General features: G+C 63.7%; 103 protein-coding genes, 1 other RNA gene and 1 pseudogene (2 of these 105 cut by a window edge). 36 read left to right on the forward strand and 69 right to left on the reverse strand.

The window, feature by feature from the left end; genetic code table 11:
• Both ABVK50_RS16855 and ABVK50_RS16860 read left to right on the forward strand, forming a co-directional pair.
• Window positions 1-340: the 3' portion of a DUF1326 domain-containing protein gene (locus ABVK50_RS16855; protein ID WP_353645486.1), read on the forward strand. The gene continues 293 nt to the left of window position 1, outside the view; the window shows 340 of its 633 coding nt (coding positions 294-633); the start codon falls outside the window, past its left edge; the stop codon is at window positions 338-340.
• Between the two features lie 11 nt (window positions 341-351).
• On the forward strand, window positions 352-1134 hold the full coding sequence (locus ABVK50_RS16860; protein ID WP_353645485.1) for a DUF2182 domain-containing protein: 783 nt from the start codon (window positions 352-354) through the stop codon (window positions 1132-1134).
• Here the strand turns inward: ABVK50_RS16860 and ABVK50_RS16865 are convergent.
• Window positions 1131-1652, reverse strand: a complete 522-nt coding sequence (locus ABVK50_RS16865) for a hypothetical protein (RefSeq protein ID WP_353645484.1) — start codon at window positions 1650-1652, stop codon at window positions 1131-1133. The two genes, ABVK50_RS16860 and ABVK50_RS16865, sit on opposite strands and share 4 nt — an antisense overlap.
• Before the next feature lie 89 nt (window positions 1653-1741).
• Window positions 1742-3160 carry an FAD-linked oxidase C-terminal domain-containing protein gene (locus ABVK50_RS16870; RefSeq protein ID WP_353645483.1) on the reverse strand — a complete coding sequence of 473 codons (1419 nt, stop codon included), beginning with the start codon at window positions 3158-3160 and terminating at the stop codon, window positions 1742-1744.
• Between the two features lie 102 nt (window positions 3161-3262).
• Between ABVK50_RS16870 and ABVK50_RS16875 the strand changes: the two genes are divergently transcribed.
• On the forward strand, window positions 3263-3748 hold the full coding sequence (locus ABVK50_RS16875) for a thioesterase family protein (RefSeq protein ID WP_353645482.1): 486 nt from the start codon (window positions 3263-3265) through the stop codon (window positions 3746-3748).
• Window positions 3749-3901: 153 nt separating this feature from the next.
• Complete coding sequence (locus ABVK50_RS16880; RefSeq protein ID WP_353645481.1) at window positions 3902-4099, forward strand: hypothetical protein; 198 nt, start codon at window positions 3902-3904, stop codon at window positions 4097-4099.
• A 12-nt stretch (window positions 4100-4111) separates the two neighbouring features.
• Here the strand turns inward: ABVK50_RS16880 and ABVK50_RS16885 are convergent, their stop codons facing one another.
• Window positions 4112-4633 carry a hypothetical protein gene (locus tag ABVK50_RS16885; protein ID WP_353645480.1) on the reverse strand — a complete coding sequence of 174 codons (522 nt, stop codon included), beginning with the start codon at window positions 4631-4633 and terminating at the stop codon, window positions 4112-4114.
• 150 nt (window positions 4634-4783) lie between these two features.
• Complete coding sequence (locus ABVK50_RS16890) at window positions 4784-5659, reverse strand: dienelactone hydrolase family protein (protein WP_353645479.1); 876 nt, start codon at window positions 5657-5659, stop codon at window positions 4784-4786.
• A 186-nt stretch (window positions 5660-5845) separates the two neighbouring features.
• Here ABVK50_RS16890 and ABVK50_RS16895 point away from each other — a divergent pair, with 186 nt between their 5' ends.
• From ABVK50_RS16895 to ABVK50_RS16915, 5 genes are all read left to right on the forward strand, one after another.
• Window positions 5846-6499, forward strand: a complete 654-nt coding sequence (locus ABVK50_RS16895) for a L,D-transpeptidase (RefSeq protein ID WP_353645478.1) — start codon at window positions 5846-5848, stop codon at window positions 6497-6499.
• A 7-nt stretch (window positions 6500-6506) separates the two neighbouring features.
• The gene (locus ABVK50_RS16900) at window positions 6507-7019 is read left to right on the forward strand and encodes an OmpA family protein (RefSeq protein ID WP_353645477.1); all 513 of its coding nucleotides are present in this window, start codon (window positions 6507-6509) and stop codon (window positions 7017-7019) included.
• A gap of 235 nt (window positions 7020-7254) precedes the next feature.
• Window positions 7255-8262 (forward strand): glycosyltransferase family 2 protein, encoded by a 1008-nt coding sequence (locus ABVK50_RS16905; protein WP_353645476.1) that lies wholly within the window; start codon window positions 7255-7257, stop codon window positions 8260-8262.
• A complete protein-coding gene (locus tag ABVK50_RS16910) occupies window positions 8262-8954 on the forward strand; it encodes a methyltransferase domain-containing protein (RefSeq protein ID WP_353645475.1) in 693 nt (230 codons plus the stop codon). The genes ABVK50_RS16905 and ABVK50_RS16910 overlap by 1 nt, the downstream gene beginning before the upstream one ends.
• Complete coding sequence (locus tag ABVK50_RS16915; protein ID WP_353645474.1) at window positions 8932-9357, forward strand: GtrA family protein; 426 nt, start codon at window positions 8932-8934, stop codon at window positions 9355-9357. The genes ABVK50_RS16910 and ABVK50_RS16915 overlap by 23 nt, the downstream gene beginning before the upstream one ends.
• Here the strand turns inward: ABVK50_RS16915 and ABVK50_RS16920 are convergent.
• Entirely contained in the window at window positions 9302-10009 is a 708-nt protein-coding gene (locus ABVK50_RS16920) for a hypothetical protein (RefSeq protein ID WP_353645473.1), read from the reverse strand. The two genes, ABVK50_RS16915 and ABVK50_RS16920, sit on opposite strands and share 56 nt — an antisense overlap.
• Entirely contained in the window at window positions 9996-11153 is a 1158-nt protein-coding gene (locus tag ABVK50_RS16925; protein WP_353645472.1) for a hypothetical protein, read from the reverse strand. Before ABVK50_RS16925 ends, ABVK50_RS16920 begins: the two co-directional genes overlap by 14 nt.
• A gap of 282 nt (window positions 11154-11435) precedes the next feature.
• Here ABVK50_RS16925 and ABVK50_RS16930 point away from each other — a divergent pair, with 282 nt between their 5' ends.
• Window positions 11436-11678, forward strand: coding sequence for a DUF982 domain-containing protein (locus ABVK50_RS16930; RefSeq protein WP_353645471.1), 243 nt, complete (start codon window positions 11436-11438; stop codon window positions 11676-11678).
• Between the two features lie 40 nt (window positions 11679-11718).
• On the opposite strand, the gene ABVK50_RS16935 is transcribed toward ABVK50_RS16930, so the two are convergent.
• Window positions 11719-14013, reverse strand: coding sequence for a PBP1A family penicillin-binding protein (locus ABVK50_RS16935; protein WP_353645470.1), 2295 nt, complete (start codon window positions 14011-14013; stop codon window positions 11719-11721).
• A 210-nt stretch (window positions 14014-14223) separates the two neighbouring features.
• Here ABVK50_RS16935 and ABVK50_RS16940 point away from each other — a divergent pair, with 210 nt between their 5' ends.
• Entirely contained in the window at window positions 14224-16938 is a 2715-nt protein-coding gene (locus ABVK50_RS16940) for a UvrD-helicase domain-containing protein (protein WP_353645469.1), read from the forward strand.
• A gap of 373 nt (window positions 16939-17311) precedes the next feature.
• Here the strand turns inward: ABVK50_RS16940 and ABVK50_RS16945 are convergent, their stop codons facing one another.
• The 5 genes from ABVK50_RS16945 to ABVK50_RS16965 form a co-directional block, all read right to left on the reverse strand.
• Window positions 17312-17662, reverse strand: coding sequence for a DUF488 domain-containing protein (locus ABVK50_RS16945; RefSeq protein WP_353645468.1), 351 nt, complete (start codon window positions 17660-17662; stop codon window positions 17312-17314).
• Window positions 17659-17799, reverse strand: a complete 141-nt coding sequence (locus ABVK50_RS16950) for a hypothetical protein (RefSeq protein WP_353645466.1) — start codon at window positions 17797-17799, stop codon at window positions 17659-17661. The genes ABVK50_RS16945 and ABVK50_RS16950 overlap by 4 nt, the downstream gene beginning before the upstream one ends.
• A gap of 431 nt (window positions 17800-18230) precedes the next feature.
• The gene (locus tag ABVK50_RS16955; RefSeq protein WP_353646955.1) at window positions 18231-18689 is read right to left on the reverse strand and encodes a hypothetical protein; all 459 of its coding nucleotides are present in this window, start codon (window positions 18687-18689) and stop codon (window positions 18231-18233) included.
• Between the two features lie 150 nt (window positions 18690-18839).
• Window positions 18840-19475, reverse strand: coding sequence for a DapH/DapD/GlmU-related protein (locus tag ABVK50_RS16960; RefSeq protein WP_353645464.1), 636 nt, complete (start codon window positions 19473-19475; stop codon window positions 18840-18842).
• Between the two features lie 42 nt (window positions 19476-19517).
• Complete coding sequence (locus ABVK50_RS16965) at window positions 19518-20006, reverse strand: CreA family protein (RefSeq protein ID WP_353645463.1); 489 nt, start codon at window positions 20004-20006, stop codon at window positions 19518-19520.
• Between the two features lie 152 nt (window positions 20007-20158).
• Here ABVK50_RS16965 and ABVK50_RS16970 point away from each other — a divergent pair, with 152 nt between their 5' ends.
• From ABVK50_RS16970 to ABVK50_RS16980, 3 genes are read left to right on the forward strand one after another with little or no spacing between them, the layout of a single operon-like run.
• The gene (locus ABVK50_RS16970; protein ID WP_165033491.1) at window positions 20159-20320 is read left to right on the forward strand and encodes a hypothetical protein; all 162 of its coding nucleotides are present in this window, start codon (window positions 20159-20161) and stop codon (window positions 20318-20320) included.
• Between the two features lie 47 nt (window positions 20321-20367).
• Window positions 20368-20946 (forward strand): SCO family protein, encoded by a 579-nt coding sequence (locus ABVK50_RS16975; RefSeq protein ID WP_353645462.1) that lies wholly within the window; start codon window positions 20368-20370, stop codon window positions 20944-20946.
• A gap of 51 nt (window positions 20947-20997) precedes the next feature.
• Window positions 20998-21870 carry a 50S ribosomal protein L11 methyltransferase gene (locus ABVK50_RS16980; protein ID WP_353645461.1) on the forward strand — a complete coding sequence of 291 codons (873 nt, stop codon included), beginning with the start codon at window positions 20998-21000 and terminating at the stop codon, window positions 21868-21870.
• 37 nt (window positions 21871-21907) lie between these two features.
• Here the strand turns inward: ABVK50_RS16980 and ABVK50_RS16985 are convergent, their stop codons facing one another.
• On the reverse strand, window positions 21908-22090 hold the full coding sequence (locus ABVK50_RS16985; RefSeq protein ID WP_353645460.1) for a hypothetical protein: 183 nt from the start codon (window positions 22088-22090) through the stop codon (window positions 21908-21910).
• A gap of 228 nt (window positions 22091-22318) precedes the next feature.
• Here ABVK50_RS16985 and ABVK50_RS16990 point away from each other — a divergent pair, with 228 nt between their 5' ends.
• Window positions 22319-24148, forward strand: coding sequence for an aminopeptidase P family protein (locus ABVK50_RS16990; RefSeq protein WP_353645459.1), 1830 nt, complete (start codon window positions 22319-22321; stop codon window positions 24146-24148).
• 10 nt (window positions 24149-24158) lie between these two features.
• Here ABVK50_RS16990 and ABVK50_RS16995 read toward each other — a convergent pair whose 3' ends face one another.
• The 10 genes from ABVK50_RS16995 to ABVK50_RS17040 form a co-directional block, all read right to left on the reverse strand.
• On the reverse strand, window positions 24159-24455 hold the full coding sequence (locus tag ABVK50_RS16995; protein ID WP_353645458.1) for an AzlD family protein: 297 nt from the start codon (window positions 24453-24455) through the stop codon (window positions 24159-24161).
• The gene (locus tag ABVK50_RS17000) at window positions 24452-25180 is read right to left on the reverse strand and encodes an AzlC family ABC transporter permease (RefSeq protein ID WP_353645457.1); all 729 of its coding nucleotides are present in this window, start codon (window positions 25178-25180) and stop codon (window positions 24452-24454) included. The genes ABVK50_RS16995 and ABVK50_RS17000 overlap by 4 nt, the downstream gene beginning before the upstream one ends.
• A gap of 128 nt (window positions 25181-25308) precedes the next feature.
• The gene (ligA, locus tag ABVK50_RS17005) at window positions 25309-27465 is read right to left on the reverse strand and encodes an NAD-dependent DNA ligase LigA (protein ID WP_353645456.1); all 2157 of its coding nucleotides are present in this window, start codon (window positions 27463-27465) and stop codon (window positions 25309-25311) included.
• Between the two features lie 69 nt (window positions 27466-27534).
• Window positions 27535-29202 (reverse strand): DNA repair protein RecN, encoded by a 1668-nt coding sequence (gene recN, locus ABVK50_RS17010; protein WP_353645455.1) that lies wholly within the window; start codon window positions 29200-29202, stop codon window positions 27535-27537.
• A gap of 10 nt (window positions 29203-29212) precedes the next feature.
• Entirely contained in the window at window positions 29213-30082 is an 870-nt protein-coding gene (locus ABVK50_RS17015; RefSeq protein ID WP_353645454.1) for an outer membrane protein assembly factor BamD, read from the reverse strand.
• 160 nt (window positions 30083-30242) lie between these two features.
• On the reverse strand, window positions 30243-31193 hold the full coding sequence (gene lpxC / locus ABVK50_RS17020) for a UDP-3-O-acyl-N-acetylglucosamine deacetylase (RefSeq protein WP_353645453.1): 951 nt from the start codon (window positions 31191-31193) through the stop codon (window positions 30243-30245).
• A 279-nt stretch (window positions 31194-31472) separates the two neighbouring features.
• Entirely contained in the window at window positions 31473-33128 is a 1656-nt protein-coding gene (gene ftsZ, locus ABVK50_RS17025) for a cell division protein FtsZ (protein ID WP_353645452.1), read from the reverse strand.
• Window positions 33129-33198: 70 nt separating this feature from the next.
• Entirely contained in the window at window positions 33199-34509 is a 1311-nt protein-coding gene (ftsA, locus tag ABVK50_RS17030; RefSeq protein ID WP_353645451.1) for a cell division protein FtsA, read from the reverse strand.
• Complete coding sequence (locus tag ABVK50_RS17035) at window positions 34506-35447, reverse strand: cell division protein FtsQ/DivIB (RefSeq protein ID WP_353645450.1); 942 nt, start codon at window positions 35445-35447, stop codon at window positions 34506-34508. The genes ftsA and ABVK50_RS17035 overlap by 4 nt, the downstream gene beginning before the upstream one ends.
• Entirely contained in the window at window positions 35435-36361 is a 927-nt protein-coding gene (locus ABVK50_RS17040) for a D-alanine--D-alanine ligase (protein WP_353645448.1), read from the reverse strand. Before ABVK50_RS17040 ends, ABVK50_RS17035 begins: the two co-directional genes overlap by 13 nt.
• 371 nt (window positions 36362-36732) lie before the next feature.
• Here ABVK50_RS17040 and ABVK50_RS17045 point away from each other — a divergent pair, with 371 nt between their 5' ends.
• Window positions 36733-37230, forward strand: a complete 498-nt coding sequence (locus tag ABVK50_RS17045; RefSeq protein WP_353645447.1) for a GNAT family N-acetyltransferase — start codon at window positions 36733-36735, stop codon at window positions 37228-37230.
• Between the two features lie 88 nt (window positions 37231-37318).
• On the opposite strand, the gene murB is transcribed toward ABVK50_RS17045, so the two are convergent.
• The 12 genes from murB to mraZ are packed head-to-tail and all read right to left on the reverse strand — an operon-like array spanning window position 37319 to window position 50981.
• The gene (gene murB, locus ABVK50_RS17050) at window positions 37319-38284 is read right to left on the reverse strand and encodes a UDP-N-acetylmuramate dehydrogenase (RefSeq protein ID WP_353645446.1); all 966 of its coding nucleotides are present in this window, start codon (window positions 38282-38284) and stop codon (window positions 37319-37321) included.
• Window positions 38281-39687: a UDP-N-acetylmuramate--L-alanine ligase gene (gene murC, locus ABVK50_RS17055; protein ID WP_353645445.1), complete on the reverse strand. Its 1407-nt coding sequence runs from the start codon at window positions 39685-39687 to the stop codon at window positions 38281-38283. Before murC ends, murB begins: the two co-directional genes overlap by 4 nt.
• Complete coding sequence (murG, locus tag ABVK50_RS17060; protein WP_353645444.1) at window positions 39684-40811, reverse strand: undecaprenyldiphospho-muramoylpentapeptide beta-N-acetylglucosaminyltransferase; 1128 nt, start codon at window positions 40809-40811, stop codon at window positions 39684-39686. The genes murC and murG overlap by 4 nt, the downstream gene beginning before the upstream one ends.
• 1 nt (window position 40812) lies before the next feature.
• The gene (ftsW, locus tag ABVK50_RS17065; RefSeq protein WP_353645443.1) at window positions 40813-41967 is read right to left on the reverse strand and encodes a putative lipid II flippase FtsW; all 1155 of its coding nucleotides are present in this window, start codon (window positions 41965-41967) and stop codon (window positions 40813-40815) included.
• A complete protein-coding gene (gene murD / locus ABVK50_RS17070; RefSeq protein WP_353645442.1) occupies window positions 41967-43367 on the reverse strand; it encodes a UDP-N-acetylmuramoyl-L-alanine--D-glutamate ligase in 1401 nt (466 codons plus the stop codon). Before murD ends, ftsW begins: the two co-directional genes overlap by 1 nt.
• Window positions 43368-43375: 8 nt before the next feature.
• Window positions 43376-44458, reverse strand: a complete 1083-nt coding sequence (gene mraY / locus ABVK50_RS17075) for a phospho-N-acetylmuramoyl-pentapeptide-transferase (RefSeq protein WP_353645441.1) — start codon at window positions 44456-44458, stop codon at window positions 43376-43378.
• A gap of 20 nt (window positions 44459-44478) precedes the next feature.
• The gene (locus ABVK50_RS17080; RefSeq protein WP_353645440.1) at window positions 44479-45912 is read right to left on the reverse strand and encodes a UDP-N-acetylmuramoylalanyl-D-glutamyl-2,6-diaminopimelate--D-alanyl-D-alanine ligase; all 1434 of its coding nucleotides are present in this window, start codon (window positions 45910-45912) and stop codon (window positions 44479-44481) included.
• Window positions 45909-47363: a UDP-N-acetylmuramoyl-L-alanyl-D-glutamate--2,6-diaminopimelate ligase gene (locus ABVK50_RS17085; protein ID WP_353645439.1), complete on the reverse strand. Its 1455-nt coding sequence runs from the start codon at window positions 47361-47363 to the stop codon at window positions 45909-45911. Before ABVK50_RS17085 ends, ABVK50_RS17080 begins: the two co-directional genes overlap by 4 nt.
• Before the next feature lie 53 nt (window positions 47364-47416).
• Window positions 47417-49129, reverse strand: coding sequence for a penicillin-binding protein 2 (locus ABVK50_RS17090; protein WP_353645438.1), 1713 nt, complete (start codon window positions 49127-49129; stop codon window positions 47417-47419).
• Window positions 49126-49500 (reverse strand): hypothetical protein, encoded by a 375-nt coding sequence (locus ABVK50_RS17095; protein ID WP_353645437.1) that lies wholly within the window; start codon window positions 49498-49500, stop codon window positions 49126-49128. The genes ABVK50_RS17090 and ABVK50_RS17095 overlap by 4 nt, the downstream gene beginning before the upstream one ends.
• 3 nt (window positions 49501-49503) lie before the next feature.
• Window positions 49504-50520, reverse strand: a complete 1017-nt coding sequence (gene rsmH / locus ABVK50_RS17100; protein ID WP_353645436.1) for a 16S rRNA (cytosine(1402)-N(4))-methyltransferase RsmH — start codon at window positions 50518-50520, stop codon at window positions 49504-49506.
• Window positions 50517-50981, reverse strand: coding sequence for a division/cell wall cluster transcriptional repressor MraZ (gene mraZ / locus ABVK50_RS17105; protein WP_353645913.1), 465 nt, complete (start codon window positions 50979-50981; stop codon window positions 50517-50519). The genes rsmH and mraZ overlap by 4 nt, the downstream gene beginning before the upstream one ends.
• A gap of 401 nt (window positions 50982-51382) precedes the next feature.
• Here mraZ and ABVK50_RS17110 point away from each other — a divergent pair, with 401 nt between their 5' ends.
• From ABVK50_RS17110 to ABVK50_RS17120, 3 genes are all read left to right on the forward strand, one after another.
• Entirely contained in the window at window positions 51383-52498 is a 1116-nt protein-coding gene (locus ABVK50_RS17110; protein ID WP_353645435.1) for a cystathionine gamma-lyase, read from the forward strand.
• 131 nt (window positions 52499-52629) lie between these two features.
• On the forward strand, window positions 52630-52929 hold the full coding sequence (locus ABVK50_RS17115) for a nucleotidyltransferase domain-containing protein (protein WP_353645912.1): 300 nt from the start codon (window positions 52630-52632) through the stop codon (window positions 52927-52929).
• Window positions 52880-53089, forward strand: coding sequence for a HepT-like ribonuclease domain-containing protein (locus ABVK50_RS17120; RefSeq protein ID WP_353645434.1), 210 nt, complete (start codon window positions 52880-52882; stop codon window positions 53087-53089). The genes ABVK50_RS17115 and ABVK50_RS17120 overlap by 50 nt, the downstream gene beginning before the upstream one ends.
• 141 nt (window positions 53090-53230) lie before the next feature.
• Here ABVK50_RS17120 and rnpB read toward each other — a convergent pair.
• The 4 genes and pseudogenes from rnpB to ABVK50_RS17140 form a co-directional block, all read right to left on the reverse strand.
• Window positions 53231-53626: RNase P RNA component class A (gene rnpB, locus ABVK50_RS17125), an RNA gene on the reverse strand.
• 84 nt (window positions 53627-53710) lie between these two features.
• Window positions 53711-54076: pseudogene (locus ABVK50_RS17130) on the reverse strand (transglycosylase SLT domain-containing protein); the annotation flags it as partial.
• Between the two features lie 866 nt (window positions 54077-54942).
• Window positions 54943-55707, reverse strand: coding sequence for an N-acetylmuramoyl-L-alanine amidase (locus ABVK50_RS17135; RefSeq protein WP_353645433.1), 765 nt, complete (start codon window positions 55705-55707; stop codon window positions 54943-54945).
• On the reverse strand, window positions 55704-56423 hold the full coding sequence (locus ABVK50_RS17140) for a DnaJ family molecular chaperone (protein ID WP_353645431.1): 720 nt from the start codon (window positions 56421-56423) through the stop codon (window positions 55704-55706). The genes ABVK50_RS17135 and ABVK50_RS17140 overlap by 4 nt, the downstream gene beginning before the upstream one ends.
• 259 nt (window positions 56424-56682) lie before the next feature.
• On the opposite strand from ABVK50_RS17140, the gene ABVK50_RS17145 reads away from it, so the two are divergent.
• Together ABVK50_RS17145 and ABVK50_RS17150 are read left to right on the forward strand one after the other, a co-directional pair.
• Window positions 56683-56937 carry a hypothetical protein gene (locus ABVK50_RS17145; protein ID WP_353645430.1) on the forward strand — a complete coding sequence of 85 codons (255 nt, stop codon included), beginning with the start codon at window positions 56683-56685 and terminating at the stop codon, window positions 56935-56937.
• Window positions 56938-57125: 188 nt separating this feature from the next.
• The gene (locus ABVK50_RS17150) at window positions 57126-60833 is read left to right on the forward strand and encodes a hydantoinase B/oxoprolinase family protein (protein ID WP_353645429.1); all 3708 of its coding nucleotides are present in this window, start codon (window positions 57126-57128) and stop codon (window positions 60831-60833) included.
• Window positions 60834-60846: 13 nt separating this feature from the next.
• Here the strand turns inward: ABVK50_RS17150 and ABVK50_RS17155 are convergent, their stop codons facing one another.
• The 3 genes from ABVK50_RS17155 to ABVK50_RS17165 form a co-directional block, all read right to left on the reverse strand.
• Window positions 60847-61236 carry a cupin domain-containing protein gene (locus tag ABVK50_RS17155; protein WP_353645428.1) on the reverse strand — a complete coding sequence of 130 codons (390 nt, stop codon included), beginning with the start codon at window positions 61234-61236 and terminating at the stop codon, window positions 60847-60849.
• 64 nt (window positions 61237-61300) lie between these two features.
• Window positions 61301-61783, reverse strand: a complete 483-nt coding sequence (locus ABVK50_RS17160) for an SRPBCC domain-containing protein (protein ID WP_353645427.1) — start codon at window positions 61781-61783, stop codon at window positions 61301-61303.
• Window positions 61780-62118, reverse strand: coding sequence for a metalloregulator ArsR/SmtB family transcription factor (locus ABVK50_RS17165; protein ID WP_353645911.1), 339 nt, complete (start codon window positions 62116-62118; stop codon window positions 61780-61782). Before ABVK50_RS17165 ends, ABVK50_RS17160 begins: the two co-directional genes overlap by 4 nt.
• A gap of 193 nt (window positions 62119-62311) precedes the next feature.
• Here ABVK50_RS17165 and ABVK50_RS17170 point away from each other — a divergent pair, with 193 nt between their 5' ends.
• Both ABVK50_RS17170 and ABVK50_RS17175 read left to right on the forward strand, forming a co-directional pair.
• Window positions 62312-63556 carry a DUF3419 family protein gene (locus tag ABVK50_RS17170; protein WP_353645426.1) on the forward strand — a complete coding sequence of 415 codons (1245 nt, stop codon included), beginning with the start codon at window positions 62312-62314 and terminating at the stop codon, window positions 63554-63556.
• Window positions 63556-64215 carry a class I SAM-dependent methyltransferase gene (locus tag ABVK50_RS17175; RefSeq protein ID WP_353645425.1) on the forward strand — a complete coding sequence of 220 codons (660 nt, stop codon included), beginning with the start codon at window positions 63556-63558 and terminating at the stop codon, window positions 64213-64215. The genes ABVK50_RS17170 and ABVK50_RS17175 overlap by 1 nt, the downstream gene beginning before the upstream one ends.
• Window positions 64216-64222: 7 nt before the next feature.
• Here the strand turns inward: ABVK50_RS17175 and ABVK50_RS17180 are convergent, their stop codons facing one another.
• Window positions 64223-65611 (reverse strand): serine hydrolase, encoded by a 1389-nt coding sequence (locus ABVK50_RS17180; protein ID WP_353645424.1) that lies wholly within the window; start codon window positions 65609-65611, stop codon window positions 64223-64225.
• A gap of 215 nt (window positions 65612-65826) precedes the next feature.
• Here ABVK50_RS17180 and ABVK50_RS17185 point away from each other — a divergent pair, with 215 nt between their 5' ends.
• A complete protein-coding gene (locus ABVK50_RS17185) occupies window positions 65827-66633 on the forward strand; it encodes a GH25 family lysozyme (RefSeq protein WP_353645423.1) in 807 nt (268 codons plus the stop codon).
• A 70-nt stretch (window positions 66634-66703) separates the two neighbouring features.
• Window positions 66704-67894, forward strand: a complete 1191-nt coding sequence (locus tag ABVK50_RS17190) for a lytic murein transglycosylase (RefSeq protein ID WP_353645910.1) — start codon at window positions 66704-66706, stop codon at window positions 67892-67894.
• A gap of 98 nt (window positions 67895-67992) precedes the next feature.
• Here the strand turns inward: ABVK50_RS17190 and ABVK50_RS17195 are convergent, their stop codons facing one another.
• Window positions 67993-69216 (reverse strand): alanine racemase, encoded by a 1224-nt coding sequence (locus ABVK50_RS17195; protein WP_353645422.1) that lies wholly within the window; start codon window positions 69214-69216, stop codon window positions 67993-67995.
• A 178-nt stretch (window positions 69217-69394) separates the two neighbouring features.
• Here ABVK50_RS17195 and ABVK50_RS17200 point away from each other — a divergent pair, with 178 nt between their 5' ends.
• Window positions 69395-70312: a DMT family transporter gene (locus ABVK50_RS17200; protein ID WP_353645421.1), complete on the forward strand. Its 918-nt coding sequence runs from the start codon at window positions 69395-69397 to the stop codon at window positions 70310-70312.
• Window positions 70313-70654: 342 nt separating this feature from the next.
• Here ABVK50_RS17200 and metF read toward each other — a convergent pair whose 3' ends face one another.
• Window positions 70655-71578 (reverse strand): methylenetetrahydrofolate reductase [NAD(P)H], encoded by a 924-nt coding sequence (metF, locus tag ABVK50_RS17205; RefSeq protein WP_353645420.1) that lies wholly within the window; start codon window positions 71576-71578, stop codon window positions 70655-70657.
• Complete coding sequence (locus ABVK50_RS17210; protein WP_353645419.1) at window positions 71578-72582, reverse strand: metalloregulator ArsR/SmtB family transcription factor; 1005 nt, start codon at window positions 72580-72582, stop codon at window positions 71578-71580. Before ABVK50_RS17210 ends, metF begins: the two co-directional genes overlap by 1 nt.
• A gap of 117 nt (window positions 72583-72699) precedes the next feature.
• Here ABVK50_RS17210 and tsaA point away from each other — a divergent pair, with 117 nt between their 5' ends.
• Window positions 72700-73209, forward strand: coding sequence for a tRNA (N6-threonylcarbamoyladenosine(37)-N6)-methyltransferase TrmO (tsaA, locus tag ABVK50_RS17215; RefSeq protein WP_353645418.1), 510 nt, complete (start codon window positions 72700-72702; stop codon window positions 73207-73209).
• A complete protein-coding gene (locus ABVK50_RS17220; RefSeq protein WP_353645909.1) occupies window positions 73206-73517 on the forward strand; it encodes a DUF2293 domain-containing protein in 312 nt (103 codons plus the stop codon). The genes tsaA and ABVK50_RS17220 overlap by 4 nt, the downstream gene beginning before the upstream one ends.
• 19 nt (window positions 73518-73536) lie before the next feature.
• Here the strand turns inward: ABVK50_RS17220 and ABVK50_RS17225 are convergent, their stop codons facing one another.
• Together ABVK50_RS17225 and ABVK50_RS17230 are read right to left on the reverse strand one after the other, a co-directional pair.
• Window positions 73537-74154, reverse strand: a complete 618-nt coding sequence (locus ABVK50_RS17225) for a molybdenum cofactor sulfurase (RefSeq protein WP_353645908.1) — start codon at window positions 74152-74154, stop codon at window positions 73537-73539.
• A gap of 119 nt (window positions 74155-74273) precedes the next feature.
• Window positions 74274-75395 (reverse strand): beta-ketoacyl-ACP synthase III, encoded by a 1122-nt coding sequence (locus tag ABVK50_RS17230; RefSeq protein WP_353645417.1) that lies wholly within the window; start codon window positions 75393-75395, stop codon window positions 74274-74276.
• A 238-nt stretch (window positions 75396-75633) separates the two neighbouring features.
• Here ABVK50_RS17230 and ABVK50_RS17235 point away from each other — a divergent pair, with 238 nt between their 5' ends.
• Entirely contained in the window at window positions 75634-76044 is a 411-nt protein-coding gene (locus ABVK50_RS17235; RefSeq protein WP_353645416.1) for a hypothetical protein, read from the forward strand.
• A gap of 21 nt (window positions 76045-76065) precedes the next feature.
• On the opposite strand, the gene ettA is transcribed toward ABVK50_RS17235, so the two are convergent.
• Both ettA and ABVK50_RS17245 read right to left on the reverse strand, forming a co-directional pair.
• Entirely contained in the window at window positions 76066-77715 is a 1650-nt protein-coding gene (ettA, locus tag ABVK50_RS17240; RefSeq protein ID WP_353645415.1) for an energy-dependent translational throttle protein EttA, read from the reverse strand.
• A 107-nt stretch (window positions 77716-77822) separates the two neighbouring features.
• On the reverse strand, window positions 77823-78884 hold the full coding sequence (locus ABVK50_RS17245) for an ATP-dependent DNA ligase (protein ID WP_353645414.1): 1062 nt from the start codon (window positions 78882-78884) through the stop codon (window positions 77823-77825).
• A 698-nt stretch (window positions 78885-79582) separates the two neighbouring features.
• On the opposite strand from ABVK50_RS17245, the gene ABVK50_RS17250 reads away from it, so the two are divergent.
• The 3 genes from ABVK50_RS17250 to ABVK50_RS17260 all read left to right on the forward strand — a co-directional run bounded on the left by ABVK50_RS17250 (window position 79583) and on the right by ABVK50_RS17260 (window position 83433).
• A complete protein-coding gene (locus tag ABVK50_RS17250) occupies window positions 79583-80545 on the forward strand; it encodes an alpha/beta hydrolase (RefSeq protein ID WP_353645413.1) in 963 nt (320 codons plus the stop codon).
• A gap of 63 nt (window positions 80546-80608) precedes the next feature.
• The gene (locus ABVK50_RS17255) at window positions 80609-81784 is read left to right on the forward strand and encodes a CaiB/BaiF CoA-transferase family protein (RefSeq protein ID WP_353645412.1); all 1176 of its coding nucleotides are present in this window, start codon (window positions 80609-80611) and stop codon (window positions 81782-81784) included.
• Window positions 81781-83433: a thiamine pyrophosphate-binding protein gene (locus ABVK50_RS17260; RefSeq protein ID WP_353645411.1), complete on the forward strand. Its 1653-nt coding sequence runs from the start codon at window positions 81781-81783 to the stop codon at window positions 83431-83433. The genes ABVK50_RS17255 and ABVK50_RS17260 overlap by 4 nt, the downstream gene beginning before the upstream one ends.
• A 54-nt stretch (window positions 83434-83487) precedes the next feature.
• Here the strand turns inward: ABVK50_RS17260 and ABVK50_RS17265 are convergent, their stop codons facing one another.
• The 5 genes from ABVK50_RS17265 to ABVK50_RS17285 all read right to left on the reverse strand — a co-directional run bounded on the left by ABVK50_RS17265 (window position 83488) and on the right by ABVK50_RS17285 (window position 87868).
• On the reverse strand, window positions 83488-83928 hold the full coding sequence (locus ABVK50_RS17265) for a CHRD domain-containing protein (protein WP_353645410.1): 441 nt from the start codon (window positions 83926-83928) through the stop codon (window positions 83488-83490).
• A gap of 145 nt (window positions 83929-84073) precedes the next feature.
• Entirely contained in the window at window positions 84074-85045 is a 972-nt protein-coding gene (locus tag ABVK50_RS17270) for an ABC transporter substrate-binding protein (RefSeq protein ID WP_353645409.1), read from the reverse strand.
• A gap of 26 nt (window positions 85046-85071) precedes the next feature.
• Complete coding sequence (locus ABVK50_RS17275; protein WP_353645408.1) at window positions 85072-86193, reverse strand: ABC transporter permease; 1122 nt, start codon at window positions 86191-86193, stop codon at window positions 85072-85074.
• Entirely contained in the window at window positions 86190-87068 is an 879-nt protein-coding gene (locus ABVK50_RS17280; protein ID WP_353645407.1) for an ABC transporter permease, read from the reverse strand. The genes ABVK50_RS17275 and ABVK50_RS17280 overlap by 4 nt, the downstream gene beginning before the upstream one ends.
• Before the next feature lie 8 nt (window positions 87069-87076).
• Window positions 87077-87868 (reverse strand): ABC transporter ATP-binding protein, encoded by a 792-nt coding sequence (locus ABVK50_RS17285; protein ID WP_353645907.1) that lies wholly within the window; start codon window positions 87866-87868, stop codon window positions 87077-87079.
• A gap of 105 nt (window positions 87869-87973) precedes the next feature.
• Between ABVK50_RS17285 and ABVK50_RS17290 the strand changes: the two genes are divergently transcribed.
• A complete protein-coding gene (locus ABVK50_RS17290) occupies window positions 87974-88384 on the forward strand; it encodes a cupin domain-containing protein (protein WP_353645406.1) in 411 nt (136 codons plus the stop codon).
• A gap of 2 nt (window positions 88385-88386) precedes the next feature.
• Here ABVK50_RS17290 and ABVK50_RS17295 read toward each other — a convergent pair whose 3' ends face one another.
• The 4 genes from ABVK50_RS17295 to ABVK50_RS17310 form a co-directional block, all read right to left on the reverse strand.
• A complete protein-coding gene (locus tag ABVK50_RS17295; RefSeq protein ID WP_353645405.1) occupies window positions 88387-88650 on the reverse strand; it encodes a hypothetical protein in 264 nt (87 codons plus the stop codon).
• Window positions 88651-88772: 122 nt separating this feature from the next.
• Entirely contained in the window at window positions 88773-90221 is a 1449-nt protein-coding gene (gene hydA / locus ABVK50_RS17300) for a dihydropyrimidinase (protein WP_353645404.1), read from the reverse strand.
• A gap of 66 nt (window positions 90222-90287) precedes the next feature.
• Complete coding sequence (locus ABVK50_RS17305; protein ID WP_353645403.1) at window positions 90288-91538, reverse strand: Zn-dependent hydrolase; 1251 nt, start codon at window positions 91536-91538, stop codon at window positions 90288-90290.
• A 77-nt stretch (window positions 91539-91615) separates the two neighbouring features.
• Window positions 91616-92944 carry an aspartate aminotransferase family protein gene (locus ABVK50_RS17310; RefSeq protein ID WP_353645402.1) on the reverse strand — a complete coding sequence of 443 codons (1329 nt, stop codon included), beginning with the start codon at window positions 92942-92944 and terminating at the stop codon, window positions 91616-91618.
• 237 nt (window positions 92945-93181) lie between these two features.
• Between ABVK50_RS17310 and ABVK50_RS17315 the strand changes: the two genes are divergently transcribed.
• A complete protein-coding gene (locus tag ABVK50_RS17315; protein ID WP_353645401.1) occupies window positions 93182-93820 on the forward strand; it encodes a TetR family transcriptional regulator C-terminal domain-containing protein in 639 nt (212 codons plus the stop codon).
• Here the strand turns inward: ABVK50_RS17315 and ABVK50_RS17320 are convergent.
• The 6 genes from ABVK50_RS17320 to ABVK50_RS17345 form a co-directional block, all read right to left on the reverse strand.
• Window positions 93817-95589 (reverse strand): cation:proton antiporter, encoded by a 1773-nt coding sequence (locus tag ABVK50_RS17320; protein WP_353645400.1) that lies wholly within the window; start codon window positions 95587-95589, stop codon window positions 93817-93819. The two genes, ABVK50_RS17315 and ABVK50_RS17320, sit on opposite strands and share 4 nt — an antisense overlap.
• 118 nt (window positions 95590-95707) lie before the next feature.
• Window positions 95708-96925 (reverse strand): cytochrome P450, encoded by a 1218-nt coding sequence (locus tag ABVK50_RS17325; RefSeq protein WP_353645399.1) that lies wholly within the window; start codon window positions 96923-96925, stop codon window positions 95708-95710.
• Between the two features lie 41 nt (window positions 96926-96966).
• Window positions 96967-98283: an NAD-dependent dihydropyrimidine dehydrogenase subunit PreA gene (gene preA / locus ABVK50_RS17330; RefSeq protein WP_353645398.1), complete on the reverse strand. Its 1317-nt coding sequence runs from the start codon at window positions 98281-98283 to the stop codon at window positions 96967-96969.
• Window positions 98284-98294: 11 nt separating this feature from the next.
• Window positions 98295-99677 carry an NAD(P)-dependent oxidoreductase gene (locus ABVK50_RS17335; RefSeq protein WP_353645397.1) on the reverse strand — a complete coding sequence of 461 codons (1383 nt, stop codon included), beginning with the start codon at window positions 99675-99677 and terminating at the stop codon, window positions 98295-98297.
• Between the two features lie 581 nt (window positions 99678-100258).
• Entirely contained in the window at window positions 100259-102700 is a 2442-nt protein-coding gene (locus ABVK50_RS17340) for an FAD-dependent oxidoreductase (RefSeq protein WP_353645396.1), read from the reverse strand.
• 88 nt (window positions 102701-102788) lie between these two features.
• A complete protein-coding gene (locus ABVK50_RS17345) occupies window positions 102789-104327 on the reverse strand; it encodes a trimethylamine methyltransferase family protein (protein ID WP_353645395.1) in 1539 nt (512 codons plus the stop codon).
• Window positions 104328-104548: 221 nt separating this feature from the next.
• Here ABVK50_RS17345 and ABVK50_RS17350 point away from each other — a divergent pair, with 221 nt between their 5' ends.
• Entirely contained in the window at window positions 104549-105142 is a 594-nt protein-coding gene (locus ABVK50_RS17350) for a hypothetical protein (protein ID WP_353645906.1), read from the forward strand.
• Between the two features lie 43 nt (window positions 105143-105185).
• Here the strand turns inward: ABVK50_RS17350 and ABVK50_RS17355 are convergent, their stop codons facing one another.
• The 4 genes from ABVK50_RS17355 to ABVK50_RS17370 all read right to left on the reverse strand — a co-directional run bounded on the left by ABVK50_RS17355 (window position 105186) and on the right by ABVK50_RS17370 (window position 111605).
• Entirely contained in the window at window positions 105186-107648 is a 2463-nt protein-coding gene (locus ABVK50_RS17355; RefSeq protein WP_353645394.1) for an ABC transporter ATP-binding protein, read from the reverse strand.
• Window positions 107649-107662: 14 nt separating this feature from the next.
• Entirely contained in the window at window positions 107663-108814 is a 1152-nt protein-coding gene (locus ABVK50_RS17360; RefSeq protein WP_353645393.1) for an ABC transporter permease, read from the reverse strand.
• Between the two features lie 2 nt (window positions 108815-108816).
• The gene (locus tag ABVK50_RS17365; protein ID WP_353645392.1) at window positions 108817-109854 is read right to left on the reverse strand and encodes an ABC transporter permease; all 1038 of its coding nucleotides are present in this window, start codon (window positions 109852-109854) and stop codon (window positions 108817-108819) included.
• Between the two features lie 95 nt (window positions 109855-109949).
• Window positions 109950-111605 carry an ABC transporter substrate-binding protein gene (locus ABVK50_RS17370; protein WP_353645390.1) on the reverse strand — a complete coding sequence of 552 codons (1656 nt, stop codon included), beginning with the start codon at window positions 111603-111605 and terminating at the stop codon, window positions 109950-109952.
• A 482-nt stretch (window positions 111606-112087) separates the two neighbouring features.
• Between ABVK50_RS17370 and ABVK50_RS17375 the strand changes: the two genes are divergently transcribed.
• On the forward strand, window positions 112088-112858 hold the start of the coding sequence (locus ABVK50_RS17375; RefSeq protein WP_353645389.1) for an alpha-2-macroglobulin family protein. The gene runs 4704 nt beyond the window's last position; the window shows 771 of its 5475 coding nt (coding positions 1-771); its start codon is at window positions 112088-112090; its stop codon lies beyond the right edge, outside the window.

Here is a 112858-nt window from a genome sequence, read left to right on the forward strand (position 1 = left end):
GAATTCGGCGGAAGGAACCCTGTTCCACATCGTCAGCGTCATCGTCGCCAGGATGCACGAGCCGATCTTCGCACCGTTCGAATTCAGCTTCGATATGGAAGGCCGCACCGCGCGGATGGTGGTGCCTGGCGTTCTCGAAACCGAGGTCGAGCCGATCAAGAACCCTGTGACCGGAGAGCCGCACCGCGCCCAGGTCGTCATGCCCGAGGGCTTCGAGCATCGGATGGCGGAGATCGCCTCGTCCGGCACACGCAGCATGGGCGCGATCAAGTTCCAGACCAGCGGGGCGCACAGTTCGCTGGCCCACGTGGTTCAGACGCCGCAAGGCGTCGCTGCCTGACGGCGCCTGAAATGCAGTTTCTGACGGCGCTGCACCGGCACGACCGGACGGTCCTGGTCGCCATCGTGGCGGGCGTCGTGCTCGCCTCGTGGGCGTATCTGCTCCTGGGCGTCGAGATGCCCATGCCGGACATGCCGGGCATGGACATGCCCATGGCCGAGCCGGTCTGGACCGCCGGCTACGCCGCGCTGATGCTTCTCATGTGGATGGCGATGATGACGGCGATGATGCTGCCCAGCGCCGTGCCGATGCTCCTCTTCTACGATTCCATCGCGCGCAAGCGCAGCGGCGGGGCAAGCACGATCGGGCCGACCGGCCTGTTCGGGCTCGGCTATCTCGTCATATGGGCAGCTTTCAGCATCGCCGCGGTCCTGCTTCAATACGGCTTCGACAGGGTCGCCCTGCTTTCGCCGATGATGCAAACGACCAGCACGGTCCTTGCCGGGATCGTCCTGGTCGGCGCGGGCCTCTACCAATGGACGCCGTTCAAGCAGGCGTGCCTGCTCCAGTGCCGCTCGCCGCTCGATTTCGTTATGACCCAATGGCGAAGCGGCAAGACCGGCGCCTTCGCCATGGGGCTGCGCCACGGCGCTTACTGCCTCGGCTGCTGCTGGCTCCTGATGCTGCTTCTGTTCGTCGGCGGCGTCATGAACTTCGCCTGGATCGCCGGCATCGCGCTGTTCGTGCTGGTCGAAAAGCTCAGCCCCGCCGGCCACTGGATCGGCAAGGCCGCCGGCGCTGCGCTGATCGTCTGGGGCGGAGTTGTGCTGGCTGGTCTCGGTCCGGTGCTTTAGCGCGCGTCGCGCCTTGCCTGCGCCACCTTGGCGGCCTGTCGCTGCCGTCCGAGTTCCATCGGCCGGATCAGGTTCTTGCGCTTTCGGCTCTCCACAGCGCGCATGCCCTGATGCGCGTGGCGGGTGTTGAATTCCGCGCCGCTCTCCGAAGCTCTTTGCTTCAGCGTCAGCGCGTTGCGCGCTTTTTCGGCGAGATCGAGCTTTGCGGCGAGGCGTCGCCTGCGTTCATGCTCGCCGTTCAGCCGTCGCATGCTCATGGCGAGCACTTCGAGCTTGGCTTGCGTGCCTCGATCCTTGGTTGCGGGTTGGGCGCCTTTCGGCGACGCCTTTCCCCGCATCTCGCGGCGTTTCCTGTACGCCTCCGTCTGCGCCCGGTCGCGTCGCTCGCGCACCGACTTGATCAGGCCGATCAGTTCGGCATCCGGCAGGTCCTGCACCGCCGGATGATGCGACATCTGCACCAGTTGCCATTCGTCTTCGCTCAGCGCCCGAGCCTCTTGCTTGCGCGACACCGCCATCTGTCTGTCCTCGCCTTACCGATCGGATCGCCCACCGCTTGGAGAATCTTCAACCCAAGCCGCAGTCAGGTCAAGCGTGGCAGACAGGGCTATTCCATCGGCGCTGGAAGTATTTTCCCCGGATTGAGGATGTTCTGCGGGTCTAGCGCTGCCTTGATGGTGCGCATGATGTTGACGCCGTGGCCGAGTTCGTGCTCGAGAAAGCCCATCTTGCCCTGGCCGATGCCGTGCTCGCCGGTGCAGGTGCCCTCCATCGAGATCGCCCGCATGGTCAGCCGCGACACGAATTTTTCGGCGAGCGCGATCTCCTTCGGGTCGTCCACGTCCATCAGCACCAGCGTATGGAAATTGCCGTCGCCGACATGGCCGACGATCGGTGCGATCAGGCCCATCTCGGCGATGTCGGCCTCGGTCTCGGCGATGCATTCGGCGAGCCGCGAGATCGGCACGCAGACGTCGGTCGACAGTCCCTTGGCGCCGGGACGCAGCGTCAGCGAGGCCCAATAGGCGTCGTGCCTGGCCTTCCACAGCTTCGCCCGCTCCTCCGCCACGCTGGTCCACAGGAACGGCCCGCCGCCATATTCCGCGGCGATCTCGCCGAACGTCTCGGCCTGCTCGGCGACCCCTGCGTCGCTGCCGTGGAATTCTACGAACAGGCATGGGCTTTCGGGATAGTCGAGCTTCGAATAGTTCTTAAGCGCCCGCATCTGCAGCGCATTGACCAGTTCAATCCGCGCGACCGGAATGCCCATCTGGATGGTCGCGATCACCGCCTGGCACGCCGTCTCCACGCTCGGGAACGGGCAGACGCCGCCTGAGATCGCCTGCGGGATGCCGTAGAGCTTCAGCGTCAGCGAAGTGATGATGCCGAGCGTGCCTTCCGAGCCGATCAGGAGCCGCGTCAGATCGTAGCCGGCCGAGCTCTTCTTCGCCCGTCGCGCCGTCGTCACCATGCTTCCGTCGGCCATCACCGCCTGCAGCGCCAGCACATTCTCGCGCATCGTGCCGTAGCGCACGGCATTGGTGCCGGATGCCCGCGTCGCCGCCATGCCGCCCAGGCTCGCATTCGCGCCGGGATCGATCGGGAAGAACAGGCCAGTGTCGCGCAGATAGGCGTTGAGGTCCTCGCGCGTCACGCCGGGCTCCACCGTGCAGTCGAGATCCTCGGCATTGACCGAAAGCACGCGGTTCATGCGCGAGGTGTCGAGCGAGATGCCGCCGCCCGGCGCGTTGACCTGGCCCTCCAGCGAGCTGCCGACGCCGAAGGCAATCACCGGCACGCGATGCTCGGCGCACACCTTCACGATCTCCTGCACTTCCTCGGCCGTTTCCGGAAAGGCCACGCCGTCCGGCGCCTGCGTCGGTATGTAGGTCGTGGTATGAGCGTGCTGCCCGCGTATGGCGGCGCCCGTCTGGAACCGCTCGCCGAAGCGCTGCTTCAATATGCTGAGCGCCGCCTCTATGCCGGCCTCGTTGCGTTCAACCGTTCGCAGGTCGCTTAGCGCCATCAAATCCTCCGCGAATGGACCAGTGCCGGTCCTTGTCTCATGATTATGGTCCTAATCTGCCGGCCAGCTTCACTTGTCCAGTGCCAACTTTGAGGACCGTTCATGCCCATTCCCGCCCCCTTCGTCTCACGCGTCATGGAACTGGAGAAGGACTGGATCGACTATAACGGCCATCTCAACATGGCTTATTACAACGTCCTGTTCGACCGCTGTTCCGACGACGCCTTCGAAATCATGGGGCTCGGTCCCAATTACGCCAAGGAGCGCAGGCTGACCATCTACACGGCGGAAGTCCACATCTGCTACGTCCAGGAACTGCATCTCGGCCACAATGTGACGGTCACCTTCCAACTCCTCGACCATGACGAGAAGCGGCTGCGCGCCTATCAGGAGATCCGCCATGTCGACGGCTGGCTCGCCGCTACCTCGGAATCGCTCTCGCTGCATGTCGACATGGCTGGCCCCAGGGTCGCGCCCTTCCCGGCCGACATCATGGCGAAAGTGGAGACCATGCGCGCCGCGCACGCCGCTTTGCCCATGCCCGAGCGCGCGGGGCGCTCGATCGGCATCAGGCGCAAGACCGCTTGAGCAAGGCTCCAATGCGCCGCCGTTAACCTTAACCGATTTTCACTGTGAACAATAAACCTGTCGGGTTGTTTGGTTCCTGCGACTCGGGAAAGAAAGGGACTGAAGCGGAATGCAAGCGGGCGGGCCGGGGCTTAAGTCGCTTGAGGACGGACTATGCGAATCGATATCGAAACGGCGTCGGACAAGCTCGCCGACGATCCCCGCCTGACCGATTACGATTTCTGGCGCACGCTGAAGAACCTCAACAACGAGATTTTCCACATCGCCAACAACAACGATCCGATTCCGCTCGACATGATCCGCTGGCGCGTGATCCTCAAGCAGGCGCGGATGAAGCGCGGTTACGGCTGAGGCCGCTACCGGTCAATCCGCCGGCTGCCGCCAGATCTCGGCCACCCCGTCGGCGTGGCCGGTGATCGGGTCGGTTTCCGGCAAGGCAAGAGCCGCGATCGCCTGCGCCGCAAGCGCTAATTCGATGTCGCCCGGTTTCACGATGTCGCCTTGCTGGCCCGGCGGATAGCCGCCAGCCATCTGGAAATCGGCGGACGCATCGAGCCGCTTGTGGCCGACGCCTGCGGGCACGATGCAGACATCGCCGATGGAAACGTCCGCCGCGATGCCGGCATCTCCGCCGAAGCCGATGCGCGCGTTTCCCGATACGCAGGCAAGCACTTCGTGGCCGAGCGTGTGGAAGTGCCAGAACGGGTACACGGTATAGACCCAGGTGCCGCTCCAGCCGTTCTTCTCGTAAAGCGCGCAGACACTCCGGCCGTCACGCGCTTCACGAGGAGTGCGGTCCCGCCAGATCAGCAGCGGCAGCGGATTGTTGGGAATGCCGTCCGCCGGCTCGAAAACATGCTTTTCTGGAGCATCGGTATTGATCATCACGCTGTGCCTCATCCGAGGACGTACCGAGATTCAGGTCAGGCCGAGTCGAGAATGGTGGATTTCGAGAACCGGAGCGGAGCGGACATTCAGGTCCGTGAGCACCGGAAGCGCAGAAAGCCGCCATTTGCAGACTGGCATCACCTGAATCTACGCCAGTTTCTCCTTGAAGAACTCAACCGTCCTCCCCCAGGCTAAATCAGCGGCCTCCTTGTCGTAGCGCGCCTCGGACGTATCGTTGTTGAAGGCGTGCTGCGCGCCTTCATACATATGGATAGTGACTTCCTTGCCGGCGGCCTCGAGCGCGGCTTTGTAGGCGTCGATGCCGGCATTGATGCGCTCGTCCTGCCCGGCATAGTGCAGGAGCAACGGCGCCTGGATCTTGGCTGCGTCCTCCGCCGCGGCCTGCCGCCCGTAATAGGCGACGGCGGCGTCGAGGTCCGGAGCGTTGACGGCCAGGTCGTTGACCGCGCCGCCGCCCCAGCAAAAGCCGACCGCGCCGACCTTGCCGTTGCCCGCTTCATGGTTTTCGAGGAACGCCACGGTCGCAACCCCGTTTGCGATGGTCTGCGCGGCGTCGAGCTGGCCGATCATCTCGCGCGCTATGTCCTCGTCTTCCGGAGTGCCGCCCAGCGGCGACAGGAAATCCGGCGCCAGCGCCACGAAACCTTCCAGCGCCATGCGCCGCGCCACATCGCGTATATGCGGGTTGAGGCCGCGATTCTCGTGGATGACGATCACCGTCCCGAGCTTGCCGCTCGCGTCCTTCGGCCTCACGAGATAGCCCTTCATATCGCCGCCCGAACCGGGATAGGTGATGTCCTCGGCGGTGAGCCGCTCGTCGTCCTCGGCGACGATCGCCGCCTGCGCCGAATTCGCCGCCAGCAGAGGCGCGATCATCGCCGCAGCCGCGCCCGATCCGGCAAGCTTGGTCAGCTTCTCCATGAAGCCGCGGCGATCCAGCGTCAGATGGGTGTATTCGTCATAGGCGTCTATCATCGCCTGGGTGATGGCCGGTGTCGTCATGCTGTTCTCCCGATACTGCTTGCGCCCACCCGGCAAAAACATAGCGGCCGGCGGCCGGCGGTCCAGTAACGCCTCGGTGAGATCGGCCGGGACCGGCCGGCCGAAGCAACGCCGCATTTTCCACTTTGACGCAAAGTAATTCTCAACTATGGTCGCCAGGCTTTTGGCTTGGGGGGAATATTGCCGATGGTTTTGTCACGCAGGAATGTCGTGCTCGGCGGCCTGGCGCTGCTCGTCGCGGGTGCAACGGGCAATATTGCTGAGGCCGCCGCTGCAAAATCCTTTTTCGCCGGCACCGCCAGCGACAACAACTTTGTCTACCGCAAGACGAATTTCGCCAGGATCGACAAGCGCTGGCATCGCCAGATCGTCAAATATTTCAGCAGCGAGCCCGTCGGCACGATCGTGGTCGATACGCGCAACCACTTTCTCTACGTGATCATGGAGAACAAGACGGCGATCCGCTACGGCGTTGGCGTCGGCAAGGAAGGCTTCAAATGGTACGGCCGCGCGACCATCGACCGCCGCGCGCTGTGGCCGCAATGGGTCCCGCCCCCCGAAATGCTGAAGCGCAGGCCTGACCTGCCGCGCTTTGTTGCCGGTGGCGCGCCGAACAATCCGCTCGGGCCGCGCGCTCTCTATCTCCACCGCAACGGCGCCGACACCGGCTATCGCCTGCACGGCACGCTCGAGCCGTGGAGCATCGGCACGGACGCCTCCAGCGGCTGCATCCGCATGTTCCCGGAAGACATCATCGACCTCTACCAGCGTTCGCCGATAGGCACCGCGGTGCAGGTCCTGCCGCACATCGCCGACCAGGCCTCAACCGCTGTCGAATGAACCGTCCATGAACCGCATGATCCGAAACACGCAGCGGCTGCTCGCCGCCGGCCTGCTCACGCTGGCCGCATCCTGCTCGACCAGCAACACGCTGGCGCCCGCCACGCCCAACGTCACCAACGCCGAGGTCGCCGGCTTCCAGAGCGTGCAGCCGGGCAGCGAGGAGGATTTTATCCTCAATGTCGGCCGCCGCACCTATTTCACCCAGGGCTCGGCCACCCTCGATTCCGTCGCCAGGGCCACCCTCGACACGCAGATCGCCTGGCTGACAAAACATCCGCGCTGGCTGCTCAAGCTGCAGGGTTTTGCCGACGATCCCGGCTCCAGCGAAGTCGCCCTGTCGCAGCAGCGCGCCGACGCGGTGATGGCCTACCTCGCCGCCGGCGGCATAGACCGCAACCGCATGTGGGCCAAGGGCTACGGCAAGGACCGCCTCGTCCGCAACTGCCCCGACACCGCCTGCCGGTCGCAAAACCGCCGCGTCGTCTCGAATTTGCGGGATGAGAGGGACGAGCCGTAGGAGGTGGGCGCCTAGCATTCGCGAAACGGGCTTGACCCAGCGCCGGCCTCGACAGGGCATATTGTTGATGTCCGGAACCCCTTATGCTCGCGACATCGTTATAGGCTTGTATTCGCCGCCATCTCCTGTCGAGGCCCGGACGCGGTGCGTATATTAGCAATAGCTGGAACTTTTCAGCGAATATTCCATTGCTGTTGCGCCGACTATCAGGCTGCACCATCGGACGGGGAAAAACGTGTCGCCCCCACGATATTCGCTCGTGATCCCTATCTGCAACGAGGAAGAGGTGCTGCCTCGACTAATCGGGCGGATCAAGTTGCTGCTTCACCGGCTGGATGGAGACGCGGAGGTTATCTTCATTGACGACGGGAGCCGGGACGGAAGCGTCAACTGCCTTCGGGAGGTCATCGCCGCTGAGTCGGGTTTTCGGCTGATCGAGCTTTCCCGCAATTTCGGACACCAGATCGCGATCACGGCCGGCATGGATGCCGCCAAGGGCGACGCCGTGATCGTGATGGACGCCGACCTTCAGGATCCGCCGGAGGTCGTTCTAGATCTGGTGGCGAAGTGGAAGGAAGGGTTCGAGATCGTTTGTGCCCGGCGCGTCAGCCGGCAGGGTGAAACCTGGTTCAAGCGATTCACCGCTCGTGTCTTCTACCGTTTGCTGAGGCGGATGACGACCGTCGACATTCCGCGCGATGTCGGCGACTTCCGCCTGGTGGGTCGCAAGGCCTTGGAAACCTTCAAGCACATGCCCGAACATGATCGTTTTGTCAGGGGCATGTTCGGCTGGATGGGTTTCAACCAGGCTGTCGTACCCTTTGAACGTCCGGCGCGAACAATGGGTGAGACCAAGTACCCATTCTGGAAAATGGTGCATCTTGCGGTTCACGGCATCGTCAGCTTCTCGGAAAAGCCGCTACACATGGCGCTCTGGGGCGGATTGATCATTTCGGCGTTTGCCGCGCTGCTTGGCGGTTATGCGATGTTCGCCTGGATCTTCGAGACAGGGGTCGTTGCCGGCTGGACATCCGTCGTAGTGGTAGTCTCGCTTCTGTGCGGCATCAATCTCTTCATGACGGGCGTGGTTGGGCTCTATGTAGGCAGCATCCATGCCGAAGTGAAACGCCGGCCTCTTTATGTGGTCGAGCGGGTCACGGGCTTCGAGGAGCCGAACCCCGCTGCCGTCCCCGGCAAAAGCCGTGGCGTTCTTTCGCTGAGCCCGGATCGGAAGCTCGGTTGATGGCCAGCCTGTTCGACGACTACCGGAACGGCTACCGGGAGGCAGTTGAGGGATCGATCGGATTTTCCGGGCTGGGGCATGATTTCTTTCTGAAAGCAAAGGCCGACCTGCTGCGGCGCCTCATGGTCGAGAGGGGTATCGAGCAAGGCGGCGCGGGCGTGCGGGCCTTGGACATTGGCTGCGGCATCGGTTCGCTTCATCGTCATCTCAAAGGTGTCTTCGCGAGCCTGAGCGGCTGCGACGTTTCGGAACAATCGATCCTCCGCGCGCGCACTGACAATCCGGACCACGCCTACAGCGTCTGCGCGTCCGCCGTCCTGCCTTATGGCGATGGCTCCTTCGATCTGGCGTTCGCCAGTTGCGTTCTCCACCACGTTCCGCCAGCCGCGTGGCGCGAATTCTTTCGGGAAATTCGCCGCGTCCTGCGGCCGGGAGGCATGGCCTGCATCATCGAGCATAATCCCTGGAATCCGCTGACGCGCCTCGCCGTTCTGCGGTGCCCTTTCGACAAGGACGCCGTCCTGCTTAGCGCTGGCAAGGTTGAGGCGCTCTTCCGAGCAGCCGGCTTCGGGGAAATCCGGTCGGAGCATTTCCTCCTTTTGCCGCGGGCCGGCCGTCTGGCCAGGAGGTGGGAGCGCGCGTTCGCCCCTCTTCCCCTGGGTGCGCAATATGCGTGCAGTGCGCGCGCCTAGACCGATCGCTGGCTTCGGGCCGAAGCTCGTGCTGCGCTTCGTGCTGGTCGGCATCGCGGCCACGGCGCTGTACGCCATCCTGGCCACGCTATTCATGAACCGGGTCGGCTTGAGCGCCGTCCCGGCCTCCCTCGCCGCCTACGCCGCGGCCGCGCTGTTTTCCTATCTCGCCCACAAATCCGGGACCTTCATGTCGCGCAGACGGCATCGGGCGGAGGCCCCGCGCTTTGTGCTGCTGACGGCGGTGGGGCTCGCGGTGGCCTTTGCAGCGCCGGCGCTGCTGACAGGCGTGCTCGGCCTGCCGGGCATCGTACCCGTGCTGGTTACGTGCATACTGATCCCGACACTCAATCTTCTGGCGCTCGATCGGTGGGTGTTTGCGCGGCGGAAGCCGGATCGGTAGCGCCGGCACCCTCGGTGACCGGGTCCAGCCTGAACGACATCAGCTTGATCGCGCGATCATAGATGTTACTTGCGACCGGCGTCTGCCGAATAGAATCGGGATAGTCGAAGGCGATGTCGAGCACCTCCGCCCCCGCGAGAACCGCCTGCGGGATTACGAAGGAGACCTTTTGAGGCTCATCGCCCGAGAGCGTCGTTTCGTGCAGGCGAACGCCGTTCACCGAGATGATGACCGTCTGCGCGGTTTGCGGCGGGCGAAGCATCGGCGCCATCTCCAACGTGGCCGTCAGACCGCTGGGGATTTCCGGGATTTTTACGCGCAGCCGCGAGGTCTCGCCCAGCGAATATGTGCCGTCGCCGGTCGGCCCGGTCCAGCCGCACACCTTCAAGCCCGCCGCGCGCTTCATCCGCTCCGCCTGCCGCCCCAGGTGCAGAAATGAAACCGTCTCGCCGAGTCTATAGCCGCCGATGCGGTCGCGGTTGAGGCAGGTGGTCGTCTCGTCGATGTAGAAGGCGCGGTAGTCCGGATGCACCCGCGGATTGAGAGCCAGCCCGAGGATAAATATTTCCGCGCCGGCCAGCAGCGCCGCCAGCACATAGCCGCCGGCGAACGCCGCGCGCCGATGCGGCGCCGGGATTCTAGACCAGGGCAAGGTAGCCTCTCATCCACGCGATCGTGGTGAAATAGCAGGCGACCGGCAGCAGCACCAAAGCCGCATAATAGGTCACTCTGTATGTCGCCAGCAGGCTCATGGACAATACGATCAGCGGAGCCAGTCCGACGACATATCTCACCATCGACGCCAGGTTCGTCAGCAGCGGCAGGACGATGCCGAGCGCGCAGAAAAGTGCCGCGCCATACTGCCTGCGAAACGCCAGCACCGCCGAAAGCGCCAGCCCGGCCACGCAGGCGAACGCGCTCCACTGCGGAGCGGTCGGCAGCCATCCGCTCGCCGGCATCGCCGAGAGCCCGTCCCACAGGAACTGGAGCGGATTGCCCGTCACCCGCCCGAAGGCGCGCTGCACGTGGACGAAGGCAAAACCGTCCCCGACGGTTAAATAGAGATACAGCATGTAGGCGAAAAGACCGGCGGGCGAGATGAGGATGGCGACGAGGAGATCCGGCCGCGAAAGCACCCGGCGCGGGAAGGACAGGGCCGATCCGCCATGCGCCCGATGCTCCTGGAGCATCCGGGTCACCGTCGCGAAGACGACGAAGACCCCGACCAGCCGCGTGGCCGACAACAGTGCGGAGAAAGCGCCTGCCCGCAGATAGCTGGACTGTTTCAGCGCCAGGAAGACACATAACGTTAGAAGCACGAATAGGGGCTCGGAGAGGAAAGTGGTGAAATAGAAGGAAAACGGGCCGCTGAGCAGGAAAGCGCAATAGAGCACGTAGGCGCGCATGTTCCTGTCGAGAAGCTGCCAAGCGACCAGGCAGGAGGCGTAGCTCAATGCGATCGACGTGGCGATCGCGACGACCGCCGTGGAAAACGGGAAAACGGCCCTGATCCCCGCAACCAGCATCGGATAGAGCGGAAAGAAGCCCCAGCGCCCGACATTGCTTTCGCCGGGGATCGGAAAGCCTTCATAGCCGTGCTCGGAAATGCCCACATACCAGGAGCAATCCCACCTGCACAGCGATTGCAGATAGGGCTGCAGGCTATGGTCCGGCCAGACCTGCGTGAATGCGGCATAGCGGATCAAAATTCCGCTGATGACGAAGAAAAGCGGCACCACCGCTATGGTCAGCACCGTCAAGCGACCGGCATTCGCGTGCGCAAGGTCATCCAGCACCAAGTCTGCCTCTGCCCATATCGAGTTGCGGCGCCGCTCTCCGCCTGAATCAACCAGTTACGCTGGCTGGTTCAAAACGTTCCGTTCCTTCACGCCAATTTGCGCGCGGGCCAGCGATAGACCTCCATCGGCCCGACCCTGGCTCGGCGCCAGCTCCGCATGGATGTTTTGTTCAAAGTCGGCCCAAGGCGTCGCCCGCTCCGCCACACCCGGCCGGGGGAACAAGCCGGGCAATAAGGGGTTGTAGGAGCGCTTTGCGGTGCTCCTCAAAGGGACGTGGCTATGACAAACAAGCCTTTCGACCGCCCGATCACGGTGGATGACCCTGACGTCGGCAGGATAGAGATCGCTTCGGTTCGCGAGGCCATGGATTATCTTTCCGCCGTGGATTGGCCCTTCGAGGATTTGCTGGAGAAAGCGATACACACCGCCGAAGCCGCCCTTGAGGGAACCTGCTCGACAAGCGATGCCCGCGACGCGTTTCTCAAGGCCGCTCGCGCGGCAAACGTCGTCATCTTCGATTGACGATGGCGTCCGCGCACGATCGGAAGCCCTGCCCGGGAAACTACTTCTCGCACAGCCTCCGCGGCCCGCTATAGGGCTGGAACGTGCAATCCTCGGCCCGGAACGAGCGATAGGCGCGCGAGCATGCCCGCACATTGCACGACACCGGCGTCTCCTCCCCTTCCGCAGTCGCGGTCACCGCCTCCGTCGGCTCCCGGGCCGTATCGCGGGCCGCCGACATGAAATTCTTCCAGATCGCCGCCGGCAGCGAGCCGCCGGTGATCTCGTTCATCGGACTGTCGTCGTCATTGCCGACCCAGACGCCGGCCACCAGCGGCTCGTTGAAGCCGATGAACCAGGCGTCGCGATAATTTTGGCTGGTGCCGGTCTTGCCGGCGGCGAACCCGTCGAGGCTGGCGGCCTTACCGGTGCCGCGGTCGACCACCAGCTGCAACAGCCCGACCAGGTCGCGCTGCGCGCCGCGCAGATCGACTTCGGGCTGCTTCGACGGCCCGACCCGGAACGCCTGCGGCTGGCCCTCGCTCTGGAACGAGACGATGCCCCACGGCTCGATCGGCGCCAGCCCGGCCCGCACCGAGGCGTAGGCGCCGGTCAAGTCGAGCAGGCTGACCTCCGACGCGCCCAGCGCCAGGGCCGGCGTCTCGGTCAGCGGCGCGTCTATGCCGAGCTCGCGTGCCGCCGCCACCACGTTCTTCAGGCCCACCTCCTGCGCCAGATTGACCATCGCGGCGTTGAGCGAGCGCGCGAAGGCCTCGGCGATGGAGACGCGGCCATTATACTCGCCGCCGAAATTTTTAGGCGTCCAGCCGTTTATCTCGACCGGCTCGTCGCGCACCCTGTCGCGCGGCGAATAGCCGGCCTTCAGCGCGGCGTGCAGCACGAACAGCTTGAAGGCCGAGCCCGGCTGCCGCATCGCCGCCGCCGCCCGGTTGAATTCGCTGCCGGCATAGTCGCGCCCGCCCACCATCGCCACCACCGCGCCGTCCGGCGTCATGGCGACCAGCGCCGCCTGCCCGACGCCCGCGGCCTGCTCCGAAGCGAGCCCCTTACGCACTGCCTCCTCCGCCAGCGCCTGCAGTTTCGGCACGATGGTGGTGCGCACATTGATCGTGCCGCGATACGGCCCGGCGATCTCGCGCGCATCGTCGAGCACCCAGTCGGAGAACCAGCTGCCGGCGCGGTGCGCCGGGCGCGCCGGGTTGAGCATTGCGGTTTGCGTCCGCGCCGCCCGCGCTTCCGCCTCGTCGATCGCGCCACTCGCCACCATCACGTCCAGCACGGTCTCGGTCCGCTCGGCAGCGCCCTGCGGGTTTGTGAGCGGGCTGAGCTGCGAGGGCGACCTTATGATGCCGGCCAGCAGCGCCGATTCGGTCAGATTGAGCTGGTTTACCCTCTTGTCGAAATAGATGCGCGCGGCCGCCGGCACCCCGGTCGCGCCGGCGCCGAGATAGATGTTGTTCAGGTAGCGCGTGAGGATCTCGTCTTTGCCGAACCTGGCCTCCAGCCAGAAGGCGATGACCAGTTCCTGGATCTTGCGCTTGAAGGTGCGGTTGCTCTCCAGATAGAGGATTTTTATCAGCTGCTGGGTGATGGTGCTGCCGCCCTCGACCACCCCGCCGGCCAGCAGATTGCGCCAGATCGCCCGCCCGACGCCGCGAAAATCGATGCCGTAATGCTCGTAGAAGCGGCGATCCTCCACCGCCAGCACCGCATCGACCAGATGCGGCGGAAACTCTTCGCGCTTGGCGTAGGCGCCCTGATACGGCCCCTGCTGCACGATTGCCTCGCCGTCGGCGCTTTCGAGCACCACCACCGGCTTCAACGAGCCTTCGGCGATCTCCTGCCAGGGCACGTCGCGCAGCGCCCACCACAGCACGCCGACCGAGACCACGATGAAAGCCAGCACCGACAGCGCCGCCGCCTGCAGCCAGGAATAGCGCCTGCGGCTTTCGACGGCCTGCGGGGAGCCCGGCTCGACACCCGCCTCTCCTGCCCGGTTCCGCCAGCGCTCAGCCAGTCCCGGCAGGCTGCGGATCGAGCCGGCCAGCGCGCCGAGCCGCGCCTCGATCCCTGAATAATCGGCCTCGCGTGTCCGTCTGCCTAGCCGCCTCGCGCCCGCCGCAATGGCCCTCCCCGAGCGGCGTGCTGCGATGCCGAAATCATGGCGCAGCGCCCGGGCGAGTGCCGCCGCCGCCCTGGCGCTGCGGCTGAACGCCGGCCGGCTTTCCTCCACGGGCGCTTCATCCGCCGCGCCGAGTTCCACCTGCGGCTCCGGCGCGGCGGACTGCCCCTCATGATCGCCGATGCTTTTCCCGGCCTTCTTCCTGCCTGCCATGAATGATCTGTCGTTCGCATGTCCCTGCTTCTCGAACTAGCGCGAGCGGCGGCTTCGGAAAGTGCGCTCCCAGGCATTTGAAGCGCCGCGTTGCCCCGCCGCCACGCCCGGTCGGCCGCAATGCCTTGCGCCGGGCCAAACGCCGCGCCTTGCGGCACAAAACGGAAACGCTGCTGGTCTTTCGCCCCCGAATCACTACATTCGGTGTCAATGTCAGGTTTCCCGGACGACATGCCCTTTTTCGACGAGCCGAGCGCCCCGCCCGCCCGCCCGGCTGGCGGCCACGCGCCTTCGGGCATCGCCGCGCGCGCCATGGCCGCGCGCCAGGCTTCCGCGCCCGATTACCTCGCCGGCCTCAACCCCGAGCAGCGCCTCGCGGTCGAGACCACGGAGGGTCCGGTGCTGGTTCTGGCCGGAGCCGGCACGGGCAAGACGCGCGTGCTTACCACCCGCATCGCCCATATCCTTGCCACCGGCCGCGCCTTTCCCAGCCAGATTCTGGCCGTCACCTTCACCAACAAGGCCGCGCGCGAGATGAAGCAGCGCGTCGGCATGCTGGTCGGCGAAGCCATCGAGGGCATGCCGTGGCTCGGCACCTTCCATTCCATCGGCGTAAAAATGCTGCGCCGCCACGCCGAGCTCGCCGGCCTGAAATCCGGCTTCACCATCCTCGACACCGATGACGTCGTGCGCCTGATCAAGCAGTTGATCCAGGCCGAGGGGCTGGACGACAAGCGCTGGCCGGCGCGCCAGTTCGCCATGATGATCGACGGCTGGAAGAACAAGGGCCTCGGCCCCTCGGAAATCCCCGAGGGCGACGCGCGCTCCTTCGCAAACGGCCGGGGCCGCCAGCTCTACCAAGCCTACCAGGAGCGGCTGCAGACGCTCAACGCCTGCGATTTCGGCGATCTCCTGTGCCACCCCATCCGCATCTTCCGCGCCTATCCGGACGTGCTGAAGGAATATCACCGCCGCTTCAAATACATCCTCGTCGACGAATACCAGGACACCAACACCGCGCAGTATATGTGGCTGCGGCTCCTGGCGCAGCGGCCGGAGGAGCCGCGCCGCCCCTCATCCCCTGCCGGACCTTCTCCCCGGGAAAAACGGGGAGAAGGAGGAAGCTCCAACGCTGATGCCCCCCTCTCCCCGTCCTTACGGGGAGAGGGTAAGGGTGAGGGGCAGCGCGACTTTGCGGCCGTGAGCGAAAACAAAAGGCAGCAGATAAATATCTGCTGCGTCGGCGACGACGACCAGTCCATCTATGGCTGGCGCGGGGCCGAGGTCGACAACATCCTCCGCTTCGACAAGGATTTCCCCGGCGCGACCATCATCCGGCTGGAGCGCAACTACCGCTCCACCGCCCACATTCTCGGCGCGGCCTCGCATCTCATCGCCCACAATGAAGGGCGGCTGGGAAAAACCCTGTTCACCGAAAGGGCCGACCCCGACGACGCCAAGGTCCATGTCCACGCCGCCTGGGATTCGGAGGAGGAAGCCCGCGCCGTCGGCGAGACCATCGAGCAGGCGCAGCGCGAAAAGCACAATCTGAACGACATGGCGATCCTTGTGCGCGCGTCCTTCCAGATGCGCGAATTCGAGGACCGGTTCGTCACGCTCGGCCTCAACTACCGCGTCATCGGCGGCCCGCGTTTTTACGAGCGCCAGGAGATCCGCGACGCGCTCGCCTATTTCCGCGTGGTCGCCCAGGGCGCGGACGACCTCGCCTTTGAGCGCATCGTCAACGTGCCCAAGCGCGGCCTCGGCGAAGCCGCCATCCGCCAGGTCCACGACACCGCCCGCGCGCTTGGCGTGCCGATGCTGGAAGCCGCCGAAAAGCTCGCCGAAAGCGACGAGCTGAAGCCGAAGCCGCGCGCCGCACTCCGCGAAGTCGCCGCCAATTTCGCGCGCTGGCAGGCAGCCCTCGACCACACGCCCCATACCGAGCTTGCCGAGACCATTTTGGAAGAGTCCGGCTACACCGACATGTGGAAGAACGACCGTTCGGCGGAAGCGCCGGGCCGGCTCGAAAACCTCAAGGAGCTCATCCGCTCCGTGGAGGAATACGAGTCGCTGCGCTCCTTCCTCGAGCATGTCGCGCTGGTCATGGACGCCGAGCAGCAGGAGAACATGGACGCCGTCAACATCATGACGCTGCACTCGGCGAAAGGCCTCGAATTCGAGACCGTCTTCCTCCCCGGCTGGGAGGAAGGCCTGTTCCCGCACCAGCGCTCGCTCGACGAGGGCGGCCGCTCCGGGCTGGAGGAAGAGCGCCGCCTCGCCTATGTGGGCTTGACCCGCGCCAAGAAGAATCTGCACATCTGGTTCGTCTCCAACCGCCGCATCCACGGCCTCTGGCAGTCGACCATCCCCTCGCGCTTTCTCGACGAGCTGCCCGAAGCCCATGTCGAAATCGACGAGGGCTCATCCTCCTATGGCGGCTACGGTTCGGCCTATGGCGGCGGCAGTTTCGCCTCCGGCCGCGGCGCCAAGGGGGCGGGAAGACAAAATCCCTACGGCGCCTCTCGATTCGACAATCTGGGGGGCGGTTCCGGCGCGGGCGGTGGCTCTTTCTCCAGCACCTACCAGACGCCGGGCTGGCAGCGCGCGCAGCAGAACCGCACCGAGGCGACAGACCGCAATTGGGGCACGCGTTCCGGCCATGCCGTCGAGCGCATCGGCTATGGCGAAACCGATAGCGGCTACGGCGCCGGCCGCGGATCGGTAAAAGGCCGCACCATAGACGGCGAGCTCGTCGCCAAATCCGTCTCCGACACCCCCTCCCCGTTCACGGTCGGCGACCGTGTCTTCCACCAGAAATTCGGCAACGGCAACGTCGTCGCCATCGACGGCAACAAGCTCACAATCGACTTCGACAAGGCCGGCCAGAAACGGGTGCTGGACGGGTTTGTGACGGGGGTTTGAACTTGACTCGTTGCAATAACTCGAAATCCAGATAATCATAGTTTACGTCTCGTTTATAGCTGCAAATCAATGCCTCCATCCGACTTCACAACCATCGGAAATCCAAGAAAAATCAAAATTATGGATTCTATACCGGCGTTGTAGCCGCGCAAAGCGTAGATCTTTTTAACAAACAGGGTGGAAAAATAACTTACAAAGAGCTTAGAAGGATTCCTATTTTTAAATAGCTACTCCGTCTACATTCCGGTTTCCAGTCAGGAGAACATCTCAGAGGGTTCTTGTCATGGTGTTTTTGCTTTAAACGGCATCGTATCCATACATATATTCAATATTGGATTGACTGCGCATCCATCTTCTCTTGTGCCTCGGATCCCTACCCTTCCAGCACCTCTCTGATCACCACCGCCTGGTTGTGCTCCTCGTCCTTGGCCGAATAGACCAGCGTCAGCCGGCCCTTCGCCGCGTGGGCGCGCAACTGGTCTAGCAGGTCGCGCTTTGCCGCGAGCTCATCGCGATAGCGCGTGCGAAATTCATCCCAGCGCTCAGGCTTGTGGCCGAACCATTTGCGCAGCCCCGTCGACGGCCCGATCTCCTTCATCCAGAGATCGACCGCCGCCTTCTCCTTTGTCACTACGCGCGGCCACACCCGGTCGACCAGCACGCGGAACCCGTCGCTCCTCTCCGGCTCGTCATAGACCCGCTTGATCGCAATCCCTGTGCTCACCAGTCCGCTTCCCTTCGCTCCTCTCGACCGCAAATGTGGATAGAATCCGCGTTCCTTCCGGCCCGATCAAAAAATTCGCCTTTCATATCAGCAGGATAGAAGATTTTCGAATAAATTTGGAGCAGCGTTTTGTCCATCGATGCCTCTCCCTCCCGCATAATGGCCTCACCGTTCTTGCGGGAAATCCGGTGCGCACCGGGTATCGGATGAGAGCGGCGGCGCCGGGCCGGTCATGCTGCGGTGGCATGGCTGGGTGATGAGCCCCCAGGTCCGGGCCCGAAGGGAAGGACAGCGTGCGCCAATGCACCCTCCTTCCCAGGGCAAGACGCCGGCGGGGCGCGGGAAACCGGGCCACGTTTACTTTTAGGAGCACGGCCTCGCGCCCCGCTTCCCGACTACTCCTCGCAAATGGGGAGCGTTCTTTGACAATGGCCAGACGCGAGAGCGGGCGTGGCAATGATGAACCGCGCCAACGCCCTACCTCCCCTCGAGGGGAGGTCGGCGAGCGCAGCGAGCCGGGTGGGGTGAATTCCAGATGGCGACGAAGCCCTTGGCCTCCGCTTCGCCCCTACTGCACGTAAACCGTCAGCGCGCCGTCGGCCTCGATCTCTGTCGCCACGATCCTCGGAACCTCGACCTGCTTCTTGTCGAGTTCGGCCATCAGCGCCGGATTGGCCTCGACGGCGCTGCGCAGCTTGGTCAGATCGTCCTGGTGTTCGGTCAGCGCGGTCTGCAACTCGGTCGCGCTGCCGGCCAACTCGCTGATTTTCACCACCTTCACCTCCCCTATGGCGGAGATGGTGCCGATTTGGGTAGCGCTGGTGTCGGTGGCTTTGACCGCCTGAATCACGTCTGCGATCGAGGGCGGCGCGGTCGTCGTAATGGCGCCGGTCGTGTCGATATCGGGCGGCAAGACGCCCGTCGCGGCGCCGCTCTCGGCGCCCGGCACTGGCTCGCTCGTATCCTGGGCAAAAGACGGCGCGGCCAGGCTCGCGATGGCCAACGATGCAGCGGCAAGGGTGATCATGCGTTTCATGATGAATTCCTTTGGCTAGCTTGCCCTTCGGTTGGAAAACAGCCGCCGGCGCTGATGGTTCCGGTTCCCTCGACGCGGAATATGCGAGTTGAACGCGGCGCAGCGCGGTTCCGGGAGGGAACGGTCAGTGGAGCCTGTCGGCTAGGATTGTTCCCAACGTTCGAGAAACGCCTCGATCGACAGCGCCTGCATGTCGGGAACCGCATCGGCGAGTTTTGCGACCGGCCAGTCCCACCACGCCAGGCGCTCGATGCACGCCGAAATCTCTGGCGGAAAACGCAGCCTGAGCCGCCGGGCCGGAACGCCGGCGACGATTTCATATGCGCCGACATCGCGCGTCACCACGGCATTCGTGCCGATCACCGCGCCATTGCCGATCGTCACCCCCGGCATGATCACCGCGCCATGCCCGACCCAAACGTCGTGGCCGATGGTCACCGCCTTCGCCTGCCGCCTTTGTTTGAAAGCAGCGTCGACCCCGAGATAGCGGAAATATTCGTTCGGCCGGTAGCTCACCTTATGCGTGGTCAGCCGTTCCAGCGGGTGTTCCAGCGCATTGATCCTGGTGTTGGCGGCGATCGAGCAGAACTTGCCGATCGTGGTATAGATCGCCTCGGCGTGACGCTCGAAATAGGAGAAGTCGCCAAGCGTCACCTCGCGCAATATGACGCGCTCGCCGACGATCGAATAGCGCCCGAGCCGGCACGATTTGAGCTCCGCCGTCGGGTGGATGCGCGGCTCCGGCGATTTGAAGCGGATGTCTTCCGGCTCGTCCATGGCAGCGGCTTTACGCCGCCGCCGCCCGCCCGGCAAGCAGCGCTATTTCGGCTTGCCGTTGGTCCAGGCCACTTCCTGGCCGTAGAGCGGCACCGTGGTCAGCGACATTTTCGCCGAACCGTCCTGCACCTGACGCGAATGCGAAAGATAGACCAGCGTGTCGTTGGCCTTGTCGTAGATGCGGTTCACCACCTGCTGCTTCCAGATCAGGCTGATGCCCTGGTTGAAGATCTCCTCGCCTTCCTCGTCCATCGAGATGTCGCCGATGGTGATCGGCCCGGTCTGCCGGCACGAGATCGACGAATCGGACGGATCCTCGAACCAGTTGCCCTTCTGCAGCCGGTCGACCATGCCGCGCTCGAAATAGGATACGTGGCAGGTCACGCCCTGCACCTTCGGGTCCGGCACCGCCTCGATGATGATATCATTGCCGAGCCAGTCGACGCCAACCTCGCCGACCTGCTGGGCGAAGGCGGGCAGCGCCGCGCTGACGGCGAAAAGGGCCAAGACCGCAGAAATGCCAAACCGCATCGAAATCTCGCTTCTGTTGAGAACTGCCCGTTCCAATTGGGACCGAGCACCGGACCTTGCAAGAAGAAATCGTCGACGAGTCTCGGATGCGCCAACGGACAGCGGCATCATGGCCTCTTTCTGCCGGGGCTTGGCCGTACTATGTTTACGGGATGAAACAACCCGTTTCGATGCCGGTCGGCACGGCCGCGAAGATACTGGCTGGCGCAGCGCTTCTCGCTGCAGCCACAGGCCTTGCCTTCGCGTCCTGGATCGACCACGGCGCCGCCATCTTCATGACGATGGTCGAAGCGGGCATCTCCTGGTGCTTCTGATCCCCACCGCGCCGGGCGCGTAACAAATCCGATTGGCGAAACCACCCATGATGCGATCCATTCTCGTCGGCATACTCGTCCTGATGGCCGCCGGCATCGGCTGGCTGACCTTCGACTGGTACCGCTCGCAAAATGTCGGCGAACCCTATGGCGGACCGTTCACACTGGTCGATCAGAAAGGCGCCGAGATCACCGAGGCGGCGTTCCGCGGGCATCCCTCGGCGGTCTTCTTCGGCTTCACCCACTGCCCGGAAGTGTGCCCGACCACCCTTTTTGAACTGGACGGCTGGCTGAAGAAGCTGGGTGACGAGGGCAAGGACATCCGCGCCTATTTCGTGACCATCGACCCGGAGCGCGACCGGCCGGAGATCATGAATGCCTATGTGAGCAATGTTTCCGACCGCATCACCGGCATCACCGGCGATCCGGAAAAGGTTGCAGCAATGGCCAAATCCTTCGGCATCTATGCGCGCAAGGTCGATCTGGAAGGCGGCGACTATACGATGGATCACACCGCCTCGATCCTGCTGCTCGACGGCAGCGGCGATTTCGCCGGCACCATCGCCTATGGCGAGAGCGCCGATGCGGCGATCGCCAAGCTGAAGCGGCTGGCGGACGAAGGCTGACGCCGCCCGTTCGCACCCCGCTTACCTCGCTCTCATCGCGAAAAGAAATCCATGACGCAGACCCGCCTTTACCTGACGACCGGGCGCACTGACGCCGCCCGCATCTTCGCGGCCTTTGAGGCAGCGTTCGAGGAGGACGGGTTTCCAATTGCCGTGCTGGAGATGGACGAGGCGCGCGACATCCAGGAGATATCGCTCTACGCCGATGGCGACATAGACGAGATAGAGCAGCGCATGCATGCGGGCTTGGGCGAGCTTTCGCTGCCCAAGGCAATCGAGCGCGAGATCCTGCCGGACGTCGACTGGGTCGCGCGGTCGCTCGAAGGCTTGAAGCCGGTGCGCGCCGGCCGTTTCTTCGTCCACGGCTCGCATGACCGGCAAAAGCGCCGCAGCGGCGATATCGCCATAGAGATAGAAGCAGGCCTGGCCTTCGGAACAGGCCACCACGGCACCACGGCCGGCTGCCTTGAAGTGCTGGAAGAGGTCGCCCGGCGCGAACAACCTCGGAATGCGCTCGACCTTGGCACAGGCAGCGCCGTGCTTGCCATCGCGCTGGCGAAGTTTTCGCACATCCCGGTGCTGGCGACCGACATCGATCCTATCGCGATCAAAGTGGCGACCGACAATGTCCGGCTGAATGGCGTGTCGTCGCTGGTCGAGACGGCGACAGCGCCCGGCTTTCATCATCCGGTGTTTTCGCGGCGCGGGCCCTTCGACCTGATCGTCGCCAACATACTGGCGAGGCCGCTGATGCGGCTTGCCCCGCAAATGGCGCGGCACCTGACGCCCGGCGGCTCCATCGTCCTGTCGGGCATTCTGGCGCGTCAGCGCAACGCGGTACTCGCCGCCTATGCCGGCCAGAAGTTCCGCCACCTCCGCACACTGGAACGCGAGGGCTGGGTGACGCTGCATCTCAAGCGGTAGATACGAAAAGGCGGCCCGGAGGCCGCCTCGAAACCGTTCAGATGAAGTAGGCTCTGCTGCGCTTGGACAGCTCTTCGCGGCTGTAGCCGCCAGCCTTCAGCGTCTTGTCGTCGAGCGCCAGCAACGCGCCGGTGACATAGCGCTCAGCCTGGCGCTGACGCGCTTCGACGAAGGCGTTGAAGGCGGATTTGAAGAAGCCGGATTTTGCACGGGTGGTCATATACGCTCTCCTTTCAGAGATCGGAATTTGTCCTCCCGTGCAAAGAGATAGGCTGTGCCGGCCCGTCCCGGAATAGACCGAAATGCATGGCTCCCATACGATTTTGCACGTGCGAAGACAGAGTGTGCGTTGCAGCAATCACTATCTGGCCCAAGCTCGCCGCGTTGCAAGCCGCTTGGCCGGAAGTTAGGGTTCGCACTCCCGATTTCATAACTGAGGCGTGCCCGAATGTTCCAGTCCTTCGACGATGTGAGCGACGCAACGCTGGGCGCGGCGCGCGTGGCGGGCCTGCGCGAATGGCTCGCCGCCAACGGCCTCGACGGCTTCATCGTGCCGCGCTCCGACGAGCATCAGGGTGAATATGTCGCTCCGGGTTCCGAGCGGCTGAAATGGCTGACCGGCTTCAGCGGCTCGGCGGGCGTTGCGATCGTGCTCGCAAAACAGGCCTACATCTTCGTCGACGGGCGCTATACGCTTCAGGTACGCGATCAGGTCGACCTCGGCGTGTTCACGATCGAAAGCCTGATCGAGAACCCACCGCCATCGTGGATCAAGAACAATCTCGGCAAAGGCGCCCGGCTCGGCTTCGACCCGTGGCTGCACACGATCGGCGACGTGAAGGCGCTGAAGGCCGCCGCTGAAAAGACCGGCGCGGCCCTCATTGCGGTCGAGCGCAATCCGATCGATCAGCTTTGGCAAGACCGGCCCAAGCCGCCGCTGGCGCCGGTGGAGATCCACCCGATCGCTTTCGCCGGCGACCTGGCCAAGGAAAAGCTGGCGCGTCTGGCGGCGGCCATCGAAAAGCAGAAGGCGACCCACGCCGTGCTCACGGACCCGTCGTCGATCGCCTGGGCCTTCAATATACGGGGCAGCGATGTTCCCCATACGCCGCTGGCGCTGGGTTTTGCCATTCTTGCCGCCGACGGCGCGCACCAGCTCTTCATGGACAAGCGCAAACTTCCCACCGAACCCGAGGCCTATCTGACCCAGCTTGCCGACCTGCGCGCGCCCGGCGGGCTGGAATCCGCGGTCGTCGAACTGGCCAGATCCGGCGCCGCCGTCTCGCTCGATCCGGTGCTGGCCGCCGAACGTCTGCGCGCGTTGGTGGAGGACAATGGCGGAACCGTCATTTCCGCGCCCGACCCCGCCCGGATCCCGCGCGCCACCAAAAACAAGGCCGAAATCCAGGGCGCGCGCGCCGCGCACCGCCGCGACGGCGCGGCGATCGCGAAAATGCTGTGCTGGCTCGACGCCCAGACGCCCGGAACCATAGACGAGATCGCAACAGTCAGCCGGCTGGAAGAAATTCGCCGCTCGGTGGGCGAAGAAACCCAGATGCCGCTGCGCGACGTCTCGTTCTCCACCATTTCCGGATCGGGGCCGAACGGCGCGATCATGCACTACCGAGTATCGCGCGCGACCAACCGCAAGCTGGGCAACGGCGAATTGTTCCTGCTCGATTCCGGCGCGCAATATCAGGACGGCACCACCGATATCACTCGCACTATTCCGGTCGGCCAGCCGACCGAAGAAATGCGCGAGCGCTATACGCTCGTGCTCAAAGGTATGATCGGCATTTCGCTGCTGCGTTTCCCGGCGGGCACGCGCGGCGCCGACATCGACGCAATTGCTCGCCTGGCGCTGTGGCGGCACGGGCTGGACTACGCCCACGGCACCGGCCATGGTGTCGGCTCGTATCTGGCGGTGCATGAAGGGCCGCAGCGCATCGCCAAGACGGGCACGGAAAAGCTGCTCGAAGGCATGATCCTGTCCAACGAGCCCGGCTACTACAAGCCCGGCCACTATGGCATCCGGCTGGAGAACCTGGTCATCGTCACCGCCGCGGAACAGCTGCCGGACGGCGACATTGCCATGCACGGCTTCGAGACGCTGACGCTTGCGCCGTTCGACCGGCGCATGCTGCGCACTGATCTGTTAATGCCCGAGGAACTCATCTGGCTGGACACGTACCACGCCCGCGTGCTCTCCGAGATCGGGCCGATGGTGGATGGCGAAACGCTGAAATGGCTGGAGGCTGCGACCGCGCCGCTGGCGTAAGCGTTGGGGTTCAGCCCATCACTTGCCGCAGCGCGATCAGCACGGCGGCGCCGGTCAGGAACATCGGCATCATGCCGGCCCTGAGCGACACCAGTCCGGCGACCAGAAGCGCTATCGCCTCCGCTGGACCGGCAGAGACCGCAGCCGGCGCTACCAGCGTGGTCAACACGGCCGCAGGCACGGCGTTGAGGCCGGCCTCGACGCGCGGATGGATCCGTTCGAAACGCGACAGCACCAGATGGCCGCCAATGCGGGTCAGGTAGGTCATGACCGCGCCCCCAAGGATGATCCAGACGGTCGTGCTCATGGCCTCTTTCCTCCGTTGGCTCTGCCGGGCATTGCCGCCGCAAGCAGGATGCCGGTGATGGCGCCGACGGATACATGCCAGGGCGAGCCGATCGTCTTGTACGCAAGGATCGAGGCGGCCGCGCTGGCTATCACGATGGGCAGCCAGAGCGGCCTGTTCCGGAATCCCATGACCAGCCCGAGAAAATAGATCGGCAGCAGGAAATCGAGCCCCAGCGCCCGCGGGTTGGCAATCATGTTGCCGAATGTCGCGCCGAGCCATGTGTCCGCGATCCAGCAGATATAGATCGGCAGAGCCATGCCCATGTACCAGGCGAAGGTTATCTCCTCGCCTCGCTCGCCCTTGGTTTCCGCCTCGGCATATTGCGGGTCGACCAGGAAAAAGAACGCGAATGCCTGGCGTGCGAGCGGCCAATGGCTGATCCGCCGTCCGACCACCGCCGAATAGAGTATATGTCGGAAATTGACGGCAAAGATGGAAAGAACGATCAGCCAGGGCGCCACCTTCTGGCCGAAAAGTTCGATGCCGACCATCTGGCTCGCGCCGCCATAGATCGTCGCGCTCATCAGCATGGTTTCGAAGACGCTGAAGCCGTTTTCGACGGCAAGCGCGCCGAACAGCAGGCCGAAAGGCGCCGAGGCCACCACAACGGGCAGGCCCACCCGTGCGCCGCGCCAGAACGCGCTTGGGGCCCGGGCCTCATCTTCTATCGCTTCGGCGGACATGACGGCTCCAGGGAAAGGGGGCCTGTGTATGTCAGCCGGGCCGCACTGTCATATGAATTCGCTTGAGCCAGCAATCAGCGTAAGTGAAGAGAGCGTTGGCATGCGTCCGGTGAGCGGCGCTAGCGTCGCTACGCCCCCTGCCCCACCCTTTCGAACCACTGATCCTCGTCGATCACCTCGATGCCGAGTTCAGCGGCCTGCTTCAGCTTGGTCCCTGCCCCCGGCCCCGCCACGACGAGATCGGTCTTTTTCGACACAGAGCCCGCGACCTTGGCGCCGAATTTCTCCGCCATGGCCTTGGCCTCGTCGCGCGACATTCTCTCCAGCGAACCGGTGAACACCACCGTCTTGCCTGAAACCGGCGACGACACTTCGCCGAAGCGCGCCTCGTCGAGCGGCGTGACTTCCTTCAGCAGCGCGTCCAAGACTTCGCGATTGTGCTCCTCGGCGAAGAATTCCACGATGGCTTCCGCCACCACCGCGCCGATGCCGCCAACGCCGTTCAGCTCCTGCCAGGCGGCGTTGCCGGGATCGCCCTTGCCCTCTGGAGGCACCGCGCCCTCCGCGATCTCGCGAAATGTCGCGAAGCTGACGAAGTGCCGCGCCAGCCGCTTGGCGTTGGTTTCGCCTATGTGGCGTATACCGAGCGCATAGAGGAAACGGGAGAACTCGACTCGCCGGCGGTCATCTATCGCCGCGAACAGCTTCTTCACCGAAGTCGTGCCGAAGCCATCTATGTTTTCGAGCTTCGCGAGCGACTTTTCCTGCCGCGCCTTCAGCGTAAAAATATCGGCGGGCGAGCGTATCCGGAGCGCCGGGTCCTCTGAATTGAAGAAGAACTCGATCTGCTTTTCGCCGAGGCCTTCGATGTCCATGGCTCCGCGCGCCACGAAATGGCGCAGCCGTTCGACCGCCTGTGCAGGGCAGATCAGGCCGCCGGTGCAGCGACGCACCGCCTCGCCCTCCTCGCGTACCGCATGGCTGCCGCAATGCGGGCAGGTTTCCGGGAATTTGTATGGCGCGGCGTCGGCCGGCCGCTTTTCCATGACGACGTCAAGGATCTGCGGGATGACGTCGCCGGCGCGCTGGATGAGAACGGTGTCACCGACGCGGATGTCGCGGCCCTCGCGGATCGGCTGGCCGCTATTGCCGATACCCTTGATGTAATCCTCATTGTGCAGCGTGGCGTTGGTTACCACGACGCCGCCGACCGTCACCGGCTGCAACCTGGCCACAGGCGTCAGCGCCCCCGTACGGCCGACCTGAATGTCGATCCCTGTGAGAACGGTCGTCGCCTTCTCCGCTGCGAATTTGTGCGCCGTTGCCCAGCGCGGGCTGCGCGAGCGAAAGCCAAGCCGCTCCTGCAGGTCGAGCCGGTCGACCTTGTAGACGACGCCGTCGATGTCATAGGGCAGCGACGCGCGCTCGGCTTCGATCGCGTGGTAGTGCTCGATGATCGCCTCGACCGAAGAACAGCGCACCATCCGCTCGTTGACCGGAAAGCCCCAATCGGCGAAGCGCTGGACCACCTCGAACTGCGTCTCGCCGAGCGACGCGCTGGTCTCGCCCCAGGCATAGGCAAAAAACCGCAGCGGCCGCGTCTTCGTCACGGAAGGGTCGATCTGGCGCAGGCTGCCGGCGGCCGAATTGCGTGGATTGGCGAAGACGCGGCCGGTCTCGGCCATGCGCTTGTTCAACTCCATGAAATCGTCGCGGCGCATATAGACCTCGCCGCGGATTTCGACCACGTCCGGCGCGTCCTTTGGCAATTGCTGAGGGATTTCGCGAATGGTGCGGATATTGGCCGTCACGTTCTCGCCGGTCGTGCCGTCGCCGCGGGTCGCCGCGGTAACCAAGCGGCGGTTCTCGTAGCGCAAAGACATCGAAAGGCCGTCGATCTTCGGCTCCGCCGTGAACACTAGTCCCCGGTCCGCCGGCAGCGCCAGGAAGCGGCGCACGCTTGCCACGAAGTCGATCACGTCCTGGTCGGAAAAGGCGTTGTCCAGCGACAGCATTGGCCGCGAGTGCACCACCGGCCCGAATGCGCCGGCGGGCGCTGCGCCGACCTTGAGCGATGGCGAATCCTCCCGCACTAGCTCGGGAAATTTCGCCTCGATTGCGGCATTGCGCAGCCTCAGCGCATCGTACTCGGCGTCGGAGATGGTCGGCGCATCCTCGGCATGGTAGCGCCGGTCATGCTCGGCGATCTCCCGCGCCAGCTTTTCAAGCTCCGCGGCAGCCTCGGCTTCGGTCAGGTCGTCGATGGGTTTTTCTGCAAGCAGCATGGGTATTTTCTCGAGAGAGAACAGGCCGCAAAGTCTTCGGCAAATTGCCGAAAAAAGTAAACCACCCCGCTAAACTGCGTTCTCGCTGAGCAGGCGGTTCGCTGCCGCCCGCGCCTCTTCGGTAATGGTCGCGCCGGCCAGCATGCGGGCAATCTCCTCCTGCCGCGAGCCGCGGTCCATTTCCGCAATGCTGGTCGAGACCTGGCTGGCCCCGCCCGATTTGGAGATGAGGAAGTGTGTGCCCGCCCGTGCCGCGACCTGCGGCGCATGGGTCACCGACAGCACCTGCACCCGTGCCGACAGCCGAGCCAGCCTCTGCCCGATGGCGTCGGCAACAGCCCCGCCAACACCAGTGTCGATCTCGTCGAACACCAGCGTCGGCGCCGAGCCGCGATCTGCGAGCGCCACCTTGAGCGCCAGAAGGAAGCGCGACAGCTCGCCGCCTGACGCGACCTTCATCATCGGGCCGGCTCGCGTTCCGGGGTTGGTCCGCACCCAGAACTCGACCTGGTCGACGCCTTGTTCCATTCGGTTGTCGGGTTCACTCGACATTTCCACGATGAACTCGGCGCGTTCCAGCTTCAGCGCCGGCAATTCGGCCATCACGGTCTTCTGCAGGCCGACCGCCGCGCCCTTGCGCAATTCGGAAAGCCGCTGGGCGATCTCGTCGTAGGCATCGCGGGCGACCGCCGCCTGCTTTTCCAGGGTGCGAAGCCGCTCCTCGCCTGCATCGAGATCAGCGAGATCCGCCGCCATCGTATCACGCAGCTGCGCCAGATCGTCGACCTGCACATTGTGCTTGCGGGACGCGGCGCGCAGCGCAAACAGCCGCTCCTCGGCCCTTTCAAGCCGCTGCGGATCGTATACCGTCGCGCGCATGGCGGCCTCGACGGCCGATTGCGCCGCGTCGAGCGACAGCATCGCTTCGTCGAGCGAAGTCACCACCTCGTCGAGCAGGCCCGGAACATCGCCGGCCTTCCGCTGCAAGCGCCGCAGCAGGCTCGCAAGCTGCGGCAGCGGCGATTGCGGACCCGAAAGCACATCCTGCGCATCCTGGATCTCGGACGCAATCTTCTCGGCCCGCATCATGCTGGTGCGAATTTCGGCAAGCTCGGTTTCCTCGCCGGGCTGCGGATCGAGCTGCGCGAGTTCGGCAACGGATGCGCGCAGATAATCGGCTTCGCGGGCGGCCGCCGCCACCTTGGCGCGGTGGCGCGCCAGTTCCTGCTCGCTTTCACGCCAGAGCCGCCACGCTTCGCTGCAAGCCCGGAGCTCGCCAAGCAGGCCGCCGAACGAATCGAGTAAGTCGCGATGCGCACCGGGGTCGACCAGCGCCCGCTCGTCATGCTGCCCGTGGATTTCGACCAGCGCCCGGCCTATGTCCCGCATAAGCGTGACGCTGGAAGGCTGGTCGTTCACGAAGACGCGGGTGCGCCCATCGGCCGTCTGCACGCGGCGCAGGATGATGTCGCCGTCATCGTCGAGCGCATTTTCGGCAAGCAGCATGCGCGCAGGATGGTTGCGCGGCACGTCGAAGACGGCAGAGACCTGGCCTTGCGCCGCGCCGTGGCGCACGAGCGATGCATCGCCCCGCGCCCCAAGCGCCAGCGAAAGCGCATCGAGAAGAATGGATTTGCCGGCGCCGGTCTCGCCGGTCAGCACGGAAAGGCCAGGCGAGAAATCGATGTCCAGCCGTTCGATCAGGACGATATCGCGGATCGACAGTCTGGAAAGCATGAAAGCCTGCTTAGGCGCCGGTAATCAGCTTTCCGGCCTTGGATATCCACGAACCGGCATTTTCGCGCGGCTGAAGGCCGCCTGTCTGCAACAGCGCATAGGAATCCTTGTACCACTGGCTGGCAGGATAGTTTTGCCCCAGCACGGCCGCGGCGGTCTGCGCTTCGGACGTCAGGCCCATCGCGTAGTAGCTTTCGGTGAGACGGGCGAGCGCCTCCTCGACGTGGCGCGTGTTGGAGTAGTTTTCGACCACGTACCGAAAGCGCTTGACTGCGGCTATGTATTCGCGCCGCTCGAGATAATAGCGGCCGACCTGCATCTCCTTGCCGGCGAGCTGGTCGCGGGCGAACCGCACTTTTTCGCGGGCGTCGTCGACATATTCGGATTCGGGCCAGCGCTGCACCACCTCTTCCATCGCTTCGATGGCGCGGCGCGATTCCTTCTGATCCTGCGTCACATCGCGAATCTGCCGGAAATAGCTCAGGCCGACGATGTACTGCGCGTAGGCCGCGTCTTCGGTCGATGGATAGAGCGAGACGTAGCGTTTGGCCGAGTTGATGGCATCGTCGTAATTGCCCTGGCGGTAATTGGCGAAAGCGCCCATGACCATCGATTTGCGGGCCCATTCCGAATAGGGATGCTGGCGGTCGACCGCGTCGAACTTGCGGCTGGCTTCCTTGAGCCGGCCGGCATTGAGGTTGGCCAGGCCCTGATTGTAGAGCACGTCCGCCGGCTCGGTCTGGTCCACATAGGTCGCCAGATCGATGTCGTCTTCCGTCGACATGCAGCCTGACAGGACCGCCGGCGCTGCCAGAACCGACAAGGCCAGCAAGGCCGCCCGCAAGGGCTTTTTCGCTTCAGCAGCGCGCTGGAGAATCATGATCGGAACGGCCCCTCTCGGCGTCATTTCACTTGGAAATTTGCAGCCATAAACCATAACTGCTTCTGCACGGCAAACGCTATCGCCCGGCATTGGCGCATTTTTGTGGCGCACCCTCTGCGGACAAAGGCGGCGACAGTGCCGCCGCCTTTTCTCTGGATCAGAGCATCCAGGGTGCGAAAACCGGCGCGTTGACGGCGATCATTTCGGCCGAACGGCCGCGCTCGCGGCGGGTCGTTTCGACGATCTCAAAAGCCGAGCGGTCGGAAAGCAGACGGCGCAGCGCCGATGCGTTGAGCTTATGGCCGCCGCGATAGGAGCGGAAGCAGCCGATGAAACGGGCGCCCGCGAGCGCCAGATCGCCCATTGCATCGAGCGTCTTGTGGCGCACGAATTCGTTCGAATAGCGCAGCCCCTCGACATTTATGACGCGGCTGTCGTCGCCGATCACCACCGAATTTTCGAGCGACGACCCGAGCGCGTATCCGGCGGCCCACAGACGCTCGACATCCTTCATGAAGCCGAAGGTGCGCGCCCGCGCAATGTCGTGACGGAAAACGTCGGCATCGATGTCGGCGGCGTAGGACTGCCGACCAATCGCAGGACTGTCGAAGTCGATCTCGATCTCGAAACGCGTACCGCCATAGGGACGAAACTCGGCCCAGGACGCGCCGTTCTCGATTCGCACCGGCTTCAGGACGCGGATATAGCGCCGCTTGACCGCCAGCGTCTCGACGCCGGCCTGATCTATGGCATCGACGAACATTGCGGCGCTGCCGTCAAGGATCGGCACCTCGGCCCCGTCGATCTCGATGGAGAGATTGTCGATGCCAAGGCCGAGCAATGCGGCCATGACATGCTCGACGGTCGCTACATGATGGCCGGACGGATCGCCCAGAACCGTGCACAGCGCCGTACCGCCAACCTCCGAGACCAAGGCTGGCAGTTCGCGGCCGGGGCCGCCCTCACCCGTATAATGGAAAACGATCCCGGTGTCGGGATCGGCCGGATGGAAATGCATTGAAACTTGTTTTCCGCTGTGAACGCCGATGCCCGACAGCGTCACGCGCGATTTGAGAGTTGTCTGATAGTCGTGCAAGTCGATCCCCATATGCCCAATTGATCCGTCCGCTACACGATCCCAAATGTGTGCGGCTCTTGATTTTGTCGGTCTGCAGGACATCATCCCCAAAACTCCCTGCAGCCGTTTCTTTCGGCGGCGAAGATAGTATTCCGGCGAAGAGACTCCAAATCACGGATTCTTACCCCGTGTTACGCATGCCTCGCTTGCATCTCTTCGCCCAACCTTCTGATTTTTCTATCATTTCAAACGCCGACGGGCGGGCCAAAAAGCGCCCGCCCGTTAAGCTTGATTACCGTCCGTTAACGGTCAGTTGGCCTGGCGGCGTAAAAACGCCGGAATCTCCAGCTGATCGTCTTCCTGAGTCGCCCTCGGCTGCGGCTGAAGCCGGCCATGTTCGTCGAGTTGGCCGCGGCGCGGCGCATAGAGCTGCGGGTCCTGGCTGGCGATTCGCCGCGCTTCCGGCGCGGGCTGGCGCAGCTTCGGCTCGCGCGGCTGGGCCGGCTGCAAGCGCGCCGGCTCCTCCTCGCGACGCGACAGGCCGTTGGTCAGCCGTTTGAGCAGCCCCATCGGCCCGCTGCTCTCATGGTCGGCCGGGCGGCTCTTGGCCTCAACTTCCGCCTTCACGACCGGCGGGAAGTCCTCCACCCGCGGCATGCGCGGCTGGACGGCTGCCGGCTGCATCTCCCGCACCGGCTGCGGAGCCGGAGCCATCATCTGCGGCTGTGCAGGCTGCGCGACCTGTTCGGCCGGCGGGGCCTGGAACAGCTTGCTCTGCGGACGGAAGTCGTCCTGGACGGCTACCGGGCGCGGCGCGGCCATGGCGGCGGCGTTCTCCTCGGCCATGCGGATGGCTTCTGCGACCGGGTCGGCGGCGCGCACCTCCATCTGCGGAGCCGATTGCACCGGGACCGGCGCAGGCCGCGCTTCGGCGGCCGGGCGCGGAGCCGGCTTCAGCGGCTGGCGGATGGCGATCGGCGCGGCGGCGATTTCGGCCGCCGTCTTGTCGATGCCCGTCGCAACCACCGAGACGCGAATGACGCCTTCGAGTTCTTCGTCGAAAGTCGCGCCAAGGATGATGTTGGCGTCCTGATCGACCTCCTCGCGGATGCGGGTCGCCGCTTCGTCGACTTCGAACAGCGTCAGGTCGCGCCCGCCGGTGATCGAGATCAGCAGGCCCTTTGCGCCGCGCATCGTCGTTTCGTCGAGCAGCGGATTGGCGATCGCGGCTTCCGCGGCGGCCATTGCGCGACCTTCACCCGAGGCTTCGCCGGTGCCCATCATCGCCTTGCCCATCTCGCGCATCACCGAGCGTACGTCGGCAAAGTCGAGATTGATCAGGCCTTCCTTGACCATCAGGTCGGTGATGCAGGCGACGCCTGAATACAGCACCTGGTCGGCCATGGCGAAGGCGTCGGCGAAGGTGGTCTTGTCGTTGGCAAGGCGGAACAGGTTCTGGTTCGGGATGACGATCAGCGTATCGACGCACTTCTGCAGTTCCTCGATACCGAGGTCGGCCGTCTTCATGCGGCGCTGACCCTCGAAGTGGAACGGCTTGGTCACCACGCCGACTGTAAGGATGCCCTTTTCCCGCGCCGCGCGGGCGACAACGGGAGCAGCGCCGGTGCCGGTGCCGCCACCCATGCCGGCAGTGACGAAGCACATATGCGTGTTGGACAAATGATCGATGATCTCGTCGATGCACTCCTCGGCGGCGGCGCGCCCGACTTCCGGCTGCGACCCGGCGCCGAGACCCTCGGTGACGTGAGCGCCGAGCTGGATCAAGCGGTCGGCCTTCGACATGGTCAGCGCCTGCGCATCGGTGTTGGCCACGACGAATTCGACGCCACGCAGCCCCGCCGTGATCATGTTGTTGACTGCGTTGCCGCCGCCGCCCCCGACACCGAACACGGTGATGCGTGGCTTAAGCTCGGTGATGTCCGGCTTCTTCAGATTGATCGTCATTGTCTTCGTCCTTTGCCTTTCCCGCCGCTTCGCCGCTGCGGCCGCCTATGGGGCTGTCCCCGTCGAATATCTAAAAACTGTCTCTCAACCACTGACTCATGCGATGAAACTTTCCCCCTGTCCCGGTCATCCGCAGCCGGGCGAAACCGCCCGCCTGGGCGCTTTCGAAACTCGCCACCTGCGGATAGATCAGAAGACCGACCGCCGTCGCAAAAGCCGGCCCCTTGGCCGCCTCGGGCAGCCCGGCCACGCCGAGCGGCCGCCCGATGCGAACGTTGCGGCCGAGAATTCGGCGAGCCGCTTCCGGCAGCCCGGAAAGCTGGCTAGCTCCGCCTGTGAGCACCACGCGCTTACCGACCGCGTTGCCGTAGCCGGACTTGTTCAGCCGGTCGCGCAATATCTCGAGCGTTTCCTCGATGCGCGCGCGGATGATGCGGGTCATCACCGAGCGCGGTATCTGCAGGGGCGCCTCGCCATCATCGCTGCCGATCGGCTGGATCGAGACAAGGTCGCGATCGTCGGCGCTGCCTGGCAGCGCCGAGCCGTGCATCACCTTCAGGCGCTCGGCATCCTCGAGCCGGGTCGACAGCCCCTTGGCCATGTCCATGGTGACATGGCTGCCGCCGACGGGGATGGCGTCGCCATGAACGAATTTGCCGTCGGCGAAGACCGAGATCGTCGTCGTGCCGCCGCCCATGTCGATGCAGGCCGCGCCCATTTCGAGCTCGTCGTCGACAAGGGCCGCAAGGCCGCTGGCATAAGGAGTCGCCACCATGCGCTCAACCGACAGATGCGAGCGATTGATGCAGAGTTCTAGATTGCGCAGCGGCGCAGCATCGCCGGTCAGGACATGCATGTCGACGCCGAGCGTGTCGCCGACCATGCCGCGCGGATCGCGCACGCCGCGCTCCGCATCGAGCGAGAAGGCAACCGGCAGCGAATGCACCACTTCGCGCTCCGCCTTCAGCGCCTGCTTGGAGCCAGCCGCAAGCACGCGCTTGATGTCGGCTGCATCCACCTCATGGCCGCCGAGATTGATCGTCGCCGAGAACGACCGGCTCTTCAGCCTGCCGGCTGTGAGGTTGACGATCAGCGAATCGACCGTCAGCCCCGCCATCCGCTCGGCGGCGTCCACCGCCAGCCTGATGGCGTGCTCGGCGCGATCGAGATCGACGACCACGCCGGACTTCACGCCCTGAGATTTCTGGTGGCCGATGCCGATCACGCGCGCCTGGTGAGTGCGGCCCTTGAGCAACTGCCCTTCTTCCCGCGGCTTGAGCTTGGCCACCACGCAGCACACTTTGCTCGACCCGACGTCGAGCACGGTAACGATGCCGGAGCGACGCGTCTGGGCGTCCTTGCGACCGGAGAGCCAGCTCATATCTTCTTCTCCGGCTTGATCTTGAGGCCCTTGAAGCGGTCGCTGAGCGCGGCGTTGCGGCGCACCGTCGCTTCCGGCGTAAGCTGCACCACCAGGCGATCCGGCAGCCGCATGTCGACGGAGGCGATATCGCGCGACAAAAGCCCGCTCTCGCGGTCCATCTGCAGAAGGTCGGCGATGGCTTGGTCCTCGCCGGCCTCAGGAAGCTTTATGGTAATGCCGTTTTCCAGCCGCAGATCCCAGCGCCGCTCCGACACCCGGATAAAGCCCTTCACCCGCGCCGCCAATTCGGGAAACTGGCGGATCTTGCCGACGAAACCCGAGGCATGATCATTCGCGCCATAGCCGATGACCAGCGGCAGCATTGCGTGGCGGCCGCCAGAATAGGGCGCAATGACATTGCCCGCTTCTCCGACGATGGCGAGTTGGCTGCCATGCTGCCAAAGTGCGAAGGGCTTGCGCTCCTCGATGCGTACTTCGAGCGTGTCGGGATAGACCTTGCGCACCGAGGCGACCTCGACCCACGGCAAGCCCGCAATGCGCGCACGCGCCTCGTCGGCGTCGAAGCCGATCAGCGAGGTCCAGCCGTCAAGTTCGAGCTTTTCCAGTATGTCGATCTCGGATGTTTCGTAATGGCCGGCGACACGCACCTCGTCGACAGCGAAGCCAGTGCGGGCGGTCACAGCCTGGACGAAGGCCGGCATATGGCCGCCGAGATAGGCACCGTAGAGGCTGCTCGCCCCCAGGAAGACGGCGGTCATGATGGTCGCGCAGAAGGGCGGCGGCGTGAAGTCGCCACTGCCGAGACGGGCGGCGACGCGCGCCGGCCGGCGCAGCCAGCGCGGCAGCACGAAGTGCGGCGCTGCAAGCCAAGCGCCGACGACGCCCGGCGTGGCCGCGTCCGTCCTTTGGGCTTGTCCCAACTTCAACGCGAACACGAAGCGTCCTCCACCATCCAACTCAATAGCTCGCCGAAGGAATGTCCCGCTTCCGCGGCGATCTCGGGCACAAGCGATGTCGGCGTCATGCCCGGCTGGGTGTTGACCTCGAGCCAGACCAGCTCGCCATTTTCGGAATGACGGTCGTCGTAGCGGAAGTCCGACCGGGTGACGCCCCGGCAGCCGATTGCTTGATGTGCCTTGAGAGACAGTGTCTGTATTTTTTGGTAAATATTTAGTGAAATTTTAGCGGGGCAGACGTGTTTTGAGCCCCCCGGAACGTATTTTGAATCATAGTCGTAGAAGGAATGGCCGGTCGGGATGATCTCCGTCACCCCGAGCGCCACGTCGCCCATCACGGCGCAAGTTAGCTCCCGTCCGTGCACGTAGCGCTCGACCATCACCGTATCGCCGTACTTCCACTCCGCCGAGCCGATCACTTGCGGCGGATGCGACTGGCCCTCCTTGACGATGACGACGCCGAAGCTCGATCCCTCATTAACCGGCTTGACCACATAGGGCGGCTTCATCGGATGCTTGGTTCCGATCGAAAATCGGCTCATCACCCTGGATTCCGCAACGGGGACGCCGGCGACCTTGGCGATTATCTTGGACTGCTCCTTGTTCATCGCCAGCGCCGAGGCGAGAACGCCCGAATGGGTGTAGGGAATGGCGAGATATTCAAGGATTCCCTGGATCGTGCCGTCCTCGCCGAACGGCCCATGCAGCGCGTTGAACGCCACGTCCGGCTTTAATTCCGAAAGGACCCGGCCAATATCGCGCGTAACGTCCACGCGCGTCACCCGATAGCCTTCAGCCTCCAACGCATCTGCGCACGAATTTCCGGAAGACAGGGACACGGGCCGCTCGGAGGAGAACCCTCCCAACAATACGGCGACGTGCTTTTTCGACATGCTTCCGCAATCCCCATGCGAACCGGCTACACACACGTTTCCTGAAGTTGAATCCGAGTCTTCCGGCGGTTGCCCCCCAGACGGAAAACGCGTCATCGACTCAAATCAGGAAACGCTTTTGTCCAAAGAATCAGAGACTGGATTCCGTGGCAAGCCCTGAGGATTCAATCAGATTCACTTTATGTAAAAAGAGTGCGGTTGTGGCCGAGATGCACTGCGAAAATCGCCTAGGGCCTCTGGATGCGGCTTGCAACCCGTTGCGGACTTACACCCTTCGCGCGAGAATGCGAACTGACGACGAGGCTTTCATGAGGGAGAGCGCTATTTCTGGATATCAAGATTTCTCTCCTCCCGTCATCCGGAGGGGATCATTGGCGGATATTCAAAGCCTCGGCATCATCGGACCAGCTGCCTATGCGGCCGCGTATGGATACCTGTGGGACAACAGCGCAGCCTTGGAACGGCAGCTCGCAACATTTGGTGCTGAAGCATTCGCAAAGCTGTTGGAGCGGGCCGATGCCAGACTATGGATCGCACAGGCAGACGCGTCGATCTTGGGCTTTCTCACTATGGTCGTCGGTTCCGCCAATCCCGTCACCGAGGAAGCCAACGGTGCAGAAGTACCAAGAATCTACCTCCTGCCGGGGGCTCAAAGGCTTGGATTAGGAAAGAAACTCCTTAGTTCAGCAATAGCTCAGGCACGAGATGAGAACCTTGGTCACATCTGGCTCGATGTCATGGCGTCAGCTGAGCACGCCAGGGCAGCCTATCTGAAGTGGGGCTTCTCAGAACTTGGCTCTAGGAAGTTTGACAAGCCGGTCAAGGCCGAGCTCGCGGACATGGTGGTACTAATAAAACATCTCAAATGAGGCGATCCTAATGGAAAGGAGCGCTTTTCGCTACGTGCCCAAGTTCACGCCGGCCATTAACGCCAAACGCGATGCATGGCTTTGAAACCTACAGCAACTGCCCCAGAAACTCCTGGACCTCATGCCCCGGCTTGAAATTGCCGATGCGCTTGATCTCCCACTGCAGCCTTATGCCGGAGTGTTCGAGCACCCGCGCTCGCACCGTTTCCCCCAAAAATTCAAGGTCGTAGCCGGTCGCGTTACCAGTATTGATCATGAAGTTGCAGTGCATCGGCGACATCTGCGCCCCGCCGATCATCAGCCCGCGGCAGCCTGCCTTGTCGATCTCCTTCCACGCCGAAGTGCCTTCCGGATTTTTGAAGGTCGAGCCGCCGGTCTTCTCGCGGATCGGCTGCACCGTCTCGCGATGATGCTGCACCGCGTCCATTGCGGCCTTTATCGTTGCCTTATCTTCCGGGTAGCCCTCGAACAGCACCGAGGTGAAGATCAGCCCGGCGGGCGCGGAGGAATGGCGGTAGGCATAGCCCATGTCGGCGTTGGTCAGCGTGTGGCCCTTGCCTTTGCGGTCGAGCGCGCGCACCTCCACCACCCGCTCGCGCGTTTCGACGCTGTTGGCCCCGGCATTCATGCGCAGCGCCCCGCCGATGGCGCCGGGAATGCCGTGGTAGAAATGGAAACCACCTATGCCGGCTTCCAGCGCCACGGCCGCGACCCGCTTGTCGGGCGTGGCCGCGCCTGCCCTGATCTGTGTCGCTGAAATCGCCTCGGCCTCGCCGAAACCTTTCGCCGAAAGCCGGATGACGAAACCCGGAATGCCGCCCTCGCGCACCAGGAGGTTCGAGCCGATGCCGACCACCGTCAGCGGGATTTCTGCCGGCACAGCCTTCAGGAAGGCGGCGAGATCTTCCTCGTCGGCCGGCTGGAACAGCGCGTCCGCGATGCCGCCGGCGCGGAACCAGGTGATCTTGTCCATCTCGGCGTTGGGTGTGATGCGGCCGCGAATCCCGGCGAGCCGATCGCCGAGCCCAGCCAGCAGCGCCTCGCTGCGGTTCATGTTGCTTCCCCGCCGAGTTCCTTCGGCAGCGCGTAGGCCCATTGGGTGATGTTGCCGGCGCCCAGGAACACCACGAAATCGCCTGGCTTGGCTATATCCAGCACGATAGGCGCAACCGCCGCAGCGCCCTCTATGTAGCGCGCGTCGCGATGTCCGCCAGCGCGGATGCGGCCAACCAGCGCGTCGGAGGTGACGCCGTCGATTGGGTCCTCGCCCGCCGCATAGACCGGCGCGATCATCACCGTATCGGCATCGTTGAAACAGGCCGAGAAGTCGTCGAACAGGTCGCGCAGCCTGGTGAAGCGATGCGGCTGCGCTATCGCAATGACGCGGCCGCTGGTGGCGTCGCGCGCCGCCCTCAGCACCGCCTTGATCTCGACCGGATGGTGGCCGTAGTCGTCGAATATCTGCACGCCGTTCCATGAGCCGGTCAGCGTGAAGCGCCGCTTGACGCCGCCGAAGGACGACAGGCCGCGCTTGATCGCTTCGGCCGAAAGGCCGATTTCATGCGCCACCGCAATGGCCGCCGTGGCGTTGGCGACATTGTGGCGGCCGGGCATGGGCAGCCGCAGACCGCCGATCGTCTCCTCCGCGCCGGTCTTGCGGTTGCGGATGATGACGTCGAACTCCGAGACCGCGCCGTCCATGCGATGACGAGCGAAACGCACATCGGCCTGAGCATTCTCGCCATAGGTGATGACACGGCGATCCTCGATGCGCGAAACCAGCGCCTGCACTTCCGGATGGTCCGTGCACATCACGCCAAAACCGTAGAACGGGACGTTCTCGACGAACTGGCGGAACGCCTCGCGCACCTTGTCGAAGGTGCCGTAATGATCCAGATGCTCGGGATCGATATTGGTGACCACGGCGATGTCGGCCGGCAGCTTGAGGAAGGTGCCGTCGCTCTCGTCGGCTTCCACCACCATCCATTCGCCCTCGCCCATGCGAGCATTGGTGCCGTAGGCATTGATGATGCCGCCATTGACGACAGTCGGGTCGAGCCCGCCTGCATCGAGCAGCGTCGCCACCATCGACGTCGTCGTCGTCTTGCCATGCGTGCCGCCGATCGCCACCGCCTGCCGGAAGCGCATCAGTTCGGCCAGCATTTCGGCGCGCCGCACGATCGGAAGCAGCTTCTCACGCGCGGCCATCAGTTCGGGATTGGATTTCTTGATCGCGGTGGAAACGACCACTACTTCGGCGTCGCCTAGATTTTCGGCGCGATGGCCGACGAAGCACTCTATGCCCTTGTCGCGCAGCCGCTGCACATTAGCGCTTTCGGCCTGGTCGGAGCCCTGCACGCGATAGCCGAGATTGTGCAGCACCTCGGCGATGCCGCTCATGCCGATGCCGCCAATTCCGATGAAATGGACGAGGCCGATCGTCTGAGGCATCTTCATGGCCGCGCTCCCTTTTTGAATTCGGCTACCGCTTTGCCCGACGCAATAGCCTCTGTCAGGTCGGCGAGCAACCGGGCGGCGTCCGGTCTACCCGCCAGCTTGGCGGCCGCGGCCATGGAAGCAAGCTTGCCCGGGTTCTCCATCAGACCGCCGATCAGCGACATGAGAGCCTTTGCGGACAGCGTCGATTGCGGATGCACCTGCGCGCCGCCGGCACCCGCGAGTGCCGCGGCATTGGCCGCCTGGTCATGATCCAGCGCATGCGGATAAGGTACCAGCAGCGCCGGACGGCCGATCACTGCTATCTCCGAAACCGTCGATGCGCCGGACCGGGAAATGACGAGATGCGCCGCCGCCATCCTTGCCGCCATATCGGTGAAGAACGGCAGAACGTCGGCCTCCACCCCGATCTCGTGATAGGCTGAGCGAACTCGCGCAACGTCTTCCGCTCGCGCCTGCTGCGTCACCTTCAGCCGGCTGCGCTGGCTTGCGGGAAGCGCTGCGATCGCCGGCGGCACCGCCTCTGAAAAGAACTGCGCGCCCTGGCTGCCGCCGAAAACCAGCAGTCTGAAAGGCTCGAAAGGACGGGAAGGCGCGTAAGGCGTCTTCGCCGCCTCGGTGACTGCAGGCCGCACCGGATTGCCGGTGATTGCGATCTTGGCGCCGGCGCCGCCCGCATTTTCGCTCAGGAAACCGCCGGCAATGGCATCGACGCGGGCGGCGAGCGCCTTATTGGCGCGACCCATCACGGCATTCTGCTCGTGGATTATAGTGAGCACGTGCCGCCTGGTCGCCGCATAGAGCGGCGGCAGCGTCGGATAACCGCCGAAGCCGACCACCACTGCGGGTTGGATTTTGCGGATGACTTCGGAAGCTTGCCTGACGCCGCGCCAGATGGTCCAGAATGCGCGCGCCAGCGCCAGCGGATTGCGCGAGCCGAACGTGGCCGAGGCAATCGGATGAATGTGCGCCGCCGGAAAATGCCCGGCGTAGCGCTCCGCCCGCTCGTCGGTCGCCAGGTCGATCCGCCAGCCGCGCTCGATCAGTTCGTGCGCCAGAGCCTCGGCCGGAAACAGATGGCCGCCGGTACCACCGGCGGCGAGAAGGATCGTGCCCTTGGCCATTCTATTCCGCCGGCGCGGGCCGCCGCGAGAGCTCGGGGAAACCCAGCTGCTTGCGTTTCTCCGGCTTCTTGCGTGTCAACGCCAGAACCATGCCCATCGAGATGGCGATGGCGATCAGCGACGAGCCGCCATAGGAGATGAAAGGCAGGGTCATGCCCTTGGCCGGCATCATCTGCAGGTTCACGCCCATATTGATGATCGACTGGAAGCCGAACACCACGACCAGCCCGGCCACCGCATAGCGGGTGAAGTCGTCATGTTCCTTGAGCGCGGTGTTCAACCCGCGCAGGACGATGAACGCGAAGATGCCGAGGATGAGGAAGCAGAGCACGATGCCGAACTCCTCGCCGGCGACGGCGAAGACGAAGTCGGCGTGGCTGTCGGGAATAACGCGCTTGATCGTGCCCTCGCCCGGCCCGACGCCGAACCAGCCGCCCTGCACCACGGCCTCACGCCCCATATCGACCTGGAACGTGTCGCCCTCGCCGGTCAGAAAGCGGTCGATGCGGCCGGCGACATGCGGGAAGATCGTATAGGCGCTGATCGCGCCAGCAGCGCCGATCGCGCCGATGACGATGATCCACAGCCAGGGCATGCCGGCCATGAAAAACATCACGCCCCAGGTGCCGACGACCAGGATCGTCTGCCCGAGATCGGGCTGCGCCACCAGCAGCGCCACCACCAGGCCGAGCAGGATCACCGCAAACAGATTGCCGGGAATGTCGGGTTGCCGCGCATGCTCGGCAAACAGCCATGCGCAGACGATGACGAAAGCGGGCTTCATGAATTCCGACGGCTGGACCGAAATACCGAAGAACGAGATCCAGCGATGCGCGCCCTTCACTTCGACGCCGATATAGAGCACCGCCACCATCAGCAGGAGTGAACCGCACAGCATTACCAACGACAGCCGCCGTACCTCTCTCGCTTCGAGGAACGAAACCGAGATCATCGCCGCTAGAGCCGGGATCATGAAGACGATCTGGCGGGTCGCGAAATGGAAGCTGCCGAGGCCGATACGTTCGGCGACCGCCGGACTCGCGGCAAATGACAGAATGATGCCCAGCCCCATCAGCGACAGGAAAGCCGCAAGAAACCAGCGATCAACCGTCCACCACCATGTTGCGACAGGGCTCCTGTCCAGCCGGCTAGCCATCAGTTCAGTCCTCCAATGGGTCTGACACCCTCGATAGCATTCACAGCTTGCCTGAAGGCTTCGCCGCGAATCTCGAAATTTTTGAACTGGTCGAAACTGGCGCAGGCCGGCGACAGGAGCACCACTGCCTCGCCGGCATCGTCCAGTGCCGCGTCGCGCGCCGCGTGCTCCACGGCCGCCGCCAGCGTGCCCGCAATTTCGTAAGGCACCGCCTCGCCGAGCGTGGCGGAGAACGCCGGCGCAGCCTCGCCGATCAGATAGGCCTTGGCGACGCGCGGGAAGAAGGAGCGCAGCGGCTCGATGCCACCCTCCTTCGCCAGTCCGCCGGCGATCCAGTAGATGCGCGGGAAGCTCGACAGCGCCGGCGCCGCGGCGTCAGCATTCGTCGCTTTGGAATCGTTGACGAAAAGCACATGGCCCTTGCGGGCGACCTGCTCCATGCGGTGCGCCAGCCCCGGAAAGCTTTCGAGGCCGGATTGTATCTCGCCGAGTTCGAGCCCGACCCTCACGCACGCCGCGACCGCGGCCAGCGCATTTTGCGCATTGTGCTGACCGCGCAGCGAGCCGATGCCTTCGAGGAAGGCGATGCGGCTGTAGCGCCCGTCTTTCGCTTCCATCAAATCGGTGCCGTCTGCGAAATAGCCGTCGGTCAGCGGCAGCCGCTTGGAAATCCGCACGACGTCCTTCCCGACCCGTTCGAGCCGGTCGGCGATCTGCGCGCAAAAGACATCGTCGACGCCGATGATCGCGGTATCGCTGCCCGAGACCAGCCGTTCCTTGATCGAGGCGTAATGCTGCATCGTGCCGTGCCGGTCGAGGTGATCGGGCGTCAGGTTGAGCAATATGCCGGCCGTCGGATTGATCGAAGGGCCAAGGTCGATCTGGTAGGACGAGCACTCGACGACATAGTGCCGGTCGGGCTCCAGCGGATCGAGCGTCATCACGGCGCGGCCGATATTGCCGCCCATCTGGGCGTCGCGCCCGGCTGACTTCAGAATGTGCGCGGTGAGCGCCGTGGTCGTCGATTTGCCGTTGGTGCCGGTGATGGCGATGAAGGGCGCGTCGGGTGCCTGGAGGCTCCTCTCGCGCGAAAACAGCTCGATATCGCCGATCACCTCGACGCCTGCGCCGCGCGCCAGCTCCACAGCCCAGTGCGGCTTTGGATGCGTCAGAGGAACGCCGGGCGACAGCACGAACGAAGAAAAGCCCTGCCATTCGGCGGAATGCAAATCGCCGGTGGCGATCGAATGCGAATTGGCCTTTGCCACGCTTTGGGGATTGTCGTCCCATGCCAGAACCTCGGCACCGCCCTCGATCAAGGCGAGCGCCGTCGCGATCCCCGAACCGCCAAGCCCGAAGAGTGCAACACGTTTTCCGCTGAACGACCGCGCTGGAATCATCGCGTCCCCTATCGCAGCTTCAGGGTCGAGAGCCCGACCAGCGCCAGAATGACGGCGATGATCCAGAAGCGGATCACCACCTGGCTTTCCGTCCAGCCGAGCTTTTCGAAATGATGATGGATGGGCGCCATCAGGAACACGCGCCGGCCGGTCATCTTGAAGAAGCCGACCTGTATGATAACCGAAAGCGCCTCCATAACGAACAGGCCGCCGATGATGGCCAGAACTATTTCGTGCTTTGTGGCGACAGCGATCGTGCCGATCAGCCCCCCCAGCGCCAACGAGCCGGTGTCGCCCATGAAGATTGCCGCCGGCGGCGCGTTGAACCATAGGAAACCAAGCCCCGCGCCGATGACCGCGCCAAGGATGACCGCCAGTTCGCCGGTTCCGGGCACGAAGTGGATCTGCAAATATTCGGCGAATACGGCGTTACCCGAAAGATAGGCGATGACGCCGAACGAGGCGGCGGCGATCATGATCGGCACGATCGCCAGCCCATCCAGCCCGTCCGTCAGGTTGACGGCATTGCCGGCCCCGACGATCACGATGCAGGCGAACGGAATGAAGAACCAGCCGAGATTGATGAGGAAGTCCTTCACGAACGGAAAGGTCAGCGACGATGAGAACGGCTCCTGGCCGTTGTGCATGATCGCCCAGGCGGCGATTGCCGCGATCATGAATTCGATGCCGAGCCGCGCCTTGCCGGAAAATCCGAGATGCGACTGCTTGGTCACCTTCAGATAGTCGTCGTACAGCCCGATCGTGCCGAAGCCCAGCGTCACCAGAAGCACCACCCAGACGTAGACGCTGGTAATGTTGGCCCACAGCAGCGACGAACCGACGATGCCGGAGATGATCATCAGCCCGCCCATCGTCGGCGTGCCGGCCTTCTTGAAATGGGTCTGCGGCCCGTCGGCGCGGATCGGCTGGCCCTTGCCCTGGCGGATGCGCAGCGAATTGATGATCATCGGCCCAAAGATGAAGACCATCAGCGCCGCAGTTATCAGCGCTCCGCCTGTCCGGAACGTGATGTAGCGGAATATGTTGAAGACCGAGACCTGGTCCGCAAAATTGACGAGCAGCGTTAACATGCGTCCCCCGGATACTGCGCTCAGCCTGGCGTCGCGCGTCCGGCGTCAGCCGGAAATTGTTTGATCAGCGCATCGACCAGCTTGGCAAAGCCGATGCCCTTTGATGATTTTACCATCACTACGTCGCCCGCGCGGATATTCTCGAACACCACCGGCCTGAGTTCTTCTGCGCTGGCGCGGTATTCGCTCGGGATCGCATCCGGCAGCGCTTCGGCGAGCGCCTTCATGTCGGGCCCGCCCATGAGCACCAGATCGATGCTGGCGTCGGCAATGGGTTCCGCAAGCGCGGCGTGCAGTTTGGCGGAATGGCCTCCGAGTTCAAGCATATCGCCCAGCACCGCGACACGCCTGCCCTTGCCCGACACCGGCGTAGCGGCGAGAAGGTCGATCGCCGCCTTCATCGACGCGGGATTGGCATTATAGCTCTCGTCTATCAGCGCGAACGGGCCGTCCGAATGCTGAAGCGTATGCCTCTTGCCGCGGCCGCTTTCGGCCGCGAGGCTGCCGAGCGCGGTCGCGACCTTGTCCATATCCGCCCCGACCAGTCGCGCCGCGCCCAGCACGGCGAGCGTGTTCTGCACGATGTGCCTCCCCGGCGCGCCGATCTCGGCCGTGATCTCCTTGCCGCCTATCTTGACCGCAATGGTCGAATGGTCGGGGAAGAGCTCATGCCGCATCAGCTTGAAGTGTGCGCGCGCGTTCTCGCCGAAGCCGACGATGTGGGCGACACCAGCGTCTTTCGCCAGCTTTTCCAGAAGCTTCCAGCGCTGATCGTCACGGTTGATCAGGGCATAGCCGCCCGGCTCCACACCCTCGAATATCTCCGCCTTGGCGCGGGCGATTTCGTCAAGATTCTTGAAATGCCCGAGATGGGCCGGAGCGACCAGCGTGACGATGGCGACATGCGGCCGAACCATCCTTGCCAGCGGACGAATTTCACCCGCATGGTTCATGCCGATCTCGAAAATTGCGTAGTCGCAATCCTCGGGCATCCGCGCCAGCGTCAGCGGTACGCCCCAATGATTGTTGAACGACTTGTCCGACGCATGCACCTTGCCGGCCGAGGACAGCACGTGCCGCAGCGCTTCCTTGGTGGTCGTCTTGCCGACCGAACCCGTCACCGCGATGATCTTGGCCTGCGTTCGGGCACGCGCCGCTATTCCTGCCTTTTCGAGCGCAGCAAGCACGTCGGGCACCACGATCATCGGTGCGGTCAGTCGCCCGAGCGCCGGCAGCTTGCCTTCCGCGACCACAAGCAGCCCGGCGCCCGCCTTGACGGCCGCGGTCGCGAAGTCATGTCCGTCCATGGCCTCGCCCTTGATCGCGAAGAAGGCTTCGCCGGGCTTCAGGCTGCGGCTGTCGATGGATATCCCGGCGACGCCTTCCGGCATGTGGCCGAGGGGCCGGCCGCCCATCGCTGCCACCAGCGCGTCCGAGGTCCACAAATAGCTCATATGGCGCGCTCCTCCAGCGCCTTGCGCACTTCCTCATGATCGGAAAACGGAAACGTCTCGGAGCCGATCGTCTGGCCCTCTTCATGGCCTTTTCCGGCGATGATCAGCGTATCGCCCGGGTGCAGCATCGCGACCGCCTCGTGGATGGCGGCGCGGCGGTCGGCGATCTCGATGGCGCCCGGCGCGGCAGCGAGTATCGCCGCACGGATCCTTTCCGGCACCTCGCTGCGCGGGTTGTCGTCGGTGACGATGACTACGTCGGCCAGCCTTGTGGCGATCTCGCCCATGATCGGGCGCTTGCCGCGGTCGCGATCGCCGCCGCAGCCGAACACCACGATCACCCGGCCCGTCGTGAAGGGACGCACCGAAGCGAGCACATTCTCGAGCGCGTCTGGTTTGTGGGCATAGTCGACATAAACCGGAGCGCCGTTGGCCGCGGTTCCAACCAGGTCGAGCCGGCCAGGCGCGCCCTTCAGCCGCTCGAGCGCAACGAGCGCGCGGCCAATCGGCGTGCCGGTGGCGATCGCAAGGCCGGCCGCGACCAGCGCATTGTATATCTGGAAATCGCCCGCGAGCGGCAGATCGATTTCGTGAATGACGCCATCAGCTTCCACTTCCGCACGCTGGCGGAAGCGCTCGTGCTCGACCCGCTTCAACTGCAGGAAAGTTCCATGCCGCCCAACGGTCAGCACATTCAGCCCTGCCGCCCGAGCCGACGAAATCGTCGGCTCCGACCATGGATCGTCAGCGAAGATCACCGCAGGCGCATCCTTGGCCAGCAGGGAATCGAACAGGCGGAGCTTGGCGCGATGATATTCCTCGATCGTCGGATGATAATCCATGTGGTCGCGGCCGAGATTGGTGAATCCGCCGGCCGCAAGCCGCACGCCGTCGAGCCGGCGCTGGTCGAGGCCATGGCTGGAGGCTTCCATGGAGACGTGCATGACGCCTGAATCCGTAAGCTCGGCCAAGAGTTTGTGAAGCGCCACCGGATCGGGCGTGGTCAGTGAGCCGTATTCGTTGCGGCCGGGCGCCACGACGCCGGTCGTGCCGATACTGGCGGCCGCCAGGCCTGTCTGCTCCCAGATCTGTCGCGTGAACGCCGCCACCGAGGTCTTGCCGCTGGTGCCGGTCACCGCCACGACGGTTTCGGGCTGGTTCGGGTAAAACTTCGCAGCCAGCAGCGCGAGTGAGAGCCTCGGGTCGTCGACGCCGATCACCGGCACCGGCAGCCCGGAAAGATTGCCGCCCTTGGCCGCGACGATAGCCGCAGCACCCCGGCCTGCAGCATCCTCCGCGTAGGTCGCGCCGTCAGCCTTGGTGCCGGCGACGGCCACGAAGACCATGCCGGGCTTGATCAGCCGCGAGTCCGATGACACGCCGCTGATTTCCAGTTCGCCGGACTGATCCCGTTCGACAGGCAGGATACCGGCGAGGTCCTTGAGTTTCATCGCATCCCGTCGTCGCAAACAAATGGCGCGCTCTCGCCGGCGCGCCTCGAGAATCATTGGTACGAAACCAGCGTAGCCTTACTTTCATGGCTGAATTCTGGCTTCACGCCAAGCAGGGGGGCAGAACGGCGAATTATATTGGCAACGATCGGGGCGGCATTCAGGCCGGATGTCGCGGCCATGCCCGGTTTTTCAGGCTTCGGCTCGTCGATGATGCTCAGGACGATATATTGCGGGTCGTCCATCGGAAACGCAGCAAGGAAGGCGTTGAACCGCACAGTCGACGAATAGCGGCCGTTGACGACCTTTTCGGCGGTGCCGGTCTTGCCGCCAACGCGGTAGCCCGGAACCTCGGCGCGCTTGCCGGAGCCTTTTTCCGCGTTCAGACGGTAGAGATAGCGCATGTCTTCGCTGGTCTTGGGCTTGATCACCTGCTCGGCGATTGCATCGGCCTCGGCCTCGCTGCGTGGCAGGAAGGTCGGGTCGATCAACTTGCCGCCGTTCATCAGCGCAGCGGCCGCTACCGCTGTCTGCAGCGGCGTGGTCGACATGCCATGGCCGAAAGCGATGGTGATCGAATGGACCTTCTTCCAGACCTTCGGTTCGCTGGGCCGCGCCACCTCCGGCAGCTCGGTGTTCATCCGCTCCAGGAGCCCCAGGCGGTGGAGGAACTCGCGGTGGCCTTCGATGCCGACCACGTCGGCCTCGCGCGCCGAGCCGATATTGGAGGAATAGATGAACACCTCCGGCACCGTCAGCACCCTGCCCTTGCCGTGGAAATCGCGGATCGTCTGGCGGCCGATCGTAATGGGCCGCGACGCGTCGAAGCGGCTTTCGAGCGTCACCTTGCCTGAATCGAGCGCCATGGCCGTGGTGAAGCTCTTGATCGTCGAGCCCATTTCGTAAACGCCCGCCGACATGCGGTTCAGCCGGTCCTTGTCGTGCGCGTTGTAAGGATTGTTGGGATCGTAGTCCGGTACCGACGCCATCGCCATGACCTCGCCGGTCTTGGCGTTGAGGACCACCGCGCCGGCAGCGATTGCATGGTATTTCTCCATAGCGCGGGAAATTTCGTCGCGCACGATGTGCTGGACGCGCAGATCGATCGACAGCCTGACCGGTTTGAGATCCGTGGCGACGGCGAGACCGGTGGCCTGCAGGTCCGCGAGCCCCTGATCGTCAATGTACTTTTCCAGACCCGAAATGCCCTTATTGTCGATATTGGTCAGCCCGACAATGTGAGACGCCGTCTCGCCCCCCGGATAGAAGCGGCGCTTTTCGGTACGGAAGCCGATGCCCGGAATGCCGAGCTGCATGATGTCGTTCTGCTGCTTGGGCGTGAGTTGGCGCCTCAGCCACACGAAGCCCGCCCCGCTCTTCAGCTTATGGTAGGTCTGCTCGACCTGGATATCGGGCAACACCAGCGACAGCTTTTCGATCACCTCGTCGGGATCTACGATGCGCCGCGGCTCGGCGAACAGCGAAGCCGTCTTGATGTCTGTCGCCAGCACCTCGCCGTTGCGATCAACGATGTCGGGCCGCGACGCGGTGATGCGGCTCTCCGGCCCCGAAGATGCTTCGACATCTTCGAAGCCGAGGTAGACGAGCCGGCCCGCGATCGTGGCGTAGATGCCGAAGAACACCGCCATGGTCATCACCACGCGGGTCTTGGCGCGCCCGCCTGTCGACTTGCGCGCGCCGTCGACGACGATCGAGGCGGTCGAAGCCTCGGCTTGGGAAGCGCGTTTGCGCCAGAGCTTCATCATTGCACCACCGCTCCGGTTACCGTCTTGTCGGTTTCGCTTTCAGCCATGCCGCCGAGACGCTGCGTCGAGAAATCCTGGATTTCCATCGGGCGCGACGGCAGTTCGTCGAGGCCGACGATCTGGTGCGCTTCGACCGGCTGCAGTTCCAGTTCGGCCGCGTAGATGTCGGCCAGCTTCTGCAGCCGCGAGGGCTGGGTCAAAAGGCTCCAGTCGGCCTTCAGGAGGTCGATCGAATCCTCCTCGAACCGGATCTGCGCCTCGATCTTGCGCACCGTCGCAAGCTGGTCTTCGGCCTCGTGCTTGGTCTTGTAGGTGAAGGCCGCGGCCGAAACCATGACGGCGATGAGCACGATGTCGCTGGTGCGGAACATGATCTATTTTTCTCCGGACTGGCGGATTTCGGGAAGCTTCGGCAGGCCGAAGATGGAAAAATCGGCCTGACGCGCAGGCGCTTCGGTGCGCAGCGCGGCGCGCAGCTTGGCCGAGCGGGCGCGAGGGTTGGCCTCGGTCTCGGCCTCGCCCGGCGCTACAGCGCCGCCCCGCTTCTGGAAGGTCGGCGCTTTTTCCTGCGCTTCAGGCATGTGACGCGAGCCTGCCGCCTTGCCGGAGCGGTCGGCGATGAACCGCTTTACGATCCGGTCTTCCAGCGAGTGGAAGGTGACGACAACCAGCCGGCCCCCGGGCTTCAGTGCACGCTCGGCCGCAAAGAGCGCGGCTACCAGTTCGCCGAGCTCGTCATTTACGAAGATGCGCAGCGCCTGGAAAACGCGGGTTGCGGGATGGATTTTGTCCTTGGGGTTGCGCCCGACATGGTCGGCGATCGCCTCGGCGAGGTCGCGCGTGCGCTCGAAAGGCCGTGTCGCCCTGCGCTTCTCGATCATCCGCGCTATGCGGCCTGCATGCCGTTCCTCCCCGAGGAAGCCGAAGATGCGGGCGAGATCGCCTGACTTGAAGCGGTTGACTACATCGGCCGCGCTCAGGCCCTCCTGCGCCATGCGCATGTCGAGTGGGCCGTCACTGCGGAACGAGAAGCCGCGCTCGGCCTGGTCCAGCTGCATGGAGGAAACGCCGATGTCGAGCACAACCCCGTCCGTATTCTGCGCATGCTCGTCGAGATGCGAGAACGGCGCGTGGACCAGTGTGAGGCGCCCACCCGACGCCCGTTCCATCGCGCGTCCAGCGGCGATCGCGTCGGGATCGCGGTCGATCGCCACGACCGATGCGCCGGCCTCCAGGATCGCTTTGGTATAGCCGCCAGCGCCGAACGTGCCGTCGACGATCATCTCGCCCGGCTTTATTTCCAGCGCGGCAAGCACCTCGTTCAGAAGCACCGGAATGTGGCGGGCCGGTCCGCCAATCGCGGGCTCGTCCCCGCCGTGGCCCGCGATCATTCCGCGCCCCCCGAGGCTTTCGCCCCTAAACCCTGCCGCAGCTTCAAAAGCCGCGCGCGCGCCTCGGCGCCATAAGCCGCGAGCCGGCCCGGCTCCCATATCTGAAAGAAATTGCCGCGTCCCACAAAAGCCACTTCCGCCGAAATGCCGGTGTGCTCGCGGATAAACTCCGGCACGGTGATGCGGCCGTCCTGGTCGAGCTTCAGGAATGTCCCGTCGCCATGGCAAAAGAACGACATGTCGTCCGCCGTCTGCAGGAACGGATCCTCCTGTGCAATCCGTTGTTCGTAGCGGTCGAGAAGGTCGAGGCCACCGACATCCATCGCCGGAATGTCGAGAGCACGAAGGGCGTAGAGTTCCGAATAGCCGCGTTTCTGCACAACGGAACGGAAATGCGCCGGCACGGAAACCCGCCCCTTGGCGTCGATCCTGTTCACTGCATTCGACAGAAACCGGTCCATCACTCGATACAGCCGCTTCCGCCGCCGCGCCCCTTTTCATTGCTGCGTCCACGCCGTCGTCGCGCGGCCCTTTCTCGAAAATCCATGCGTTCCAAGGGTTGAAAAACCGCCCCACGCAGCCGCCCCGACTGCATGTCTGACGAACGCTTTCACCGGAACCGGAACAAAGACTTGATTGTCGAAATGGGATACCATGGGGCAATATGGGCGTCAACGGGAACAGGTGGCACAACTCGTCTGCGCGGGCCCCTAAACTCGGCTTTGGCAGCTTCCCCAACTTTATCGTGCATTAAGGCTAACGAACCGTTTAGAACCGGCGGCCGCGGGCCTTTCCGCCTTGCCCGGCAGCCGTCGCGGGCATAGCTTGCAATCCGTCATCTCCGCGAAAGAACAACAACAACATGACCGACAACGCACAAGCACGCGCCGCGCGCCTCATCCACCTGCGCCGCAGCAACTATTCTCTCGGTGATCCGGTGCCGTTGCCGCTGACGATGGCGGCGACCTATCACTCGCCCGGCGATGCGACCGGCTACAACCAGTATGGCCGCTTTTCCAACCCGACATGGGATGCGGTCGAAAAGGTGCTTGCCCATCTGGAGGATGCGTCTTGCGTCGCCTTTCCATCCGGCATGGCGGCAATCGCCTCGACATTTTTCGGCTTGCTGCAGGCAGGAGATCGCGTCCTCCTGCCGTCGGACGGCTATCACACCACGCGCAACCTAGCCGACCGTTTCCTTGGAAAGCTTGGCGTCAGAGTCGATGTCAGGCCGACAGCGTCATTTCTGGACGGCGGCTTTGCCGGTTACCGGCTGGTTTTCGTCGAGAGCCCGTCCAATCCCGTCCTCGATATTTGCGACATCGCGGCGGTTGCCAATGCTGTCCATGCGGCGGGTGGAATTCTCGCCGTCGACAACACCACCATGACGCCCTATGGCCAGCGCCCGCTCGATCTCGGCGCCGACATCGTCGTTGCGGCCGATACCAAGGCGCCGAACGGCCATTCCGACGCTCTCTTCGGGCACGTCGCCAGCCGCGATGCCGAAATCATCTCCGCCGTCGCTGACTGGCGCGAGACTTCAGGCAGCATACCAAGCCCGTTCGATGCCTGGCTTGTCCATCGCGGGCTGGAAACGCTGGAGGTGCGCTTCGATCGCATGTGCAGTTCGGCCGAATTGATCGCCCGCCGGCTGAAAGATCATCCGGCAGTGCACGGGCTGCGCTTCCCAGGGTTGGATGGCGATCCTTCCCACAATCTCGCGCAGGTCCAGATGCAGCGCTTCGGCTTTCTGATCAGCTTTTCGCTGGCGTCTGCCGAACAGGCGGACGATTTCATCGCTGGCTGCGCGCTGATACAGCCGGCGACCTCTTTCGGCGGCGTTCACACATCGGCCGAACGCCGCGCCTGCCGAGGCGACGCGGTCGGCCCAGGCTTCGTACGCCTCGCCATCGGCTGCGAACCGGCGGAGGAACTCTGGCCGGCGATCAAGGATTCGTTGGATAGGCTATCCGCATAACTGGTCCGCTGAGCGCTACGCCTAGTGATGCCGATTTGGCGCCCGCCACATGACGCATTCGGTGAAACGCGTTAGAATATCGCTATGAACCGCACAGAGATAATACGTCGCCTTCGTTCGGTTGAGCCCAGCTGAAGCCGCTATGTGTCGAGGCGCTTTATCTTTTCGGCTCCTATGCCAGAGACGAAGCGCGCGTCGACTCCGACGTTGATGTGTTCATCGACAAGGCGCCCGGAAAAAAGTTTGGGTTCGAAGAGTTCATGGCCGCCTACGATTTGCTGAAAGAAGCTCTGCCGGATGCGGATATTCAGTATGGCACCCAGGAAGGACTCTCCAGTACATTCGAGCTGATGTCGAGCGCGAAGCGATTCGTATCCTGTAATGGCTGCGGCGAAAAATCCGCTCGTGCGCCTTTATCACATTCGCGATGAGATCCAGGGTGTGACCCTAACGCTGGCTGACGTCGATTTCGACAGCTATGCGGCAAGCTATTCACTGAAGCGCACCGTCGAGCGTGCTTTGCATATTATTTCAGAAGCCGTGAAGGCGCTGCCGGACGATTTGCTCGATCGCTATCCCACACCGGACTGAGATCGCATCCGCCTGGGCAATTTGCCATGAATGCCATCATATCGATCTTGAGCAGCTTTGGCTGATTGCCACCGAAAAGCTCCCGGAATTGCGCCCGATCGTTGCTATGATGATTGCCGATCTCGAACGTTGACCGGAAAAACTGCCAGCCGGCCTGTAAGCCGGGTTCTGTATGGCCTTCGCGCCTTGCGGCGCGAAAACGTGGCGGCCATTCGTCTTGGGCGCATGTCGCCATGCGCCTCACGCAACCTACCCGGATGGCGGGGCCGGAAACAGCCCTGAGGTTTCCCTCGTACCATCCCTATTCGGTCTTGCTCCCGGTGGGGTTTACCGTGCCGCTCCTGTTGCCAGTCGCGCGGTGGGCTCTTACCCCACCCTTTCACCCTTGCCACGTTGAACGTGGCGGTTTGCTTTCTGTGGCACTTTCCCTGGGGTCGCCCCCGCCGGTCGTTATCCGGCACCGTGTATCCATGGAGCCCGGACTTTCCTCACCCGCAGCCTTTCGGCATTTGCTGGTGCGGCCGCCCGGCCGGCTGGCAGTGCGTATAAAGGCATTCGCGCGTCAAAATGCAAACAAAAAGCCCGTCCCGGAGAACGGGTTTCCTGTCCGGCAACTCGCAGTCACACGCCGAGGAAGCGTTTGACTTTGGTGCAATAGGCCGACGACACCGGATTCATGCGCTTGGCGGCATGGCCGGCATTGTATTTCAGGATCGTGCCGCAGGTGGTCCCACCACCGAGCTTATGTGCCTTGGCGAGATACTTCATCCCGAACTTGATGTTGGTTTCGGGATGAAACAGGCCCTGCGTGCTGCCGCTGTAGCCCATCATGCGGGCGGTCGCAGGCTTGATCTGCATCAGGCCGACCTCGCCGGCGCTGCCGCGAGCGTCCGGCTGATAATTGCTTTCGACCTGAATGACGGCGTGAGCCAACGACACAGGCACGCCGTAAGAAGCGGCATATTGCGCGATGATTGCGCCATATTCGCCGCCGGCGCCCTTCATGGTCTTCGCCCCCTTGCCGCCGATCGCCGCAGTCTCGATCAGGTCCAGTTCCACCGACTCCTTCACAGCCACCTGCCTGTCGCCACCGTCTCGAGGCTTCGACGCGCTCTTTTCCGCAATCTCCTCGGCCTTGGGTGCGCTCTTTTCCGCAGCCTTCTCAGCCTTCGGCGCGCTCTTTTCAGCGACCTGCTTGGTTTTCCGCGTTCTCTTTTGGGATGTCTGCGTTGCTTTTGACGCGTTCTTGTTAGCGACCCGCTCCCGCTTCGGCTCGTCCGTTTTGGCTGCCCGCTTTTTCTTGGGCTCGGCCTTCTCCGCAACCTGCTTCTTCTGCGCCCTTTTTCCGGCGACGCGCTTGCTCTTCGGCTGCCTTTTTTCCGCCGTCTGATTGTTCTCGCCCGCCGCATCCCTGATGATGAACAGCGGCGTCTTCACGATCTCGGCCCCGGCACTCCCCTTCTTCGGCTGCCCCGTCCCGGTCCTGGTGGTGGTCTTTTCCTGCTGCTTGGTGTCCTTGGCCCCGCTTTTGTCTTGCGCCTTCGCTACCGGAGCGCTTTCGGACCCCTCACCTCTCAGGCTGTGGCTCGGATGCGGCGCTGAATTTGCGGCAAAACTCGTCAGGCCGGCAGCAAATGCTGCCGCTAAAACGGTCAGTTTCTTCATATTATCCTAGTTCTATGTAGAGCCGCACGAAAGGTCTTCGCACGGCAGCCCAAACCTCAATGACGCTGTTTTTCAGAACAGCTTCGTCATCTGCACAGAAGTGCCTTTGACGATCGAATGGGTAGCTAAAAAGGCACTGGAAGTAACATTATGTTACAGAATGTGGCCTTGTCCGTATTGGCAGCCTTTCAGACAAGACTGGGCGGCAGGGGCGCGAGCAGGCGGCGCAAGGTCGCGATCGTCGCGCGGTCAGCAACGCCGTCGACCTGCTTCGGCCGAAAATGGCGCTGGAACGCCGCCACCGCGATTTCGGTCTGGCGATCGAAAAGCCCCGTGATTTCCACGCCGTAGCCATACAGCGCGAGCATCGATTGCAGTTCTTCGACAGGCTCTCCGCTGTCGCCCCAACTCGATATGGCGCCGCCACGAAACCGGGCTGGCTCAACAAAATGGCCGATCCCGTGGCGCGCCAGAAGCCGCCATGGAAATTTTTCGCCAGGGTCGATCTTGCGACCAGGCGCCACATCCGAATGGCCTAGTATCATCTCAGGCCGCACGCCGTGCCGATCGGCAATGCCACGGCAAAGCTCGATCACCGCAAGCATCTGGACCTTCGGGAATTCCGGATAGCCGAACTCGTGGCCTGGATTGACGATCTCGATCCCGACAGACTGCGAATTTATGTCGGTCACCCCGCGCCAGGAGCTCTTTCCCGCATGCCAGGCGCGATCGCTTTCGCGCACCATCTGCACGATGCGGCCATCCTCATGCACGAGGTAGTGCGACGATACTTCGCTTGCCGGATCGCACAGCCTGGCCTCTGCCGCCGCTCCCGTCTCCATACCGGTATAGTGGAGCACGATCATATCCGGTCGCACCCCGTCCGGGCGTGGTCCGAAATTAGGCGAAACCCGCACCTCTGCGCCGGAATGATCGGGCGCAAATCCACTCATAGATGCCGAAAGCCCCGTTCGATCATCTCGTAGGCGGCGTTGATTGCGGCGATACGCGTGGTGGCGATGGCGATGAATTCTTCCGGGAGCCCGCGCGCGATCAGCTTGTCTGGATGGTTGTGGGCCACAAGCTTGCGATAGTGCTTGCGCACTTCCTCGAACGGCTTGCCGCGCTCTATTCCGAGCACCGTGTAGGGATCGGCCTCGCCGAGTTCCAGATGCCTGGCCAGGATGCTCTGGTAGTGCTCGTCGCTGATTTGGAATATCTGGGCCACGCGGTGAAGGTACAGCCCCTCGCGCTCGTGCAGCAGGCCGTCGGCCTTCGCTATGTGAAACAGGCCGTCGATCACGTCCTCCAGCATGGCGCAGTTCGGCCGGCCCGATCCGCACAGCCGGGCCATGCGTTCGGCATAGGCCTCGAAGCCGGCGACGTCCGCCTGCGCCAAATCATAGAGCCGCGCGACATTGCGCGTCTCCTTCTGCGGGACCGAAAAGATCTGCTGGAAAGCGCGGATTTCGTCCTGCGTAACGATGCCGTCCGCTTTTGCCATTTTCGCCGACAGCGCAATCATGGCGATCGAGAAGGAGACGCGGCGTTGCAGTTCGGCGTCGCCTTCGAAAATGGTGCGCACCGCTTCCACCACATCAGCAACGCCCGTCGCGGCGGTGGAGGTTACGCGCGTGACGAATTCACCAATGCGGTCCCAAATCGACATGCCGCTTCTTAAACCATGATTTGACGGATTGGCGAGACGCAATACGCCGCGGCTGGGAGCTGCGAACGCGACTGATTTGCCTGTACCAAGTGATTTTGCGCGACGTACGCGTGTCCCGCCCTTGTCCGGCGGCCATGAGCATCCGTTGAACTCTCTTGCAAACCGGCCATATCGCGCGATACCGCGGGGGTGGCGCTTGGCGTGCTCGGCGTCGTCATCTTCGGCGGCGCGCCCCGCGACCCGCGTGGCGCCTGCCGGGTTGGGCGCAGCAAAAAGGCCGGGCGAACCCGGCCTTTTCGAGAAGGGTCGCCCTTACTGGGCAGGCGCCGGCTCTGTGGTGTCGGCGGGCGGCATTGCCTCAGCAGGAGGCGTCGCCGGCTGCGTGGCGTCGGCAGGCGGCGTGGTGCTCTGGGTCGTTGTATTGTCGGCCGTATCGCTGCATGCCGCGATGGCGAAAAGAGCGATCGCGGAAGCGGAAGCCAAAAGCAATTTCTTCATTACAGTCTCCTCGTGATTACCCCCGGTCGCGCTATTAATACATTTGGCGCCGTCGGGTTTCGTCACGTCTGCTGTCATCGAGTAACAATCCGTCAGAAAGCGACGCGCAGCATAGGATAGCAACGACATGTGGCATCGTTGCGGCCTGAGCTGCGAGCCAGTATATGCCGACGCCTGATTTGCCGCTGGCCGGGAGAGATTACTATGACAAAGTGGGACTTCTGGATCGACCGCGGCGGCACCTTCACCGACATTATCGGCCGTAGTCCCGAGGGCGGATTGCATCCCCGCAAGCTGCTGTCGGAAAACCCGGAAGCCTACAGCGATGCGGCGATCCAGGGCATTCGCGACCTGCTCGGCGTGAAGTCCGGCGAGGCGATGCCGTCACATCTGATCGGCGACGTCAAGATGGGCACGACGGTCGCCACAAACGCCCTGCTGGAGCGCAAGGGCGATCGGGTTCTCCTGCTCATCAGCAAGGGGTTTCGCGATGCGCTCAGGATCGCCTACCAGGCCCGCCCCGACATTTTCGCCAAGGAGATCATTCTTCCTGAACAACTGTATGAAAAAGTTATCGAAGTCGACGAGCGCGTAGGCGCCGATGGCCTTGTGCACAAATTGTTGGATATCGCTGCAATCAAGCCCTCGATCGAACAGGCGAAAAACGATGGCGTCGACGCCGTCGCCATCGTTTTCATGCACGCCTGGAAGTTTCCCGAGCACGAGCGCGCCGTAGCCAGGCTCTGCCGCAAGCTCGGCTTCGGCCAGGTCTCGGTCAGCCACGAAGTCTCGCCGCTGGTCAAGCTCGTCGGCCGTGGCGACACCACGGTCGTCGACGCCTATCTGTCGCCGATCCTGTCGCGCTATGTCAGCCGCGTCGCGGGAGAGTTGGGGATTGAGACTGAGCGGGCAGAGCCCGCAAGCGCGACCGCGCACCGGCCGTCGTCGGCCGCCCTCGCGGAGGCCAGCGCGGAGCGCGATACGGCCGTGAGCGAAAAAACAAGATTGATGTTCATGATGTCGTCCGGCGGCCTCACCGCAGCCGACATGTTCCAGGGCAAGGACGCTATTCTGTCCGGGCCGGCGGGCGGCGTCGTCGGCATGGTGGAGACCGCAAAGCTCGCCGGCTTCGAAAAAGTCATCGGCTTCGACATGGGCGGCACCTCGACCGACGTGGCCCATTACGACGGCGAATATGAGCGCGCGTTCGACACCGAAGTCGCCGGTGTGCGCATCCGCGCCCCGATGATGCGCATCCACACGGTCGCGGCAGGCGGCGGCTCGATCCTGCATTTCGAGGCGGGCCGCTTCCGCGCCGGCCCGGATTCGGCCGGCGCCAATCCTGGCCCAGCCTGCTACCGCCGAGGCGGCCCGCTCGCTGTCACCGACGCCAATGTCATGCTGGGAAAACTCCAGCCCGATTTCTTCCCGGCGATCTTCGGCCCGGCGCAGGACCAGCCGCTCGACACGGCTGTCGTGAAGCAGAAGTTCGAAGACCTCGCCGCAGAGATCGGCGACGGCCGCAGTCCCGAATCTGTCGCCGAAGGCTTTATCACCATCGCGGTCGAGAACATGGCCAACGCCATCAAGAAGATCTCCGTCCAGCGCGGCTATGACGTCACCGAATATCTGCTCAACTGCTTCGGCGGCGCCGGCGGCCAGCATGCCTGCCTGGTGGCCGACGCGCTTGGCATGGAATCCGTGCTCATCCACCCCTTCTCCGGCCTGCTGTCGGCCTATGGCATTGGGCTTTCGGGCGTGTTCGCCTCGCGCCAGCAGGCGCTGCTGAAGCCGCTCGCCGACGAATCCCTTCCGGCAATCGACGAACTCATAAATGCCCTGAGCGACGGCGTGCGCGGCGAGTTGGCCGGTCAGGGCGTGCCTGCCGAAGCGGCGGCGCTGCGTCCCGTCCTGCATATCCGCTACGACGGCACCGACACCGCCCTGCCCGTCGGCTTCGCGGCGCGCTCCCTCGACCAGGCGCGCATCGACTTTGAGACGGCGCACAAGGCGCAGTTCGGCTTCGTCTATGAAAACAAGCCGATGATCGTCGAAACCGTCGACGTCGAAGGCGCGGACGGGCGCATGCGCGGACGCGGCGAAACCGACCTCCCGCTGGCCTCAGATGCGGCCCAGCCCGGCGAAACACGAAAATTGTTCAGCGACGGGGCGTGGCGGGACGCCGGCATTTTCCGCCGCGAGACGATGAGGCCCGGCCACAAGGTTTCCGGACCGGCGTTGATCATCGAGAGCCATCAGACCATCGTTGTCGAGCAGGGCTGGCAGGCGGAGATCACCCAAAAGGATCACGTGCTGATGCGGCGTGTCGAGAAGAAGCGCCGGCAGGCGGCCCTTGGCACCGAGGCCGACCCTGTCATGCTGGAGGTCTTCAACAACCTCTTCATGTCGATCGCCGAGCAGATGGGCGTGACGCTGCAGAACACCGCCTATTCGGTCAACATCAAGGAACGGCTTGACTTCTCCTGCGCCGTCTTCGACCGCAACGGCGCGCTGGTCGCCAATGCCCCGCACATGCCGGTGCACCTCGGCTCAATGGATCGCTCCGTCGAGACCATCATCCGGCTTAACGAGGGCGACATCCACCCGGGCGATGTGTTCGCGCTGAACGCGCCGTACAATGGCGGCACGCACCTTCCCGACATCACGGTCGTCACCCCGGTGTTCGACGACAGTGGCAACGAAATTCTGTTCTACGCCGCCTCGCGCGGCCATCATGCCGATGTCGGCGGCACCGCGCCCGGCTCGATGACGCCGCTCGCCACGACGGTCGACGAGGAAGGCGTTCTGATAGACAATTTCCGCCTCGTCGAGCGCGGCCGCTTCCGCGAGGAGGCGCTGCACACCCTCCTGACCGATCACCCATACCCCGCAAGAAACCCTCATCAGAACATCGCCGACCTCAAGGCGCAGATCGCCGCCAACGAGAAGGGCGTCGCCGAGCTCTGCAAGATGGTGACGCATTTCGGGCTGGATGTGGTCGAAGCCTATATGGGCCATGTCCAGGACAATGCCGCCGAGAGCGTGCGCCGTGTGCTGGAGCGCCTGCCGGACGTCTCCGAATACGAATACCCGACCGACACCGGCCAGATCATTAAGGTCAGGATCACCGTCGATCGCGAAAGGCGCGAGGCGACGGTCGATTTTACCGGCACCTCGCCGGTGATGACGAACAATTTCAACGCCCCCGAACCGGTCGCCCGCGCCGCCGTGCTCTATGCCTTCCGCGTCATGGTCGAGGACATGATCCCGATGAACGCCGGCTGTCTACGGCCGATCAACATCATCATTCCCGAAGGCTGCATGCTGCGGCCGAGTTATCCTGCGGCCGTCGTCGCCGGCAATGTCGAGACCTCGCAGCACGTCACCAATGCGATCTTCGGCGCCATGGGCGCGCTCGCCAATGCGCAGGGCACGATGAACAACCTGACCTATGGCAACAAGCAATATCAATACTATGAGACGATCTGCTCAGGTTCGCCGGCAGGCCGGATGAACGATGGCCGCGGCTTTCACGGCACATCGGGCGTCCATACCCACATGACCAATTCGCGGCTGACCGACCCCGAAATCCTCGAACTACGCTTTCCCGTGCTGCTGGAAGACTTTCACATCCGCGAAAATTCCGGCGGCAAGGGCAAATGGAACGCCGGCGACGGCACGCGCCGCACCATCCGCTTCCTCGAACGAATGGAATGCGCGATCCTGTCCTCGCATCGTTCCCACCCGCCGCGCGGGCTCGAAGGCGGCGGCGACGGCCAGGTCGGCAAGACCGAAATCCGCCGTAATGACGGTTCCGTCCAAACCCTGAAAGCCTGCGACCAGACGGTTCTGGAATCCGGCGAAGCGGTGATCGTCACCACGCCGACGCCGGGAGGATTCGGGCGTGGCTGAACCGCCGCGCTTCCTATTCGAGGTTGGTCTGGATCCAGCGTGGCGACAGGTGAATGTCGAGCGTCTGGAGGCGTCCGGGTCCCAGATTGACGAATCGGTGCGGCAGCCCGGCAGGTCCTAGCACCGTCTCTCCGGCCTCTGCATCGATCGTCTGGTCGCCGACGAAGAACCGCGCGCGGCCCTGCTGGATAACGAAAACCTCGTCATAAGGATGGACATGCAACACGGGGCCAGTCCCCGGCTCGTCGTTGCCATAGGTGAGCACCGTTATCTGCGTTGCCAAGGCCTCGCCGTTGATCGAGCCGCGATAAGGACCGTCGCGGGTGCCGTCGAAAAGCCTGGCCTTGGCAGGTGGACGACCGTCCGGGGTGACGGTCGCAGGATCGAAGTCGCGCCGGGTCATGAAACCTCCTGATTGAACCACGAGGATGCTCGGCGCGAGAGATGTGGGCAAGCCCCGTGGGGCCTTAAGCCGCCAGTTCCCCCTTTTCTGCCATCTCGTCCAAACGCGCATAGCTCGCCTCCATGCCCTGGTCCATGCCGGTCGCGAGCATCGCCTCCCGCGTCTCCTTGTCCGGCAAGGTCATGCGCATGGTCATCAGCGTGCCGGAGCCGTCCGGCTCGAAACGCGTTTCGACATGGTTGTCGGGCGTCTGGTCGGGAATGAACATCCGTTCGACATGAACGATGCGGCTGTAGGGTTCGACCTCGATGTATTCGCCGGTCAGATGAACCGCATGGTCCTGCCACCTCCACTCGAAGCGGATCTTTCCGCCGGACTTGGGCTCGCTGATGCAGACCGGCATGGTGCCGCCTTCGGGGCCGAGCATCCATTTCTGAAGGAGCGCCGGCTCCGTGTGGGCGCGGAACACCGCCTTGGGCGGCGCAGCGAAACGACGGGTGACGACGACATGCGTATCGCCTTCGGTCTTCAGCGTCAGCTTGCTCATGATCTGTCCCTTCCTTCCTCGTTTTCCATTTCGGCCAGAACACCGTCCAGCCGGTCGTAATTGCGCGCCATCGCTTCCCTCAACCATTCGAGCCACCGGTCGATTTCGGTGATCGCCTGCGGCGCCAGGCGGCACGGGCGCTTGGTGCCCTCCACGCGCCGTAGGATGAGCCCGGCTTCCTCGAGCACCTTCAGGTGACGCGAGACGGCGGGCTGGGTCATCTCGAACGGCTCGGCCAACTCCATCACCGTGGCTTCGCCAAGCGCCAGGCGCGCGAGAATCGCACGCCTGGTCGGATCGGCGAGAGCCGAGAATGCGGAGTCGAGATCGAGCATTTGCGGCAGATCCATTTATATAATATGCTTGTTATATAACAAGCTTGTTTTGTCAAGCCGCATCGATAGCTGCCGCCTCCCTGCTTTGGCAACGCCAAAGCCGCAACCGTCATTCTCCCGTCATCGACATGTCATCCGCGCGTCATCGCCATGGCTTAGCCGGGACACGGTCTCACAATGAGGGAACCGCGGCATGACCGACCTTTCCGCCGAACTTGCACCGCGCCGCAAGCGGCCGATCCGCGATGCGGTCTACCAGAACCGCGCGCTCTCCAAGGCGGGCCTGTCGGAGCGCCTGTTCACGCTCCTTTTCTCCGGCCTGGTCTATCCGCAGATCTGGGAAGATCCCGAAATCGACATGGAGGCGATGGCGCTCACCGAGGGCCACCGCATCGTCACCATCGCATCGGGCGGCTGCAACGTTCTCGCCTATCTGACACGCTCGCCGGCGCGGATCGACGCGGTCGACCTGAACACCGCCCACATCGCGCTGAACCGCATGAAGCTCGCCGCGATTCGCCACCTGCCATCCCAGGCCGATTTGTTCCGCTTCTTCGGCGAGGCAGGCAACCGCCACAATTCCGCGGCCTATGACCGCTTCATCGCTCCGCACCTCGACCGCGCCAGCCGGGACTATTGGGAAAAGTGCAATTGGCGCGGCAAGCGCCGCATCGCTGCCTTCGAAGGCAATTTTTACCAGCGTGGCCTGCTAGGCCTGTTCATAGCCGTTGGCCATCGCGTGGCGCGGCTCTATGGTGTCGATGTTAAGGAGATCATGACGGCCGAAACGCTCCAGGATCAGCGCGCCTATTTCGAAAGGCGCCTGGCTCCGATTTTCCGCCGCCCGCTCTTGCGCTGGGCCACCTCGCGCAAGGCCTCGCTGTTCGGCCTCGGCATTCCGCCGGCGCAGTATGATTCGCTGATAACCTCCGGCGACGGCACGATGGCCAGCGTACTCTCGGCGCGGCTCGAAAAACTCGCCTGCGACTTCCCGCTGAAGGAAAATTATTTCGCCTGGCAGGCCTTCGCCCGCCGCTATCCCGCGCCCGGAGAGGCCGCCCTGCCCGCATATCTCGACGCGGCGAACTACGCCGCGATCCGGCGCAATCTCTACCGCGTCTCAATCCACCATGCGAATTTCACTGAACTGCTGGCTGCCAAGGGCGCGGGCCAGGTCGACCGCTTCGTGCTGCTCGACGCGCAGGACTGGATGACCGACCGGCAGCTCAACGATCTCTGGACCGAGATCACCCGCACGGCGGCGCCCGGCGCGCGCGTCATCTTCCGCACGGCAGCCGAGCCCAGCCTGCTTCCCGGCCGTGTCTCCCAGGCATTGCTCGACCAGTGGAGCTACGAAGCGGAGACTTCGCGAGAACTCTCCGCCCGTGATCGTTCCGCCATCTATGGCGGTTTCCACCTCTATGTGAAGAAGTCCTGATGAGCGCGGGCGAAACCGCCCATGCCGCGCTGATGGACGGCGTCTATCGCCATCAGCGCCATGTCTACGACCTCACCCGCAAATACTATCTCCTCGGCCGCGACCGGCTTATCGAAGGGCTCGGCGTTCCGCCGGGCGGAACCGTGCTGGAACTCGGCTGCGGCACCGGCCGCAACCTGGTCCAGGCGGCGCGGCGCTATCCCGATGCCCGCTTCTTCGGCATCGACATTTCGCTCGCAATGCTGGAAACGGCCTCGGCGGCAATCGCGCGCCACAGCCTTTCCGGACGCACGGCGCTTGCGAAGGGCGACGCCACCGATTTCGACGCAAACGTTCTTTTCGGCCGACCGGCCTTCGACCGAATCTTCATCTCCTATGCGCTGTCGATGATCCCCGGCTGGGAGAAAACCATCCCGGCAGCGCTCGCCTCGCTTGCGCCCGGCGGATCGCTGCACATCGTCGATTTCGGCCAACAGGACGGCCTTCCGCACTGGTTCCGCTCGGGCCTGCGCACCTGGCTGGCAAAGTTCCACGTCGAGCCCCGTGATTCTCTACGCGAAGTTCTGGAATCGGAATGCCAGCGGACCGGCGCAAGCCTTTCGTTCGAAACGCTTTATCGCGGCTACGCGGTGCGTGCCGTCGTGACGCGAGCAAGCTGAGAACGCCCTACTCAGCCCCCTGTGCCAGGGCCTCAACCAGCGCCTGCGGCTTATAGCCGAGCTTCGACGGCGTTAGCCCGAGTCGCACCACGACCAGGCGCTTTGAAGGCAGAACCGCGATCGACTGGCCGTCATGGCCGAGCAGCCAGAATGTGTCGTCCAGCAGGTCGAAACCCGCGTCCGGATCCTGCCCCGGAGGCGTTCCAGCCAACGGTCCGTGCAGCCAGAGCTGCCCGCGCCCATATTCGCCCTTCGAGGCCGGCGCCGGCTCCCGCATCCATGTCGCGAATCCCGGCGGCAGGAGTTCTTCCCCGCTCCAGACGCCGTCCTGAGCCAGGAACTGCCCGAACCGCGCCCAGTCGCGCGCCGTCGCATACATGTAGGACGAGCCGGCGAAAGTGCCGCGCGCATCGGTTTCAAGGACGGCGCTGGTCATCCCCAGCGGGCCGAACAGCGCTTCCCGCGGCCATGCCAGCGCCTGTTCCGGGTCGCCCACCGCATCCTGCCACAGCCGCGACAGCAGCACCGTCGTGCCGCTCGAATAGCTGAAGGTCGTTCCTACCGGCTGGATCAGCGGCTTTGCGGCCGCAAAGCCTGCCATGTCGGGTTCCAGATAGAGCATTCGCGTCACGTCGGTGACGTCGCCGTAATCCTCGTTGAATTCGAGCCCGCTCGACATCGCCATCAGGTCTGCGACGCTGATCTCGGCTCGCCCATCGTCTACCCAGCCCTCGAACAGCCCTCGCCGGTTCACGTCCATCCGGCCTTCCCTGACCAGCGTGCCGATGATGGCAGCGGTCACGCTCTTGGTGATCGACCAGCCGAGCAAGGGCGTCTCGGCTGAAAACCCTTGGCCGTAGCGCTCGCCGACGATACGGCCGTCCCGCACCACCACGACAGCGCGCATACCCGGCCCGGTCATCGCAGGGTCGTCGAGGATCGCCGCAATCCCGGGATCCTGCGACGACTCGACCCGGTTTCCCTCCGGCCATAACTCATCCGAAAGCTCGGGCAGCGTCTGCATCGCGATGTCGGTCATCTGCGCCGACGCCAGATCGCCGTCCGGAACCGCCGCACAGCCGAAGCCGGTTCGGTCGACCGCCAATGCCTTGCCGAACACGCCGAACAGCCCCGCCGAGACCGTCCCGGCGCTTCCGTCGACAACAACATTGATCAGCTTCAGGATCGGATGCCCCGGTGCCTGCACGTCGGCCTGCAGGACCTCACCGGCATTGCGCCCGGCCACAAATACATTGGAGCAGACGATCTTCGCTGAATAACCCGCTGCCACCCGGATCATCGCCGGGGGCGCGAAATAGAGCCACGCCGCAAGCCCGATCAGCGCGACAACGGCCAATCCCGCCAGCCATTTCGCGATTTTCAGCGCAATTCGCATTCCGCCTCCACGTAGCCGCCATCGTTCCGCCGCAATTCCTCACGGAAATTTCGCGGCCTGTCGAGCGGGATCAACCGATTGTCAACCATGATCGGCCAATACTGGGATATTCCGGCCGGTCACGAGAGGGCGGCCCGACGATTGCACCGGCTGCGCGTCCAAGGGGGACACGCATAAATATCCGGACGGGCTAAACCCGTCCAACAGGAGACGCGATGCGCCGATTTCCGGCTCTGATCCTGCTGGCGCTGCTTGCCGCCTGCACGACCATGGACGATCTCGCGCCGGTCGCTACCGGCGAGGACTCCGGCCCCAGCTCCGCGGTTTCGGTCGGCTACCCGCGCTTCGACGACAGCGACCCGCATGATTGGCAGGGTCGCACGCCTTGGAACCACGCCGTGCACGGCACCGACGTGTCGAAATACCAGTCGTCCGTCGACTGGCAGACCGCCAAGGCAAGCGGCATATCCTTCGCCTTCATCAAGGCGACCGAAGGCGGCGACCGCATCGACAACTATTTTGCCGAGCATTGGCACGGAACAAAGGCTGCCGGCGTGCCGCGCAGCGCCTATCATTTCTATTATTTCTGCCGCCCCGCCACCGAGCAGGCGGCCTGGTTCATCCGCAACGTGCCCCGCGACCGCTCGGCTCTGCCGCCGGTGCTCGACATGGAGTGGAACCCGCAATCGCCGACCTGCAAGCTCCGCCCGCCCCCTGCTACGGTGCGCAGCGAGATGAAGACATTCCTGGATATCGTCGAAAGACACTACGGCAAGAAACCGATCATCTACACCTCGATCGACTTCTTCGAAGATAACGGCCTCGCCAGCTTTACAGGCTATCCCTACTGGCTTCGCTCGGTCGCCGGCCATCCGAGCGACCGTTATGGCGCACATCCTTTCGTGTTTTGGCAATATACGGGAACCGGCGTCGTTCCTGGCATCAAGGGCAATGCCGACATCAACGTCTTCAACGGCAGCCCCTCCGCCTGGAAGAAGTGGCTGAAGGCGAATACACACTAAGCGCCGACCTCGCCCGCTTTTCGCCACGACTTTTGGGCAGACGACTGCCTGGAATCAGGAGCATTGAATGATGAAATCGCGAACGACCGCGCTCGCGCTGCTGGCCACCTTCGCGGCTGCGCCCGCCATGGCCCAGGAGTGCGGCGGCGATTTCGACGCGTGGCGCGCGGCTGTCGCGACCGAAGCCAGGGCTGCGGGGGTCGGCGACACCGGCCTTGCTGCGCTGGAGCGGGCGAGCGTCGACCGGAAGGTGCTGGAGCGCGACCGCGCCCAAGGCGTCTTTACCCAGAGCTTCATCGAGTTTTCCTCCCGCATGATCTCCGACTACCGGCTGAAGCACGGCGCAGCCAATCTCAAGAAATACGCCGATGTCTTCGCCCGCGCCGAACAGGAATTCGGCGTGCAGGGCCCGGTTATTGCCGCCTTCTGGGCGCTGGAGACGGATTTCGGCGCGGTTCAGGGCGATTTCGACACGGTCAATGCGCTGTTGACGCTCGCGCATGATTGTCGGCGGCCGGAACTGTTCCGCCCGCAGGTGGTGCCGCTGCTCACCCTCATCGACCGCGGCATTCTTCCGGCAGGCGTCAAGGGCGCATGGGCCGGCGAAGTCGGGCAGACGCAGCTCCTGCCCTCCGACTATCTCGCGCGTGGGGTCGATGGCGACGGCGACGGCCGTGTCGACCTGCGCAACAGCGCGCCCGACGTGATCATGACCACGGGCAACAAGATCCTGTCGCGCGGCTGGAAACGCGGAGAGCCGTGGATCGAAGAGGTCCGCGTGCCAGAAGCCATGCCATGGGAACAGACCGGCCGCACGAACAAGCTGCCTTTGTCGCAATGGACCGAATGGGGTGTGACCCGTCGCGACGGCTCGCCGCTGGCCGATAACGGCCTGAAGGCCGGACTGGTCCTGCCGATGGGGCACAAGGGCCCGGCTTTCCTCACCTACGACAATTACGACGTCTATCTCGAATGGAACCAGTCGATCACCTACACGCTGACCGCCGCAAACCTCGCCGCCCGGCTTGCCGCCGCGCCGGCCTATGACAGGCGCAATCCCGAGCCGGGCCTCGACGGCGACCAGATGAAGGAACTGCAGCACAGGCTCCAGGCGAAAGGCTATGATGTCGGCGGAATAGACGGCATCCTCGGCACCAACACCCGCGAGGCCGTAAGGCAGGAGCAGATGCGTCTTGGTCTGCCAGTCGATGGCTGGCCGACGCCGGCCCTGCTCGCAGGGCTGAAAGGGAGTAGGGAGTAGTAGCCCCTACTCCCTACTCCCTACTCCCTACTCCCTACTCCCTACTCCCTACTCCCTACTCCCTACTCCCTACTCCCTACTCCCTACTCCCTCACCACTCACTCCGCCGCCATGGTTTCCATGCTGGCAAGGCCCTGCGGTGCGTCCCCCGCCTCGAACGGCGTCGTGACTTCGACGAAGGTGTCGGGATAAAAGCCGTTGAACCGCGTCCTGAGCGATAGCGAATAGGCGCCGATATGGCCGATCTCGATCCAGTCGCCAGTGTCGATCGTCTCAGGCAGCCAGAACGGCCGTGACAGTATGTCGACCGAATCGCAGGTCGCGCCGCACACCCTGAACGGCACGATGTTCTGCTCCGAGCCATTGCGCGAGCGGATCGCCGGGTCGGGAATGAAACGGGCCGGCAGCGCCAGCTTGCCAGTCCAGGAGTCCGACAGCGACGCCCAGATGCCGTCGTTGATGTAGATGCGGCGACCTTTCCTCAGCAGGACGCGTACGATGAGCGAGAAGGCGCGCGCCACGATGACGCGGCCGGGCTCGGCGACAAGCGGCATCTCGTCGAACTGATATTCTTTCAGGTCGCCGCGCAGCCTTGACATGATCTGGCCGATCGACGGCATTTCCGGCTTCTTGCTGTTGGGATCGCTGCCGTAATCGGCGGGAAAGCCGCCGCCGACATCGAGCCCGGCAATGTCGAAGCTGACGCGGTTTCGCACCCAGTCGGCGGAGGCGAGCGCCCGCTCGTAGGTGTCGGGGTCCTGGATCTGGCTGCCGACATGGAAGCACAGCCCGACCTTGTAGCCGTTGCGGTTCAGCCGCTCGGCGAGTTCGACCGCATAGGCCGGCCCTGCGCCGAATTTCTTCGACAGTTCGTATGCCGCCGAGCCCTTGGTCTGGATGCGCACGAACACCGTGATTGCGCCGGGATCGATGTCGAGCGCGCGCACCACCCGCGTCAGCTTAGTGATCTCATCCTCATGGTCGATCGCGATCACCCTGATGCCGTATTTCTCCAGTGCCAGCCGAATGTCCGACTGCGCCTTCACCGGATGCATGTAGAGCATCTCGGCGTCGGCCGAGACTGCCCGGACAGCCGCGAATTCGCCGGGCGATGCCACGTCGAATGCCGTCACGCCGGCCTCGACCAGCGTCTCCAGCACCATGTGCTCGCCATTGGTCTTCACGGCATAGGCGGTCTTGCCGGGAAACATGTCCATGAACTGCCGGCAGTCGGCTTTCAGCACCTCGGGGCGAAAGCAATAGATCGGATCGTCGGGACGAAGGGCGAGAGCGGCCTCTTTCGCATTCTCGAATCGCTGCATCGGGTGCTCCTCGACCATCGCCGATACTTAGGACAGGTTCGCCGCAAAGGGAACGATTCTGTGCCTCTCGCACCGTTCCATCCATGGCAGGAGTAAAGCCGCGCCGCGCGGGAATCGGGTGGCTGTGGCAGCCGAATGCCGCTAAGGCTTGGCGCGGACAATCAATCCAGAGGCTTCGATGACTGCGATTCCCGCGCCGGTTTCAGCGCAGAAGATCATGACGGCCCGGGATTGGGCGCAGCTTTTCCTGCTGGGCGCGATCTGGGGCGGATCGTTCTTCTTCGCGCGCATCGCAGTCGCCGAAATCCCGCCGCTGACGCTGGTGCTGTTCCGCGTCGCCATCGCCGCCATCGCGCTCCACCTCTATCTTCTGGCGCGAGGCCCGTCCTTCAAGCTCGCTCTGCCCCATGCGGCCAGCTTCTTCCTGCTGGCGCTCTTGAACAACGTCGTCCCCTTTTCGTTGATCTTTGCCGGCCAGACCGTGCTAGGCGCCGGCCTTGCCTCGGTGCTCAACGCGACCACGCCGTTCTGGACGCTGATTGTGGCCAACATGTTGACCAGCGACGAGAAGCTGAGCTGGAATAAGGTTGCCGGCATCCTGCTCGGCATCGCCGGCACGGCGGTGATGATCGGGCCGGGCCTGATCGCGGGCCTGGGCGGTCCGGTCTGGGCCAAGTTCGCGCTTGTCGGCGCTTCGCTCTCCTACGCCTTCGCACTGATCGTCGCCCGCCGTTTCAAGGGCGTGCCGCCTGCCGTTGTGGCGACCGGCCAGCTGACCGCTTCGACGGTGATGATGCTGCCCGTCGTGCTCGCCATGCACGGCACAGCGGGCCTGTTCGAAGCGAGCGCCCCGGTGTGGACCGCGGTTCTTGCGCTGGCGCTCGTCTCCACCGCCTTCGCCTACATCCTCTATTTCAATGTCATCGCATCCGCCGGAGCCACCAACGCCTCGCTGGTCACGCTGATCGTGCCCGCAAGCGCCATCCTGCTCGGCATCGCCTTTCTCGGCGAGCGGCTCGATCTTTTCGAGCTGGCCGGCATGGCGCTGATCGCGTTCGGCCTGGTCACGATCGACGGCAGGCTGCTGCGCCGGTAACGCGATTTGCACTTTTATTCACAGGCCGTGAAGCTGATTTTAGCCGAGTATTTTCAAGGGCTAGCACGACGCAGTTGGTCGGATTTTTCACATTCCTGCCGCATTGCAGCACGTTTTCCGCTTGCCTGTTGCCTAAAGTCCCATAGACTCGTCGTGCAGCTCTAACAAGGAGGCTACGCATGGGACTTACACGGCCAATCAACGCATTGATGATTTGTGCTGCGTTCGCCTTTATCGGCGCCCTGATCATGGGAGTTCTTCCTTAAGCCACCGAAGCTTGGAGGAGGCCAGCGCAGCTGGCAAGGATAGCGAAAAGGCCGGGTCCAATCGCCCGGCCTTTTTCTATGCCGCCGCGAAGCCTTCAGCCGCAACTGTCGTGTCATGAGCGCGGATGCCGATCATGTGGCAGATCGCCACGACGAGGTCGGCACGGTTCATCGTATAGAAATGGAAGTCGCTCACGCCGCGTTCGACCAGGTCCATCACCTGCTCGGCAGCAACCGCCGAGGCAACCAGCGCATGCGTCTGCGGATCATCGTCCAGCCCTTCGAAGCGCTCCGCCAGCCAGGCCGGGACATGAGCCCCCGCCCTTGACGAAAAGTTCGCCACCTGCCGGAAACTATGGACCGGCTGGATACCCGGCACTATGGGGATATAGATGCCGGCCCGACGTACCCGCTCGACATAGCGTTCGTAGATATCGTTGTCGAAGAAGAACTGAGTGATCGCGCGCGTCGCGCCATTGTCGACCTTGCGCTTCAGCATCTCGATGTCCGTCGCGAAGTCCGGGCTCTCCGGATGTTTCTCGGGATAGGCCGCGACGGAAATGTCGAAATCGGAGATCGCCCGCAGGCCCGCCACCAGTTCGGCGCCGTTCTCGTACCCTCCCGGATAGGGAGTATACGCCTGGCCGACGCCGGCCGCCGGGTCGCCGCGCAGGGCGACGAAGCGTTTGATGCCGAGCGCATCATATTCGCGGATGACTGCATCCACCTCCTCTCTTGAGGCGCCGACGCAGGTCAGATGCGCCGCTGCCGGAATGCTCGTCTCGGTCAGGATGCGCTTGACCGTGCGGGCGGTGCGCTCACGTGTCGATCCGCCGGCGCCATAGGTCACCGAGACGAATTTCGGCTGCAGCGGCTCGAGCCGCGTCACCGTATTCCAGAGCCGCGCCTCCATTTCGTCGGTCTTGGGCGGGAAGAACTCGAACGAGACACGGATCCTGTCGCCAATGTCGGGGCGGCGCGAAAAGCGGAACTGGTTCATCAGGCGGTTTCCCTCTGCTCGGCGTTTCGCGCCGGGTCGGCAATCAGCATCCGGCGGTCGCGCCCGAGCCATAGCTTCACGGTAAGCTTCGCCTCGGTTGCGGCGCGTGGTTCGAAATCCAGCGTCTCCTCGAGATCGAGCCCTGCCTCCGCGAACCATTCCGCGATCTGGCGGTCGGAAAAGCCGAGCCTGATATGGGCATGCTCCTCGCGCAGGAATTCCAGCGCATGCGGTGCGAAATCGACGATGACCAGTCTGCCCGACGGCCGCAGCAGGCGCGCCGCTTCGCGGATGCCGGTTGCCGGATCGTCGAGATAGTGAAGAACCTGGTGCATGGTGACCAGATCGAAGGCGTCGCGCTCGACCGGCGGCGCGAAGATGTCGCCCTGGCGCACCTGTGCGTTCGACACCCCCGCTCTGTCCAGATTGGCGCGGGCGACCGTCAGCATTTCGCGCGACATGTCGATGCCGACGCCTCGCCTGTATAGCGGCGCGAAAAGCTCCAGCAGCCTGCCAGTGCCGGTGCCGAGATCGAGCATGGCCTGGAACGGCCGTTTGCCGACGAGCTTCAGCAGCGCCGCCTCGACGGCGCGGTCCGGCGCGTGCAGCGAGCGTATCTGGTCCCAACTCGCGGCGTTGCGGCTGAAATAGGAGGCCGCGCGCTCCTGACGCTTGCGCTTGACGCTGGCCAGCCGCTCCAGATCGCGCTCGATCTGCGGATCGCCATCATGCACCCGCGACACCAGCCCGTTTACGAAATCGCGGGCCACGTCGTCGTCCGTCAGCCGGAAAAACGCCCATGAACCTTCCTGGTATCGCTCGATCAGTCCCGCTTCGAGCAACAGCTTGAGATGGCGCGAAACGCGCGGCTGCGACTGGTTGAGAATCTCGGTCAGGTCCGAAACGGTGAGATCCCCTCGCGAAATCAACGCCAATATCCGCAAACGGCTGGATTCGGCCGCCGCCTTCAATGTATCAACCATCAGGTCCAGGGTTACGCGCATGACTGTTGATTTATCCAAAAAGACATAAACATATCTTTATGTGAAAAATGGAGGCCTTGCAACCGCAATGTCGCGGACGGGCCAGAAAATGACGCGACCGTTTCGGGAGGCGCCGGCATGTTCGAAAAGCGCGACGGCGAGATTGCGCTCGCCACCGATCCGGCAACGATGCCTCCCAACGGCCATGTCGTGTTCATCGGCCGCATCCGCTCGCCCTGGAAATCGCGTGCCGACTGCCCGAAGAACATGGCCGCCGCGCGCGAGCGCGGGCTGCCGGCGACCGTCGAGATCGGTGAGGCTTTCCGGCCGGGACTGGAAGGGCTCGGCGGCGCGAGCCATGTCGTCATCCTGTCCTGGTTTCACCAAGCGCCGCGGAATCTGATTCTCCAGAAACCGCGCCATGCCTCTGAGGCCAAAGGCGTTTTCGCGCTGCGCTCCCCTGCCCGGCCGAACCCGGTCGGTCTGCATGTGGCGAAGCTGCTCGCGCTCGATGTTGCGGCCGGCCTGCTGACGCTGGACGCCATCGATGTGCTGGACGGCACGCCGGTGATCGACATTAAGCCCTATTTCGCGTCGATCGACGCCTTTCCGGACGCCACGATCGCGCGTCGCGAAAGCGGCGAATAACCATGGCCACCGGACGCCAGCGGGCGATCGCCAAGGCGCTGACCGCGCTGCTGCCGCTTGCGCCCTATGCCGATACCGAAAAAATCCGCGCCGAGGCCGGCGCCCGGCATTTGAAGACGATGCCGCCGGCGATCGCCGTGTGGCTGGCGGCCATCGCCCACATTCGCCACGAGCATACCGATTACGAAAAGCTGCTCGCCGAGGGCTATGACCGCGATTCGGCGCGCTTCTTCGTCGTCGACCAGACCAATGCCGTTCTCACCCGCTGGCGCGCCACGCGCCTGCTCGATCCGGACGAGGAGGAGTAACCGTGCGTCCTTCGAGGCTTCAGGCCCCGTAGATCCACTGCTCCGGCACCCGCACCGAAACTCCTTCGCCGGACGCGATAATGCCCGGCTTCTCGACCCAGGCGACCAGCCCGCGGAGGCGTTTCGCTGCCTTGGGAAACAGGAGCGAGCCGGCTTCGATGTCGGGCATGTTGGCGCGCTCGGCGATCTGGCGGCCCGCGACCCGGCACGGGCCGTTCTGCGCATCCACTTTCAGCGTCGCGCCGCCCTTGAAGAACAGCATTGTGCCCGAAGGCAGCATCGACAGTTGCGGAACGCCGGCGATGAGCAGGTTTGCCCCGATCCACTCCGGCCTGATTTTGGCAAGCGCCATGCGCTGGGCGACTGTCGCGAGTTCGTCCGGCGCCACGATCGACAATTGCCGCTCGTTGCGCATTTCGGTGCCGCGCGGATACCAGGGCTCCCGCCCGCCGGACCTGCGCGTATATCCTGCGTGGATATCGCCCTTGATGCCCTGGAAATCGAGCGCCAGTGTCTCTGTCGCGACCGTCTCGAAATGGTCGGTCGGCGCAACATAGACGCCGGCGACCTTGCCGGCGAGCTTTCTTGCGGGAAGGATTTGCGGCTCACCATTGAGCGGAGCGAGCAGGTCGAGCATGGCGGTTTTCCGGTTGCGGATGGCGATAACTGCCGTCGAACGGCCGCCGCGTCCAGCCAAAAAGCCTGATCGGTTCATGACAGTCGCTGATGCAATGCAACGCCTTCGCGCTACTACTATCACAGCTTTCTCAACAGCGCGCCGCCGATCGAATACCCCGCGCCGAAGGCGCAGAGCAGGCCGTAATCGCCCGGCTTCATGTCCTCGTGGTTTTCCTTGAACGCGATGATCGCGCCGGCCGCGGCGGTGTTGCCGAGCCGCTCCAGCACCATCGGCGCGCGGTCATGGCCGACATCGTGCCCGAAGGAGAGCTTCAGGATCATGGCGTTCATGCGCGCATTGGCCTGATGCAGCCAGAACCGTCTGATGCCGTGCGGTGTCAGGCCGTGCTCGGCGAGAAAATCGACGATGAAGCGGTGGCCGGCCACCGTCACTTCCTTGAACACCTTGTTGCCGACCTGCTTGATCATGTTGCCGCGCATGTCGATCGCGGAAGTGTCCTCCTGCCCGGCCCTGAGCAGAAAGCCGAGATTGGTGCGGATATTGTTGGAGAACTGCGTCCAGCCGCGCGTGTCGAGCACCTCGAACTTGCCCGGCCGGGTCTCGCCCTCTTCCAGCGCCTCCACCACCATGGCGGTCGAGGCGTCGCCGAAGATGAAATGCGTCTGCCGGTCGCGGAAGTTCAGATGCCCGGTGATGATCTCGGGCGTCACCACTAGCACCCGCTTCTGCCCGCCCGCCCGCACCAGGTTCGACGCCACGTGCAGCCCCGCCGCCGCCGACGAGCAGCCGAGGCCCATGTCGAAGGCCGCGCCCTTGATGCCCAGTGCATTCTGGATCTCGATGCCGATCGCCGGATAGGGCCGCTGGTGATGCGAGGCCGCGCAGATCACGAGGTCGATATCTTCGGGGCCGAGCCTGGCATCGGCCAGCGCGCGCCGTGCCGACGCCACGCCGAACTCCGCCATCACCGACAATTCGTCGTCGCCACGCGGCGGGATGCGCGGCGTCATACGCTCCGGGTCGAGAATGCCGTCCAGCACCAGCACGTGGCGCTTCTTCACTCCCGACGCATAGACGATGAAGTCGGTGTCGGACTTCGCCAGCTTCTCCTCGCCGGTCCCTTCGCGGCGCGCGTTCTCGGCGTCCACCCAGGTGTTGAAACTGTCGACGAGTTCCTCATTGGTGATCGAGGCCTCGGGGATGACGACGCCGACGCCGCTGATGATGACGCGATGCATGCTGCTAAACGATCCCCGTGCGGTTGCCGCGACCCTGCCCACGCACGCCCTACAGTTTCGCGGTCTCCCGGTCGACACTTTTGCCGTGTAGCAGTTTACGCCGGCTTAAGCGCCACGACCGCGGTCCTGTCAAGCGCCACGCCGATCCTTTCGGCCGACGCCGACGCTTTACGCTCACACTGGCCAGGCGTATCGTCGCTGCGGGCCGGGAAGAGGCAATGCGTCAGGAGGGTTCACGATGCGCGCGACTTCCATTGTTCCTGCAATTATGTCGATTCTGGGCTTTGCCGCGCCGGCCATGGCGGCCGACGTCTCCTGCAACGGCCTCGTCACCTCGGGCGACACCATGATCTGCTCCGGCTTCGAGCCGAACTGGGCGGTCGAGTTGAGCTGCGTCGGCGGAACTATGCAGTCCGCCTTCATCGACGCGTTTTCCGGCGACGGCATCCAGACCACGCCCGGAACAGTGACGTTCTCCTCGCAAGACCCGTGGACCTTCGAGACCAGCCACGGCATCCGCGGCACCATTGCCGCGACGCCGGGCGGCTGCCGCGACGAGAGCGACGCGGTGCGCGACTACACCTTCACGCCCGCCGCCGTGCCGGGGCTATCGGGGCCGTTCTTCCCGTTCTGCTGCCGGATGCGGTAAGGCATCCGGCGGCAATTCTGCTTATCGCGTCAGCCGCTTATACGTCATCCGGTGCGGGTTGATCGCGTCGGGGCCGAGGCGCCTGATCTTGTCCTGCTCGTAATCTTCGAAATTGCCCTCGAACCACTCGACATGACTGTCGCCTTCGAAGGCGAGGATGTGCGTCGCCAGACGGTCGAGGAACATGCGGTCGTGCGAGATGATGACGGCGCAGCCGGCATAGCTTTCCAGCGCGTCTTCCAGCGCGGCCAGCGTTTCGGTATCGAGGTCGTTGGTCGGCTCGTCGAGCAGCAGCACATTGCCGCCGGTCTTCAGCATCTTGGCGAGGTGCACGCGGTTGCGCTGGCCGCCTGAAAGGTTGCCGACCTTCTGCTGCTGGTCGCCGCCGCGGAAATTGAACGACGAGCAATAGGCGCGGGTGTTGACGTCGTGCTTGCCGAGCTTGACCACCTCGGCGCCGCCGGAAATCTCCTCCCACACCGTCTTGTTGGGATCGAGCGCGTCGCGGCTCTGGTCGACATAGCCGAGCTTGACCGTCTCGCCAATGCGGATCGTGCCCTCGTCCGGCGTCTCCTGGCCGGTGATCATGCGGAACAGCGTCGTCTTGCCGGCGCCGTTCGGGCCGATCACGCCGACAATGCCGCCGGGCGGCAGCTTGAACTCCAGATCCTCGATCAGCAGCCGGTCGCCATAGCCCTTCGACAGGTTGGAGACTTCGATCACGACATTGCCGAGCCGCTCGCCATGCGGGATGACGATCTGCGTATCCGACGGACGCCGCTTGTCGGCCTGCTCCAGCAGATCCTCGAAGGCCTTGATGCGGGCCTTTGATTTGGTCTGGCGCGCCTTGGGGCTGGAGGCGATCCACTCGCGCTCGCGGCTGATGGCGCGCTGGCGCGCGTCGTCCTCGCGGCCTTCCTGCTTGAGACGCTTGGCCTTGGCTTCGAGATAGGCGGTGTAGTTGCCCTCGTAGGGAATGCCGCGGCCGCGGTCGAGCTCCAGGATCCAGCCGGTGACATTGTCGAGGAAGTAGCGGTCGTGGGTGATGATCATCACCGCGCCCTTGTAGGCGCGCAGGTGTTTTTCCAGCCAGGCCGTGGTTTCGGCATCGAGATGGTTGGTTGGCTCGTCGAGCAGCAGAAGGTCGGGCTCCCGCAGCAGCAACTGGCACAGCGCCACGCGGCGGCGCTCGCCGCCCGAAAGTTTGGTCACATCCGCGTCCTTCGCCGGGCAGCCCAGCGCTTCCATCGCCATCTCGACCTGCTGTTCGAGATCCCACAGGTTCAGCCGGTCCATCTCGTCCTGGAGCTTGGCCGACTCGTCGGCGGTCTCGTCGGAATAGTTCATCATCAGCTCATTGTAGCGCTCGATGATGGCCGTCTTCTTGGCCACGCCTTCCATGACGTTGCCGAACACGTTGAGCGCCGGGTCGAGCTCCGGCTCCTGCGCCAGGTAGCCGACGGTCGCGCCCTCGGCGAGCCAGGCCTCGCCGCTCCATTCCTTGTCGATGCCGGCCATGATCTTGAGCACGGTCGATTTGCCGGCGCCGTTCGGGCCGAGAATGCCGATCTTGGCGTCGGGATAGAAGGAGATGTTGAGGTTCTCGAGAACCTTTTTCGTGCCGTATGCCTTGGTCAGGTCGGCCATGTGATAGATGAACTGGCGTGCCACGCGCGCTTATCCTGTAATCTGTTGAGGAGAGTTGGGCGCTATGTAAGCGAAGCGGCCCGCAACGGCAATGCTTTCGCGGCGGTTGGGTCGCCTTGCCGCGCCGCCGCTCACGCCGGCCCTATCACCTCCCCGATCAGCTTGCCCGGCCGCGCCTCGCGCTCCAGTTGCTCGAAGGTGCATTGTCGCGGCGCCTTGTCCGGCCGCCAGCGCAACAGCTTGGTGCCGTGGCGGAAGCGGTCGCCGGTGACGTGGTCGTAGCGCACCTCGACCACCAGTTCCGGCCTCAGCTTTTCCCATTGCGCCGAGCGCTCTGTCGACCAGCGGCTCGGCCCGCCCGGTGCGCGGCCGGTGAAGCCGGACCCGCCCTTCAGCGCCTCCAGCTTCTCCGTCAACTCATGCCGCTCCGCATCGTAGATCGTCGAGGTGAAGCCGACATGGTGGAGTAGGCCGTCATCGTTATAAAGCCCGAGCAGCAGCGAGCCGACGAGCGTGCTTGCCGAGCCGTAGCGGAAGCCGCCGACCACGCAATCCGCCGAGCGCAGCCGCTTGACCTTCAGCATTGCACGCTCGCCGCTCTCATAAATCCCGTCGAGCCGCTTGGCGACGACGCCGTCAAGCGCCCCGCCCGCCCGCGCCAGCCAGGCCGCCGCTTCCTCGCGGTCGCGCGTGAAGGGCGAAAGGCGCAGCCCCGCCGTGTTCGTTATCCGGGCGAAGAAGCTTTCCAGCTTCGCGCGGCGCACGGTCAGAGCCGCCTTCCCCAGGCTTTCGCCGCCGGGCGCCATCGGCATGTCGAACAGGATGAACATGGCCGGAGTCTCCCGCGCCAGCTTGCGTATCCGGCTTTCGGCGGGATGGAGCCGCATCTGCAGCGCATCGAAGGACAGCGTGTCGCCTTCGGGAATTGCGAGTTCGCCGTCGAGCACGAAATCCTCTCCGGGCAGATTTTTGACAGTCTCGACCATCTCCGGAAAATACCGCCCGAGCGGCTTGCCCGATTTGGCGTAGAGCTCGACCTTGCTGCCCGTCTTGACGGCGAGGCAGCGAAAGCCGTCCCATTTCGGCTCGAACTGCCAGCCCGGTTCGTCCGGCAGTTGGTCGACCTGCTTTGCCTCCATCGGCTCGATTGGCGACGGTGCGGGCGATGGCCTGATGTCGGCGGTTTCGGGCATCGTTGCTCCTTGCTTGCTTAACCGGACGCGCACTGCCTGGTTCCGCAGGCCACGAGTAGCTGCGGCAGCGCGGGTTCTACCTTCCCCCCTTGAGAAGGGAGAGAGGCGCGCGCCCCGCTGGTTAGCGCAGGGGACAGTTTACTTTTTTCCGCCCGCGCGACCTCTCGACTGCCGCCGCCTTTCCGCGGAAAGTAAACTGTCCCCGGCACGCACCTCTCCGTTGCCACGCTGCCTTTCGGCCCTGGCTATTGCGAGAAAGGTCGGGAAGCGGGGCGCATGGCCTTGCCTACCGAAACTTAAATACGTGGCGCAGCTTCCGCGCCCCGCCGGCGTTCTTGCCCTGGGAAGGAGGGTGCATTGGCGCACGCTGTCCTTCCCGTCGGGCCCGGACCTGGGGGCTCATCACCCAGCCGCGTCACCGTTTCACGCGGCCGGCCCGGACGCCGCCGCCCTCACCCGATACCCGGTGCGCACCGGATTTCCGCGAGAGCGGTGAGGCCATTATGCGGGAGGGGCAGGCATTGATGGACAAAATGGCGTGCGAAAATTTTCAGAAATCCTCCATCCGATTGATCGGAAAAGATAATTTCATTGCCTTGGCCAAAACAGGCGACGATTCTGTCCACACATGCGGCCGGCCACGAACCTTGACGCCCCTGCCCGCCTTCGCCAACAGTTCTCGCCGAGGGGGAGAAATCATGCCGTTCGACGATCAACGTACGCTCGCCTCGCCGACCGGCGCGGCGCTCAATCTCTACGTGAAGCAGGCTGCCGGCCCGGCGCGCGGCGTCGTTCACATCAGCCACGGCCTCGCCGAGCATGCGGCGCGCTACGCCCGCTTCGCCGATTTCCTCAGCCGCCGCGGCTTCCATACCTACGCGCACGACCATCGAGGCCACGGCTTCACCACCGCGCCGGACGCGCCGCAGGGCATGTTCGGCAGCCCCGATGGCGGCGCCAAGGTCCTGGCGGATATCGGCGCGGTCCATGATCTCATCGCTCGCGAGCATCCGGGCCTGCCGCTGATCCTTTTCGGTCATTCCATGGGCGGCATCGTCGCGCTCAATTTCGTGCTCCGCCATTCCGCGCATCTGCATGCCGCCGCGATCTGGAACGCCAACTTCTCCGCCGGCCTGCTCGGCCGGCTGGCGCAGGCGATCCTTGCCTGGGAGCGGTTTCGGCTCGGTTCCGATGTGCCCTCCCGCGCCCTTCCCAGAATGACCTTCGTCGATTGGGGAAAGAAGGTGCCGAACCACCGCACCCCGTTCGACTGGCTGTCGCGCGATCCGGAAGAGGTCGACAAATACATCGCCGACCCGCTCTGCGGCTGGGACGCTTCGGTGTCGCTCTGGCAGGATATCTTCCGCTTCGTCATTTTCGGCGCGGACGACGCGAATTTCTCCACCGTGCGCAGGGACATGCCCTTCAGCCTCGTCGGCGGCGAAAAAGACCCGGCGAGCGACGGCGGCAAGGCGGTCGAGGCGCTCGCCGCCCGCATGCGGCGGATGGGCTTTTCGAATCTGGTTTCAAAGGTTTACCCCGAAACCCGTCACGAAAGCCTGAACGAGGTGAATCGAAACATCATCATGGAGGATTTTGCCGCGTGGGCGGACGCAATCCTGCCCAAGCCTGCGTCATCAAGTGCTGGCGCAACGCAATGAGATGACAGGCCGGGTCGAGACCTGTTAGAGCCTTGCGCCGAACCTGTTCATCCACGGTATTCCATGCCCAATCCCCCGCTCCACGGCGTCCGCGTCATCGAACTCGCCCGCATCCTGGCCGGCCCCTGGGCGGGTCAGTTGCTTGCCGATCTGGGCGCTGATGTCATCAAGGTCGAGAGCCCCGAAGGCGGCGACGACACCCGCAAATGGGGACCGCCCTTCGTCATCGGCAAGGACGGCGATAACCTTTCGGCTGCATATTACCACGCCTGCAATCGCGGCAAGCGCTCGATCGCCATCGATTTCGCGAAACCCGAAGGGGCCGAGACGGTCCGCAGGCTGATCGCCACCGCCGATGTCCTCATCGAGAATTTCAAACTCGGCGGATTGAAGAAATACGGGCTCGACTATGAAAGCCTGAAAAAGATCAACCCAAGACTCGTCTATTGCTCTATCACCGGCTTCGGCCAGGACGGACCTTACGCGCCACGCGCGGGTTACGATTTCATCATCCAGGGCATGTCCGGCTTGATGTCGATCACCGGCCCCGCCGGCGGCGAGCCTCAGAAAGTAGGCGTCGCGGTCACTGACATCTTCACCGGCCTGTATTCGGTGATCGCCATCCAGGCGGCGCTTCGCCACGCGGAAGCCACCGGACAGGGACAGCATGTCGACATGGCGCTGTTTGACTCGCAGATCTCCGTGCTCGCCAACCAGAACCTGAATTTCCTGGTTTCCGGCCAGCCGCCGGTCCAGATGGGCAACGCCCATCCCAACATCGCGCCGTACGAAGTGCTGCCGGTCAGCGACGGCCATTTCATCCTCGCCGTCGGCAATGACAGCCAGTTCCGCAAATTCTGCGCGGTCGTCGGGCTGGAAGAGCTTGCCCGCGATGCGGCCTACTCGACCAATGAAGCGCGCGTCGCCAATCGCACCGCCCTGCGCGAACTCATCGTTGCACGCCTCGCCGCCTTCGACCGCGCCACCCTGCTCACCAGACTTGAAGAGGCCGGCGTGCCGGCAAGCCCAATCAACGACATCGGCCAGATGTTCGCCGATCCCCAGACGATCGCCCGCGGCATGCGGCTCGACCTCGACGACGGCCACGGCAACAGTCTGCCCTCGGTGCGCGCGCCGATGGTGATGTCTGAAACGCCGCTCGTCTATGAACGCCCCTCGCCGCGGCTGGGTGAGCACACGGCCGAAATCCTTGCCGAACTGGAGAGAACCAGATCATGAAAACCGGCGGAAAGCTGATCGTCGAAGCGCTCGAGGCAAACGGCGTCGACCGCATCTATTGCGTGCCCGGCGAATCCTTTCTCGCCGTTCTCGACGCGCTGCACGATTCGAACCGCATCCGCACCATTGTATGCCGGCAGGAGGGTGGTGCGGCGATGATGGCCGATTGCCACGGCCGGCTGACCGGCAAGCCCGGCATCTGCTTCGTCACGCGCGGCCCCGGCGCCACCAACGCTTCTGCCGGCATCCACATCGCGATGCAGGATTCGATCCCGCTGATCATGTTCATCGGCCAGGTGGCAAGCCACGCCAGGGAGCGCGAGGCCTTCCAGGAGGTCGACTACCGCGCCTTCTTCGGACCGCTCGCCAAATGGGCGACGGAGATCGACGACGCGGCGCGCATCCCCGAAATCGTCACCCGCGCCTTTTCGGTAGCCACCTCCGGCAGGCCCGGTCCGGTGGTTATCGCGCTGCCTGAGGATATGCTGACCAGCCTTGCCGAGGCTCCCGACTCCCTGCCCTTCACGCCGGTGGAGACCCGTCCGGGAGCCGAAGAAATGGCCCGGTTGGAGGAGCTTCTCGGCAAGGCCGAACGCCCATTCGTCATTCTGGGCGGCTCGCGCTGGAGCGCCGAGGCAAAGTCGTGGATCGAAAAGGCGGCAGAGGCTTGGGCGCTGCCGGTCGGCTGCTCGTTCCGCCGCCAGATGCTGTTCGACCATCTCCACCCCTGTTATGCCGGCGATGTCGGAATCGGCCCGAACCCGAAGCTCGCCGCCTATATCAAAGAGGCCGATCTTGTCCTGCTCATCGGCGGCCGGTTCGGCGAGATGCCGTCCTCCGATTATTCGCTGATGAAGAGCCCCTATCCGGACCAAACACTGGTGCATGTGCATCCGGATGCCGGCGAACTCGGCCGCGTGTATCGGCCGGCTCTGGCGATCAATGCCTCGCCCGACGCATTCGCCGAAGCTTTTGCCGATACGGCACCGGAAGCCGCGCCCGACTGGTCGATCGAGACCGAGCAGCTACACGGCTGGTATCTCGACTGGTCGACGCCGCCCGCGACCGGGCCCGGCGCGGTACAGATGGGCCCGATCATGAGCTATCTGGAATCGGTGCTGCCGGATGACGCCATCCTGACCAACGGCGCGGGCAATTACGCCACCTGGGTTCATCGCTTCCACCGCTTCCGCCGCTTCGCCACGCAGGGCGCGCCGACCTCCGGCTCGATGGGCTACGGCACGCCGGCGGCGGTCGCGGCGAAGGCGCTGTTTCCGGAACGCGAGGTCGTCTGCTTCGCCGGCGACGGCTGCTTCCTGATGAACGGCCAGGAATTCGCCACCGCCGTGCAGTACGATTTGCCGATCATCGTCATCGTCGTGAACAACGGCATTTACGGCACGATCCGCATGCACCAGGAGCGGGAGTATCCCGGCCGCGTGGTCGCCACCGATCTGAAGAACCCGGATTTCGCAGCCCTGGCCCGCGCCTATGGCGGCCACGGCGAGACGGTGGAGACCACCGCTGAATTCGCCCCCGCCTTCGAGCGCGCGAGGGCGACGGGAAAGCCGGCGATAATCGAGATCAAGCTCGACCCCGAAGCGATCACGCCGACGCGGACGATGACCGACATCCGCGAGAAGCGATGACAATAAAAGGGAGGCGGTCGCCCGCCTCCCTTGTCCACCGGTCAGAACCGCATGCTACATTGCGGATTTTTCCACCTGGCCGCGGATCTCACCGTCGGGATACGCCGCGGTGTGGATGTTGACGTAGTATCTGCCCGCCACGAGGTCGGCGGCCTGCGCATCGGTCAGCGTCGCCGTCCCGGTCGCACCACTCGTCGTATCCTCTATCGGCACCGCCACGCCGGCGTTTTCGCCTTTCGGCGCCGGTCCATGGAAATGCGCTGCCGTCGCATCGCCGGTCAGGCCAGAATATTCGATCGTCCAGTCGAGCTTCTTGGATTCGGTGTCGAAGGTGATGTCGGCGGTACCCTGGCCGGCGCTGTCGTTTGGCGGCACCACCTGGGCGGCGTCCAGCGTCGCCGACATTTTCACCATTTCGGCAAGCGCCGGCGACGCGGCGAAGATTGCGGCGGAGATCGCCAGGCCGGCGGCCAGCGGCGAGAGATGGATACGCATTTCGTTCCTCCCTTCATGGGGTTTGCAAAGCCGCGCAGCATTTGCCGGCGGCCACTCTGCAAACGAAGCACATGCAGGGAAGTTTCCCGGCCCACGAAAAAGGGGCGGTTTCCCGCCCCTTTCAAGCTCTGCAATCGGGCAAGTGCTACTGGATCGCCTTGTCCGTCACCGCCGACGTCCAGGCGCCGGTCGGTTCCTTGGAGATGATTTTCTGGTCGAGCAGCGCCTTGGCGGTGCGCTCGTAGGCCGCTTCGATCAGCTTGCCATCGGCATTGTCGATAAGCTTGGCGACCTCGCCCATCATGCGCTTCTGGTGGTTCTCATCCTGCCCGCCATTCTCGACGACGATCTCCGCCGCTTCATCGGGATTCTCGATGGCGTACTTCCAACCCTTCATCGAGGCGCGTACGAAGCGGACCATCTTATCCTCGAAGGCCGGATCCTTGAGTTTGTCCTCCATCGCGTAGAGGCCGTCCTCCAGCAGGTCGTTCCCCATTTCCGAATAGTTGAAGACGATCAGGTCTTCCGGCTTGTAGCCGGCGTCGATGAGCTGCCAATACTCATTGTAGGTCATGACCGAGATGCAGTCGGCCTGCTTCTGGATCAGCGGCTGCACGTCGAAGCTTTGCTTGAGCACCGTCACGCCGTCGGCCCCGCCTTCAGTCGAAAGGCCGAGCTTGTTCATCCAGGCGAAGAACGGATATTCGTTGCCGAAGAACCAGACGCCGAGCGTCTTGCCCTTGAAGTCGGCTTCGGTCTTCACCGGACCATCCTTCGGGCAGACGAGCTGCATGCCCGCCTTCTTGAACGGCTGGGCGATATTGACCAGCGGCACGCCCTTTTCGCGAGCGGCCAGCGCGCCGCCCATCCAGTCGACGATGACGTCGGCGCCGCCGCCGGCGATCACCTGCTCGGGAGCAATGTCGGGGCCGCCCGGTTTGATCTCGACTTCGAGGTTCTCCTCCTCGTAGAAGCCCTTGTCCTTGGCCACGTAGTAGCCGGCGAACTGGGCCTGCGTGACCCATTTCAGTTGCAGGGTCACCTCATCGGCGGCCCATGCCTGGACGGCAGCCAGCGACATAGCGCCGGCAAGCATGGAAACAATTAGTTTTTTCATTTTTTGCCTTACCCTCTGAAGTACGCCTATCCACCACGGACAGACGGATGCCAAAACGTGGTGGCCCTTTCGATCAGGGCGATCACGCCATAAAAGACCGAACCCGCGAGCGCCGCAACCGCGATTTCGGCCCATGCCATATCGACCCGCAAGAGGCCGATCTCGGTGGAGATGCGGAAGCCCATTCCCACGACCGGCGTGGTGAAGAACTCCGCCACGATGGCGCCGATCAGCGCCAGCGTCGAATTGATCTTCAGCGCGTTGAAGATGAAGGGCGCGGCCGCCGGCAGGCGCAGCTTGAACAGTGTCTGCCAATAGCTCGAAGCGTAGGTGCGCATCAGGTCGCGCTCCATATGGCCTGACGCGGTCAGGCCGGTCACCGTATTCACCAGCATCGGGAAGAACGTCATGACCACGACCACGCCCGCCTTGGACGGCCAGTCGGGGCCGAACCAGGTGACCATGATCGGCGCAACGCCGATGATCGGCAGCGCCGACATCATGTTGCCGATCGGCAGCAGGCCACGCCGGAAGAAGGCGATGCGGTCGGCCAGAATAGCCACCAGGAACCCGGCCGACCCGCCTATGACATAACCGGTCAGTGCCGACTTGAAGATGGTCTGGTTGACGTCTGCGGCGAGCATCGGCAGGGAGGTGACGATGCGGGCTGCAATCGCGCTAGGCGGCGGCAGGATGATCGCCGAAACGCCGGCGCCTCTGACGATCGCCTCCCAGAGGATCAGTATCCAGACGCCGAAAAGCAGCGGAATGGCCAGCCGCACAAAGGTCCGGCCCTGCGCTGTAACGGGGCGAAGGTGCGAGAGAACGCTAACCGTGCGCCAGGCCAGCAGCCACGTCGCCGCCAAAAGCGCGAAGTACGATAGCCGCGCAGCGCCTTCATTGCCGGCGAGACCGGAAATCAGCAGCCAGGCCGCGGCATGCGTCGCGGCGAATAGCAGGAGCACAGAGGTCGGCCGGAAGCCGCTTCCCGCCGAAAAGACTATCGCGGCGAGTATCAGGGCAAAGATTTCCGCAGTCACTGTCGCGCTCATGCCCGGCTGGGCTTCGAACAGGGGCAGACCGAAGGCCGCGCCGATGCACAGGGCGAGCGCCGCAAGCGACTGCCAGGATAGCCCAAGACGGGTCATGCCGGCCGCCCTCCCATACCCTTTTCAACCTGCCGGCCGGCAAAGCCGACCAGTCCGACCAGGATGAGCGCCACGATCGAGCCGGCGATCAGCGCCGCCCATATGTCGATTGACTGGCTGTGATAGGCGCCGATGAGCAGCTTCGCGCCGATGCCGGCGACAGCACCGGTCGGCAGTTCGGCGACGATCGCGCCAACCAGGCTGGCGGCAATGGCCACCTTCATCGAGGCGAACAGAAACGGCACCGAGGCAGGCACGCGCAGCTTCCAGAATGTCTGCGACGGGCTGGCATTGTAGGTGTGCATGAGGTCGAGATGCATGATCTCGGGAGAACGCAGGCCCTTCACCATGCCGACCGCGACCGGGAAGAACGACAGATAGGTCGAAATCAGCGCCTTAGTCACGATGGCCGGCGTGTTGAAAGGGCCGAGCAGCAGGATAACCATCGGCGCCAGCGCGATGATCGGGATGGTCTGCGAGACAATGATCCAGGGCATCAGGCTCCGGTCGAGCGCTGTTACATGCACGATGCCGACCGCGATCAGAATGCCGAGCGCGGTGCCGAAGGCGAAGCCGAGCAGTGTCGAGGAAAGCGTCACCCAGCCATGATAGACGAGGCTGCGGTTGCTGGTGATCTTTCGCATGAAGGTGTTTTCGAAGAAATTCTGCGCCACCTGATGCGGTGCGGGCAGCGTCGGTTTTGGCTGCGACAGCGTCTTGCCGACAAATTCTGCGAAGCCCGGCGTCTCACCCGCGCGGCGGTCGAGATCGCGCTGGAACGGCGTGTTCATGAGAATGGCAAAGCCGTACCAGACGACGACCAGCGCTGCGAGGATGGCTGTGACCGGGATGATCTTGTCGCGCAGGCGGTCCATCTCCGGGCTTAGTCCTCGTAGGAGTGGCCGGCGCGCAGGCCATCGCGCACGCGCGCCGCAATCGCCAGGAACTCGGGCGTTTCGCGAATGTCGAGCGGGCGCTCCTTGGGCAGCGTCGATTCGATCACGTCGGTGACCCGGCCCGGCCGCGGCGACATGACAACGATGCGCGTCGACAGATACACCGCCTCGGGAATGGAGTGGGTGACGAAGCAGATCGTCTTATTGGTCCCCCGCCAGAGCTCCAGCAATTGCTCGTTCAGATGGTCGCGCACGATCTCATCGAGGGCGCCGAACGGTTCGTCCATCAGCAAAAGGTCGGCGTCGAACGCCAGCGCGCGGGCGATCGACGCGCGCTGCTGCATGCCGCCGGAAAGCTGCCACGGATATTTCTTCTCGAAACCGGTAAGGTTGACCAGTTCGAGCGTCCGTTGGACGCGGGCCTTCTGTTCCGCCCTGGAGAGCCCCATGATCTCCAGCGGCAGGGTCACATTGCGCTCTATCGTGCGCCACGGAAACAGCGCCGCGGCCTGAAACACGTAGCCATAGGCACGGCTCTCGCGCGCCTGTTCCGGCGTCATGCCGTTGATTTCGATCGTGCCGTCGGTGGGTTTTTCGAGATCGGCGATCACCCTCAGAAATGTCGTCTTGCCGCAACCTGACGGTCCGATGAACGAAACGAACTCGCCCTTGCCGATGGTCAGATCGACATCGGAAAGCGCCCGCACCGGCCCGTCGCTGGTTTCGAAGGTCAGGCCGAGCCCCCTGGCGGCAATGACGGTTCTGGTCGGATCGGTCATCGCTCGAGGAGGTTCCTGCTGCACGGTCGAAAGCATCGGGCTATGATAGGCGAGATTGCCGCTTGGCATGCAAGAAATCCAGTTCCTGGTTGTGGAGAAGCCGCAATGGACGCCTCATCGAAGCCCACCTGCCGCGTCGTTCGCCCCGGCTCCGCTTATGACGGCAGCCAAGGGCTCAGCTACTTCGAGGGAATCGCCGCCGAAACAGTGGGTTCCAGGGCATTGTGCATGCACGTGGTAACTATTCCGCCGGGCGCGCGGGCCCGAGCGCATCTGCATGAAAGCCACGAATCGGCCGTCTATGTGCTCTCCGGCGAGGCGCGAACCTGGTTCGGCGAAAGGCTGGAGGAGTTCGCCGACATGAAGGCCGGCGACATGATGTATATCCCGGCTGGCGTCCCCCATCTGCCGGCCAATCTCGGCGACGTACCCTGCACGGCGATCATCGCGCGTACCGATCCCGGCGAACAGGAGAGCGTGGTGCTGCTGCCGGACCTGGATGCGCTCGCGAAATAGTCTCACGGACATTTCCTGACCTCGCCCCAAGGCTCCCCATTGGACGCTCGGATGCGGGGCAGCGTCGGATCGGTCATGTCCTTTTCGATGATGAAGGTCTCGACCGTCCGGTAGTCCTCGCCTTCGTGGCCACAGAGCCCAGTTGCGACCTGAGTGCCGTCCTTGGCCGACGACACCTGCAGCCATTCGCATCCTGTCTCGTAGCCCTCGACGCTGTCGGCCTTCAGCACTAGCATTTCGTCATTGTTGTAATTGCTGTCACGCATGAATTTGCATCCGGCCTCGTTGCCCCAGACACCCTCCAACGCAAGGGTTTGTGCCTGTGCCGGGCCAGCTACGCTGGCGACGATCGTTGCAACGCAAGTCAACCGCATCAGCAACGCCAAGCTCACACTCCCGCCGGAATGCCGGTGCGCTCGACTTTGCGCGGCGCGACGACCTCTTTCCACTTTGACAGAGCGCGGTTTACCGCGGCATTCGGCTCGCGGGCGACGAATTCGCCGTGGCCGGGCTTCGCCAGCACGTCCGATTCCTGGATGACCAGTTCGCCGCGCGACAGCACGAAGCGCGGCAGGCCAGTCACTTCGAAGCCTTCGAAAACGTTGTAGTCGATCACCGACTGCTGGTCCTTTGCCGAAATCGTCTTCTTGCGCTTGGGATCCCACACCACGATGTCGGCGTCCGCTCCTTCGACGATGGCGCCCTTTTTCGGGTACATATTCAATATCTTGGCGATGTTCGTGGAAGTGACGGCGACGAACTCGTTCATGGTCAGCCGGCCGGTATTGACCCCCTTGGTCCACAGCACAGGCATGCGGTCTTCGAGCCCGCCCGTGCCGTTCGGGATTTTTGTGAAATCTCCGACGCCGAAGCGCTTCTGCTCCGTCGTGAAGGAGCAATGGTCGGTCGCGACCACCTGCAGAGACCCTGCCTGCAAGCCGGCCCACAGCGAATCCTGGTGCAGCTTGTTGCGGAAGGGCGGGCTCATCACACGGCGCGCCGCATGGTCCCAATCCTTGTTCATGTACTCGCTTTCGTCGAGCGTCAGGTGCTGCACCAGCGGCTCGCCGAAAACGCGCATGCCCTTCTGCCTGGCCCTGCGGATCGCCTCATGCGCCTGCTCGCAGGAAACGTGCACGACGTATAGCGGCGCGCCCGCCATATCGGCGATCATGATGGCGCGGTTGGTCGCCTCGCCTTCCACCTCCGGCGGCCGCGAATAGGCGTGCGCCTCCGGGCCATCATTGCCGGCGGCGAGCAGCTTTTGCTGCAACTGCGCGACCACGTCGCCGTTTTCGGCATGGACCAGCGGCAACGCGCCGAGGGCTGCGCAGCGCTGGAACGACGAATACATTTCGTCGTCGTCGACCATCAGCGCGCCCTTGTACGCCATGAAATGCTTGAACGAGGTGATGCCCTTGTCGACGACGGTCGCCATCTCGTTGAACACCTGCTCGCCCCACCAGGTGATCGCCATGTGGAAGGAAAAATCCGCGCAGGCCTTGGAGGTCTTGTTATCCCACATCTGCAAGGCTTCGAGCAGCGACTGGCCCGGCGACGGCAGGCAGAAGTCAACCACCATGGTCGTGCCGCCGGCGAGTGCCGCGCGCGTGCCGCTCTCGAAATCGTCGGCCGAATAGGTGCCCATGAACGGCATTTCGAGGTGAGTGTGCGGATCGATGCCGCCCGGCATCACATAACAACCGGTGGCGTCATATTCGTGGTCGGCATGCAAGTCCGGCCCGATGCCGATGATCTTGTCGTGCTTGATCAGCACATCGCCCTTCCAGGTGCGGTCGGCCGTGACAATGGTGCCGTTCTTGATGACTTTGGACATGTCTTGCGTTCCCTGTTCTGTCGCGCGCTTTTCCAAGCGCCAAAGCCGATATGAAGCGAAGGCAGATCAGTCTACGATCACCGCTGTTTCCACCACCGCGTGGAAGAGCACGTCGCAGCCGGCCGCGGCCCATTCGGGGAAAATCTCCTCGGCCTCGTTGTGGCTGAGCCCGTCGACGCAGGGGCACATCACCATAGCCGTCGGCGCCACCCGGTTGATCCAGCAGGCATCATGACCGGCGCCAGAGACGATGTTGCGATGCGAGTAGCCGAGCCTTTCAGCCGCGTCTCGGATCGCTTTCACGCAACCTTCGTCGAAGGTCACCGGATCGAAATGGCCGACCTGCTCGATTTCGAATTTTATGTCCAGCGCCTCGCAGATAAGCGCGACGCCGTCGCGGATGCGAGCGTCCATCTCGTCCAGCACGTCCTTGTTGGGGGAGCGGATGTCGATGGTGAAGACCGTGCGTCCGGCGATGATGTTGCGCGAGTTCGGATAGGCTTCCATGTGGCCGATCGCGCCGACCGCGTCGGGCTGGTAGTCCATCGCGATCTCGTGCACGAGTTCCGTCACCCGCGCCATGCCGAGCCCGGCATTGCGGCGCTTCGGCATGGGCGTCGAGCCGGTATGGCTCTCCTTGCCCGTCAGAGTGACCTGCAGCCATTTCAGCCCTTGGCCGTGGGTGACGACGCCGATGTCGATCATCTCGTCCTCGAGGATCGGCCCCTGCTCGATGTGGAGTTCGAAGAATGCCTTCATCTTGCGGGCGCCGACTTCCTCGTCGCCCTTCCAGCCGATGCGCTCGAGTTCGTCACCGAAGCGCTTGCCCTTGGCGTCGACCCGGTCGTAGGCCCAATCCTTGTCGTGCACGCCGGCGAACACGCCGGAAGCGAGCATCGCAGGCGCGTAGCGGGTACCCTCCTCGTTCGTCCAGTTAGTGACGACGATCGGATGCTTCGTCTTGATGTCGAGCTCGTTGAGGGTGCGGATGATCTCCAGGCCGCCCAGCACGCCGAGCACGCCGTCATACTTGCCGCCGGTCGGCTGCGTATCGAGATGGCTGCCGACATAAACGGGCAGCGCGTCCGGGTCCGTGCCTTCGCGTCGGGCGAACATCGTGCCCATCTGGTCGACGGCCATTTCGAGGCCGGCTTCCCTACACCATTTCTGGAAGAGATGGCGGCCCTCGCCGTCCTCGTCGGTCAGCGTCTGGCGGTTATTGCCCCCGGCAACGCCGGGGCCAATCTTCGCCATCTCCATGATGGAATCCCACAAACGGTCTGAATTGATTCGCAGATTCTCGCCTGGGGCGGCCATGTATTCGGTGTCCTCTCATTCTCTATCGCGGAAAGTCCGGCGGTTCCCGACGCCAGCCTTCCCGCTTCTTCGGTACGTCAGTCCACGAGGCGCAGCACCTCGCGCACATGGTCGATCAGCTCGTCGATCTGGCCCTTGGTGATGATGAGCGGCGGCGACAGCGCGATGATGTCGCCGGTCGTGCGGATCAGCGCGCCGCGCTCGAACGCCTTCACGAAGGCCGAGAAGGCGCGCTTGGTTGGGCTGCCGGCGATCGGCGCAAGCTCGATCGCTCCGATCAGGCCGATGTTGCGGATGTCGATGACGTTCGGCTCGCCCTTGAGCGAATGCAGCGCCTCTTCCCAGTAAGGGGCGAGTTCGGCGCCGCGGGTGAGCAGGCCCTCTTCCTTGTAGGTGTCGAGCGTGCCGAGTGCAGCGGCGCAGGCGATCGGGTTGCCCGAATAGGTGTAGCCGTGGAAGAACTCGATCATGTGCTCCGGGCCGGTCATGAAGGCGTCGTGGATTTCCTTCGTGACGAACACCGCCCCCATGGGGATGACGCCGTTGGATACGCCCTTGGCCGTGGTGATGATGTCCGGCGTGACGCCGAAATAATCCGCCGCGAACGGCGCGCCCATGCGGCCAAAGCCGGTGATGACCTCGTCGAAGATCAACAGGATACCGTGCTTGGTGCAGATCTCGCGCAGCTTCCGCAGATAGCCTTTCGGCGGGATCAGGACGCCGGTCGAACCCGCCACCGGCTCGACAATCACCGCGGCGATGGTCGAGGCGTCGTGCAGCGTCACGATGCGCTCGAGTTCGTTGGCAAGTTCGGCGCCATATTCCGGCTCGCCGCGCGTAAATGCGTTCTTCTCCGGCAAATGCGTGTGCGGCATGTGGTCGACGCCGGTCAGCAACGTGCCGAACATCTTGCGGTTGGTGACAATGCCCCCGACCGAGATGCCGCCGAAATTCACGCCGTGATAGCCGCGCTCGCGGCCGATGAGCCGGGTGCGCGAGCCCTCGCCCTTAACGCGCTGATAGGCCAGCGCGATCTTCAGCGCCGTATCGACCGATTCCGAACCCGAATTGGTGAAGAAAACGTGGTCCATGCCGGCCGGCGCGATGTCGACCAGCCGGTTGGCCAGTTCGAACACGATCGGGTGGCCCATCTGGAAGGCTGGCGCATAGTCGAGCTCGGCCGCCTGGCGCTGGATCGCCTCGGTGATCTTCGGCCGGCAGTGACCGGCATTGACGCACCAGAGGCCGGCCGTGCCATCGAGAATCTTGCGGCCGTCGCTGGCCGTATAGTGCATGTCCTTGGCCGCGACCATCATGCGCGGCGCCTGCTTGAACTGCCGGTTCGACGTGAACGGCATCCAGAATGCGCTGAGGTCGTTCGGCGCTACATTCGTTCTGTTGGACATGACCAAGCCTTCCCTTGAATCCCCTGTTTCGATACGGCCAACGCTTGGTCTTGGCTGCGTTTTCGTGCTACGCAAATTTTTGACCGATTGGACAAACGTTAGCACCGCCAGATCGGCGGTCAAGGAAATAGTAGCGGAAATGGGCGGGCGAAATCGCGCTCCACAAGGCAGGTTAAACTGGTCCAGCCGATTGGTCCACAGAACCGGTTTTGCCATATCGCGGGGAGCGGCATAGCTATGGACACCAAGGCGCCCCGCCCCAGGACACGCATCCAGACGGAGAAGCGCGAACTCATCCTGGAGGCGGCGCTCGAGGTTTTCTCGGCTCACGGTTTTCGCGGCTCGACCATCGACCAGATCGCCGAAGCGGCCGGAATGTCCAAGCCGAACCTGCTTTATTATTTCCGCCGCAAAGAGGAAATCCACGAGACGCTGATGCAGCGCCTTCTCGACACTTGGCTGGCGCCGCTCAAGGAACTCGACGACATCGGCGACCCGCTGACCGAGCTGCGCAGCTATATCAGGCGCAAGCTCGAAATGGCGCGAGATTTCCCGCGCGAAAGTCGGCTCTTCGCCAACGAGATCCTGCAGGGCGCGCCGCGCATCATGCCGATGCTGGAAGGCGAGTTAAAAACCCTGGTCGACGAGAAGGCCGAGGTGATCAAGGGCTGGATGCGGGCAGGCAAGATCGTCAGGACCGATCCCTTCCACCTGATCTTCTCGATCTGGGCGACGACGCAGCATTATGCCGATTTCGATGTGCAGGTGCGGGCCGTGCTCGGCCCCGATCGCGGCGGCGAGGGCCGCTTCGAAGATGCGGCGCGGTTTCTGGAACACCTGTTCATGGAGGGACTTCGTCCGAGGGCGAACTCCTAGCGATCCGTGACCGCAGCCCCCTGATCCAGCCGCTCGTCATGATGCTCGGAAGAAGTTGCTGCGGCGCGGTTCATGGCGAGGCGCTCTTCCGCCATCGCCTGCACCGCGGCCCGCACCGCCGGATGACGCGACATGAAGAGTCTGAAATCGCGCAGCGACAAGACGAGGAAGTTGCAGTAATCGACCGCCGTCACATCGGCGGTGCGCGGCGCGCCGGTCAGCAGTGCCATTTCGCCGAAGAAGGAACCCGCGTTGAGCTGAACCTCGGTGCCGTTGACGTCGACCTCGACCGTTCCCGAAACGACGAAGTACATGGCGTCGCCTCTTTCGCCCTCGCGCACGACGCGCTCGCCTGGCGAGGCAGCCTTGGGGACGAAGAGCAGAAGCAGTTCTTCCTGCGCCTCGGCATCAATCGCCGCAAAGAGCGGGAAAGTCTCGACGAATTCCGTGATCTTGCGAGCCTGCTCGTTCTCGCGCTTCTTGGCCTGGGCCCGGATACGGTCGAGCTCCACGGCCAGCACGCGTTCCCGGCGCCTGCCGAAATTGGTCGACCATTGCGGGAAACGGCTGCTTATCCACCGCTCCAACGCCTCCGCCGCGGCGAATGCAAGCGGATTGATGGTTATGGCCAGGAGCGCGGCGGCGAGGATGAGGCTCTGGCCTTCCTGGGTCACCAATCCGTAGGTTGCGCCGAGGCCGGCGAGAATGAAGGAAAACTCGCCAATCTGGGCGATGCCCGCCGCGATGCCGAGCGCCAGCCGAACCGGATAGCGCAGGACAAGTATGATCAGGAAAGCATTGATCGGCTTTCCCAAGGCCGCGAGCGCTACCACCGCGAGCACCTCAAGCGGCTTCTCGACGAGGATGGTCGGATCGAACAGCATGCCGATCGAAACGAAGAACAGGACCGAGAAGGCGTCCTGCAGCGGCAAGGAATTGGCGGCGGCGCGATGGCTGAGCTGCGACTCGCCCATGATCACGCCGGCGAAGAACGCACCGAGCGCGAAAGACACTCCAAAAGCGGCGGCCGAACCGAAGGCGATGCCAAGCGCCATGGCCAGAACAGAGAGCGTGAAGAGCTCGCGTGAGCCGGTGCGCGCCACCTTGATCAGTATCCAGGGCATAACCCTCGGCCCGATCAGGCCCGCAACCAGCGCAAAGCCGGCGACTTTCGAGAGCGTGAGGAGAATGGTGAGGGCTATCGGGGCGCTTGAAGCACCGCTGTCCGCTTCGGCATGCCCGCCCATGGTCTCGGCGAAAACCGGCAAAAGCACCAGCGCCAGCACCATCGCGAGATCCTCGACGATCAGCCAGCCGACCGCGACCCGTCCTTGCATCGAATCGACGAGGTTGCGCTCCTCGAGCGCCTTGAGCAGCACCACCGTGCTCGCCACCGAAACGCACAGTCCGAAGACAATGCCGTAGCCGATACTCCATCCCCATAGCCAGGTGAGGCCGACGCCGAGCAGGGTCGCAAGCAGTATCTGGCCTAGAGCGCCCACGACCACCACGCCGCGCACGGCAAGCAGGTCGGAAGCCGAGAAATGCAGGCCGACGCCGAACATCAGGAGGATGATGCCGATTTCGGCGAGTTGCCCCGCCATATCCGCATCGGCCACGAAACCGGGGGTGAACGGTCCGATAAAGATGCCCGCGACGAGGTAGCCAACCAGCGCCGGCAACCGCAGCCTGTCGGCCAGATAGCCGAAGATGGACGCCAGCACGAAACCGACGGCAATCGTCGCGACAAGGTTCACATCATGCGGCAAGGCTCGACCTCGGCAGTCTTGTTCCCCTTCTGTCGGTGCAAGTTGGTGTAGTCAAACAGTTTTCGCCCCCAAAGCGAACCCCGAATGCGAAAATCTCGGCGGCCAACTGGCGAGCGGATTATTGCAGGCGAACCGGCAAGCTTGCCAGGGCGCGAATGCCAAGCCGCTTGCGCCAAACAATTTTCGCCGGATCGACAGCTAATCGCATGGATGGAAACCGCGACAACAAGCGCTCGAACGCAATGGCCGCTTCGGCGCGGGCAAGCTGGAACCCGAGACAGAAATGCACGCCCGTGCCGAAGGAGAGATGCGGGTTGGGATGTCGCGCGATGTCGAAGCGGTGCGGATTCTCGAACTTCGCCGGATCGCAGTTCGCCGCCGAAAGGAAAGCCGCGAACATGTCGCCGCGTTTGAACGTAAGGCCCTGCCACTCGATGTCCCGCGCGGCGAAACGCGGCTTGGTCATCTGCACCGGCGAGACGTGGCGGAGGCATTCCTCAACACAGGTCGGCATCAGTGACGGATCGGCCTGCAGGCGCCGGCGTTCTTCCTCATGGGTGAGCAGGGTGTAGAGGCCGCCGGCGATGAGATGCGTTGTGGTCTCCTGCCCAGCGCCGAAGAGCAGGAAGATCATCGAGACCATCTCGTCCTCGGTCAGCCGCCCGCCCTCCATCTCGACTTCACCGAGTGCGGCGATCAGACCCTCCGGCAACGCCCCGCCGCCGGGCCGCGAGACGCGGCGAAGGTAGTTGACCACACTCCACACGCCGGGGACGGCGCGGAGGACCGCCCAGACATTGGCCGTGTCGGCGAGCCCGCCCAGCCATCTCTTGAAGCGATCGTGATCCTTTTCCGGCAGGCCGAGCATCGCGCAGATGACGGACAGCGGCAGGTCGCGGCAGAACTCCGCCATCAGGTCGACTTCCACCCTGCCCTCCAGCCGGTCCAGCAGTCCGTCGGCCACATCGGCGATCATCGGCTTCATTGCGGCAATGCCCCTGCGCTGGAATGCCTGGTCGACGAGACCGCGCAACCGGCGATGCTCGGGGTCGTCGTGGCCCAGCATGTTGAGGGCGAGCAATCCGAGCGTTCGAGGAAGAACCCTGAGGACCCGCTCTTGCGTCTTGCTGCCGGCGTTGCCGGAATCGCGGACGAAACTGCCGTGGTCCTTCAGCAATTCCACGCAGGCTTCATGCGTAACGGCAAGCCAAGTGCGTCCGACGATCGGCAGCCGCATCTGCACAACCGGATCTGCCGCCCGCATCCGGTCGAGTTCCGGAAACGGGTTCGCGTGGAACTTCGGCGAGAGAATGTCGAAGTCGCGAGTCTCATTCATGGCGTGCCTTTTCGCGCCGCCTCGCCCGAGACTTTTTTAAACTACTCCGCAGCGACCTTCGGCGCCATCGGGTTGTTGGGGTGTTGCGTCCAGTTCGCGTAGACGGGCGAGACCGGCATGCCGGTGCGCTCGTCAATGACGCCGGCCGCCAGCGGCTCCATGGTGATGCAGCCGTCAACCGGGCAAACATTGACGCAGAGATTGCAGCCGACGCACTCAGCCTCGATCACCTCGAAATGGCGGGCGCCGTCGACCATGGAGGTGATGGCCTGGTGCGAAGTGTCTTCGCAGGCGATGTGGCAGCGGCCGCATTTGATGCAGAGATCCTGATTGATCTGCGCCTTGGCGACGTAGTTGAGGTTGAGATACTGCCAGTCGGTGACGTTGGGCGTGGCGCGTCCGATGATGGCGTCGAGATCGACGTGGCCCTTCTCGTCCATCCAGTTGTTCAGGCCATCGATCATCTCCTGGACAATTTTGAAGCCGTAGGTCATGGCGGCGGTGCAGACCTGCACATTGCCGGCACCCAGCGCCATGAATTCGGCCGCGTCACGCCAGGTCGTGATGCCGCCAATGCCCGAGATCGGCAGGCCGTGGGTTTCCGGATCGCGGGCGATCTCGGCCACCATATTGAGCGCGATCGGCTTCACCGCCGGGCCGCAATAGCCGCCATGCGAGCCCTTGCCGTCGATCGAAGGCTCCGGTGAGAATGTGTCGAGATCGACCGCGGTGATCGAATTGATCGTGTTGATCAGCGAGACCGCGTCGGTGCCGCCGGCAAGGGCGGCTCGCGCCGGTTTGCGGACGTCGGTGATGTTGGGCGTGAGCTTGGTGATGACCGGCATGCGGGTGTTGGCTTTGCACCAGCGCACCACCATCTCGATGTATTCCGGCACCTGGCCGACCGCGGCGCCCATGCCGCGCTCCGACATGCCATGCGGGCAGCCGAAATTGAGCTCGATGCCGTCGGCTTCGGTTGCCTCGACCAGCGGCAGGATCGCCTTCCAGCTCTCCTCGACGCAGGGCACCATCAGCGAGACGACGATGGCGCGATCGGGCCAGTCCTTCTTGACCTGCTTGATCTCGCGGAGATTAACGGAAAGGTCGCGGTCGGTGATGAGTTCGATATTGTTGAGACCGAGCAGTCGCCGGTCCGCGCCCCAGATTGCGCCGTAACGCGGCCCGTTGACATTAACAACGGGCGGGCCCTCTTCGCCGAGCGTTTTCCATACCACGCCGCCCCAGCCCGCCTTGAAGGCGCGGACGACGTTGTAGGCCTTGTCGGTCGGCGGCGCGGAGGCCAGCCAGAACGGGTTCGGCGATTTGATGCCGACGAAATTGTTGCGGAGATCTGCCATGGGTCTGCTCCCTAAGCCGAAACTGCAACTGGCGCAGCGGCCACGGCCGCCAATGCGCGATGGATGCTCTCGGCCGCATCGCGGCCCTGCGCGACAGCCGAAACGGTCAAATCCTCGCCGACGCCGACGCAGTCTCCGCCCGCCCAGACTTTTGGCAGCGAAGTGCGGCCCTCGGCGTCAACTGCAATCTTGCCGCCTTCCAGGCGGATCGTGGAGCCGGTGGCGTTCAGGCTCGACAGATCGAAGGTCTGGCCGATCGCCTTGAAAATCTGGTCCGCCTCGATGTGGACGGTTTCGCCGGTGCCGACCAGCTTGCCTTCGACGAACTCGGTGTATTCGAGTTCGATGCCGGCGGCCTTGCCGAACTGCACCACGACGCGTTTCGGCTGCAGCCAGTGGCGGATGACCACGCCCTTGGAGGTCGCCAGATCCTGCTCGAACTCCGAAGCGTTCATGTGCTCCTTGCCGCGGCGGTAGCAGATCGTCACCTCTTCGGCGCCGAGCAGCTTCGACTGGACCGCGGCGTCGATCGCCGTCATGCCGCCGCCGATGACGACGACGCGGCGGCCGACCGGCAAATCGGACAAGTCCTCAGCCTGTCGAAGGGTGGCGATGAATTCGACAGCATTCACGACGCCTTCAGCGTCCTCGCCCTCGACGCGGAGCCCGTTGATGCCGCCAAGGCCCATGCCAAGGAAGACGGCATCGTAGGTGTTGACCAGATCAGGCAGGAAATAGTCGCGGCCGAGCGCCTTGCCCTCCACGATGTCGATGCCGCCGATGGCGGTGACGTAGTCGACTTCGGCCTGGGCGAAATCGTCGGTGCTCTTATAGGCGGCGATACCGTATTCGTTGAGGCCGCCGGCCTTCGGCCGCGCCTCCAGGATCGTCACGTCATGGCCGTAGCGGGCCAGACGATGTGCGCAGGCGAGGCCCGCCGGGCCGGCCCCGACCACGGCGATCTTCTGCCCGGTCGGCTGGGCGCGCTTGTAGAACTGTTTTTCCATCGTCATCGCGACGTCGGTGGCGTAACGCTGCAGCCGGCCGATCTGAACCGGCTTGCCTTCGGCGACCTCGCGCACGCAGACCTCCTCGCACAGCGTCTCGGTCGGGCAGACGCGCGCGCACATGCCGCCCAGAATATTCTGGTCGAAGATGGTCTTGGCCGAGCCGAGCGGGTTGCCGGTGGCAATCTGGCGGATGAACAGCGGGATGTCGATCGAGGTCGGGCACGCATTCATGCACGGCGCATCGTAGCAGAAATAGCAGCGATCCGCCTCGACCAGCGCCTCGTGGCGGTCGAACGGCGGATGCAGGTCGGAAAAATTCTCTGCGTATTTTTCGGGCGGAAGCCGGTCTCCGGCTATCCCTTCCTTGAACTGGCCCTCTGGCATCGTCGCAGTTCCCCTTAGCTGGCTTTGTCGCTGGCTTATTTTTCAGGAAGGCTAGCACGTTTTGATTTTTTATCAATCGGTCAAATATTGGAGAGGGCGCACCTCTCCGTCGCCACGCCCGCTCTCGCGTCTGGCCATTGTGGGGAGCGGCGCATGGCAACGACGCCTAATCAATTTAGTTAGTTGACGCGCTGCCATGCGCCGCCGGCGTTTTCTCCCCTGATCGCTGTCCGGCCCATCGCTCCTGTCCCGTATGCTGGGACGGAGCGCGGGCGCACAGGCGCGACCCGGGGCCGGAGCGATCCGCGCGACCCAGCGGGTATCTCTCCGGCGCCACACTTGCCTGGATGCCGGTCGTGTACACCCGTCCCCACCAGCAAGCTGCCGGGACGGAGTATGCGGGCAGCGCCAGGGGGTGTGGACAAATCGGAGGAAAACATTCCTGACAGATGCTGACAGGTGGAGTGGAGCGGTCGTCCTTCTCCCCTTGTGGGAGAAGGTGGATCGGCGCGAAGCGCCGAGACGGGATGTTGGAAGAAACGCCACCTTCTCCCACAAGGGGACGAGGGAGAGGCGCTGGGCTACCCCCGCATCCGACCCTGATTGGCGTCGAACAACGGCGCGGGCTGTATGCGGGTGGGGTAGCGCTTGCCGAGCAGTTCGATCTCGAAGCCGCCGCTTTCGTCGGCGATCTCCTTCGGCACGTAGCCCATGGCCACGGACGCATTGGAGCCGTGGGCGTAGCCGCCCGAGGTTACCCAGCCGCGCACCTCGCCGGAAAACCAGATCGGCTCGTCGCCGATGACGTCGGCGTCGTCGGTTTCGACGATGAAGGCGCGGAGCCGCAGTCTGCCGCCCGAGGCGCGCTCGGCCAGCGCGCCGGCCTTGCCGATGAAATCGGCATCCTTGCCATAGGCAACGAAGCGGTCGAGCCCGGCTTCAAGCGGGCCGTAGATCGGTCGGTATTCGCGCGCCCAGGAGCCGTAATTCTTTTCGAGCCTGAGTGCGTTGAGCGCCCTGCTGCCGAAGAGGCCGATGCCGAGTTCCGCGCCGGAGGTCATCAGACTGTGGAACACGGCGCGCTGATATTCCGGCTCTATCCAGATCTCGTAGCCGAGATCGCCGGTGTAGCTGACGCGGCCGACCAGGCAGGGCGCCATGCCGATGTCGAGCTTCTTCACATCCATGAACTTGAAGGCGGCATTGGAAACGTCCGCGCGCGTGACCTTTGCCAGCAGGCTGCGGGCATTCGGCCCGGCGATCGACAGGCCGGTTAGCTTTGGCCCGAGCGCCTCGATCGTCACCGAACCGTCCTTCGGCAGGTGCTTTTCGAACCAGCGCATATGATACTGCTCGGCAATGCCTGAGCCGGCGATAAACCATTCTCCATTGCCATTGCGGTCGGGGCCGAGATTGGCCAGCGAAAAATCACCGATCAGCTTGCCGTCTTCCTTGAGCATCGGCGCCAGCGTCATGCGGCCAGGCTTCGGCAGCTTGCAGGCAAGCATCCTGTCCAGCCAGGCTTCGGCGCCCTGCCCCTTCACGCGGTATTTGGCGAAGTTCGATATTTCGGAGAGGCCGACGCTTGTCCGCACGGTCCGGCATTCATTCGCCACATGCTCGAAATCGGTCGAGCGCCGCCAAGAGAACTCATCCCTGGCGCCTTCGGGCGCGAACCAGAGCGGCACTTCGAGACCATAGGATACGCCCCATTGCGCGCCTCTGGCCGACAGCAAATCATAGATCGGCGTCGTCTTCAGCGGCCGCCCGGCGGGCAGCTCCTCGTTGGGGAAGCGGATGGAGAAGCGGCGTGAGTAGTTTTCGCGCACTTTTGCGTTGGTATAGGCCATGGACGCCCAGTCACCGTAGCGCGAGACGTCCATCGCCCAAATGTCGGCGCCCGGATCGCCGTGGATCATCCAGTTTGCGAGCGCCAGTCCGACGCCGCCGCCCTGGGAGAAACCCGCCATCACGCCGCAGGCGACCCAGAAGCCCGGCAGGCCGCGTACCGGCCCGACCAGCGGATTGCCGTCCGGCGCGAAGGTGAAGGGGCCATTGATGATCTGTTTTATCCCGGTGTTCTGGAAGGCCGGAAAATGCCGGAAGCCGACTTCCAGCGACGGCGCGATGCGGTCGATGTCCGGCTCCAGCAGCTCGTGGCCGAAATTCCAGGGCGTCTCGAATTCCGACCAGGGCTTGGCGGCCTTCTCATAGGTGCCCATCAGCATGCCGCCGCGCTCCTGGCGCAGATAAAGCTCGCCGTCGAAATCGATCGCGTGGATGATTTCCGTGCCGGTTTTTGCGTTCCAGGCGGCAACTTCCGGCATATCTTCGGTGATGAGGTACATGTGCTCCATGGCGAGCACCGGGAGTTCCAGCCCGACCATGCGGCCGACTTCGCGCGCCCACAGGCCGCCGGCATTGACGACATGCTCGGCAACGATCTCGCCCTTGTTGGTAACCACACGCCAGAGCCCGTCCTCGCGGCGAACGATGTCCTCGACCTTGGTGAAGCGCTCGACCTCCGCCCCGAGCGCGCGGGCGGCCTTGGCATAAGCATGGGTGACGCCGGACGGGTCGAGATGACCATCGACCACGGTGCGGACCGCACCGACGAATTCCTTCGGGTCGAGCAGCGGCATGATCTCGCCGGCTTCACTGGCGGAGATCTCCTCGAGCTCGATGCCGAGATAGCGACCCTTGGCGACCAGGCCGCGCAGCCAGTCCATACGCGCCTGCGTGGCAGCCAGCATGACGCCGCCAGTCAGATGCACGCCGGTCGCCTGGCCGGACAGCGCCTCGATCTCCTTGTAGAGCTCGATCGTGTATTTCTGCAGCTTGGCGACGTTGGGGTCGCCATTGACCGTGTGCATGCCGCCGGCGGCATGCCAGGTCGAGCCGGAGGTGAGTTCGTCGCGCTCCAGAAGCACGACGTCTGTCCAGCCGTGCTTGGCCAGATGGAACAGCACCGAGCAGCCGACGACGCCTCCTCCGATGACCACGACCTGGGTGTGCGATTTCATGATTTCCGTTCTCGTTCAGTGGGTTGGGGGAAGCGGTGGAATCGGGATGGGAGGGAGGTGATTCAGTTTGAGAAGTCCACGCTAAGCCTCACGGCTCGCCTGCCCCGATTTCTTCCTTGCGCATGGTCACATAGGCCTCCAGTTCCTCGCGCACGGAAATGTCCATCGTGGGCTCGACATATTCCTCCAGCGCCTTCTTCCACAGCCGCGTGGCGCGGGCGGTGGCGTCGAGGCCGCCGGCTTCCTGCCAGGCTTCGTAATTCTGCCAGTTGGAGAGCAGCGGCTGGTAGAAGGCTGTGGAATACCGCTCCAGCGTGTGCTGCTCGCCGAAGAAGTGGCCGCCTGTCGGCACGCGGCCGAGCGCATCGAGCGCCAGTTCGCCGTCATTGACCTCGATGGGCTTCAGGAACTCCATCATGTGCTGGATCAGCTCGACATCGATGATGAACTTCTCGAAGGACGCGGTCAGCCCGCCCTCCTGCCAGCCTGCGGCGTGATAGACGAGATTGCCATGGCCGAGCACCGCGCCCCAGAGCGCCATCATAGTTTCGTAAGCTCCTTGAGCGTCGGCGGCGTTGGAGGCCGAGCCGGGCGTCGTGCGGTAGGGCAGACTGTAGCGTCGGGCGAGCTGGCCGGACGCGATGTTGGCCTTGGTGTTTTCCGGCGTGCCGAAGGCCGGAGCGCCCGAGCGCATGTCGACATTGGAGGTGAACGCGCCGTACATCACCGGCGCGCCGGGGCGGACAAGCTGCGTCAGCACCACGCCGAAAAGCGCCTCGGCGTTCTGCTGCGCCAGCGCGCCCGCGAGCGTCACCGGGCTCATTGCGCCCATCAGCGTGAACGGCGTGACGGCGACCGACTGCCCATGCTCGGCCATGGCCATCAGCCCTTCCGCCATGAACTCGTCATAGCGGCGCGGAGAGTTGACGGAGATGACCGTGGTGACGCCCGGGTCTCGCGCCAGTTCGTCGAGCGTCAGCCCGCGCGAGATCGCCATCATCTTGATGCCGTCCAGCGCCCTGCCCCGGCCGATCGCCGAGACATGGAACGCTTTGTCGGTCAGGGTCAGGTTGGCGAAGTAGGTGTCGAGATGGCGCGAATTGGCCGGTAGCTCGACCGGCGCGCAGACCTGGTTGCCGATCAGATGGATGCAGTTGAAATGCTGCGCCAGCCGCACGAGATCGGAATAGTCGCTTAGATTGCCGGCGCGGCGGCCGCGCTCCATGTCGTGGACGTTGGGGGGGCCGGCGACCAGGGTGAAGTTGATCGTGTCGCCGCCGAGATGGATCTTTCGCTCGGGATTGCGCGGCGCCAGCGTGTAATTCGACTGGGTAGTCTTGAGCGCCTCGTCGACAAGTCCGCGGTCGAGCCAGACAGTCTGCGCGGCGTGGTCGACCTTCGCCCCGGCCTTCTCGAACAGAGCGAGAGCGCGGGAACTCATCAATTCGATGCCGAAATTTTCCAATATATGCAGCGACGCTTCGTGGATCGCCTCGATCTGGTCGTCCGACAGAAGCGCCATCGGCGGATACGGATTGCGCACGCGGCGGAGCGGCAGTTGCGGGATTGCGGCTGGTCCGCGGTTGCCGGTCCGCTCGGCGCCGCGCTTTCGTCTGGGTTCTGTCATGCCCGCATCAATACGCCGCCGGGGCAGGCGGGCTGTCAAGAATCCGGCATGTGCGGGCGTGATTTTAACCACAGCGTCATAGCTGGGCCGGATCGGGAAGAAAAGCGACGCCAATAGTCGTATTATCTACAATACGACTACGAACCGGCTAAATGCGGTTGCCGAATTGGTTAAGGCTGGCTGCAACATTCCTTTTATGTTTTCGGCCTAAAGCTTCGCCGATGCATGCGTCGGGTTTTAGTAAAATTGTACCGATCGCCCTCGTGCTGGCGCTTTCCGCCTGCGCCAGCGCACCGAACCACATCAATGATGTCTGCGCCGTGTTCGAGCAAAACGATGGCTGGTTCAACAACTGGCATAGCGCAGCAAAGAAGGCGGAACGCAAGCACGGCGTGCCAGTACCCGTGCTGATGGCGACGGTTCGCAAGGAATCCGGCTTTAAGAGCAATGCCAAGCCGCCTCGCACCAAGCTGCTCGGCTTCATACCGTGGAAGCGCAAGTCCAGCGCCTATGGTTATTCGCAGGCGCTGGACGGCACCTGGGCGCAATACAAGACGGAGACTGGAAACTTCGCCGCCCGGCGCAACAGCTTCGCCGACGCGGTGGATTTCGTCGGCTGGTACCATTCAAAGACCGCCGACACCTACGGCGTCGCCCGCAACGACACCTTCAATCTATACCTGGCCTGTTATTCCGGCTGGGGCGGCTACAAACGCGGCGACTGGCGCAGCAATTCCAGCCTGCAACGCTACGCCCGCGATACCGAGGCGATGGCGCAGAAATATGAAGCACAACTGGCGCGGTGCGGCGGTTAGGTGAGGATTTGGGCACGTCCTTCGAGGCTCGCTCCGCTCGCACCTACTTCTTCTTCTCCGCCTCTTCCTCGTTTTCCTCTTCGGTCGGCTCGAAGGCCGAGGGCACGTCGGCGTCGTCGGCCTGACGGCCGTCACCCACCTGCAGCGGGGTGGCGGGGAGCGCCGAGGAAGGATCGGATGGGTCGATATCGGCGCCCTGGCCGCCACTGTCGTCGCGGACTTCCTCGCGGCGGGTGCGAGCCGCGGCTTCGGTTTCCTGGGCTCCGGCGCCGGCCATGCCGGCTTCTGGCGTTGCGAGCTTGCCGTGCGGGCGCTGCGGCGGCCGGCCGGCGAAGCCCGGATCCGCACCGTGGCCTTCGGGCCGGAGCGGCGCGTCGGCGGGAATGGCGTCCGTTGCGGGCGCGTGGTCGTCACCGCCGGAGAAGCTGATCACCGGCTCCATCGTTGCCAGAACCTCGTCGTCGAGCCAGCACAGGCTGCGATGGCCGTTGCCGAGATCCTTGAACGGCGGCAATTGCGTCTCGCAGAGATTGTCTGGAACGAGATATTTGCGCGGGCAGCGGGTCTGGAACGGGCAGCCCGAGGGCGGGTTCATGGCGGAGGGAATGTCGCCGTCCAGCACGATGTGCTTCTTGACCACGCTGGTATCGGCGATCGGAATCGCCGACAGCAGCGCCTCAGTATAGGGGTGATAGGGCGGCGAAAAAATCTGGTCGGTCGTGCCCTGCTCGACGATGTGACCGAGATACATGACAACGACGCGGTCGGCGATGTAGCGCACGACCGACAGGTCGTGGCTGATGAACAGCATCGTCGTCTTCGACTCGCGCTGTATGTCCATCAGCAGTTCGGTGACGGCCGCCTGGACCGAGACGTCGAGCGCGGAGACCGGCTCGTCGGCGACCACCACTTGGGCGCGGCCGGCGAAGGCGCGCGCCACCCCGATGCGCTGCTTCTGCCCGCCCGACAGCTGTCGCGGCATGCGCTCGGCGAAAGCGCGTGGAAGCTTTACGAGATCCAGCAGTTCCAGCATGCGTTGCCGCCGCTCGCCGGGGTTCCTGCCGATGCCGAACTTTTCCAGCGTGCGGATGATCTGCGAGCCGACCGAATGGCTGGGGTTCAGCGTGTCGAACGGGTTTTGGAACACCATCTGGATCGACGAGACCGTCTTCACGTCGCGATCCTCGATGCCGGTCGACTGGATCTGGCTGTTTCCGAGCGTGACCGTGCCGGAACTCGCCGTCTCCAGCCCGAGCAGCACCTTGGCGAGGGTAGATTTGCCGCAGCCGGATTCGCCGACGATGGCGACGGTTTCGGATTCGCGCGCCTCGAAGCTGATCGCCTCGTTTGCCTTGACGACGCGGCCTTCGCCGCTGCCGCCGAAGATTTCGTTGGCGGATACCTTGTAGTACTTCTTCAGGTCGTTGATCTTGAGCACGGGCGCGCCGGGCTGGACCGGCTCCTTGTGCGTCTTGGCTCCTTCAGGCACGGCCGACCAGTCAATGTCGTTGAAGCGCACGCAACGGCTGAAATGATTGTCGTGGCCCGCGACCGGGATCATAGGGATCTCGGCGGCGTTGCAGACGCCTTCGACGAAATGGTGGCAGCGCGGCCCGAAATTGCAGCCCTTCGGCCGCTCATGTGGCAGCGGCAACTGGCCGGGAATCGAGATTAGCGGCCGCGAATTCTTGTCGGCGCCGGGCAGCGGGATCGAGCGGAACAGCCCCTGCGTATAGGGGTGACGCATGCGGTCGAAGACGTCCTTGATGTTGCCGGTTTCGACGGCTTCGCCCGAATACATCACCGTGATGCGATCGCAGGTCTCGAGGATCAGGCCGAGATTGTGCGACACGAAGATCATCGACGTGCCGAACTCCTTGCCGAGCCCCTTGACCAGTTCGACGATGCCGGCCTCGACGGTCACGTCGAGCGCAGTCGTCGGCTCGTCGAGAAGCAGCAGCGCCGGCTTCGACAGCAGCGCCATGGCGATGACGATGCGCTGCTGCTGGCCGCCCGAAAGCTGGTGCGGGTAGGATTTCATCATGCGCTCGGGATCGGGCAGGCGCACCGATTTCAGCATGGCGAGCGAGCGGTTGTAGGCTTCTTCCTTCGACACCTTGTCGTGCAGCAGCGGCACTTCCATCAACTGCTTGCCGACCTTCATGGCCGGGTTCAGGCTCGCCATCGGCTCCTGGTAGATCATCGCGATCTTGTTGCCGCGGATCTCCTGCAACTCCTCCTGGGTCATATCGCCCATGTCGCGGCCCTGGAATTTGATCCGGCCGCCGACGATTTTGCCGATGTTCGAGAGGTCGCGCATGATGCCGAGCGAGACGGTCGACTTGCCGCAGCCGCTCTCGCCGACGATGCCCATCGCCTCGCCGGGCATGACCGTGCAGGAAAAATCCATGACGGCCGGTATCTCGCCGCGCCGCGTGAAGAAGGAGATGGAGAGGTTCTCGATTTCGACGATCGGTTGGGCAGGGTTCCTGACAGCCTCGTTCATATCGATTTTCTCCGTCAGTCTTTCATTGACTGTTCGCGCAGCGCGTCAGCGAGAAGATTGAGGCCGAGCACAAAGGACATCAGCGCGACCGTCGGCGGCAGGGCCGGATGGATGAAAGAGCGCAGAAGCCTGCTGGCGTCCTTGATTGCGGTGCCCCAGTCGGGGCTTTCCGGCGCAAGGCCCAAGCCGAAGTACCCGAGCGTGCCGAGCAGGATGGTCGTGTAACCGATGCGCAGGCAGGCATCGACGATCAGCGGCCCGCGCGCATTGGGCAGGATCTCCCAAAGCATGATGTACCACGGGCTTTCGCCGCGCGTCTGGGCGGCAGCGACGTAGTCGCGCGTCTTGATATCCATGACCAGGCCGCGGACGATGCGGAACACGCCCGGGCTCGATGCGAACACCACCGCCACGAAGATGTTGAGCTGGTTCGGCGCGATGGAAACGATGCCGAGCGGATCGGCATTGAAAACCAGGCCGGCATAAACCCAGCCGCCTATGACGAATGTCAGACCGAGCAGCAGATAGAGCCGGTCAGGCCGGCTCTTGAAACGCGTGTAAAACAGCGTGGCGAAGAAGATGATCGGGAACAGGAAGAACAGCCCGGCCATGCCGTAAGGGATCGGTGTTTCCATGATGCCCGGCGTCACCAGCAGGTAAAAGAGCAGGATGACGGGGAAGGCCAGCACCAGATTGGCGAGGAATGACAGCACTGAATCTATCCGCCCGCCATAATAGCCGGCGGGCAGGCCGAGCGTGATGCCGACCATCAGCGCGAATGCGGTCGCCGCCGGTGCGATGATCAGCACGATCTGGCTGCCAAAGACCATGCGGGAAAACACGTCGCGGGCCAGCTTGTCGCCGCCGAACAGATAGGCCTGGCCGGATGCGGCGTCGATCGCGCCCGGCATCGCGTCCTTCATGATCGGGATCTGCGCCAGCGGATTGAAGGGCGCGATGGTGCCGGCGAAGATCGCTGTGAACAGCCAGAAGAAGCAGATGCCGACGCCGACTATGCCGACGCCCGAATCGAACAGTTGCCCATAGAGGCCGAGACGCTTCTTGTAGACGAAGCTCGCCCCCATGACGATCACCAGCGCCAGCCAGACCGGCCAAAAGCGGGCGAGAACGCCGAGAAAGATCTGGAATCCCCCGATATGCTCCATGCCTACTGCACCCTTATGCGTGGATTGAGATAGGCATAGCCCACGTCCGAGATCAGCTGCGTGAACAGCACCACGAACACAGACACCAACGAGCAGCCGAGCAGGAGGTCGATGTCGTTGTTGCCGGCGGCTTCAACCAGCGTGTAGCCGAAGCCTTGGTAGCGGAACATCACCTCGACGATGACGACGCCGGTGAGCAGCCATGGGAATTGCAGCATGATCACCGTGAAAGGCGCGATCAGCGCATTGCGCAGCGCGTGCTTGATGACGACGCTGCCGAAGCTCAGCCCCTTGAGCCGAGCCGTGCGGATATACTGCTGCGTCATCACCTCGACCATCGAGGCGCGAGTCATGCGGGCGATGTAGCCGATGCCGTAGATGGCCATCGTCATCACAGGCAGGGTGAAATTATAGAAGGTGATGCCCTGCCCCGTCGCCGATGCGGCCGAGCCGTTCAGCCAGCCGAGCCATGAGGCGAAGATGACCGTGAAGATGACGCCCGACACATATTCAGGTGTGGCGGTAGTGGCGATCGACGCCACAGAAAGACTTCGGTCCGTCCGGGTTCCCTCTCGCATGCCGGCGATGATGCCGATGAGCAGCGAAATCGGAACCATTGTCACCATGACCCAGAACATCAGTATGCCGGTCGCGCCCAGCGCCGGGAACAGCTTGGCGGAGACGGTCGTCTTGAATTTGGTCGAGCAGCCGAAATCGCCTTGCAGGATGCCCGAGAACCTCGTCTCGGCTGGCTCGTTGCAAAAGGTGAAGCGCGGGACGGCCTGGCCGGTCGCAGGATCGATGTTGGGGTATTTGGGCCAGACGCCCAGCCACTGGCCGTAGCGCACGAAGAAGTTCTGGCGGTAGCCGTTCTTGACCAGCCAGCTTTCGATATGCTCGTCCGACGAGCGCATGTCGAGTTGGCTGATCGACAGCTTGCGCAGGTTCGGCTCGAGATTGATCATGAAGAACACGACCATCGTCAGGCACAGCATGGTCAGCGCCATGGTGCCCATCCGGCGCAATATGAAAGCAAGCATGTTCGCCCCCTGCCAAGCGGGTTGGGGTCAGATGCGATCAACCCGTGAGAGTGTGGAGGGGGGCGTGAAGCTCCCCTCGCGACAATCGTTGCGGATCAAGCTTCGTCGAGCCAGACCTTGCCGAAATCATGTTCGAAGGTCGGGTGCATGCCATGGTTCTTCACCGCCGGCACCGAGTGGTTGTAGAGCTTGCGCCAGTAAGGCTGGATGATGATGCCGGAATCCTGCAGGATCTTCTCGATATCGGCCATGACCACCTTGCGCTTCTCGGCGTCCGCGATCGAGAGCGCCTCGCCGATCTTGGCGTCAAGCTCCGGATTGGAGTAGGCCGCCTCGTTCCAGGCCTCACCGGTGCGGTATGCGATCGAGACGACCTGGATGCCGAGCGGACGCATGTTCCAGTTGGTCATGGAATATGGATATTTCGTCCAGTCGTTCCAGAAGGTCGAACCCGGCAGAACCGTGCGCTTGACCTTGATGCCCGCCTCGCGAAGCTGGGCGGCGATCGCATCGCCGGTGTTCTTGTGCCAGTCCTCGTCGACCGTGATCAGCTCGTGCTCGAAATCCGCCTGTCCGGCTTCGGCCATCAGCGCCTTGGCCTTCTCCGTGTCGCGAGCGATCTTCGGCAGTTCGGCGTACTCGGGATGGATCGGGCAGACATGGTGGTTCTCGGCCACCTCGCCGGCATTGCCGTAACCGAGCTGAAGCACGACCGCATTGTCGACAGCGAGCTGAAGCGCGTTGCGGACCTTCTGGTCGTCATAGGGCTTGTTGGTAACGTTGGTGCGCGCCACGATGGTCGATGCGGTCACCACTTCCGAGGTGATGGCGCCGACGCCTTCGAGAATCGAAACGTAGTCGGCGGTGGTTTCGTGGTTGGTGTGAACCTCGCCGGCTTCGTACGCCGAGACCATGGCCGAGGGATCGGTGCCGTAGTCGATGAACTCGACACCGTCGAGCATGACCTCGCCGCCCCACCATTTGCCGTCTTCGCGGCGCTTGTAAACGACCTTCTGGCCGACATCGTAGGAGACCAGCTCGAAGGGTCCGGTGCCGATCGGATGCTGGACGAAATTGGCGCCCTTTTCGTCGAAGGCGCGGTGCACGACCAAGCCGGGATAATCGCAGAGATTAGGGATGAGGCCGATGTCCGACTTGGTCAGGGAGAGCTTGACCGTCATGTCGTCGACCTTGGTGACCGAACCTTCACGCAGCTTGCCCGAAGCCTCGTCGACCAGCGTGCCGAGGCGGCCGGGCATGGAGTTGCCCTCGGCGCTCTTGTCGGCCCAGCGGGAGAAATTGTAGATCACGTCGTCGGCGGTGAACGGCTCGCCGGTAGACCAGGTCACGCCGGGGCGGACGTTCAGCGTGTATTCGGTCGCGTCGTCATTCACTTCCCAGCTTTCCAGCAGGTACGGCTCGAAGGTGAAGTCGCGCGTGTACTTGACCAGCGGCTCGAGAGCCTGACGCTCGGCGTTGGCGATCTCGGACCAGTCGGCGGTACGCGGATCCTTCGGATCCTTGATCGACATCGAGACCTTGATGATGCCGCCTTTCTTAGGCGTCTCCTGCGCAACGGCAGGCGTCGGCGCGGCAAGACCGATCATGCTGTAGGCCATCGCCGTCGAGGCGCCGAACACGCTGGCCATCGCAAGAAATTCGCGGCGATCTACCCCGCCCGCCTTAGTGCTTTCCGCCATCTTGACGATGTGATCCGGAACGCGATCCCCATTACTCTTGTAGAACGTCATCACAAACTCCCATTGTTGGCTTTCCGCCGATTATCATTCCGCATCCGACCAACCATGTCAAAAGAAGGCCGGGTTGGGAACCCTGCTGCGGAATGTGCAACTTTGATCGGGAGGCGGTTCGCGCGAATGCGACAATCTTGGCGCAAAATTGCTATTGCGCGGCGGATTCGGCGGGAATCTTTCGTCAAATTAAACTGTGACATTCGCGGCGGTTCCGACAGCGCCAGAACGGCTCGCTGCATGATGCCAATGCGCGGCCGGCGCTGGCCAGGCAGCCGGCCTGCCTCCACGTCCCGAGGCTCGAAGCACAACCGATGCTTGAAATAAACACCCGCCGGCCCGCCGCCCGTTCGCAAAGCGGCCACAATCGGCCAAACAGAAATTTCCCGTATGGCGGGAGCGGAGTGCTGTCCCCTCTCGAATTCACAAGCTATACTGAAACTATTCATGCCGGTTCACGGCAGCAGCATACGGAGGGGAATATGTCACTGCGCGCGGCTCGTGGTCTTTCTGCTTTCCTTGTTTTCTTCTTCTCCTGGCTGGCCCCGGCGCTGGCGCTAGACGCGAGAACGGTCGTAACGACCGAGAATCAGGACTATTTCGGCTTCGACCTGAGATCCGAGCAGAACGTCACGCTCGACCAGTGCAAATCCACCTGTCTCGGCGATTCCGCCTGCCGCGCCTTCACCTACAACGCCAAGGCGAAATGGTGCTTCCTGAAGTCGGATTTCGCGACGCTTAAGCCCTTCAACGGCGCCGTCGCCGGCAAGATCGTCAAGGTGGGCAGCGATCCCGACATCGGCGCGCCGCCGGAACTGACCTTCCTGCCGCAATGGCTGATGGACGAAGCTGCCCGTTATCGCGACCGGCTGACCAACGGCATGGATGCAATCGGCGAAGAGGGCCTCGCGGCGCTGACCGAGGCAGGCGAATACGCCATGCTGACCGGCGATCCGCGCGACGCCGCTCAGAAATTCCGCGCCGCAATCGCGATTTCGCCCGACGACGGCGCGCTGTGGGCAAGCCTCGCTCACGCGATCATGACCGTGCCCGCAGCCGACGGTTCCGAAACCGCCAACCGCGATCGCGACTTCACAGACGCGGCACTGAACGCCTACAAGCTTGTGCGCACCGCCGCCGCGCGCGCCGATGCGCTTGCCTTGCTCGCCGCCGGGCTCGAGCGACGCGACCTCTACCGCCCGTCGCTCGAGGCCTATGAGGCGAGCCTCGCTCTGGTCAATTCGGCCAATGTG

It is taken from the genome of Mesorhizobium sp. WSM2240, from assembly GCF_040438645.1.
Lineage (GTDB): Bacteria > Pseudomonadota > Alphaproteobacteria > Rhizobiales > Rhizobiaceae > Allomesorhizobium.

Excerpts from the sequence above, each read along its gene's own strand:
- ABVK50_RS17235 (WP_353645416.1), top strand. The coding sequence starts at position 75,634 with ATGCGCGCGACTTCCATTGTTCCTGCAATTATGTCGATTCTGGGCTTT.
- ABVK50_RS17260 (WP_353645411.1), top strand. The coding sequence starts at position 81,781 with ATGAAAACCGGCGGAAAGCTGATCGTCGAAGCGCTCGAGGCAAACGGC.
- ABVK50_RS17150 (WP_353645429.1), top strand. The coding sequence starts at position 57,126 with ATGACAAAGTGGGACTTCTGGATCGACCGCGGCGGCACCTTCACCGAC.
- ftsZ (WP_353645452.1), bottom strand. The coding sequence starts at position 33,128 with ATGACGATCAATCTGAAGAAGCCGGACATCACCGAGCTTAAGCCACGC.
- ABVK50_RS17180 (WP_353645424.1), bottom strand. The coding sequence starts at position 65,611 with ATGCGAATTGCGCTGAAAATCGCGAAATGGCTGGCGGGATTGGCCGTT.
- metF (WP_353645420.1), bottom strand. The coding sequence starts at position 71,578 with ATGAACCAGTTCCGCTTTTCGCGCCGCCCCGACATTGGCGACAGGATC.
- ABVK50_RS16940 (WP_353645469.1), top strand. The coding sequence starts at position 14,224 with ATGTCAGGTTTCCCGGACGACATGCCCTTTTTCGACGAGCCGAGCGCC.
- murC (WP_353645445.1), bottom strand. The coding sequence starts at position 39,687 with ATGAAGATGCCTCAGACGATCGGCCTCGTCCATTTCATCGGAATTGGC.
- ABVK50_RS17135 (WP_353645433.1), bottom strand. The coding sequence starts at position 55,707 with ATGAGTGGATTTGCGCCCGATCATTCCGGCGCAGAGGTGCGGGTTTCG.
- lpxC (WP_353645453.1), bottom strand. The coding sequence starts at position 31,193 with ATGGGGATCGACTTGCACGACTATCAGACAACTCTCAAATCGCGCGTG.
- ABVK50_RS17265 (WP_353645410.1), bottom strand. The coding sequence starts at position 83,928 with ATGCGTATCCATCTCTCGCCGCTGGCCGCCGGCCTGGCGATCTCCGCC.
- ABVK50_RS17245 (WP_353645414.1), bottom strand. The coding sequence starts at position 78,884 with ATGCCCGAAACCGCCGACATCAGGCCATCGCCCGCACCGTCGCCAATC.
- ABVK50_RS16960 (WP_353645464.1), bottom strand. The coding sequence starts at position 19,475 with ATGGACGAGCCGGAAGACATCCGCTTCAAATCGCCGGAGCCGCGCATC.
- ABVK50_RS17335 (WP_353645397.1), bottom strand. The coding sequence starts at position 99,677 with ATGCCAGAGGGCCAGTTCAAGGAAGGGATAGCCGGAGACCGGCTTCCG.
- ABVK50_RS17325 (WP_353645399.1), bottom strand. The coding sequence starts at position 96,925 with ATGAATGAGACTCGCGACTTCGACATTCTCTCGCCGAAGTTCCACGCG.
- murD (WP_353645442.1), bottom strand. The coding sequence starts at position 43,367 with ATGATTCCAGCGCGGTCGTTCAGCGGAAAACGTGTTGCACTCTTCGGG.
- recN (WP_353645455.1), bottom strand. The coding sequence starts at position 29,202 with ATGCTTTCCAGACTGTCGATCCGCGATATCGTCCTGATCGAACGGCTG.
- ABVK50_RS16875 (WP_353645482.1), top strand. The coding sequence starts at position 3,263 with ATGCCCATTCCCGCCCCCTTCGTCTCACGCGTCATGGAACTGGAGAAG.
- mraY (WP_353645441.1), bottom strand. The coding sequence starts at position 44,458 with ATGTTAACGCTGCTCGTCAATTTTGCGGACCAGGTCTCGGTCTTCAAC.
- ABVK50_RS17085 (WP_353645439.1), bottom strand. The coding sequence starts at position 47,363 with ATGAAACTCAAGGACCTCGCCGGTATCCTGCCTGTCGAACGGGATCAG.
- ABVK50_RS17120 (WP_353645434.1), top strand. The coding sequence starts at position 52,880 with ATGGCTGCGGCGAAAAATCCGCTCGTGCGCCTTTATCACATTCGCGAT.
- ABVK50_RS17285 (WP_353645907.1), bottom strand. The coding sequence starts at position 87,868 with ATGACCGATCCGACCAGAACCGTCATTGCCGCCAGGGGGCTCGGCCTG.
- ABVK50_RS16860 (WP_353645485.1), top strand. The coding sequence starts at position 352 with ATGCAGTTTCTGACGGCGCTGCACCGGCACGACCGGACGGTCCTGGTC.
- ABVK50_RS17185 (WP_353645423.1), top strand. The coding sequence starts at position 65,827 with ATGCGCCGATTTCCGGCTCTGATCCTGCTGGCGCTGCTTGCCGCCTGC.
- ABVK50_RS16910 (WP_353645475.1), top strand. The coding sequence starts at position 8,262 with ATGGCCAGCCTGTTCGACGACTACCGGAACGGCTACCGGGAGGCAGTT.
- ABVK50_RS16950 (WP_353645466.1), bottom strand. The coding sequence starts at position 17,799 with ATGGACAAAACGCTGCTCCAAATTTATTCGAAAATCTTCTATCCTGCT.
- ABVK50_RS17160 (WP_353645427.1), bottom strand. The coding sequence starts at position 61,783 with ATGAGCAAGCTGACGCTGAAGACCGAAGGCGATACGCATGTCGTCGTC.
- ABVK50_RS17175 (WP_353645425.1), top strand. The coding sequence starts at position 63,556 with ATGAGCGCGGGCGAAACCGCCCATGCCGCGCTGATGGACGGCGTCTAT.
- ABVK50_RS16885 (WP_353645480.1), bottom strand. The coding sequence starts at position 4,633 with ATGATCAATACCGATGCTCCAGAAAAGCATGTTTTCGAGCCGGCGGAC.
- ABVK50_RS17000 (WP_353645457.1), bottom strand. The coding sequence starts at position 25,180 with ATGTCCGCCGAAGCGATAGAAGATGAGGCCCGGGCCCCAAGCGCGTTC.
- ABVK50_RS17195 (WP_353645422.1), bottom strand. The coding sequence starts at position 69,216 with ATGCAGCGATTCGAGAATGCGAAAGAGGCCGCTCTCGCCCTTCGTCCC.
- ABVK50_RS16935 (WP_353645470.1), bottom strand. The coding sequence starts at position 14,013 with ATGGCAGGCAGGAAGAAGGCCGGGAAAAGCATCGGCGATCATGAGGGG.
- ligA (WP_353645456.1), bottom strand. The coding sequence starts at position 27,465 with ATGCTGCTTGCAGAAAAACCCATCGACGACCTGACCGAAGCCGAGGCT.
- ABVK50_RS17200 (WP_353645421.1), top strand. The coding sequence starts at position 69,395 with ATGACTGCGATTCCCGCGCCGGTTTCAGCGCAGAAGATCATGACGGCC.
- ABVK50_RS16970 (WP_165033491.1), top strand. The coding sequence starts at position 20,159 with ATGAAACAACCCGTTTCGATGCCGGTCGGCACGGCCGCGAAGATACTG.
- ABVK50_RS17305 (WP_353645403.1), bottom strand. The coding sequence starts at position 91,538 with ATGGCCGCCCCAGGCGAGAATCTGCGAATCAATTCAGACCGTTTGTGG.
- ABVK50_RS17290 (WP_353645406.1), top strand. The coding sequence starts at position 87,974 with ATGGACGCCTCATCGAAGCCCACCTGCCGCGTCGTTCGCCCCGGCTCC.
- ABVK50_RS16915 (WP_353645474.1), top strand. The coding sequence starts at position 8,932 with ATGCGTGCAGTGCGCGCGCCTAGACCGATCGCTGGCTTCGGGCCGAAG.
- ABVK50_RS17110 (WP_353645435.1), top strand. The coding sequence starts at position 51,383 with ATGACCGACAACGCACAAGCACGCGCCGCGCGCCTCATCCACCTGCGC.
- ABVK50_RS17230 (WP_353645417.1), bottom strand. The coding sequence starts at position 75,395 with ATGCATCGCGTCATCATCAGCGGCGTCGGCGTCGTCATCCCCGAGGCC.
- ABVK50_RS17295 (WP_353645405.1), bottom strand. The coding sequence starts at position 88,650 with ATGCGTGACAGCAATTACAACAATGACGAAATGCTAGTGCTGAAGGCC.
- ABVK50_RS16880 (WP_353645481.1), top strand. The coding sequence starts at position 3,902 with ATGCGAATCGATATCGAAACGGCGTCGGACAAGCTCGCCGACGATCCC.
- ABVK50_RS16985 (WP_353645460.1), bottom strand. The coding sequence starts at position 22,090 with ATGACCACCCGTGCAAAATCCGGCTTCTTCAAATCCGCCTTCAACGCC.
- ABVK50_RS17040 (WP_353645448.1), bottom strand. The coding sequence starts at position 36,361 with ATGTCGAAAAAGCACGTCGCCGTATTGTTGGGAGGGTTCTCCTCCGAG.
- ABVK50_RS17140 (WP_353645431.1), bottom strand. The coding sequence starts at position 56,423 with ATGTCGATTTGGGACCGCATTGGTGAATTCGTCACGCGCGTAACCTCC.
- ABVK50_RS16990 (WP_353645459.1), top strand. The coding sequence starts at position 22,319 with ATGTTCCAGTCCTTCGACGATGTGAGCGACGCAACGCTGGGCGCGGCG.
- ftsW (WP_353645443.1), bottom strand. The coding sequence starts at position 41,967 with ATGGCTAGCCGGCTGGACAGGAGCCCTGTCGCAACATGGTGGTGGACG.
- ABVK50_RS17170 (WP_353645426.1), top strand. The coding sequence starts at position 62,312 with ATGACCGACCTTTCCGCCGAACTTGCACCGCGCCGCAAGCGGCCGATC.
- ABVK50_RS16890 (WP_353645479.1), bottom strand. The coding sequence starts at position 5,659 with ATGACGACACCGGCCATCACCCAGGCGATGATAGACGCCTATGACGAA.
- ABVK50_RS17190 (WP_353645910.1), top strand. The coding sequence starts at position 66,704 with ATGAAATCGCGAACGACCGCGCTCGCGCTGCTGGCCACCTTCGCGGCT.
- ABVK50_RS17250 (WP_353645413.1), top strand. The coding sequence starts at position 79,583 with ATGCCGTTCGACGATCAACGTACGCTCGCCTCGCCGACCGGCGCGGCG.
- ABVK50_RS16995 (WP_353645458.1), bottom strand. The coding sequence starts at position 24,455 with ATGAGCACGACCGTCTGGATCATCCTTGGGGGCGCGGTCATGACCTAC.
- ABVK50_RS17095 (WP_353645437.1), bottom strand. The coding sequence starts at position 49,500 with ATGTTCCGCACCAGCGACATCGTGCTCATCGCCGTCATGGTTTCGGCC.
- ABVK50_RS17015 (WP_353645454.1), bottom strand. The coding sequence starts at position 30,082 with ATGATTCTCCAGCGCGCTGCTGAAGCGAAAAAGCCCTTGCGGGCGGCC.
- ABVK50_RS17210 (WP_353645419.1), bottom strand. The coding sequence starts at position 72,582 with ATGCGCGTAACCCTGGACCTGATGGTTGATACATTGAAGGCGGCGGCC.
- rsmH (WP_353645436.1), bottom strand. The coding sequence starts at position 50,520 with ATGATCGCGGGCCACGGCGGGGACGAGCCCGCGATTGGCGGACCGGCC.
- ABVK50_RS16900 (WP_353645477.1), top strand. The coding sequence starts at position 6,507 with ATGAACCGCATGATCCGAAACACGCAGCGGCTGCTCGCCGCCGGCCTG.
- ABVK50_RS17270 (WP_353645409.1), bottom strand. The coding sequence starts at position 85,045 with ATGAAAAAACTAATTGTTTCCATGCTTGCCGGCGCTATGTCGCTGGCT.
- ABVK50_RS17255 (WP_353645412.1), top strand. The coding sequence starts at position 80,609 with ATGCCCAATCCCCCGCTCCACGGCGTCCGCGTCATCGAACTCGCCCGC.
- ABVK50_RS17310 (WP_353645402.1), bottom strand. The coding sequence starts at position 92,944 with ATGTCCAACAGAACGAATGTAGCGCCGAACGACCTCAGCGCATTCTGG.
- hydA (WP_353645404.1), bottom strand. The coding sequence starts at position 90,221 with ATGTCCAAAGTCATCAAGAACGGCACCATTGTCACGGCCGACCGCACC.
- ABVK50_RS17090 (WP_353645438.1), bottom strand. The coding sequence starts at position 49,129 with ATGATGAAGCTCTGGCGCAAACGCGCTTCCCAAGCCGAGGCTTCGACC.
- ABVK50_RS17080 (WP_353645440.1), bottom strand. The coding sequence starts at position 45,912 with ATGAGCTATTTGTGGACCTCGGACGCGCTGGTGGCAGCGATGGGCGGC.
- ABVK50_RS17315 (WP_353645401.1), top strand. The coding sequence starts at position 93,182 with ATGGACACCAAGGCGCCCCGCCCCAGGACACGCATCCAGACGGAGAAG.
- ABVK50_RS17355 (WP_353645394.1), bottom strand. The coding sequence starts at position 107,648 with ATGAACGAGGCTGTCAGGAACCCTGCCCAACCGATCGTCGAAATCGAG.
- ABVK50_RS16975 (WP_353645462.1), top strand. The coding sequence starts at position 20,368 with ATGATGCGATCCATTCTCGTCGGCATACTCGTCCTGATGGCCGCCGGC.
- ABVK50_RS16955 (WP_353646955.1), bottom strand. The coding sequence starts at position 18,689 with ATGATCACCCTTGCCGCTGCATCGTTGGCCATCGCGAGCCTGGCCGCG.
- ABVK50_RS16980 (WP_353645461.1), top strand. The coding sequence starts at position 20,998 with ATGACGCAGACCCGCCTTTACCTGACGACCGGGCGCACTGACGCCGCC.
- ABVK50_RS17360 (WP_353645393.1), bottom strand. The coding sequence starts at position 108,814 with ATGGAGCATATCGGGGGATTCCAGATCTTTCTCGGCGTTCTCGCCCGC.
- ftsA (WP_353645451.1), bottom strand. The coding sequence starts at position 34,509 with ATGAGCTGGCTCTCCGGTCGCAAGGACGCCCAGACGCGTCGCTCCGGC.
- ABVK50_RS17155 (WP_353645428.1), bottom strand. The coding sequence starts at position 61,236 with ATGACCCGGCGCGACTTCGATCCTGCGACCGTCACCCCGGACGGTCGT.
- ABVK50_RS16865 (WP_353645484.1), bottom strand. The coding sequence starts at position 1,652 with ATGGCGGTGTCGCGCAAGCAAGAGGCTCGGGCGCTGAGCGAAGACGAA.
- ABVK50_RS17280 (WP_353645407.1), bottom strand. The coding sequence starts at position 87,068 with ATGGACCGCCTGCGCGACAAGATCATCCCGGTCACAGCCATCCTCGCA.
- ABVK50_RS17365 (WP_353645392.1), bottom strand. The coding sequence starts at position 109,854 with ATGCTTGCTTTCATATTGCGCCGGATGGGCACCATGGCGCTGACCATG.
- murG (WP_353645444.1), bottom strand. The coding sequence starts at position 40,811 with ATGGCCAAGGGCACGATCCTTCTCGCCGCCGGTGGTACCGGCGGCCAT.
- tsaA (WP_353645418.1), top strand. The coding sequence starts at position 72,700 with ATGTTCGAAAAGCGCGACGGCGAGATTGCGCTCGCCACCGATCCGGCA.
- ABVK50_RS16965 (WP_353645463.1), bottom strand. The coding sequence starts at position 20,006 with ATGCGGTTTGGCATTTCTGCGGTCTTGGCCCTTTTCGCCGTCAGCGCG.
- ABVK50_RS17350 (WP_353645906.1), top strand. The coding sequence starts at position 104,549 with ATGCATGCGTCGGGTTTTAGTAAAATTGTACCGATCGCCCTCGTGCTG.
- ABVK50_RS16930 (WP_353645471.1), top strand. The coding sequence starts at position 11,436 with ATGACAAACAAGCCTTTCGACCGCCCGATCACGGTGGATGACCCTGAC.
- ABVK50_RS17225 (WP_353645908.1), bottom strand. The coding sequence starts at position 74,154 with ATGCTCGACCTGCTCGCTCCGCTCAATGGTGAGCCGCAAATCCTTCCC.
- preA (WP_353645398.1), bottom strand. The coding sequence starts at position 98,283 with ATGGCAGATCTCCGCAACAATTTCGTCGGCATCAAATCGCCGAACCCG.
- ABVK50_RS17345 (WP_353645395.1), bottom strand. The coding sequence starts at position 104,327 with ATGACAGAACCCAGACGAAAGCGCGGCGCCGAGCGGACCGGCAACCGC.
- mraZ (WP_353645913.1), bottom strand. The coding sequence starts at position 50,981 with ATGGACCGGTTTCTGTCGAATGCAGTGAACAGGATCGACGCCAAGGGG.
- ABVK50_RS16870 (WP_353645483.1), bottom strand. The coding sequence starts at position 3,160 with ATGGCGCTAAGCGACCTGCGAACGGTTGAACGCAACGAGGCCGGCATA.
- ABVK50_RS17165 (WP_353645911.1), bottom strand. The coding sequence starts at position 62,118 with ATGCTCGATCTCGACTCCGCATTCTCGGCTCTCGCCGATCCGACCAGG.
- murB (WP_353645446.1), bottom strand. The coding sequence starts at position 38,284 with ATGAACCGCAGCGAGGCGCTGCTGGCTGGGCTCGGCGATCGGCTCGCC.
- ABVK50_RS16895 (WP_353645478.1), top strand. The coding sequence starts at position 5,846 with ATGGTTTTGTCACGCAGGAATGTCGTGCTCGGCGGCCTGGCGCTGCTC.
- ABVK50_RS17340 (WP_353645396.1), bottom strand. The coding sequence starts at position 102,700 with ATGAAATCGCACACCCAGGTCGTGGTCATCGGAGGAGGCGTCGTCGGC.
- ABVK50_RS17275 (WP_353645408.1), bottom strand. The coding sequence starts at position 86,193 with ATGACCCGTCTTGGGCTATCCTGGCAGTCGCTTGCGGCGCTCGCCCTG.
- ABVK50_RS17370 (WP_353645390.1), bottom strand. The coding sequence starts at position 111,605 with ATGACGTTCTACAAGAGTAATGGGGATCGCGTTCCGGATCACATCGTC.